The sequence below is a fragment of the Nostoc sp. DedQUE05 genome (genome assembly GCF_034530955.1).
Taxonomy (GTDB): domain Bacteria; phylum Cyanobacteriota; class Cyanobacteriia; order Cyanobacteriales; family Nostocaceae; genus Nostoc.
This window is the reverse complement of the sequence record NZ_JAVRCB010000030.1, coordinates 1-106,092: the sequence shown is the minus strand read 5'-3', so window position 1 is coordinate 106,092 and position 106,092 is coordinate 1. Positions and strand designations below refer to the sequence as shown.

At 41.8% G+C, this 106,092-nt stretch carries 97 protein-coding genes and 3 pseudogenes; 46 read left to right on the top strand and 54 right to left on the bottom strand.

The window, feature by feature from the left end:
• The first annotated feature begins 477 nt into the window (after positions 1-477).
• Positions 478-1,623 carry a hypothetical protein gene (locus RMZ42_RS22030; RefSeq protein WP_322673406.1) on the top strand — a complete coding sequence of 382 codons (1,146 nt, stop codon included), beginning with the start codon at positions 478-480 and terminating at the stop codon, positions 1,621-1,623.
• A 635-nt stretch (positions 1,624-2,258) separates the two neighbouring features.
• A complete protein-coding gene (locus RMZ42_RS22025) occupies positions 2,259-4,163 on the top strand; it encodes an adenylate/guanylate cyclase domain-containing protein (protein ID WP_322673405.1) in 1,905 nt (634 codons plus the stop codon).
• Between the two features lie 158 nt (positions 4,164-4,321).
• Here RMZ42_RS22025 and RMZ42_RS22020 read toward each other — a convergent pair whose 3' ends face one another.
• Positions 4,322-5,497 carry a homospermidine biosynthesis protein gene (locus tag RMZ42_RS22020; RefSeq protein ID WP_322673404.1) on the bottom strand — a complete coding sequence of 392 codons (1,176 nt, stop codon included), beginning with the start codon at positions 5,495-5,497 and terminating at the stop codon, positions 4,322-4,324.
• An 883-nt stretch (positions 5,498-6,380) separates the two neighbouring features.
• Here RMZ42_RS22020 and RMZ42_RS22015 point away from each other — a divergent pair.
• From RMZ42_RS22015 to RMZ42_RS22000, 4 genes are all read left to right on the top strand, one after another.
• A complete protein-coding gene (locus RMZ42_RS22015; RefSeq protein WP_322673403.1) occupies positions 6,381-8,732 on the top strand; it encodes a family 2 encapsulin nanocompartment cargo protein terpene cyclase in 2,352 nt (783 codons plus the stop codon).
• 93 nt (positions 8,733-8,825) lie between these two features.
• Entirely contained in the window at positions 8,826-10,232 is a 1,407-nt protein-coding gene (locus tag RMZ42_RS22010; RefSeq protein ID WP_322673402.1) for a family 2B encapsulin nanocompartment shell protein, read from the top strand.
• 383 nt (positions 10,233-10,615) lie between these two features.
• Positions 10,616-12,016, top strand: a complete 1,401-nt coding sequence (locus RMZ42_RS22005) for a family 2B encapsulin nanocompartment shell protein (protein ID WP_322673401.1) — start codon at positions 10,616-10,618, stop codon at positions 12,014-12,016.
• Between the two features lie 77 nt (positions 12,017-12,093).
• The gene (locus tag RMZ42_RS22000) at positions 12,094-13,647 is read left to right on the top strand and encodes an NAD(P)H-hydrate dehydratase (RefSeq protein ID WP_322673400.1); all 1,554 of its coding nucleotides are present in this window, start codon (positions 12,094-12,096) and stop codon (positions 13,645-13,647) included.
• Between the two features lie 59 nt (positions 13,648-13,706).
• Here the strand turns inward: RMZ42_RS22000 and larC are convergent, their stop codons facing one another.
• Positions 13,707-14,993: a nickel pincer cofactor biosynthesis protein LarC gene (larC, locus tag RMZ42_RS21995; RefSeq protein ID WP_322673411.1), complete on the bottom strand. Its 1,287-nt coding sequence runs from the start codon at positions 14,991-14,993 to the stop codon at positions 13,707-13,709.
• Between the two features lie 137 nt (positions 14,994-15,130).
• Between larC and RMZ42_RS21990 the strand changes: the two genes are divergently transcribed.
• The 3 genes from RMZ42_RS21990 to RMZ42_RS21980 all read left to right on the top strand — a co-directional run bounded on the left by RMZ42_RS21990 (position 15,131) and on the right by RMZ42_RS21980 (position 18,347).
• Positions 15,131-15,790 carry an L-threonylcarbamoyladenylate synthase gene (locus RMZ42_RS21990; protein WP_322673399.1) on the top strand — a complete coding sequence of 220 codons (660 nt, stop codon included), beginning with the start codon at positions 15,131-15,133 and terminating at the stop codon, positions 15,788-15,790.
• A gap of 405 nt (positions 15,791-16,195) precedes the next feature.
• On the top strand, positions 16,196-17,416 hold the full coding sequence (locus tag RMZ42_RS21985) for a HetZ-related protein (protein WP_322673398.1): 1,221 nt from the start codon (positions 16,196-16,198) through the stop codon (positions 17,414-17,416).
• A 454-nt stretch (positions 17,417-17,870) separates the two neighbouring features.
• A complete protein-coding gene (locus RMZ42_RS21980) occupies positions 17,871-18,347 on the top strand; it encodes a PD-(D/E)XK nuclease superfamily protein (protein ID WP_322673397.1) in 477 nt (158 codons plus the stop codon).
• Here RMZ42_RS21980 and RMZ42_RS21975 read toward each other — a convergent pair.
• A complete protein-coding gene (locus tag RMZ42_RS21975; RefSeq protein ID WP_322673396.1) occupies positions 18,319-19,176 on the bottom strand; it encodes a DNA adenine methylase in 858 nt (285 codons plus the stop codon). The genes RMZ42_RS21980 and RMZ42_RS21975 overlap by 29 nt on opposite strands.
• Positions 19,177-19,341: 165 nt before the next feature.
• Here RMZ42_RS21975 and RMZ42_RS21970 point away from each other — a divergent pair, with 165 nt between their 5' ends.
• From RMZ42_RS21970 to RMZ42_RS21960, 3 genes are all read left to right on the top strand, one after another.
• Positions 19,342-19,548: a DUF751 family protein gene (locus RMZ42_RS21970; protein ID WP_322673395.1), complete on the top strand. Its 207-nt coding sequence runs from the start codon at positions 19,342-19,344 to the stop codon at positions 19,546-19,548.
• Between the two features lie 120 nt (positions 19,549-19,668).
• Positions 19,669-20,088 carry a 30S ribosome-binding factor RbfA gene (gene rbfA / locus RMZ42_RS21965; RefSeq protein ID WP_322673394.1) on the top strand — a complete coding sequence of 140 codons (420 nt, stop codon included), beginning with the start codon at positions 19,669-19,671 and terminating at the stop codon, positions 20,086-20,088.
• Positions 20,089-20,933: 845 nt separating this feature from the next.
• Positions 20,934-21,170: a DUF4327 family protein gene (locus RMZ42_RS21960; RefSeq protein WP_094347157.1), complete on the top strand. Its 237-nt coding sequence runs from the start codon at positions 20,934-20,936 to the stop codon at positions 21,168-21,170.
• A 525-nt stretch (positions 21,171-21,695) separates the two neighbouring features.
• On the opposite strand, the gene RMZ42_RS21955 is transcribed toward RMZ42_RS21960, so the two are convergent.
• Both RMZ42_RS21955 and RMZ42_RS21950 read right to left on the bottom strand, forming a co-directional pair.
• Positions 21,696-22,049 (bottom strand): hypothetical protein, encoded by a 354-nt coding sequence (locus tag RMZ42_RS21955; RefSeq protein ID WP_289797408.1) that lies wholly within the window; start codon positions 22,047-22,049, stop codon positions 21,696-21,698.
• A gap of 342 nt (positions 22,050-22,391) precedes the next feature.
• Positions 22,392-23,138 (bottom strand): 3-oxoacyl-ACP reductase family protein, encoded by a 747-nt coding sequence (locus RMZ42_RS21950; protein WP_322673393.1) that lies wholly within the window; start codon positions 23,136-23,138, stop codon positions 22,392-22,394.
• 90 nt (positions 23,139-23,228) lie between these two features.
• Here RMZ42_RS21950 and RMZ42_RS21945 point away from each other — a divergent pair, with 90 nt between their 5' ends.
• Positions 23,229-23,837: a TetR/AcrR family transcriptional regulator gene (locus tag RMZ42_RS21945; protein WP_322673392.1), complete on the top strand. Its 609-nt coding sequence runs from the start codon at positions 23,229-23,231 to the stop codon at positions 23,835-23,837.
• 520 nt (positions 23,838-24,357) lie between these two features.
• Here RMZ42_RS21945 and RMZ42_RS21940 read toward each other — a convergent pair.
• From RMZ42_RS21940 to RMZ42_RS21890, 10 genes and pseudogenes are all read right to left on the bottom strand, one after another.
• A complete protein-coding gene (locus RMZ42_RS21940) occupies positions 24,358-24,762 on the bottom strand; it encodes a response regulator (protein WP_322673391.1) in 405 nt (134 codons plus the stop codon).
• 575 nt (positions 24,763-25,337) lie between these two features.
• A complete protein-coding gene (gene guaA / locus RMZ42_RS21935; protein WP_322673390.1) occupies positions 25,338-26,960 on the bottom strand; it encodes a glutamine-hydrolyzing GMP synthase in 1,623 nt (540 codons plus the stop codon).
• Between the two features lie 228 nt (positions 26,961-27,188).
• Positions 27,189-28,304, bottom strand: a complete 1,116-nt coding sequence (gene cbiD, locus RMZ42_RS21930; protein ID WP_322673389.1) for a cobalt-precorrin-5B (C(1))-methyltransferase CbiD — start codon at positions 28,302-28,304, stop codon at positions 27,189-27,191.
• Between the two features lie 253 nt (positions 28,305-28,557).
• Positions 28,558-29,187: a hypothetical protein gene (locus RMZ42_RS21925; protein WP_322673388.1), complete on the bottom strand. Its 630-nt coding sequence runs from the start codon at positions 29,185-29,187 to the stop codon at positions 28,558-28,560.
• A 107-nt stretch (positions 29,188-29,294) separates the two neighbouring features.
• A pseudogene (locus RMZ42_RS34785) lies at positions 29,295-29,635 on the bottom strand (DUF433 domain-containing protein).
• A gap of 35 nt (positions 29,636-29,670) precedes the next feature.
• Entirely contained in the window at positions 29,671-29,922 is a 252-nt protein-coding gene (locus RMZ42_RS21910) for a DUF6887 family protein (RefSeq protein ID WP_322673385.1), read from the bottom strand.
• The gene (locus RMZ42_RS21905; RefSeq protein WP_099099501.1) at positions 29,909-30,097 is read right to left on the bottom strand and encodes a DUF6888 family protein; all 189 of its coding nucleotides are present in this window, start codon (positions 30,095-30,097) and stop codon (positions 29,909-29,911) included. Before RMZ42_RS21905 ends, RMZ42_RS21910 begins: the two co-directional genes overlap by 14 nt.
• A 49-nt stretch (positions 30,098-30,146) precedes the next feature.
• Entirely contained in the window at positions 30,147-30,443 is a 297-nt protein-coding gene (locus RMZ42_RS21900) for a hypothetical protein (RefSeq protein WP_322673384.1), read from the bottom strand.
• A 36-nt stretch (positions 30,444-30,479) separates the two neighbouring features.
• Positions 30,480-31,076 (bottom strand): DUF3177 family protein, encoded by a 597-nt coding sequence (locus tag RMZ42_RS21895; protein ID WP_322673383.1) that lies wholly within the window; start codon positions 31,074-31,076, stop codon positions 30,480-30,482.
• 479 nt (positions 31,077-31,555) lie between these two features.
• The gene (locus RMZ42_RS21890) at positions 31,556-31,801 is read right to left on the bottom strand and encodes a Calvin cycle protein CP12 (protein ID WP_322673382.1); all 246 of its coding nucleotides are present in this window, start codon (positions 31,799-31,801) and stop codon (positions 31,556-31,558) included.
• A gap of 363 nt (positions 31,802-32,164) precedes the next feature.
• Between RMZ42_RS21890 and RMZ42_RS21885 the strand changes: the two genes are divergently transcribed.
• Complete coding sequence (locus RMZ42_RS21885) at positions 32,165-33,397, top strand: FIST signal transduction protein (RefSeq protein ID WP_322673381.1); 1,233 nt, start codon at positions 32,165-32,167, stop codon at positions 33,395-33,397.
• 224 nt (positions 33,398-33,621) lie between these two features.
• Here the strand turns inward: RMZ42_RS21885 and RMZ42_RS21880 are convergent, their stop codons facing one another.
• Complete coding sequence (locus RMZ42_RS21880) at positions 33,622-34,749, bottom strand: metallophosphoesterase family protein (protein ID WP_322673380.1); 1,128 nt, start codon at positions 34,747-34,749, stop codon at positions 33,622-33,624.
• 397 nt (positions 34,750-35,146) lie between these two features.
• Here RMZ42_RS21880 and RMZ42_RS21875 point away from each other — a divergent pair, with 397 nt between their 5' ends.
• Positions 35,147-36,019 carry an S-methyl-5'-thioadenosine phosphorylase gene (locus RMZ42_RS21875; protein WP_322673379.1) on the top strand — a complete coding sequence of 291 codons (873 nt, stop codon included), beginning with the start codon at positions 35,147-35,149 and terminating at the stop codon, positions 36,017-36,019.
• Between the two features lie 660 nt (positions 36,020-36,679).
• Here the strand turns inward: RMZ42_RS21875 and RMZ42_RS21870 are convergent.
• Positions 36,680-37,270 (bottom strand): hypothetical protein, encoded by a 591-nt coding sequence (locus RMZ42_RS21870; protein WP_322673378.1) that lies wholly within the window; start codon positions 37,268-37,270, stop codon positions 36,680-36,682.
• Positions 37,271-37,369: 99 nt separating this feature from the next.
• Positions 37,370-37,936 carry a DUF6658 family protein gene (locus RMZ42_RS21865; protein ID WP_322673377.1) on the bottom strand — a complete coding sequence of 189 codons (567 nt, stop codon included), beginning with the start codon at positions 37,934-37,936 and terminating at the stop codon, positions 37,370-37,372.
• Positions 37,937-38,277: 341 nt separating this feature from the next.
• Here RMZ42_RS21865 and RMZ42_RS21860 point away from each other — a divergent pair, with 341 nt between their 5' ends.
• On the top strand, positions 38,278-39,198 hold the full coding sequence (locus tag RMZ42_RS21860) for a lysylphosphatidylglycerol synthase domain-containing protein (protein WP_322673376.1): 921 nt from the start codon (positions 38,278-38,280) through the stop codon (positions 39,196-39,198).
• A gap of 18 nt (positions 39,199-39,216) precedes the next feature.
• Here RMZ42_RS21860 and RMZ42_RS21855 read toward each other — a convergent pair whose 3' ends face one another.
• On the bottom strand, positions 39,217-40,530 hold the full coding sequence (locus tag RMZ42_RS21855) for a hypothetical protein (RefSeq protein WP_322673375.1): 1,314 nt from the start codon (positions 40,528-40,530) through the stop codon (positions 39,217-39,219).
• Between the two features lie 1,532 nt (positions 40,531-42,062).
• On the opposite strand from RMZ42_RS21855, the gene ndhL reads away from it, so the two are divergent.
• From ndhL to RMZ42_RS21835, 4 genes are all read left to right on the top strand, one after another.
• Positions 42,063-42,275, top strand: coding sequence for an NAD(P)H-quinone oxidoreductase subunit L (ndhL, locus tag RMZ42_RS21850; protein WP_094347179.1), 213 nt, complete (start codon positions 42,063-42,065; stop codon positions 42,273-42,275).
• A gap of 24 nt (positions 42,276-42,299) precedes the next feature.
• Positions 42,300-42,611 carry a DUF3007 family protein gene (locus RMZ42_RS21845; protein ID WP_094347180.1) on the top strand — a complete coding sequence of 104 codons (312 nt, stop codon included), beginning with the start codon at positions 42,300-42,302 and terminating at the stop codon, positions 42,609-42,611.
• A 121-nt stretch (positions 42,612-42,732) separates the two neighbouring features.
• Positions 42,733-43,560: a tryptophan synthase subunit alpha gene (gene trpA, locus RMZ42_RS21840; RefSeq protein ID WP_322673374.1), complete on the top strand. Its 828-nt coding sequence runs from the start codon at positions 42,733-42,735 to the stop codon at positions 43,558-43,560.
• Between the two features lie 236 nt (positions 43,561-43,796).
• Positions 43,797-44,462 (top strand): heterocyst differentiation related protein, encoded by a 666-nt coding sequence (locus tag RMZ42_RS21835; RefSeq protein ID WP_322673373.1) that lies wholly within the window; start codon positions 43,797-43,799, stop codon positions 44,460-44,462.
• A gap of 201 nt (positions 44,463-44,663) precedes the next feature.
• Here the strand turns inward: RMZ42_RS21835 and RMZ42_RS21830 are convergent, their stop codons facing one another.
• Positions 44,664-46,544, bottom strand: a complete 1,881-nt coding sequence (locus tag RMZ42_RS21830) for a serine/threonine protein kinase (protein ID WP_322673372.1) — start codon at positions 46,542-46,544, stop codon at positions 44,664-44,666.
• Positions 46,545-46,707: 163 nt separating this feature from the next.
• On the opposite strand from RMZ42_RS21830, the gene RMZ42_RS21825 reads away from it, so the two are divergent.
• The gene (locus tag RMZ42_RS21825) at positions 46,708-47,196 is read left to right on the top strand and encodes a hypothetical protein (protein ID WP_322673371.1); all 489 of its coding nucleotides are present in this window, start codon (positions 46,708-46,710) and stop codon (positions 47,194-47,196) included.
• 72 nt (positions 47,197-47,268) lie between these two features.
• Here RMZ42_RS21825 and RMZ42_RS21820 read toward each other — a convergent pair whose 3' ends face one another.
• On the bottom strand, positions 47,269-47,529 hold the full coding sequence (locus tag RMZ42_RS21820) for a hypothetical protein (RefSeq protein ID WP_322673370.1): 261 nt from the start codon (positions 47,527-47,529) through the stop codon (positions 47,269-47,271).
• Positions 47,530-47,664: 135 nt separating this feature from the next.
• Between RMZ42_RS21820 and RMZ42_RS21815 the strand changes: the two genes are divergently transcribed.
• From RMZ42_RS21815 to RMZ42_RS21790, 6 genes are all read left to right on the top strand, one after another.
• Entirely contained in the window at positions 47,665-48,657 is a 993-nt protein-coding gene (locus RMZ42_RS21815; RefSeq protein WP_322673369.1) for a helix-turn-helix transcriptional regulator, read from the top strand.
• A 68-nt stretch (positions 48,658-48,725) separates the two neighbouring features.
• Entirely contained in the window at positions 48,726-49,019 is a 294-nt protein-coding gene (locus tag RMZ42_RS21810; RefSeq protein WP_322673368.1) for a BrnT family toxin, read from the top strand.
• Complete coding sequence (locus RMZ42_RS21805; RefSeq protein ID WP_322673367.1) at positions 49,006-49,302, top strand: hypothetical protein; 297 nt, start codon at positions 49,006-49,008, stop codon at positions 49,300-49,302. Before RMZ42_RS21810 ends, RMZ42_RS21805 begins: the two co-directional genes overlap by 14 nt.
• Before the next feature lie 43 nt (positions 49,303-49,345).
• Positions 49,346-49,633: a type II toxin-antitoxin system Phd/YefM family antitoxin gene (locus RMZ42_RS21800; RefSeq protein WP_094347188.1), complete on the top strand. Its 288-nt coding sequence runs from the start codon at positions 49,346-49,348 to the stop codon at positions 49,631-49,633.
• A 9-nt stretch (positions 49,634-49,642) separates the two neighbouring features.
• Positions 49,643-49,972 carry a Txe/YoeB family addiction module toxin gene (locus tag RMZ42_RS21795; RefSeq protein WP_322673366.1) on the top strand — a complete coding sequence of 110 codons (330 nt, stop codon included), beginning with the start codon at positions 49,643-49,645 and terminating at the stop codon, positions 49,970-49,972.
• Between the two features lie 320 nt (positions 49,973-50,292).
• Positions 50,293-51,288 carry a folate-binding protein gene (locus RMZ42_RS21790; RefSeq protein WP_322673365.1) on the top strand — a complete coding sequence of 332 codons (996 nt, stop codon included), beginning with the start codon at positions 50,293-50,295 and terminating at the stop codon, positions 51,286-51,288.
• Positions 51,289-51,293: 5 nt separating this feature from the next.
• On the opposite strand, the gene RMZ42_RS21785 is transcribed toward RMZ42_RS21790, so the two are convergent.
• From RMZ42_RS21785 to RMZ42_RS21770, 4 genes are all read right to left on the bottom strand, one after another.
• Positions 51,294-52,226, bottom strand: a complete 933-nt coding sequence (locus RMZ42_RS21785) for a DUF5331 domain-containing protein (protein ID WP_322673364.1) — start codon at positions 52,224-52,226, stop codon at positions 51,294-51,296.
• Positions 52,227-52,275: 49 nt separating this feature from the next.
• Complete coding sequence (locus tag RMZ42_RS21780) at positions 52,276-52,608, bottom strand: (2Fe-2S) ferredoxin domain-containing protein (RefSeq protein WP_322673410.1); 333 nt, start codon at positions 52,606-52,608, stop codon at positions 52,276-52,278.
• 159 nt (positions 52,609-52,767) lie between these two features.
• Positions 52,768-53,742, bottom strand: coding sequence for a cysteine synthase A (locus tag RMZ42_RS21775; protein ID WP_322673363.1), 975 nt, complete (start codon positions 53,740-53,742; stop codon positions 52,768-52,770).
• 145 nt (positions 53,743-53,887) lie between these two features.
• Positions 53,888-54,844, bottom strand: coding sequence for a hypothetical protein (locus RMZ42_RS21770; protein WP_322673362.1), 957 nt, complete (start codon positions 54,842-54,844; stop codon positions 53,888-53,890).
• A 349-nt stretch (positions 54,845-55,193) separates the two neighbouring features.
• Here RMZ42_RS21770 and mnmA point away from each other — a divergent pair, with 349 nt between their 5' ends.
• Together mnmA and RMZ42_RS21760 are read left to right on the top strand one after the other, a co-directional pair.
• Complete coding sequence (mnmA, locus tag RMZ42_RS21765; RefSeq protein ID WP_322673361.1) at positions 55,194-56,249, top strand: tRNA 2-thiouridine(34) synthase MnmA; 1,056 nt, start codon at positions 55,194-55,196, stop codon at positions 56,247-56,249.
• 215 nt (positions 56,250-56,464) lie between these two features.
• A pseudogene (locus RMZ42_RS21760) lies at positions 56,465-56,611 on the top strand (carbohydrate kinase); the annotation flags it as partial.
• A gap of 1 nt (position 56,612) precedes the next feature.
• Here the strand turns inward: RMZ42_RS21760 and RMZ42_RS21755 are convergent.
• Together RMZ42_RS21755 and RMZ42_RS21750 are read right to left on the bottom strand one after the other, a co-directional pair.
• Positions 56,613-57,830 carry an McrC family protein gene (locus tag RMZ42_RS21755; RefSeq protein ID WP_322673360.1) on the bottom strand — a complete coding sequence of 406 codons (1,218 nt, stop codon included), beginning with the start codon at positions 57,828-57,830 and terminating at the stop codon, positions 56,613-56,615.
• Positions 57,821-59,251 carry an McrB family protein gene (locus RMZ42_RS21750; RefSeq protein ID WP_322673359.1) on the bottom strand — a complete coding sequence of 477 codons (1,431 nt, stop codon included), beginning with the start codon at positions 59,249-59,251 and terminating at the stop codon, positions 57,821-57,823. The genes RMZ42_RS21755 and RMZ42_RS21750 overlap by 10 nt, the downstream gene beginning before the upstream one ends.
• Before the next feature lie 255 nt (positions 59,252-59,506).
• Here RMZ42_RS21750 and RMZ42_RS21745 point away from each other — a divergent pair, with 255 nt between their 5' ends.
• A complete protein-coding gene (locus tag RMZ42_RS21745; protein WP_322673358.1) occupies positions 59,507-60,247 on the top strand; it encodes a dienelactone hydrolase family protein in 741 nt (246 codons plus the stop codon).
• Between the two features lie 26 nt (positions 60,248-60,273).
• Here the strand turns inward: RMZ42_RS21745 and RMZ42_RS21740 are convergent, their stop codons facing one another.
• Genes RMZ42_RS21740 through RMZ42_RS21725 form a run of 4 tightly spaced genes read right to left on the bottom strand, consistent with a single transcriptional unit; the run spans position 60,274 to position 64,128 of the window.
• A complete protein-coding gene (locus RMZ42_RS21740) occupies positions 60,274-61,230 on the bottom strand; it encodes an N-acetylglucosamine kinase (RefSeq protein ID WP_322673357.1) in 957 nt (318 codons plus the stop codon).
• Between the two features lie 14 nt (positions 61,231-61,244).
• On the bottom strand, positions 61,245-62,516 hold the full coding sequence (locus RMZ42_RS21735; RefSeq protein WP_322673356.1) for an MFS transporter: 1,272 nt from the start codon (positions 62,514-62,516) through the stop codon (positions 61,245-61,247).
• Positions 62,517-62,546: 30 nt separating this feature from the next.
• Positions 62,547-63,809, bottom strand: coding sequence for a glutathionylspermidine synthase family protein (locus RMZ42_RS21730; RefSeq protein WP_322673355.1), 1,263 nt, complete (start codon positions 63,807-63,809; stop codon positions 62,547-62,549).
• A gap of 7 nt (positions 63,810-63,816) precedes the next feature.
• Positions 63,817-64,128, bottom strand: a complete 312-nt coding sequence (locus tag RMZ42_RS21725) for a hypothetical protein (protein WP_322673354.1) — start codon at positions 64,126-64,128, stop codon at positions 63,817-63,819.
• Positions 64,129-64,321: 193 nt separating this feature from the next.
• On the opposite strand from RMZ42_RS21725, the gene RMZ42_RS21720 reads away from it, so the two are divergent.
• Positions 64,322-67,306 carry a valine--tRNA ligase gene (locus RMZ42_RS21720; RefSeq protein WP_322673353.1) on the top strand — a complete coding sequence of 995 codons (2,985 nt, stop codon included), beginning with the start codon at positions 64,322-64,324 and terminating at the stop codon, positions 67,304-67,306.
• A 159-nt stretch (positions 67,307-67,465) separates the two neighbouring features.
• Complete coding sequence (locus RMZ42_RS21715) at positions 67,466-67,900, top strand: hypothetical protein (protein ID WP_322673352.1); 435 nt, start codon at positions 67,466-67,468, stop codon at positions 67,898-67,900.
• A 108-nt stretch (positions 67,901-68,008) separates the two neighbouring features.
• Here the strand turns inward: RMZ42_RS21715 and RMZ42_RS21710 are convergent, their stop codons facing one another.
• Both RMZ42_RS21710 and RMZ42_RS21705 read right to left on the bottom strand, forming a co-directional pair.
• A complete protein-coding gene (locus RMZ42_RS21710) occupies positions 68,009-72,766 on the bottom strand; it encodes a beta strand repeat-containing protein (protein ID WP_322673351.1) in 4,758 nt (1,585 codons plus the stop codon).
• Positions 72,767-72,863: 97 nt separating this feature from the next.
• Positions 72,864-73,103, bottom strand: a complete 240-nt coding sequence (locus RMZ42_RS21705; protein WP_322673409.1) for a DUF4915 domain-containing protein — start codon at positions 73,101-73,103, stop codon at positions 72,864-72,866.
• Between the two features lie 730 nt (positions 73,104-73,833).
• Between RMZ42_RS21705 and cysC the strand changes: the two genes are divergently transcribed.
• Positions 73,834-74,406, top strand: coding sequence for an adenylyl-sulfate kinase (cysC, locus tag RMZ42_RS21700; RefSeq protein ID WP_322673408.1), 573 nt, complete (start codon positions 73,834-73,836; stop codon positions 74,404-74,406).
• Positions 74,407-74,437: 31 nt separating this feature from the next.
• On the opposite strand, the gene RMZ42_RS21695 is transcribed toward cysC, so the two are convergent.
• Positions 74,438-76,429 (bottom strand): AarF/ABC1/UbiB kinase family protein, encoded by a 1,992-nt coding sequence (locus RMZ42_RS21695; RefSeq protein WP_322673350.1) that lies wholly within the window; start codon positions 76,427-76,429, stop codon positions 74,438-74,440.
• A 347-nt stretch (positions 76,430-76,776) separates the two neighbouring features.
• On the opposite strand from RMZ42_RS21695, the gene recN reads away from it, so the two are divergent.
• Entirely contained in the window at positions 76,777-78,525 is a 1,749-nt protein-coding gene (recN, locus tag RMZ42_RS21690) for a DNA repair protein RecN (protein WP_322673349.1), read from the top strand.
• A gap of 51 nt (positions 78,526-78,576) precedes the next feature.
• On the opposite strand, the gene RMZ42_RS21685 is transcribed toward recN, so the two are convergent.
• Positions 78,577-79,251, bottom strand: a complete 675-nt coding sequence (locus RMZ42_RS21685; RefSeq protein ID WP_322673348.1) for a VOC family protein — start codon at positions 79,249-79,251, stop codon at positions 78,577-78,579.
• Between the two features lie 694 nt (positions 79,252-79,945).
• Here RMZ42_RS21685 and RMZ42_RS21680 point away from each other — a divergent pair.
• A complete protein-coding gene (locus RMZ42_RS21680; protein WP_322673347.1) occupies positions 79,946-80,371 on the top strand; it encodes a hypothetical protein in 426 nt (141 codons plus the stop codon).
• 228 nt (positions 80,372-80,599) lie between these two features.
• Here RMZ42_RS21680 and RMZ42_RS21675 read toward each other — a convergent pair whose 3' ends face one another.
• From RMZ42_RS21675 to RMZ42_RS21655, 5 genes are all read right to left on the bottom strand, one after another.
• Positions 80,600-81,868, bottom strand: a complete 1,269-nt coding sequence (locus RMZ42_RS21675) for an MFS transporter (protein WP_322673346.1) — start codon at positions 81,866-81,868, stop codon at positions 80,600-80,602.
• Entirely contained in the window at positions 81,834-82,307 is a 474-nt protein-coding gene (locus RMZ42_RS21670) for a MarR family winged helix-turn-helix transcriptional regulator (protein ID WP_012410989.1), read from the bottom strand. The genes RMZ42_RS21675 and RMZ42_RS21670 overlap by 35 nt, the downstream gene beginning before the upstream one ends.
• A gap of 19 nt (positions 82,308-82,326) precedes the next feature.
• Positions 82,327-83,181, bottom strand: coding sequence for an ABC transporter permease (locus tag RMZ42_RS21665; protein WP_322673345.1), 855 nt, complete (start codon positions 83,179-83,181; stop codon positions 82,327-82,329).
• The gene (locus RMZ42_RS21660) at positions 83,138-83,989 is read right to left on the bottom strand and encodes an ABC transporter ATP-binding protein (RefSeq protein ID WP_322673344.1); all 852 of its coding nucleotides are present in this window, start codon (positions 83,987-83,989) and stop codon (positions 83,138-83,140) included. The genes RMZ42_RS21665 and RMZ42_RS21660 overlap by 44 nt, the downstream gene beginning before the upstream one ends.
• A gap of 244 nt (positions 83,990-84,233) precedes the next feature.
• Positions 84,234-84,680, bottom strand: coding sequence for a DUF3368 domain-containing protein (locus RMZ42_RS21655; protein ID WP_322673343.1), 447 nt, complete (start codon positions 84,678-84,680; stop codon positions 84,234-84,236).
• Here RMZ42_RS21655 and RMZ42_RS21650 point away from each other — a divergent pair.
• The 6 genes from RMZ42_RS21650 to RMZ42_RS21625 all read left to right on the top strand — a co-directional run bounded on the left by RMZ42_RS21650 (position 84,665) and on the right by RMZ42_RS21625 (position 87,320).
• The gene (locus RMZ42_RS21650; RefSeq protein ID WP_322673342.1) at positions 84,665-85,252 is read left to right on the top strand and encodes a hypothetical protein; all 588 of its coding nucleotides are present in this window, start codon (positions 84,665-84,667) and stop codon (positions 85,250-85,252) included. The genes RMZ42_RS21655 and RMZ42_RS21650 overlap by 16 nt on opposite strands.
• Before the next feature lie 8 nt (positions 85,253-85,260).
• Complete coding sequence (locus RMZ42_RS21645; RefSeq protein WP_322673341.1) at positions 85,261-85,812, top strand: hypothetical protein; 552 nt, start codon at positions 85,261-85,263, stop codon at positions 85,810-85,812.
• 120 nt (positions 85,813-85,932) lie between these two features.
• Complete coding sequence (locus tag RMZ42_RS21640) at positions 85,933-86,187, top strand: hypothetical protein (protein ID WP_322673340.1); 255 nt, start codon at positions 85,933-85,935, stop codon at positions 86,185-86,187.
• Positions 86,188-86,190: 3 nt separating this feature from the next.
• Entirely contained in the window at positions 86,191-86,568 is a 378-nt protein-coding gene (locus RMZ42_RS21635; protein ID WP_322673339.1) for a type II toxin-antitoxin system VapC family toxin, read from the top strand.
• Positions 86,569-86,739: 171 nt separating this feature from the next.
• Positions 86,740-87,003 carry an AbrB/MazE/SpoVT family DNA-binding domain-containing protein gene (locus RMZ42_RS21630; protein ID WP_322673338.1) on the top strand — a complete coding sequence of 88 codons (264 nt, stop codon included), beginning with the start codon at positions 86,740-86,742 and terminating at the stop codon, positions 87,001-87,003.
• Positions 86,997-87,320 carry a type II toxin-antitoxin system PemK/MazF family toxin gene (locus RMZ42_RS21625; protein ID WP_322673337.1) on the top strand — a complete coding sequence of 108 codons (324 nt, stop codon included), beginning with the start codon at positions 86,997-86,999 and terminating at the stop codon, positions 87,318-87,320. Before RMZ42_RS21630 ends, RMZ42_RS21625 begins: the two co-directional genes overlap by 7 nt.
• Before the next feature lie 55 nt (positions 87,321-87,375).
• Here the strand turns inward: RMZ42_RS21625 and RMZ42_RS21620 are convergent, their stop codons facing one another.
• Positions 87,376-88,065 (bottom strand): SAM-dependent methyltransferase, encoded by a 690-nt coding sequence (locus RMZ42_RS21620; protein ID WP_322673336.1) that lies wholly within the window; start codon positions 88,063-88,065, stop codon positions 87,376-87,378.
• A gap of 45 nt (positions 88,066-88,110) precedes the next feature.
• Positions 88,111-88,656 carry a protein-tyrosine phosphatase family protein gene (locus RMZ42_RS21615; RefSeq protein WP_322673335.1) on the bottom strand — a complete coding sequence of 182 codons (546 nt, stop codon included), beginning with the start codon at positions 88,654-88,656 and terminating at the stop codon, positions 88,111-88,113.
• Positions 88,657-89,226: 570 nt separating this feature from the next.
• Here RMZ42_RS21615 and RMZ42_RS21610 point away from each other — a divergent pair.
• Genes RMZ42_RS21610 through RMZ42_RS21600 form a run of 3 tightly spaced genes read left to right on the top strand, consistent with a single transcriptional unit; the run spans position 89,227 to position 90,323 of the window.
• Entirely contained in the window at positions 89,227-89,436 is a 210-nt protein-coding gene (locus RMZ42_RS21610) for a DUF2997 domain-containing protein (protein ID WP_322673334.1), read from the top strand.
• 39 nt (positions 89,437-89,475) lie between these two features.
• Positions 89,476-89,862, top strand: a complete 387-nt coding sequence (locus RMZ42_RS21605; protein ID WP_322660747.1) for a DUF1257 domain-containing protein — start codon at positions 89,476-89,478, stop codon at positions 89,860-89,862.
• Positions 89,862-90,323 carry a ferredoxin gene (locus RMZ42_RS21600; protein WP_322673333.1) on the top strand — a complete coding sequence of 154 codons (462 nt, stop codon included), beginning with the start codon at positions 89,862-89,864 and terminating at the stop codon, positions 90,321-90,323. The genes RMZ42_RS21605 and RMZ42_RS21600 overlap by 1 nt, the downstream gene beginning before the upstream one ends.
• Positions 90,324-90,573: 250 nt before the next feature.
• Here RMZ42_RS21600 and RMZ42_RS21595 read toward each other — a convergent pair whose 3' ends face one another.
• The 8 genes from RMZ42_RS21595 to RMZ42_RS21560 all read right to left on the bottom strand — a co-directional run bounded on the left by RMZ42_RS21595 (position 90,574) and on the right by RMZ42_RS21560 (position 100,428).
• Positions 90,574-92,184: a DUF4335 domain-containing protein gene (locus RMZ42_RS21595; protein ID WP_322673407.1), complete on the bottom strand. Its 1,611-nt coding sequence runs from the start codon at positions 92,182-92,184 to the stop codon at positions 90,574-90,576.
• 249 nt (positions 92,185-92,433) lie between these two features.
• Positions 92,434-93,039 (bottom strand): DUF3038 domain-containing protein, encoded by a 606-nt coding sequence (locus tag RMZ42_RS21590; protein ID WP_322660741.1) that lies wholly within the window; start codon positions 93,037-93,039, stop codon positions 92,434-92,436.
• A 747-nt stretch (positions 93,040-93,786) separates the two neighbouring features.
• Complete coding sequence (locus RMZ42_RS21585; protein WP_322673332.1) at positions 93,787-94,668, bottom strand: hypothetical protein; 882 nt, start codon at positions 94,666-94,668, stop codon at positions 93,787-93,789.
• 210 nt (positions 94,669-94,878) lie between these two features.
• The gene (locus RMZ42_RS21580; protein WP_322673331.1) at positions 94,879-95,529 is read right to left on the bottom strand and encodes a Uma2 family endonuclease; all 651 of its coding nucleotides are present in this window, start codon (positions 95,527-95,529) and stop codon (positions 94,879-94,881) included.
• A gap of 14 nt (positions 95,530-95,543) precedes the next feature.
• On the bottom strand, positions 95,544-97,967 hold the full coding sequence (locus RMZ42_RS21575) for an endonuclease MutS2 (protein ID WP_322673330.1): 2,424 nt from the start codon (positions 97,965-97,967) through the stop codon (positions 95,544-95,546).
• Between the two features lie 196 nt (positions 97,968-98,163).
• On the bottom strand, positions 98,164-98,460 hold the full coding sequence (locus tag RMZ42_RS21570) for a DUF2288 domain-containing protein (protein ID WP_322673329.1): 297 nt from the start codon (positions 98,458-98,460) through the stop codon (positions 98,164-98,166).
• A 74-nt stretch (positions 98,461-98,534) separates the two neighbouring features.
• Positions 98,535-99,572, bottom strand: coding sequence for an AI-2E family transporter (locus RMZ42_RS21565; RefSeq protein WP_322673328.1), 1,038 nt, complete (start codon positions 99,570-99,572; stop codon positions 98,535-98,537).
• Positions 99,573-99,789: 217 nt separating this feature from the next.
• On the bottom strand, positions 99,790-100,428 hold the full coding sequence (locus tag RMZ42_RS21560; protein WP_322673327.1) for a lysophospholipid acyltransferase family protein: 639 nt from the start codon (positions 100,426-100,428) through the stop codon (positions 99,790-99,792).
• On the opposite strand from RMZ42_RS21560, the gene RMZ42_RS21555 reads away from it, so the two are divergent.
• Positions 100,421-100,696, top strand: coding sequence for a hypothetical protein (locus RMZ42_RS21555; RefSeq protein WP_322673326.1), 276 nt, complete (start codon positions 100,421-100,423; stop codon positions 100,694-100,696). The genes RMZ42_RS21560 and RMZ42_RS21555 overlap by 8 nt on opposite strands.
• A gap of 5 nt (positions 100,697-100,701) precedes the next feature.
• Here RMZ42_RS21555 and fabD read toward each other — a convergent pair whose 3' ends face one another.
• From fabD to RMZ42_RS21535, 4 genes are all read right to left on the bottom strand, one after another.
• On the bottom strand, positions 100,702-101,583 hold the full coding sequence (fabD, locus tag RMZ42_RS21550) for an ACP S-malonyltransferase (RefSeq protein ID WP_322673325.1): 882 nt from the start codon (positions 101,581-101,583) through the stop codon (positions 100,702-100,704).
• Positions 101,584-101,702: 119 nt separating this feature from the next.
• Positions 101,703-102,695 (bottom strand): beta-ketoacyl-ACP synthase 3, encoded by a 993-nt coding sequence (locus RMZ42_RS21545; protein ID WP_322673324.1) that lies wholly within the window; start codon positions 102,693-102,695, stop codon positions 101,703-101,705.
• Between the two features lie 141 nt (positions 102,696-102,836).
• A complete protein-coding gene (gene plsX / locus RMZ42_RS21540) occupies positions 102,837-103,859 on the bottom strand; it encodes a phosphate acyltransferase PlsX (protein WP_322673323.1) in 1,023 nt (340 codons plus the stop codon).
• Positions 103,860-104,172: 313 nt separating this feature from the next.
• Entirely contained in the window at positions 104,173-105,654 is a 1,482-nt protein-coding gene (locus tag RMZ42_RS21535) for a leucyl aminopeptidase (RefSeq protein WP_322673322.1), read from the bottom strand.
• 201 nt (positions 105,655-105,855) lie between these two features.
• Here RMZ42_RS21535 and RMZ42_RS21530 point away from each other — a divergent pair.
• Positions 105,856-106,092: pseudogene (locus RMZ42_RS21530) on the top strand (hypothetical protein); the annotation flags it as partial.

Below are 106,092 nucleotides of genomic sequence, written 5' to 3'. Positions count from 1 at the left end.
TTCAGTTTTACCCTGTTGACAAGATTCTATTTTTCTTAACTTGACACCAATGGCAAGATGCCCACCCCACAATAAATAGTTGTATATTTTTTTATTTGGAAGTCCCTAATACCAATTCTATTAACGATCGCAACACATCCTTGAGTAAAGACGTGATGAATCGCGCCTGTACAAATGCTCTATTTGTCGCATTTTTTTTGATTGGTATAACGTCTCTGAAAAAGAAGATTTAGTGCTTTTCAATCAGTGGCGGGTCTGTAGCAAGATCCCATAGGGTATTCCCTACTGATTGTTCTGACTTGTGAATTATTCTTCAACCAGAATTTATATAAGGAACAAACAATCAGTACATTAGCGTCTGTCTCTATATCTCTCTGAAAACACAAATACTAAATTAATTCCAAGTGCTGAAGTTTTGGAATTATATACTTTATTGTCTACTTAGTGGCTGGATACTATTTTTAGTTATATTTTACTATGAAAATCATGCTGAAAAACTACTTTAACACCAATCAAGGGCGAATTTTCACTGCTTTGATTTTGACTGGAATTTTGTCTGTTGCTAGCAGTTTAACACTTGTAAAAGGTGCTACGGGGGCTTCTACAAATTTATCGCTAGAAACAAGCAATGAAGTTCTCAAAGAGAATATTAAACCAAACCGTTTGCCACGTCCAGTAGCTAATGCGGTACTGCGCGATTTAGCTCGCAGGCAGGGAATTTTTACTAGACAACTGCAAATTATTGACTACAATCAACAGACTTGGCGCAATGGTTGCTTGGAACTGCCTCAAGCTGATGAATTCTGTACCCAAGCCTTAGTTCCTGGTTGGCGGGTTGTGGTATCTAATGGCAAACAAAACTGGGTTTATCATACCAATAATAATGGGCGATCGCTACGTTTAGCTTCGGCAAATACTCCCTCAGAAAATCTGCCAAATAAATTACCCACATCTGTAAAAAATGCTGTTTTAAAAGCCGCATCCAAACGTTTGCAACAGCCAATTTCTCAGTTAACCATTATTGAGGCTCAACAGCAAACTTGGAGAGATAGCTGTTTAGAATTAGCTAATCCTGATGAATTATGTACCCAAGCTTTGGTATCAGGCTGGCGGGTGGTTGTCGGCGGAGTCGGTCAAACTTTGGTTTATCATACTAATCAAACAGGTTCCGCACTCAGGCTGAATCAAAAGGCTAACGAAACTACACTGGGGCCTGTGCAAATTCCAGCTAGTGAGTTACCACCACCGTTAGATCGAGATATAGTATTTCGCCAAATCTCCAGTGGGGGTTTTGCTGGCAGAACCTATGAGACTGTTTTACTCAAAGATGGGCGACTGATTCGCGTGCGGATTGGTGATGCTAATGATTCTGAACGTAGTGTTCGCCGCGTTTCTGTGCAACAGGTACAACAATTTGTGCGATCGCTAGAACGTTCTCAGTTTAGTAAATTTCGGAATTTGAGTTACCCAGCCCCCAGTGGTGCTGCTGATTACATCACCTACACCCTCACCAGCCAAGAAGGTACGGTTCAGTACAACGATATTTCTCAAAATAACCTGCCAAAGAATTTACAGACAGCAGTCAAAGCCTGGAATCAAATTGTCGCCAGCGCACAATCATAAACTTCATTGATGGAATTGAAGAATAAGAGAGTGGCGGGAACCTAGCTACAGAGTCGCCACTCTCTTATAAAGTGATGGGTTTCAAATTTCATAGATACTGGCGATCGCGCTATCTTGAAAAATCAACTTTCAAGATAGCGAAACTAATGAAAGGTGTTTACGGCAATATTTGGTTGAAATACTTATTTAATTCGCCGTTTTATAAAATACCACATAGGATTAAAATTAAACATGAAACCTACTGTTAACAAGCAGCTACTTGAACAGCAATATTATATTAAATTGTCAATCCCCCAAAAGAAGTAACTTAAAAATATTAATTAAGCTTATTTAGTTTAAATTGGGTAAGCAAGTTTGTAGTAAGGACTAAAGTGCTTATTATAAAATCTCTTGCACTAGCTTAGACATTCGACTAGTACAGCACGACGGAAATCTAGCTACTATCTCAATTAACTAGATAAGTTGCTCTGAACAACTTATTAAAGGTAGGCAAATTTCCGCCACAGCGAACTAGTATTTTTTGCTCAATTATACTCGATTAAGGTGAAAAAATAGCACGCTTAATCAAGTAATATAAACTTAGTAAAAAAATATTTTGGAAAAACAGGCTTGTATATTAATCAAACATTAATTACATGGAACAAGTCATTACTTCAATGCCAGATGCTTTGTTAGTAACCAGTAATTCAGGAAAAATAAAAAAAGTAAATCATGCTGCTCAACAATTATTTGGTTTTCAGGAAGAAGAATTAATAAATCAACCAATATCATTAATTATTGATGAGGATCAATTTTTAATTAAAGCTATTTGTCAACATTTTTATTTAAAGCATAATGCCCAAAATCTAGAAGTGGTTTGTCGAACCAAAACTAGAGAGAAACTGTTGATTGCTTTTTCTTGCTCAGTGATTCCCAAAAAAACAGAAGGGCTAGAAGATATTGTCTATATTGGTCGGGATATTACTGCTTGGCAACGCCGAGAACAGCGTACAAGTGCCCAGTATTCTATTACTCGCATATTATCAGAATCACAAAGCATAAAACAGGGAATTCCCCAAATTTTGCAGTCGATTTGTCAAAACTTGGGATGGGATTTAGGCGAACTTTGGACACCAAGCCAATATATTGGCACTTCCCTACAAGGAGATAGTCTTAATGCAGTACTAAGGTGTGTAGAAATTTGGTCAAGTCGATTAGTTTCTGTCCGAGAGTTTAAAGCAATCACTTGGCAAACTACTTATATACCTGGTGTTGGCTTACCTGGTCGAATTTGGATCAGACGTTTACCTTTGTGGATTAAAGATATCACAGTAGATGGAGATCAAAGGCGATCGCTACCGGCTGCGGAGGCTGGATTGCACGCAGCTTTTGGCTTCCCCATTTTAGACGATAGTGAAATCTTAGGAGTGATGGTTTTCTTTAGTCGAGAGTTACTACCAAAAGATAAAGACCTATTGCAAATGATGGGTTCTATTGGTAGCCAAATTGCCCAATTTATCAAACGCAAACAAGCAGAAAATGCTCTTGTAGAAAGTGAAGAGCGATATCGAGATTTATTTGAAAATGCTAATGACTTGATTCAATGTGTCAATCCATTTGGTCGGTTTTTATATGTCAATCGTGCATGGCGAGAAACTTTGGGATATAGCGAAGCTGAAATTGCGAATATGAGTATTTTCGATATTATACATCCAGAGTTTAAACAAAGCTGTTTGCAAAGATTTTATCGCGTACTATCAGGAGAAAACCTTGGGCAAGTAACAGCTATATTCGTTACTAAAGATGGTCAAACAATCTTTTTAGAAGGTAATATTAATTGTAAATTTGTTGAAGGTCATCCAGTTGCGATTCGCGGCATTTTTCGCAATATAAGCCAGCGAGTAGCAGCAGAAGAAGCACTTTGTTATCAGCAGAAAGAAGCCGAACGTTTATTGCTGAATATTTTGCCAGTCGCAATTTCTAGAGAAGTAAAAGAACAACCAGCAAAAATTGCCGAAGACTTTGCTGATGTCACAGTTTTATTTGCAGATATCATTGGCTTCACCGAAATTGCTACTTCTATGAGTGCAATTCAACTGCTGAACCTACTCAACCCAATTTTCTCAGTTTTCGATCGCCTCACCGAACGATATAGTTTAGAGAGAATCAGAACCATTAACGATGCCTATGTGGTGGTTGGTGGCTTACCTACACGCCGCCAAGATCGTGCTGAAGCGATCGCTCTGATGGCACTGGATATGCAAACTGCGATCGCTCTATTTAATATTGAGAATAACCAAAATTTCAACATCCGTATCGGCATCCATAGCGGTTCGGTAGTCGGGAAAGTCATCGATCTGAATAAGTTTACTTATGAATATAAAGACACGGTAAACATCGCTCGCTCTATGGAATCGCAAGGTATTGCTGGTAAAATCCAAGTTACAGAAAATACTTATAAGTGCTTGTGCGATGAATTTGTATTTGAAAAACGAGGCGAAATTGAAGTTGAAGGTAAAGGGAAGATGACAACTTATTTGTTGATTGGACGCAAGGAATGAGGGCATTGGGCATTGGGCATGGGGCATGGGGCATGGGGAAGAGACAAGGTAGACAAGAAAAAAGGAAAAGACTTGTTCAATAATTCCCCCTTGTCCCCTTGTCCCCTTGTCCCCTTGTCCCCTTGTCTCCCCTGCTCCCCTGCTCCCTGCCTATCCCCTTAGTGAGTATTCGGAATCAGCCTTCCACAGGGATAAGTTGCTGTTTGCTGTGAAGCACTGTCAGCAACTGCTGCTGGAATCCGATCTGATGGTTGGGTTTTGGCTGCTAGATAATCTTTTTGCAGTTTATCTAAAATGGCTTCTCGCCTGTCGTATATACGCTTCAGGGGACGAGGCTGGCATTTGTTTAACACATACGCACTCACTAGTGGTAGAGCGATCGTGCTATCGGTATAACAAACGATTGTGTTAGGTAACTCATCCGGGTCAATTTTACCCCAGCTGACAGCTTCTGATGGGGTTGCCCCAGATAAACCGCCTGTATCTGGACGTGCATCGGTAAATTGCACAAAGTAATCGTGTCCTCGTTCTTCCAACCCCAAAACCTCGTGAAGTTGCGGTTGGGTTTGTAGCAAAAAGTTTTTAGGACTACCGCCACCAAGAATTACAGCCGCACTTTTACCTCCTGATTCACGGGCATTATATGCGATCGCGGCTGTCTCATTCACGTCAATTGATGGATCTATTACCAACTGCGAACCTTCCAATGCTAAAGCCGCCACGTTCATCCCAATTGAACTATCTCCTGGAGAAGACGTATAAATCGGTACGCCATACTCATAAGCTGTAGCTAGCAAGCAGGAATGCTGCACACCCAATTGCTTTTCTACTTCTCGGACATATTTACCTAGTAAATGGTGAAACTCAGCCGTTCCCATCCGCTTTTGAAACGCTTCTCCTTGGAGAATCTTGCGGATGAACGCATCAGTTTCTAGCAGCACATCGTAACCAAAAATAATGTCATAAATGCGGATCGTGCCTTCTTGACGAAGTTTCACATCATCCAAAAACGGATTACCAGCAAAGAGTTCAAAACCCAATCCGTAGTGCATATCGTGGTAAAGATTTGCACCAGTGCTAATCATCCAGTCAATAAAGCCGTTGCGAATTAAAGGTGCAAGCGCTGAAACCCCAAATCCTGCTGGCGTCATCGCACCGGAAAGGCTAACTCCCACCGTGACACCTTCCGTTAGGACATCGCGACTCAGTAGTTGGCAGATTTCCCGCAACCGCGCTGAGTTGTAAGCGGTGAAGTATTGATCGATCAAATCCACCACACTGATATCATTTGATATCGGTGTGGGTGCAATTTTTTGACCCAGCTGTTTAGACATTTTGGCACTCCCTAACAGTAAACACGCCGAATCTAATAGTATCTAGCTTTCAGCCAAAGTGACAGCAATACTTTTTTACCACTAGCTTGAAAAAATAAGTGAGCAGTAGGAGAAGAAAACTTTTTCAACCCTTTTGGGATTTTCTTATGATTAGCTGTCTTGAAACCTTATAAGTATTTCACAGGCATATTAGTCACATTGCTGCAAAATCGCACTATAGCTTTACTAGCACTGGGTTGTAATCCAGTGTGTGCGATCGCTTTTTCGGTTTTGGAATAGTGATACCTTAATGGACATTAGTTGCAAAAATTAACAATTAGTATTTTTTCTTTAATAACTATCTTAAATCTTTTAACTATCTGCTTAACTGTCTTAACTGTCTTCTAATTCTTCAATTTTTGATTTAACTATTTGTTTAACGGTCTTAACTGTCTTAAGTGTCTTCTAATTCTTCAATTTTTAATTTAACTATTTGCTTACAGCTTCAATGTACGGCTTGCTTTTTATTTACAACTATGAAAAGTTATGAGAACACCACAATCTAGTAATTAAAATTTATTTGCCAACAACTCCAAATATTAGTCCTATAGTTCGTTACTTAGATTATGAGCAGAATGGCACTAAGATATCAGCAAATCCAGTATTCATAAGACTTTTGGGTGTGGTGTGTCGGGTGTCGGGTGTAGTGACGAAAAAGTTTATTAATGTTCGCACTTGTTGTTCATTTTCTTGATTTGTTCCCTACACCCGACACCCTACCCCCTACACCCTGCCCTGACTAGGTTTCACGTTTTCTTAGTGCCATTCGATTATGAGCATCTTAATAATATTATCGCCTTGAAACGAGCCACCACAAGCAAACCAAATGTGGGGATCTAACTGGATGGTGATGATACTTGCGAACTGCAACAATGCTCAGATCGTCCACGAAATAAAGATAGAAGAAGACTCCAGAGGAGGTTTAGCGCAGATCATGCAACCCTTTGAACTGCCAGAATTTTACACGCCTTGGCCCGCACGGCTGAACCCAAACCTGGAAGCGGCACGAGTCCATTCCAAAGCGTGGGCTTACGAGATGGGGATACTTGGCTCAGAAGAAGAAGCACAAAGCTCGGTTATTTGGGATGAACATACATTCGATGCCCACGACTACGCCTTACTTTGCTCTTATACCCATCCAGATGCGCCGGGAGCGGAGCTTGACTTAGTAACCGACTGGTATGTTTGGGTATTCTTCTTCGACGATCATTTCCTAGAAATCTATAAGCGCACCCAAGACATGGCTGGGGCAAAGCAGTATCTTGACCGACTGCCAGCGTTTATGCCAGTGCATCCCACTGATACCCCTTCCGTTCCGACCAACCCAGTAGAGCGCGGCTTGGCTGATTTGTGGTCTCGTACCGCCTTTACTAAATCTGTGGACTGGCGACTTCGATTCTTCGAGAGTACCAAGAACCTCCTAGAAGAGTCTCTGTGGGAACTCGCCAATATCAACCAAGATCGGGTCGCCAACCCCATCGAATACGTCGAAATGCGCCGCAAAGTTGGTGGCGCTCCTTGGTCAGCGGATCTTGTCGAACACGCCGTGTTTATAGAGATTCCGGCCGAAATCGCCTCGACTCGGCCAATGCGTATCCTCAAAGACACATTTGCCGATGGAGTGCATCTTCGCAACGACCTATTCTCCTACCAAAGAGAAGTGGAGGATGAAGGTGAGAACGCTAACTGCGTGCTGGTCTTGGAGCGCTTTTTAAATGTCAGTACTCAGGAGGCAGCTAACCTCACTAACGAACTGTTGACCTCGCGGTTATACCAGTTTGATAACACTGCTGTCACCGAGTTGCCCCCCCTGTTTGAGGAGTACGGACTAGATCCAGTGGCTCGTGTTAACGTTCTCCTTTACATCAAAGGACTCCAGGACTGGCAATCGGGCGGTCACGAGTGGCACATGCGATCGAGCCGTTACATGAATAAGGGAGGAGACAATTCTCCAACATCTACGATTCTGGGAGGCCCCACAGGTCTAGGCACATCGGCTGCGCGTATTCAATCGCTATACGCCGCCTTGGGTTTGGGAAGGTTCAAGAGCTTTACTCACATTCCATACCAGGCTGTGGGACCGGTGACACTGCCGAAGTTTTACATGCCGTTCACTACAAGCTTGAATCCCCATCTGAATGCTGCGCGGAAGCATTCCAAGGAATGGGCGCGCCAGATGGGGATGCTGGAATCACTACCTGGGATTCCTGATGCCGTCATCTGGGATGACCACAAGTTTGATGTTGCCGACGTAGCCCTTTGCGGTGCGTTGATCCATCCGAATGGATCTGGTCCTGAGCTGAATCTGAGCGCGTGCTGGCTTGTTTGGGGAACCTATGCCGACGATTACTTCCCGGCGCTTTACGGAAATAACCGCAACATGGCTGGTGCGAAAGTGTTCAACGCCCGACTGTCGGCGTTTATGCCTCTGGATGACTCCATCCCCAGCGAGGTTCCAACCAATCCAGTGGAAGCCGGCTTGGCAGATATTTGGTCTCGCACAGCAGGCCCCATGTCCGCAAATGCGCGGACTCAGTTCCGCCGGGCGATTCAGGATATGACTGATAGCTGGGTGTGGGAACTCGCCAACCAGATCCAAAATCGGATTCCCGACCCGATAGATTATATTGAAATGCGCCGTAAGACCTTTGGCTCGGATCTGACCATGAGTCTGTCCCGACTAGCTCAGGGCAACGAGATCCCGCAGGAGATTTACCGCACCCGAACAATGCGATCGCTCGATAATTCCGCCGCCGACTTCGCCTGTTTTACCAACGATATCTTCTCCTATCAAAAAGAAATCGAATTCGAGGGTGAAATCCATAACTGTGTGCTGGTCGTTCAGAATTTCCTCAACTGCGGTAAAGCACAGGCCGTTGAAGTTGTCAACAACCTGATGACTTCTAGGGCGCTACAGTTTCAACACATCGTCGCCACCGAACTGCCAGTTCTTTTCGATGATTTCGACCTGGATGCAAGTACCCGCAAAAAACTGCTCGGATACGTCAAGAAACTAGAGCAGTGGATGTGCGGCGTACTCAAATGGCATATAACGGTAGACCGCTATAAAGAATTTGAATTGCGTAGTACGTTAGCAGGGCGGCTACTTAGCGGGCCCAGAGGGCTGGGTACTTCAGCTAGGCGTATTGGCTCGTCGATCGGTCAGGGGAGTCTCAAGTCATTACTCGGTCAATGAAGTTAGGTTTTCTTGTCGGTGAGTTAATTCAAGGTCAGTATGCGATCGCGTGAGATCAATTTTTTTAGTAACTAAAAAGTGGAGGATTGAGTTGTGACTTATTCTAACGACCCCAATTTGGTAGAAGATCGGCAGCCCCAGTTAACTTTAAGTACAGCGGCGGCGCGTAATTTGGCGACAACGGCCAAATCTGCACCGCAGACTCAGGAAATTACATCGCGGTGGTTATTGAAGCTGTTGCCGTGGGTGCAGACGAAAGGTGGCGCTTATCGAGTCAACCGTCGGTTGAGTTATGCCGTGGGTGATGGACGGGTGACTTTCACCAACACTGGAGCTGCGGTGCAGGTGATTCCTCTGGAACTCACTGAGTTGCCCTTGCTGCGAGGGTTTAACAACCTTGACGTTTTGATCGGATTAGCAAACCAGTTTGTTCAGCAGGAGTATGCTCCAGATGATGTAATCGTCGAACTTGGTCAGCCTGCCGATCGCGTGATTCTGATTGCTCGTGGCAAGGTAAACAAGATTGGTGTTGGCAAGTATGGCGAGCAGATCGTGTTCGATGTGCTAGCTGACGGCGACCATTTCGGTGATGAAACTGTGGTGCAGTCCGAGGATACTTGGCAGTACACCCTCAAGGCGATTACCAGAACCATAGTTTTATCGCTGCCTCAAGCGGTGTTTGAGAGGGCGATCGCTCAGTCTGAGGCGTTGCGAACTCATGTTGAACAGTTCCGCGTTCGCCTGAACCAGCCACAGACTCCCCAAGGTGAAGCCGCTATTGAGCTGGCGGCTAATCATCCCCAAGAGGCTGAGTTGCCGGGAACCTTCGCCGATTACGAACTCAAACCTAGAGAATATGAGTTGAGCATTGCTCAAACGGTCTTGCGAGTAAGTACGCGGGTAGCCGATCTGTACAACGAACCGTACAACCAGACAGAAGAACAACTGCGGCTGACTATTGAGGCATTGCGGGAACGTCAAGAACACGAGCTGCTCAACAACCGCGAATTCGGGTTACTGCACAACGCCGACCTCAAACAACGTATCTACAGCAGTAGCGGCGCACCTACTCCCGATGACCTTGACGAACTGTTGGCGACAGTATGGAAGGAGCCGGGATTCTTCCTGGCTCACCCCCGCACGATCGCTGCCTTCGGTCGTGAGGCCAACCGCCTGGGTCTCTATCCACAAAGCGTAGATGTGAATGGCGTTCAGGTCACATCTTGGCGCGGCGTACCCATCTTTCCTTCCAGCAAGATCCCCATCACTAATAACCGCACCAGTTCTATCCTTTTACTCCGCACTGGTGTAGAAAAACAAGGGGTAATCGGCTTACATCAAACTGGTATCCCCGATGAATACCAACCCAGCTTGTCTGTTCGATTTATGGGCATCAGCGAAAAGGCAATCATTTCCTACCTCGTCACCGCCTACTACTCCGCAGCCGTCCTCACTCCTGACGCACTTGGTATCCTCGAAGATGTTGAAATCGGGCGCTAAATATCAGGAGTGCTGAGTGTTGAGTGCTGAGTGTTGAGTGCTGGTGCTGAGTGAGTAAAATTAGCGCTGACTAGACCTCTTGCATAAATCAAAAATAAGAAAGAACCCCACCCCGCCAAAGCTACGCTTTGTCTCCCCTCCCCGCAAACGGGGAGGGGTTGGGGGTGGGGTGTTAGGAACTTTTGCAAGAGACTCCATGAGCTGCGCTCACAAGGAACAATGAAAATAATCTGGGAATGATTCTGCGTTGTTTCAGCCTCTATTTTTAAGGCAGGTCTACTGTTGATACTCCGCAAGAAAGTAGGCGGTCTTTTAACTCAGCACTTGGAACTCAGCACTCAGCACTGAATGGCACTTTTATTAATAACTAAGAGGATCGGTTGATGACGGATTTTATTGAATCAAATTTAAATGTTGAGAGTGGACAACCTCAACTGAGTTTGAGTAAAGATGCTGCGCGTAATTTGTCCACGACCACCAAATCTGCACCGCAAACGCAGGAAATTACCTCACGATGGTTGTTGAAGATGTTGCCGTGGGTGCAAACGAAGGGTGGGACTTATCGAGTTAACCGTCGGTTGACCTATACGGTGGGTGATGGACGGTTAAGTTTCTCTAACACCGGAGCCGAAGTGCAGGTGATTCCCCAGGAACTTGGTGAGTTGCCCTTGCTGCGAGGATTTGACGACACCGAGGTGCTGAGGGCGTTGGCAAGTCGGTTTGTTCAGCAGGAGTTCGCGCCTGGTGATATCATTGTCCAGTCAGGTCAACCAGCCAATCAGCTTTTCTTGATCGCACATGGCAAGGTAAACAAGATTGGTATTGGCAAGTATGACGAGCAGCCTCTGTTGGATATGCTAGCTGACGGTGATTATTTTGGCGATCTGTTGGTGTCAGAAAGCAATTGGAAGTTTACGGTCAAAGCTGTGACCCAATGCACAGTATTGGCGCTACCACAACAGGCATTTCGAGAACAGCTTAACCAGTCGCAGGCGTTACAGGCTCAGGTTGAGCAATTTCGGACTCGCGCAGAACTTCCACAAAACAAGTATGGGGAAGCTGCGATCGCGTTGTCAACTGGTCATAGTCAAGAGACGACGTTACCAGGAACATTTGTTGACTACGAACTCTCACCCCGCGAATATCAGTTAAGCATTGCTCAGACTGTGTTGCGAGTCAGTACTCGCGTTGCGGATCTGTACAATCAACCATACAACCAGACGGAAGAACAATTGCGGCTGACGATTGAGGCATTGCGGGAACGTCAAGAATACGAGTTGATCAACAACCGCGAATTTGGATTGTTGCACAACGCCGACCTCAAACAGCGCATCTACACTCGCAGCGGTCCCCCCACTCCCGATGACCTGGATGAATTAGTCACCCGTCGGCGGAAGCCGAGGTTCTTCTTGGCTCATCCCCGCACTATTGCAGCCTTCGGTCGCCAGTGCAACCGTCGAGGCATCTATCCAGACACCATCGACATGGACGGGAGCAAAATAATCACGTGGCGCAATGTACCGATTCTACCCTGTAACAAGATCCCGATTACTAAGAATCAAACCAGTTCTATCCTTATACTCCGCACTGGTGAGAAAGATCAGGGCGTGATTGGCTTACATCAAACTGGTATCCCGGATGAATACCAACCCAGTTTGTCTGTCCGATTTATGGGCATCAGCGAAAAGGCCATTATCTCCTACCTCGTTACAGCCTACTACTCCGCAGCTGTCCTCATCCCCGACGCACTTGGCATCCTTGAAGATGTGGAAATCGGTTTGTAACTTTTTTGAGTGGAATATGAGTCAATTTTGCTAAACTTTCAGTTACCCTGAAACTCATAACTCACCACTCAGGACTAATGCAAGATAGGCAAGAACAAATTTCGCAAGTGGTAGTGACTGCTGGGCAGATGCGCGATATTGAAAAGCGGATCTTTGCAGCGGGAATGCCTGTAGTTGCTTTGATGGAAAAGGTAGCGGGATTAATTGCTCGTCGCATTCCAGAGATTCCTGCAAACACCCCTTTGTTAAGGGGATCTCGTGTGGGAATTCTTGTCGGCCCCGGTCATAATGGTGGCGATGCTTTAGTCGTAGCTCGTGAATTATACTTTCGTGGGTATAAAGTTTGGATTTATTCTCCTTTTTCTAAGCTTAAAGAATTAACTTCGCAGCACTTGCAATATGCCCAGAGTTTGGGCATTCCAATTTATCAAACAATTGAGCAACTGCCAGATTCTGATTTGTTGATTGATGGCTTGTTTGGATTTGGTTTAGAAAGAAACCTGACCGATCACATTGCCTCTGCAATTAATCAGTTAAATGAATTATCTATACCGATTTATAGTATCGATTTACCTTCAGGTTTACACACCGACACTGGCGTTGTATTGGGAACTGCCATTCGCGCCACTCACACATTTTGCTTAGGTTTATGGAAACTCGCTTTCTTCCAAGATCGGGCGTTGGAATATCTCGGTAAAGCTGAGTTAATCGATTTTGATATTCCTTTAGCTGATGTGGAAGCTGTTCTCAAAGATGCACCTAAAATTAAACGTATTACACGAGCAAAGGCACTTGCTACTTTACCTTTACCCCGTCCAGCAGTTACTCACAAATATAAAGAAGGACATTTACTGCTAATTTGCGGTTCGCGGCGCTATGCCGGTGGGGCGATTTTAACTGGTTTGGGTGCTAGGGCTAGTGGTGTCGGGATGCTTTCGATTGCCGTACCCGAATCCTTGAAATCTCTTTTGGTGTCACACTTGCCAGAAGCACTAATTGTCGGTTGTCCAGAAACGGAAAGTGGAGCGATCGCCCACCTACAATTACCACAAAACACCGATCTGAGTTCCTTTAATGTGATCGCTTGTGGCCCCGGTTTAACACGAGATGCTACTCCCATTGTCCAAGAAGCGATCGACAGCGATCGCCCTTTGCTTCTCGATGCCGATGGTTTAAATATCTTGGCACAAATGGGAGCGATCGCCACATTAAAAAAACGCCAAGCAGTAACCGTACTTACACCCCACACTGGCGAATTTGAACGATTGTTTCCTGATGTCGCCGATGCCAAACATGACAAAGTGAAAGCAGTACAGGAAGCTGCCGCCGAAAGTGGGGCGATAGTATTGTTAAAAGGGGCAAGAACTGCGATCGCCAAGCCTCAAGGTGCTGTTTGGATTGTTCCTGAAAGCACACCCGCCTTGGCCCGTGGCGGTAGCGGTGACGTGTTAACTGGACTACTGGGTGGATTGTTGGCGCAAACAGCAATGAAGCAGATTCCCATAGAAGATATTGTCGCAACTGCTGCATGGTGGCATTCCCAAGCAGGTATTTTAGCAGCCCAAGAGCGTAGCGAATTGGGTGTAGATGCGTTTACATTGACACAATATTTGCTAAAAACTCTAACTTAGTCAAATTCCTCGTTCCCAGTCGGAGACTGGGAACGAGGAATGAGGAATGAGGAATTGGATCAGGGATTGACTAAATACCAACGCTGTAGAGCCAAACGCTGAATTTCGCGCCAGGGAATATTATGTTTTCGGGCTAAGTCTGCACAATCTTCATATTCTGGCTGCACATTTGCAATAACTTTTTCTGGCGATCGCCCTTTCCATGCTACTTTGACACGCACCTTGCCGTATTCCGTTTCCACTTGTTGAATTTCTCGTTGTAAAATAGCGCGTTGCTGAGTTGTGCGCCGAATGCCTAAAGTTGTAGTTTCGCGGAAGATGACAGCTTCACAACTGAGTAAATTTTCTGGATGACAAATCACAGTTAGCAAAATTCCCAGACGCGACTTTTTCATACCGATCACTTGAGTAAAAACATCCAGCGCACCAGCAGCAAACAATGCCTCAAACGCATAGCCAATCGCTTGTGGATTCAAATCATCAATTTGGGTTTCTAATACCGAGATGGTTTCCAAATTTGAGCTAGTTTCTTCAGAATCACTGAAATTTGACTGCAAACTTGCGCTTTCACCCAACCAGAGGCGTAAAATATTGGGAATGGGTAAATTGATGGTTCCTGCTCCCAATCCTATCTGCTTGATAGCGATCGCAGGTGGTGAACCAAAATCTCTTGCCAAAGTAGTGGCGATCGCGGCTCCTGTTGGTGTTACTAATTCTCTGTCAATGCCATTACTATAAACTGGACAACCCCGCATTTCCCACAGCTTTAATACCGCTGGTACTGGTACTGCCATCTGACCGTGTGCAGCCCGAACAGTGCCGCCACCAGTCGGAAACGCCGAGCAGTAAAGTAAGGGCAATCCTCGATCGTTGCTCGCAATCCCCAACCAATCCAACCCCAGGCAAGTACCCACAATATCTACGATCGCATCTATAGCACCAACCTCATGAAAATGAACTTTTTCAGGTGAAATGCCATGCACCGCCCCTTCTGCCACCGCTAGCTGCCGAAATACCGCCAAACTCCAAGCTTCTGCCCTTGATGGCAACTGAGCTTTGAGAATCATCTGCTCTATTTCTGGCAAGTGGCGTGTGTGATGGTGACTGTGTTCGTGGTCGTGGTGATGGTGGTGATGGCGATCGTGTACTAAATCCACATGGACTTTAGTCGCCTGTTGACCATTCCGTTGGACAAGTTCCGCCCTTAACTGATATTCCTGTTCAATACCCAACCCATTAAGTTTTTCAATTAAATACTCCACAGGAACACCCAAACTGACCAAAGCACCCAGGCACATATCACCAGAAATTCCTGTCGGACATTGAAGATAAGCGATTTTATTCATAGTCATTAGTTATTAGTCATTGGTCATTGGTCATTAGTCATTAGTCATTAGTCAAGAATAATTTTTTATTCTCCCCAATCCCCAGTCCCCAGTCCCCAGTCCCCAATCCCCAATCCCCAATCCCCAATCCCCGTCCTATGGCAAAAATTTTCCCAGTTCATCCGGATAATCCTCAAATTCGCCGAATAGAGGAAATAAAGTCGGCGCTCTCTAGTGGCGCAGTCATGCTTTACCCTACTGATACAGTCTATGCGATCGGTTGTGATTTGAATGCCAAGTCGGCGGTAGAACGAGTGCGGCAAATTAAACAGCTAGCAAACGATAAACCATTGACATTTTTATGTCCCTCGCTTTCAAATGTGGCAACTTATGCCTTCGTAAGTGACACAGCCTATCGGATTATGAAACGCCTGATTCCAGGGCCATACACGTTTTTGCTCCCAGCTACGAAGCTAGTACCGCGATTGGTGCAAAGCCCCAAGCGGAAAACTACTGGAATTAGAGTACCAAACCATACTGTGTGTTTGGAGTTGCTGGCAGCCTTGGGCAATCCGATTATTTCAACTTCAGCACATCTGCCACCAGATGAAGCAGATAATGGCATGATTCGGATAGATCCTGAAACGATTCAGTCGCGGGTAGAGCTATTCGATCGTTTGGATAAGTTGGTAGACATAATTGTAGACACTGGCGAGGAACCTACATTTGAAGTATCTACCATCCTAGATATGACCGGAGACGAAGCAGCAATTATACGGAGGGGTTTAGGTTGGGAAGCAGCAGCAGCATGGGTATAAGAATTCCACTTCACAGGCGCACCTCTTTGTTTCGGAAATTGTGATAAAAATAACTCCAGTTTTCAAATTGTCATATTTAAAAGCGATGTTTAGGATGGGCTGTTCGGTGAGGCAGTGGATATAAGAGGATGGTGGCAAAACTTGCCACAGTAAGGTATTTGACAACTTTCAAAAAATGGCGGGTACTCGTGTGCCAGCGTTGAGATGGTGGCTTGTGAACAAAACCGACACATTGCCAGAACTGTAACTCTTTCGTATTTCCTATAGTTTTGATATATGAGCTTTAGATGTGAGCATTATATACGGCAAGTCTTGATGGATGAATGCCTAAAGATTCACAAGCCTTGGACGGTCTTGATTGCTGTGTCTGCGTTGTAATTACGGTGCAATACTACTGGAAAAGTCATGAAAGCTAACGTCGTCAATCTACCAAACTCTACACCCATTTTTGAGAACCACGTTTCAAATGAAGAATTTTCAGATAGCAGCAGCGATCGCTTGATTCAATTGCTGTCTGAGGAAATGCAAGCGCAAGTGAAAGCAACACCCAAGTGTGTAGAAGCTTTAGCAAAGCGCATAGCCGTAGAAGTAGAACGCATTTGCGATAAAAGCTCCCGCATTCAAACATCTGGGGAAATCAAGTCTTGGCAGATGACGTTGGGAAGGCATCGGATGCAAAAATGCTTACGTTACTACCAACTAGGTTCTAAACAAGGGCGGGTGGAATTACATAGCAATTTGGGTGCTATGGTTTACCGTCATGTAACTATATCTGGTTCGGAGTTGGGCTTTGATGCTCGTTACAGCCTGATTGAAGATTTTTTACAAGCATTTTATATCGAAGCAATCAAAGCTTTCCGTAGAGAAAATGAACTACCAGAGAATCACACGCCGCGTACTCAGCTGCAATTAGCTGAATACATGGCTTTTACAGAACAGTATGCCAAACGCCGGATCAATTTACCTGGTGGTGCAAATCAGCAATTGATTATCTTGCGGGCCCAAGGTTTTGCTCGTCGTCAGCCCCAAGAAACCACCGTGGATATTGAAATGGCGGTAGAGTCTGCTAAGGGTGAAGAAGCAGAATCTTACCAGCGTAACTCGGCGGTGCAGCAGTTGCGATCGCAAATGATAGCCCAAACTAATTTCGATCCATCTGAAGAATCAGAACGCGATCGCGTCATCACTGAATTGATGAAATACCTGGAGTCTCAAGGTCAATCTGATTGTATGAACTACCTCAGCTTGAAACTTCAAGACCTTTCAGCCCCAGAAATCGACCAAATTCTTGGTTTAACCAGCCGTCAGCGCGATTATCTCCAACAGCGCTTTAAATACCACGTAGAAAAGTTTGCCAAACAACACCACTGGCAATTGGTACATCAATGGTTAGGTGCGGGTTTAGAGCAAAAGTTGGGTTTATCTTCCCAGCAGTGGGAAATTTTTATGAATCAACTCACAGAACAGCAACAGCAAATATTAGAGTTAAAAACTGCACGGGAAAACGACATTGCGATCGCTAAAACCATCAAATGCACCCCCAAACAGCTACAAAAGCGCTGGACTCAACTTTTAGAAATCGCATGGTCTATCCGCAACGGTCATACTGAAGCACAAACAGGTTGAAGCTAAGGTGAAATAACTAAAAAACATTATCGAAGCTTATGACTGGGAAGAAGAGCGCGAATTTAGCTTATACACTAAATACAAAATTTCATTAATTCGTAGCGAATTCTTTGTGTGCCTCTGCGCTTCCCTCTGCGTCCCTACCCTTCGGGAAAGCGTTCGCGTAGCGTCTCGTAGAGAAGCGCCTATGCGTTTAAATTTCACCCCTCAATTCGCCGCAATCTTCCACAAATAACTCTTATCTGAATTTATCTAAATTACTAACTCCTCCCTCATCCAAATTATTAATACATTTGTATTTATTTAGTACAAAAATACCAATATTTTTCGATTTTTCACCCATTAATCCAACTACGTTTAGCCAAAATCAAAAATTCATATTAAGCAACTGAACCTTTTTTACTACTTCTGTGAAATCCTATAATAAGCAGGACTTTTGGCAGAGGAATTGAAGATGGCTCTGACTCAAGGCGGACGGGCAAATAAGTCTGGAAATATTTTAGAAGCAAATGTAGAAGCAATCTTGTATGGGCATAATTATTTCCAAGTAGGGAACTATGTCCAAAAAGAATTTATACTAAATGCTACTTTATTGCCAAAACGTTATGGAAAAGAAGTCTATATTGGAACTGGAATTTATCATACTTATCTGAAGGTTGATTTTTATGTTGTCGGCTCATCTGCAATGCCGTCTGGTTTAATTTTCGAGTGTAAATGGCAAGAAAGTCCTGGTTCGGTTGATGAAAAATTTCCTTACTTGAACATGAATATTCAGCACTATTACCCAGCACCAACTATCGTAATTTTAGGCGGTGAAGGTATGCGAGAAGGCGCAAGCCAATGGCTGAAAGCAAGAGTTAATGATAACCATAATTTATTAGCAGTTTATAGCTTAGATAGATTCATTGCTTGGGCAAATAAAAATCTTTAGAAGATGTAATTAATAGTTCGTTAATAACACCTCTCTTTTTTATTTTTGAGTTAATTGAACGCGCTGCTTTAATTTGGTAAGTTTCAAAATTGATATCAGTATAAATTTTTTGAATAAATTCACTATCAGAATTGCATACCATAACTTTGACACCACGACTTGCTAACTCTGCACAAGTATCTCTTAAAAGTTCTTGGTCTTTTTGACTAAAAGAATTTTGACTATAAGCAGTGAAATAGCTAGTATCACTGATAGGATGGTAGGGCGGATCAAAAAATACAAAGTCATCACTGCTAGTCGCATGATTTAGAACTTCTGTAAAATCTGCTTGTTTAATTTCTGCATGGAAAAGTGCTTCGGAAGCAGCTTTTAGTAAAACCTCAGCACAAATATTGGGATTGTCATATCTGCCTAATGGCACATTGAATTTTCCCTGTGAGTTGACTCGATAAAGACCATTAAAACAAGTCTTATTAAGATAAATTAGACGAGCCGCTTTTTCTATATCAGTACCACTAGAGTTGTTTCTGACACTATAATAATAATCTTTATTATGTTGGATTTTATGCTGTTTTAATAGAGAAATTAATTCTTCTACACAGTCTCTAACACAACAATAAGTGTTAATTAACTCGGCATTAATATCAGTTAAAATGGCTGCACTTGGTTGGAGATAGAAAAAAACAGCACCACCACCTAAAAATGGCTCATAGTAATTTTTATAACTCTTGGGAAAATAAGGAATATATTGCTGTATCAACCGACTTTTACCCCCTGCCCACTTCAAAAATGGACGCGGGCTAGTCTCCTTCGAGGCTTGAATAACCATTTACTTACAATTTAACTGAAAATAATTATGACTAAATAAAGCCAATATAACCGACAAGCCAAATTTTAGATTAACTGGCTAATTTTCCAGCCGCATATATTACAATTGAGTAGATAAAGCATATCAAAACAAACGTAAGTATATAACAAGGCAGTTTAAATTCAGATGTTTGACGGATTTTGGGATAACGTTTTTCGCTACCCCCGGTACTTAATTACGATCGTCTTAGGCTTGTTTTTGAACACCTTTGCGCCATTAGTGCCATTGTTGAAACGCCCTATCACCTCGATCGCTATCTTGGGTTTATTTGTGAGCAGCCTAGTCTTCCTTACTTTCACTCTACGGGCAATGCTGGGCTTGAGTCCAATCTAGACTAGCGTTATATCGGGGCTGTGCCCCACAGACGGTTGCTTTTGGCGTTGCTCCCGCTAAGTACTGTCTATTCTGTATCTATATTTTGTCGTACAACCTCTGTGATGAGGCGAAATTTTTATGGCTACAAATCGTCGGGTTTCCCGCGTTGCTGAACTGATCAAACGGGAAGTTAGCCAAATGCTGCTTAACGGAATTAAGGATGACCGTGTTGGTACCGGAATGGTCAGTGTGACTGATGTTGATGTTTCCGGCGACCTGCAACACGCCAAAATCTACGTCAGCATCTATGGTACAGATGAAGCTAAGGTAGAAACAATGGCAGGCTTAAAGTCGGCTACAGGTTATGTCCGCAGCGAACTGGGGGCGCGAGTACGGCTACGTCGTACACCAGAGGTGATATTTCTTGAAGATCGCTCTATAGAACGCGGTAATAAAGTATTAGCACTACTAAATCAACTTAACCACGATCGCCCGCCAGAAAATCTGGAAGCAGTAGAAGACAGCACTGTTCAAAATGATGAAGAATTCTCCGAATAAGTAACTAAAACAACAATGTAACTTCAGAACAATTAATCTCAGCAAATCCGCCAAACAGTTTACAGACGTGACTAGATCGCGTCTGTTTTAATGTGAACATAACCTAATTCAGCAAGACACTTCTCTTCTTTTAGGCAAAACAAGGTTTAAACATTCTTCCTTGCTAAAACTCTCTTCCTTGATGGGTGGAATATTCACTAATTCTGAAATTCTGACTCCTGTTTATGTGTATCCTGATTACGAATTAGAGTATTACTCGACCCTGACCCTTTTACAGATGTTTTTCAAAAGAAAATGGGATGGTCTTAGTGCTGAAATTAACTAAGAAATTACAGGCTTACTTAATAAATTGTTAACAGATGCTATGGTTAAAGGCTTCGTAGTATACTTCATCCGTTATATTTTGTAACAGTTTATACCTCATCAACTGACAAATATTATTGTGTTGTTTACCTTAGATCAATACCCGCAGTTATAGATCCAGCTTTTAAGGTGATTATTTGATATGTAAGCGATGGCGATATAAACCCTTCCCACCCACCAAATCTTGCCTAAATACAGTAATGGCAAGACTTTCAGACTTGTGGCATCAAAGTCATACAGTTACATAAGCAGGTTAAGTTAACTACTGGGAATTTTTTTTGTAAAGCGGATTTTCGACAAATGTCAGGATTCGTTGACTTTCTTAACATTTCTTGAGATAATTTCAGGAGATGTAGCGTCAAAATAAAAATAGTTCCGTATAGCAAACTACAAAATCTTAGCCACAAGTCTAATTTCTGTAATGTTTGTTCCTAATTTTTAACGGGAACACTATCGTAAGTGTTAATTTGTGAGTAAAAACCATGAGTGTGAATACGGTGCCTTCTATCAATTACTACTCTCTAGATGTGATTCAAGACGAAGCACGCCGACTGGTGCAAAAGGGAATGGTTAGCCGACAACAGCCAATATACAGCCTCTGCCAATACATTCCAGCTAGAGAGTGGGTTTGCGTTGAATGTGAATTAGAGAAATGTGACTTTTTGTTACGCGATCGCATTGGCGACCTAATTGGTCGCGAACAGTGGGACAACGACTAATCAATGTTTGATGTTAGGTTTGGGATTGGGAGTTTGTTTTTGATGTGTGGATTTCACCATCAACGATTCAACCCTCAATCTAGGGGAATAATCTCTAGTTTTTTGATGAGCATTACTCTATATAGAATCTTGCGTTATTGATTAATACAGAAGCATTGGAGTCTGAATTTATACAACTTTTCAAGTTAAAGAAGGCATCAAAACCATTTGTTCTGTACATTTGGTGTCACGGCTTGAGTTTAGTATGTAAATTCTGTGAAGTTCCTACATCGATCCGATAGAAGTGTAGGAACTTCACTTTTGACTCGCAATTTATGGCATCGCTTCCCTCAAGTAAGTGATAAGCTGCTTGCTGTTCAAAACCAAAATCCGTCTAGAAAAGTTTGCTAAGTCGGGCTAACCGACACCAGTTGCGACAACAAAGGGAACTTCGCCAGCAACTGGCTCAACTTTCACAAAATCCAAAATTTTTATAGTATTTTTTCTGAAAAAATCTCGAAAAGAACAGAAAAATTGGATGAACTATTATCCTACTTGCTCTAAATATTGATTAATGTCTTCAATGATGCGAGTAAGTTCAGCCTCAGTAGTCAAGCGAATGTTGACATTGCGGACAGTCAGCAAAACCTTGGCTGCGAAAGGTGTTGGCCAGATATTAGGATTACAAAAAACTTCTAAAAATACTTCACCCGTATAACGATATTCCAGGGGAGGCTGGGGAGTGACTCTACCACCGCCAGGAGTGGGTTTAGCGGCGATCGCTTTTAGGCGTTCCATCAGTTGATCCGTTGCTGCCTTTAATTCTCGTGCTGCTTGGGGTGAAAAACTGAAAGAGACTGAACCCTCAATCAAATTCAATGTTAGAGGAATTGAAGACATATTTTTTATTATTAAAACTTCTTGATAAGTACTTATATTACCGGAATAAGGGGTTTGAATCCCACTCTGAGAGTTCCTGATGTCTTTTTCAAAGACCATTATTACCGTTGCGGGTAATTCGTTAGTCTGTCAAGACAAGTATTCTGTCCTGGGTAAATAAGTTTGTAGTAAGTTAGCGCGGTCTTCTCCCAAAGGGAGAGGCTAGCGCCAAGGGGGTTTCCCCTATGAGCGACTAACGAACCCGTTCGCGCATCGTCTTTGTTAGGATGAAGTGCTTACTACGTAACAGGCTTTCATTGGCTTGCAATCACAGTATTACTTAGTCGTTTTGTTACCGCCGAATCAGGCTGTGAAGCCACCATCAATGTTCAGGCTCGCACCAGTAACGAAACCGGCTTCTGCACTGGCAAGATAGGAAACCATGTCGGCTACTTCTTCACTCCGACCATAGCGCTGGAGGGCAGTCATACTTCTCATAGTGTCGGCAAAGGAACCCTCCGCTGGGTTCATGTCAGTATCCACCGGGCCGGGTTGGATATTATTTACTGTAATGCCACGAGGGCCGAGATCGCGGGCCAGACCGCGCGTAAAACTTGCGATCGCACCCTTGGTCAAAGCATAGACGGAACCACCAGCAAATGGCATGATGTCACTGTTGACGCTGCCAATCATAATAATCCGTCCGCCCTCGCCAATATGGCGGACAGCCTCTTGAGTTGCCACAAACACGCCCTTAATATTAACCGCGATGATTCGGTCAAAATCATCTAATGAGAACTCATCGATAGTAGCCAAAGTGGCGATCCCCGCATTGTTTACGAGGATATCGAGACGACCAAAAGCTTTTACAGTCTCGGTGACAGCATTTTTCACCGCTTCAGCGTTGGCACTGTCGGCGCGAATAGCCAAAGCTTGCCCACCTGCTGTTTCGATCGCTTGCACCACCTCATCGGCTTTTTGCGGCGAGCTAGTGTAAGTGAGGGCAACAGCTGCCCCATCTTGTGCTAGACGTTTAGCGATCGCTGCCCCCAAACCGCGTGAGCCACCTGTTACCAATGCCACCTTTCCAGTAAGTTTTTTGTTGCTCATAGTATTCTTTTGTCGTTAAACTTTTGTATCGTCTGGTATAGATATAAAGCATGGGGGTAAGCCTGTCAAGAAATTATTATACTGATGAGTATGAAACAGGAAAAAACCACTGCGGCCATAGGCCGACCCCGCGAGTTCGATACCGATGAAGCGCTCAATCGTGCAATGTATGTGTTCTGGCGCAAGGGTTATCTAGGCACATCCCTCTCTGATCTGACCGAGGCTATGGGCATTAATCGTCCTAGCCTTTACGCCGCCTTTGGGAACAAAGAATCTCTATTTCGCAAAGTGCTGGCTCGCTATGCCGACGGGCCATCAGCTTATCTTCGTGAGGCTCTCAAAGAGCCAACTGCGCGCCAGGTCGCCGAGAAGATGATGCACGGGGTCGTTGACTTAGGAACCGATCCGCATAATCCACCCGGATGTCTCTGGGTTCATGGCACGCTTTCATGCGGAGATCCAGCTGACCCGATCCAGCAGGAATTGTCTGCACGCCGAGAATCGAGTGAAGCTTCTGTGCGTAAGCGTTTCGAGCAGGCGATTTTGGAGGGGGACTTGTCGGCTGATTCCGATCCAGCGGCTCTCGCCCGCTTTGTCGTGACAGTCAATTGTGGAATATCAGTTCTGGCGGCAACCGGAGCTACCCGAACGGAACTCCTACGAGTTGTGGAGACAGCGTTGCAAGCGTGGCCGCAGTAAAGATAGTGCCTATTTGGTATCACATGGGGAAACTGTCAGATTTCGCTCCTCAAATTTTAACAATTTTCTGAAAAAACTATGAGCTTCCTTATCTTTATCAGGCAGTAAATAACACTCATTAAGCCGATCGGTTATTTAGAGGAAATACAGACTACTGATGGTTTTTATAATGCTCGCAAACCTTATAAGTAGCGGTCGCTCATAAACAAAGAAAAAGAAAACTCATTTTTAGTCTAGAATCTTTGTCAAACATAACATCGTTTCAAATCGAGCAGATAGAAAAATGAGAGAGTATACAGATAAATAAACTAACAGACTTAAATAGATAATTGTTTATTTATTTTTAATCAAAGGTAAATTTTAGTTAATGTGTAAATGAGAAAATTTCCATCTAAGTACGATCGGGTTTACACTCAAACAAACTTATAACTCTTAAATAACCAATTCACTTTTAGATGAGGAACATGAGGCAGATAAGGCAAATAACAAATAAAAACCGACAAATGACTGCATTTTTGTGTTAATTCTTATAAGAAGCAACCAAATCTGCGACGAGCGCAACTAATTCTCCGGGATCGACTGGTTTAGGCACATGAGTCTGAAAACCCGCTTCTATAGCACGGCTACGATACTCGCTATCACCATAAGCAGTTAAAGCGATCGCTGGAAGTTTTCCATAAATATCAGGCTTTAGTGCCCGGATCTTGCGGATAAGAGTGTAGCCATCTTCATCAGGCATTGCGATATCACAAATCAAGACATCTGGTTGCAACTCAGGTAATACTTTCAATGCTACCGCTGCCGATGCAACTGCCATAATCGTGGCTCCATCAGCTTCCAACACAGTAGTAATGTAAAAGCGGCTATCATCATCATCATCAACTACGAGGATGTTTAAGCCAGCAAGGGGAAGGGCAGGTTCCATAACATCTCCATTAATGTTGATCGAATGAAATGTATTTCCAATAAGCTACTTATTTTTTATCTCGATCGCCACACCATTGGTAATTTTACTGCGATCGCGCCTATTTTCCTAGAATATAACTAAATTTGTCTAGTCACCATCCAATTGATGTTTAATTATTCACTGGTATTTATAATTATTTACTGGATAAAATTATGTTATTGTTTAAATTTCTTTACATTAAAAAATTAACTTTAACAATTCGTTAAAGTTTAAAAATAATCTTGCTAACTACTGACTGCTTTATTACTAACAGGTTTGGATTCAATACTTTTCGGATAAACCCAATAATCTCTTTTTTGGTCTGGGGAAAAGTAAATTCAAACCCTTTCCCTTTCTATTTTTCCCCTTACACGAAAAGTATTAGGTTTGGATTTTGATGGAGCTTGAAAAAAATCAAATAAATAGACAATGCCGAATCTTAAAACTAGTCAGGTCGGCATTGTCATTTTTAAATCAATACAGTTCAAATCAGCTTAAAACCTAGATGTAGAGACGCAATTTCTCGCATCTTTAAAGACCAACTCAAAGCTTGATTACTCCCATTCAATGGTTCCAGGTGGCTTAGAGGTGATGTCATAAACCACGCGATTCACCCCTTTTACCTCATTCACAATTCGAGTAGAAATCACTTCCAGGACATCATAAGGCACTCTTGCCCAATCAGCAGTCATGCCATCTTCACTGGTAACAATCCGCAAAACAATGGGGTAAGCGTAAGTACGTTGATCCCCCATAACGCCAACACTACGAATTGGTAGCAATACAGCAAATGCTTGCCAGAAATCATGATACATACCGCGTTGGTTAATTTCTTGCCGCACAATCAAATCAGCATCGCGCAAAATATTTAACCGCTCAGATGTAACTTCCCCCAGAATCCGAATTGCTAAACCAGGCCCAGGAAAAGGTTGCCGTTGAACAATTTCTTCTGGTAAACCAATGGAACGCCCAAGTTTACGGACTTCATCTTTAAATAGTTTCCGCAGTGGTTCGACCAATTTAAATCTTAGGTCTTTGGGCAAACCGCCAACATTGTGATGACTCTTAATTTTCACCGCTACCCGCTCACCAGTTTGGGGATCGACGTTGGTGTCCGCAGATTCAATCACATCTGGATAAAGAGTTCCTTGAGCTAGATAGTCAAAGTGACCGAGGCGCTTGGATGTTTCCTCAAATACACTGATAAATTCGTGTCCGATGCGGCGGCGTTTTTCTTCAGGATCTGTAATTCCGGCAACTTTAGCCAAAAAGCGATCGCGGGCATTAACATATTCAACAGGAATGTGAAACTGCTCTCGAAACAGCTTTACCAATCGCTCTGGCTCATATTTTCGCATAAAGCCTTGATCGATAAACACGCAAGTCAGTTGCTCGCCAATCGCTTTGTATAGCAAGAAAGCCAGGGTAGAAGAATCCACTCCACCAGACAGCGCCAACAGCACCCGCTTTTCACCAACTCTGGCGCGAATTTCTCGAATTGCTTCTTCAACAAAAGCCGCTGTTGTCCAAGTTGGTTCGCAATCGCAGATATGGTAGACAAAATTACGGATTAATGCTATGCCACCAACAGAATGCACCACCTCTGGATGGAACTGAACGCCGTAAAGTTTCTTTTCGTGGTCGGCGATCGCAGCGCAGGGAGTATTTTCTGTATGTGCTAACAATTCAAACCCTGATGGCATTTGGATAACTGAGTCTCCATGACTCATCCACATGGTAGTGCCATCTTCAACATTAGTAAGCAAATCTGTGGGATCGTCAATATATAATGAGGCTTTGCCGTATTCACCTCGATCGGCCTTTGCCACTTCCCCACCAAGTTGATTTACCATCAACTGCATCCCATAGCAAACACCCAAAATGGGTATTCCCAAATTCCAAATTTCTGGGTCACAATGGGGAGCGTTATCACCATAAACTGAACTTGGCCCACCTGAGAGAATTATTCCCTTGGGATTAAGTTGGCGCAAATGTTCAGAAGTAGTGCGATAGGATAAGACTTCCGAGTATACTTGAGTTTCGCGGATGCGACGGGCAATCAACTCAGAATATTGAGAGCCAAAATCCAAAATTACAATCAATTGGCGATCGAGCCGCCCAAAAGTTTCCAATGTTTGGGGCGCTTGTTCTGTTGGTAGAGTCACCGCTGTATTCATGACGGGAGTGTTATATCTGTTAAGGATAAATAGATGCTTTGTGGTTTATGGTGATGCTATTATCCAGCCTGGATAGGCTGATAATGGTATAAAAAGCCTTGACAAACGCTAGTTTACGTGCATTTGTCAAACCCCGGAGTTGGAGATGGTATTAAAACGATAAATCTACCCTAGAGTGGTTACTTAAAGGATTATTTTTTTGGATTGTTTACGATTATTCATAATAAATTAACATAATTTTCCCATCAACAGACCAGCAGTTTTACTCTTCACGATAATTTTGCGATCGCGATCGAAGAGAATAGAGCCACAGACTGTTACTTTTTTGCCGCTTTCGCTATGGCTTTGAATGTATTCTTGGGCACGAACATCGATAGTTTCGGCGATCGCACTGTAAACTTTATTTACCCAATTACTACTAGTTGCAGCATCTAGGGATTTTAAGTATGTTAGTGCTGCTTCAGCAGTAGCACTATTAAATACAGCTTGGACATCTGGTGATTTTAAACCTGCGATCGCACAGTGCGCTGACAAAATTTCCCGCCGTCCATCAGCCAAGTAATGATGGGTATGAAAAATTCCGCCAGCCAGCTTCATCAGCTTACCGTGATAGCCAAATAATAAGATTTCTTTTACACCCAGCACATCAGCTTCTACTAACATTGGGCCAAGCCAGTTAGCAGTTTTGACTAATTGTTCGGGATTAATCCCTAGTTTCCGCGCCAAATCTAGGCCATTCTCCCCGATACAGAATACTAAAGTTTCAAAACGACTGGCTTTATTTTGTAATTCTGCCCGAAAAACGGCAAGCTGATCTGGTGTACTTAAAGGTTGAGAAATACCAGTTGTGCCTAAAAGGGAAAGTCCTTCAACCACACCAAAGGCAGAATTTGAAGTCCGAACAGCAAGCGATCGCCCTTTAGGTAGAATAATCGTCACCGTGATTTTTTCCCCTGGTGCTAATATCCGTTGCAAATTCTCTTGCAACAGCCTTTGAGCATAAGCATAAATAGCAGGCTTGCGATCGGCATTTAATTGTCTACCAATTCCTTCTCCACCTTTAATAATTACTGCATCATCACCCTGTTCGCGCCATTCCACCAGCGCCCAAATCGGTGTATCTTTAGTCAAATCGAGATTATCACCAGGATCGCTGCGAGTTATTGCTAAAGCTGTATTTTCAGATAATCCTGCTACCTGTTCAATGGGAATTTCTGCAATTTGAGCGGGTTCAATCAAATCTACTGATGCTAAAGTTAGGGGTTGGCGATCGCGCAACCAGTCTAAAGCTGCAATAGCAGCAGCGCAGGCAAAGATGGGAAGTGTGTATCCAGAACGGGACATTTTGTAAATTCAAAAGTCAAAAGAATTCTTCAAAATTGTTCGCGCAGCGTCTCGTAGAGAAGACAGTTTCAGACGGCAATTTAGACCTAAACTGTAGTTTGCTTCCTTCAGGTTAAGGTTCTCCTTCAGAGGTGGCAAGCAACCTCGAACTCAGTACCAGCGATTTCCATCCGTCCGCTGCAAGGGTTTTTTATGCGGCTTGACAGCACTTTATTCCATCTATTTAACATAATATTACCTTTCAATAAGACGATCATTGATTAGTGTTTGCGGAGTTAACAGGTAAGTAGAATTGCCAACTTATCCAAAAACCAACGATAGTATTTAAGCTAGACACCGAAATTGCTGCCCAGAAAACGCTCTCCTTACTAGCAAAGTCAGAATTAATGATGAAAGAAAGAGCAACCGCAGCCCAAAGATTGTTAAACAACCACCGAATCTGAAGCCGAAGTCTTTGACGATCATCTGTCGTCAACAAAAGCCCAAAGCCAAGTACATCAATGAATAAAACAGTAACAAAAATAATAAAGAAGTAAGGATACAGTTGTTTATAAAAACTTAGAACTGTGAAAGCAATACTCTGGCTTATAACAATCACAAAATTTATGAGATATGCTTTACCCTCAAATATTGTGTTATCTAAGGTTTTCTCAAGAGACATCCAGTTGCCGTAAAAAAAACGAATAAGATTTAATATTAATAAACCGAAAATAAATGTTTCTTGAAAACGCGTAGGCGGTTTAAAGCCTGTAGACCACTGTCCTGCAATAAAACTTTCAAGCGCCTTCGTCAATGCTAGCCCAAGCATGACTACGACAACTTGCTTCAAAAATTCAACTTGGTGAGTTACCGTACCTATATCATGAGTTACTCTTACAGGCATCGTAGATTAACTCCACATCTTGCTTCATTAAGATAAGTAACCTGAGTAAATTATAACTTTTTAGTTCTAATCCACACAGTTTAACAGATTTTCGTCTATAGGCAGTTTCACAGGGACACCACAAATAACTTCTTCTCACGATCAACAGTAAAAGCTAGACACGCTTTGATATCTTCGGAAGTTAATTCAGAAAAATCCTCTCGGATTTCTGCTTTAGTCATTCCGCCTGCAAAATATAGCAATCCTAAATGAGTCGTGAAAAATATAGATAAGGAAACGAACCGCCAAGAACGCAAAGGGAAGAAAGAAGAAAGAGATATATAATTTTCACAAATGATTTAGGATTGCTATACTCCAAAATATCATAAACAGTGATTCGCATTCCCCGCATACAGGGTTTCTCACTGCATTTTCCAGGTTCAATCGTAATAATGTCATGGTAATTCATCAAAAAGTAGATAATCTTTCTTTAGCTCTCACAGATCACTCTTGGTCAGTCGGCTTCAACGCAGTGTTAGCCTGCTGACTACTGCTTCTTGCGGCTTCTAGCTTTTGGCGAATCGCTGCTTGAACCTTCTCATCAAAATCGGGATCGTCAGGGCTTGCAACAATCCTACGCGGACGCTGATTAAGCCTGTCTAAGTATGCTTGAAAAGCAGCTTGATCCCCGCGATGCTTGAGAAAATACTGTTTTAATTCAACATCAGACATCGAATCGTAATTAATTCGGCTCATCAGACAACTCTCCGTTGGGTAAAATTTGGAATTCAATCTCTTCGTCATACCCAGCAAGGATGTATACATTACGAGTCCGATTATCAACACAAATGAGGTATATGGGTTGAAGCATGATATACGTCAGTTGATAGCTAATACGATACAAACTTGCTACTTGAGCAGCAGTAGGCATTTTACTTAATTACACCAAAATTACGAACGAATTACGAATTAGTAATTAGTCAAACACCTACTTCTAATAATAAAGCTTCCATCGCTTCCCAAGAAATTCCTTGTTGAATATAACGAGGTGCTTCAGGATTGTAAGGACTGGCTACTCGGTCAATATTGATGATAATTGCCCCATCTGGTAGAACTGGTACATCTGCATCAAATGCCGTTGGACGCATCAAAGAACTGGAAAAGCCTTTGAAAATAGCAATTGTATCTTGCTCATCAGCAATTTCCACCGTTACAATTAGGACTTCTTTGGTGCGTTTAGCGGTGTATTGTTCCAGTCGCTTACCAATGGAATTCATTTTTTTTAGAGTAGGGGTATGATGGCGTAACGATGCTTATTGTGGTGTGGCTGAACGTCCCTGTTTGCCCAGCTTAATTAAAACAAAATAGCTCAAGTAAAGCACATAAATTACTAAACTAGTTATGCCAAGAAAACCTAAAAATTCAGCCTTGCTGTTAGCATGAAAATATTCTTTGAATAGTAACGGAGCTTCAAACCAGACACGACAATAGGGAGTCTTCAGCATATTGCCAGAAAAAGCACAACCCAAAAAAGGTATAAATGCTAGTGCGCCCAAAAAACAATAAACAGTTGTCGCCCAGCGCCAAGAGGTAAAAATCAATTTCAAAGAACCACTGGTTTGATACTCAATTTCATCGTTGATATCCACCCAAAACCACAGCGATATCGGGATCAAAATCTGAGCTATTAACCCAGAGATAAAGCTAACTGGATACTGGGCAATCATTAAGTAAACCGTGATTGCCACTAAGCTTGATACTCGCCAGTATATAGCCAATAAGCGTTGTATGCCTTCTGCTTTTTGTACAAATGCCCAAATCAGCAGAATTAGCGGAATAATTACCAAGAATAATACTGCCAGTCGGTAATCAATCCAGACGAAAGGTCGAAACCAAATATCATAGTCCATATTTTTTCTCAAACAATAGATAAAAAGAAGTCAGGAGTATGAATAAATTAAGTGCGATTTTATACCACTACCTGAATGTAGACTGCTAAATAAGGCAGGGGTATTAAACCCTTTTATTCAGGAGTCAGTCGGACTCCAATTCATCCTGAATTCTTCTTGATAATAGTTTATTGAATCTCGTATGACTAGAAGTCACGAGTATTACAAAAAATTTATAGGGGCGTACATCTGTACGCCCCTAGTGCCAATTAATTGGTTGTTTAATTTATGAAAATCGCAACTTATCCCTTTGGAAGAAGCCTATTGATTCAAATAAGGAATTTATTTTTTGTTTCCACGACTAAAATCCGTAGCTCCAAATAAAACGCTTGCGAGTGGAGGACATTGGTGAGTTTCCACGTCCTCTACTCTGGGCGTCTTCTTTAGTCAATGCTGGTTGTTTGCTAACCAAGCAACATAAAATCCAGTTACCTCAATTTCTAGTCGTCGTAAACGCGGCATTCAATGGCATCTGGGTTGTCATCACAATACTGTTCTAGAGAATTTTTTGGCTTGCTTTGGCGCTTGTGGGAAGCTTCGGCTTGTAATTCTTCTACTGCATCCCAAGCAGCAGCACACTCTGGTGAGTTGCTACCGTTAATATCACAGACAGTACGCGCTTGTTCCACTTCTTGTTGGATTTGCTCTTGGATGTCGCTTTTTGCTGTTTCTTGGATGTTGGTCATTGCTTTAGTCTCGTTATGTGTTGTTAATACTAGTATAGAAAATGGCAGGTTTTCGCTTGATTAATAACCATTCTAACCATTTAGCCGATGGTAAGTTAGTTTTTTAGCCATTGATTTATAACCAATACAGCAAGCTACTCTATCTATAATGCATTTATCTTTATTTTTTAAGATTTTGTGGAATTAGTAGCATAGATAAATAATCATACAATATATTTAGATGCCTATATTAGGGAATGACAACTCTAGCTTCTTGGGATGGAGGAGACAAAGGGCTGGCATCAATTATTGTAAGATGCAATTCTTCCCAAAATAAAAAGTCAAAATCTACTAGCCTAAAATAGAGAAAGAAGCTCAAAATTCATGGCAGACCAAATGCAGTGGGCAAATGCCCTATCAACCCGTCATTCTCTGGAAGCCGCTGTTACAGATGTGGTGGAACGAGCTGTTTCATCGTTAACAGCACCTGCGGATTTAGGACTGGTATTCATTTCGTCTGCTTTTACGAGTGAGTATTCCCGACTGTTACCCTTGTTAGCTGAGAAACTTTCTGTGCCTGTGCTAATTGGCTGTAGTGGTGGTGGTGTAATTGGGACAACAGTTAACGGAGAAACCCAAGAATTAGAAGCTGAACCAGCTATTAGCTTGACTTTAGCACACCTTCCAGGGGTGAAGATTCAAGTTTTTCATGTTGTTGCTGAAGAATTACCTGATTTAGACAGTTCGCCAGATGCTTGGCTTGATTTGATCGGTGTACCACCATCACCGACACCGCAGTTCATCTTGTTGTCTAGTTCTTTCGCCTCTGGAATCAATGATTTGTTGCAGGGGCTGGATTTTGCTTATCCAGGATCGACGATCGTCGGGGGACAGGCTAGTGGTGGAGGTATGGGTGGTCGTGTTGCCCTTTTTTGTAACGATACTAACGGTGAGGAACAGCAAAACTTGTATCGTGAGGGCACTGTTGGTATAGCTTTGACTGGCAATATTGTTTTAGAAACGATTGTTGCCCAAGGATGCCGACCGATTGGTAAACCATTGCAAGTTACAAAAGCCGATCGCAATATCATTCTAGAGTTAGATGAGCAAGTGCCTCTAGTGGTGTTGCGAGATTTGATTGCTAGTCTCAGCGAACAAGAACGGATTTTAGCACAGCATTCTCTGTTTGTTGGTGTGGCAATGGATGAATTTAAGCTGGCTTTGCAGCAAGGAGACTTTTTAATACGTGGTATTCTTGGAGTCGATCCAAATGCAGGGGCGATCGCAATTGGCGATCGCGTTCGTCCTGGTCAAAGGCTGCAATTCCATCTACGCGATGCCCAAGCCTCTGCTGAAGACCTCGAATTACTCCTCCAAAGTTACCAACATCAACGAGAATCTGAACCCTCGGCTGTAGCTGCTTTGATGTTTTCTTGTCTGGGACGAGGTGAAGGACTCTATGGTAAACCTAACTTCGATTCTGAATTATTTCAGCGCTACCTTAACGATATTCCTATAGGTGGCTTTTTCTGTGGCGGTGAAATCGGCCCTGTTGGTGGCAGAACCTTTTTACACGCCTACACCTCAGCATTTGGAATTTGTCGCCAAAATCAGTAATGAGTTTGTCATTTGTCATTGGGCGTTGGTTATTAATTATTCCCTTCTGCCTTGCGTCAGCCCTAATAATTATGTGTTCAACCGGACTTGATATAACTCCTCACTCCTAATTCGGCAATTTGAGATTTTGGCCGCACCTTTGGTATGCTGACAGTGCAATGCCGGATTTTGGATTGCCTTTCTTTGTAAAAATCTAAAATCTAAAATCCAAAATTGAATGACTTCTAACTCTTATTCAGTACAAGTGTGCTGTTATTATCAATCATCGTCAAATTTTCAGCAGTAGCTATGCCTGGATGGGGTTGTAATGCACTATATGTCTGAATGTAGCGCCGCACTTCTGGGGGAAAATGAGGGTAATCTAACACCGCATCCCCATCGGCAATAGTTGCCCAGAAGTCGCGCAAACCAGGAGCTAATTCTTTTGCTTGTGATAATGGTAAGTTTAATGGAGAGTGAGTTAGTAGCTTAATTAGAAAAGGGAAAGAGCGATCGCCCATCCACTGCCTTGATAACTGTTGCAAGTTAGGGAACTCAGGCACTGACTCTACGCGATGGGATAAAATCTGCAACGATTCTTTACCTTGGTTATCCCGATGAAACTCTAACACTCGATAAGGGTGAGGATAGCTAACTAAAGAACCAGTGGTAATATCATATACCCCATCTGAGTAAGCAATGTCCTGAACGTGCAAATGCCCTGTAAATACTAACTTGACTCCGTAGCGCCTCAACAGCTGCAATAGTTCTGTTGAATTGGACAACATATAGCGATTTGCCAGTGGATGGTTCGATTGATTGGGCAGATGTTCCACTACATTATGATGCACCATCACCAAAACTAAGTCATCACCAGATGCCGCTAGCACTTCTTCTAACCACCGTAGCTGTTTGGTATCCAAACACCCCACTTGCTCTCCCCGGTCGTTAAAGGAGTTAGAATTTAGTCCAATCAGCTTAACTCCAGGCAATAACTGACGAATGTAGTAAATCTGCTGCGGATCTTCGTAGCCAAACTTTGTGTAATAGTAGGGAAAATCGGCAAAAGCAATCGATTGCCGATCGGCCAACAGCACAGGAACGTCATGATTACCAGGAACAACATAGACGGGAAAAGGTAGCTGGGCTAAACATTGTTGTAACCAGGCGTGGTTTTCTGGTTCGCCGTGCTGGGTTAAATCTCCTGGCAACAACAAGAAATCTAAATCGAGTTGTGTTAAATGTTCTAGTACACTTTTAAATGCTGAGATACTTACTTCCACCAGATGAAATCGGCTGGGATGATCCCAGATTGTGTGAGGAAGTGCCAGGTGTAAGTCGCTGACTACCGCAAAGCGAAAATTGAGACTCATTGATTTATGAAAATGTTAAAAGCAGGGGTTAAAATAAGCCTTTTCCCAAAAGTATAACGCTTGCTTTGTTTCCCTGCGTAGAAGTGCGTATATTTAATATTTATATACATTAAATATTGATTACACACTATGGTGACGATTAACTTAAGGGCTAATGATAACCATTAATCTCCAAAAATTATCAGAAATTTGATTGCTCAAAATTATTAATTAACCCTCGAATAACTGGGTGATGATTTCTATCTGCACCTAAACAAACAATTAATGGGTAATAATTCAATAGTGTTAGCGGCACGAAATACGATCGCATAGCTCATTCTAGACATCGCTTTGTTTTCTGCTACTCCCCTTTTCGATAAAATAACTGAGCAGATCGGTAAAGAACAGGTTCAGAATCATGGCTCAAGCTAGTATTGGGATTATAGGTGGTAGCGGTCTTTACAAAATGGATGCGCTCAAAGATATCGAAGAAGTGCGAGTCGAGACTCCTTTTGGTTCACCATCTGATGCTTTGATTCTAGGGACTTTGGATGGTACACGGGTAGCCTTTTTAGCGCGTCATGGCCGCAATCACACGCTTTTACCCTCTGAATTACCGTTTCGCGCTAATATCTATGCAATGAAGCAATTGGGTGTGAAATATTTAATTTCAGCTAGTGCTGTGGGTTCCTTGAAGTCAGAGGCGAAACCACTGGATATGGTGGTGCCAGATCAGTTTATCGACAGGACAAAAAATCGGATTTCAACGTTTTTTGGTGAGGGAATTGTAGCTCACATTGCCTTTGGCGATCCGATTTGTCAGAATTTGGCAACTGTGTTGGCAGATGCGATCGCATCTCTCAATTTACCAGAAGTTACTCTCCATCGCGGTGGCACTTATGTATGCATGGAAGGGCCAGCTTTTTCTACTAAGGCAGAATCGAATCTTTACCGCAGTTGGGGTGCAACAATCATTGGGATGACGAATTTACCAGAGGCGAAGTTGGCAAGGGAAGCGGAAATTGCTTATGCAACCTTAGCGCTGGTGACAGATTACGATTGTTGGCATCCAGACCATGACAATGTGACAGTGGAGATGGTGATTGGCAATTTGCTGCGGAATGCTGTGAATGCTCAAAAGGTGATTCAAGAAACTGTGCGGCGCTTGAGTGAAAATCCACCACTGAGTGAGGCGCATTCGGCGTTGCAATATGCAATTTTGACTCAATTGGATAAAGCACCACCAGCGACAAAGGAAAAGTTAGGGTTATTGTTGCAGAAGTATTTGTAGTATTGCTGATGAATGAGCGATGTTTATGACGGGCTACGCTTACGCAGTTTCTTAATACAGTTTTGCGTAAAAGCGTAGCGTTTTTAATGCAAGGGAACGCATTGACAATGCAAGCCGACGCATTAACAAGGCGGCCACCGCATTAACAAGGCAGGGTATTGCCTTTCATTAATTCGCTAGGAATTAATGAAATGCTGTATTTAGATTAAAACAAGAGCGATCGCTACGAAGAGCTATTCGGTGAGGTAACATCATCATGAAATTATAGAGGCGATCGCTCATTACTAAAATCTAATCAAAAGACCTCTCCCTTGTTTTACTACGCAAAACCGTCCCTCTCCGACTCGGAGAGGGACAGACTTGAACTAAAGTTCAAGGCAGGGAGAGGTTCATCGAACTCACGCGATCTTAAATCCTGCCCACATAAAACTAAAATAAAGCCTGCATAAGCAGGCTTTATTTTAGTAACCCCAGACTTTAATCTGTGGGCGCTTTTATATTTTTACAAGAGATTCAATGACTAAGCTGTTACGCATTTAAGTTGTATATTAAAGGAGCGATCCTTGTCATTAGTTATTTGTTTTCAAATGACAGATGACCAATTGACTTAGGACAGTCTTAACGTCAAAATGTACAATTTAGAAGCGCATCAGCTTAATTTCAATCGACTGTGTTCTTAACTGCTTTGCCTGCATCTTCAGCTGTGCGCTTAACATTTTTACCAGCATCCTCAGCTCCACGCTGAACATTTGTCGTCACGTCTTCAGCAGCATTCTGGGTATTACCCTTGATATTTTCAATTCCTCGCTGAGTTCCCTTAACAAGACCTTTGCCAAGTTCTTCAGCTGAACCACCTATATCTTCACCCAGGTTCTTGACTCTTCCACCAAGAGATGTCCCTTGTTTGTAATTTTCGCCATATTGCTCTGGGCTGTCAATTCCCTTCCGATCGATATTCTTTTGAGCATTTTTTACTAGGGCCTTAGCTCTGTCATTAGCTGCCTTTTCATCTTGCGCTCTGGGATCTACATCACTAAAGTTATTTATTCCACCAGTAGGGGAATTCAGAGGATAATCTTTTGTGGCATCGTATCGTTCAATATTAGGTGCTTGAGCACCAGGTTGTGGTGGCTGTGTTGCTATTCCTGGAGCACCACAAGCCTGTGTCATAAATAGAAAGATTCCTGCTAAAAAAACAGTTGCAACTTTCAAGGGACGAATATTTTTCAGCCAATTCATTGCTTTTCTCATACTTCTAAGTCCTTGCATTTTTGTGACTAAGTTAAACTTCAACCAAGATGGCATTTGGAATTAATTTTACATCCAAAGCATTCAGAAAAAACAAGATTTTTATCTGTTTACTGCTGGATTTCGCTGTAATTCAGGTCTTGCTTTAGCTTCATCTGCCTTGTTATTCAAAAAGCCGGAAGCTTCTTCAACAGCTTCTTTTACAGTCTCAAGCCGATCTTTAACCCGCTCTCCTACATTTGATTCATTCTGAATCAAACCACCGGGTTCAGGCTGGCGGAAGTCTTTATCTGTGATCAATGGCAGTTCTGCTTCTTTCTGGACTCGACCTGCTGGTGTCTCGCCACCAGGATAAAGGATCTCAGATTCTGTATTTGTAGCAATCAACAATTGCGAACTTGGTTGTAAGCTAGCTTGGTCACGTCCCTGATTGGCTTTTGGGTTTGCTATTTTCGGATCGGTAGACATTCTATAGTTGCTATACTTGTCTCCACCATTCTTATAAGGGTTGTTTGCTCCACCGGCTTGTACAGCAGGATTTTGTGGATTTGCACCTTGAGCATTTGCCCCACTACAAGCAGTGCTAACTATCAACAATAGTCCAGCTAAAAAGATAGTTAATATCTGGCGCAATCTTATTTGTTTCAAGAATACTCTCACTGCGTTCACTTAGTCCTCCTTACCAAAATATTAATAAACTAAGAATTTGCTGAATCATTGGATTGGTCAGCAAGTTATTGTGCTTGTTTTGGTTCGCTCACTTTTGATAACCTGTATTCAGCATATGAATAATAAAATGCTCTTTACCTCTAGCGCAGGCTACATTTTAAGGAGTACAAAAATAATATTTTTATCTAACTCTAGAGAGATATAAAATAAAGTAATATACTTTTCGTAAAAAGAACTACATGAAGCTGTCTGATACTTCAAAATATTTGGATATATAGCTGATACACCATAAAACTTAAGTATTCAGCCCTTGTTGCTCTCAACGTTAAATGACTAAATTCATGAAGCAATTTTTACGCTGGATAATTTTGGGAGGAACGCTGTTTTTTTTAGGGAAAGCTCTGAAGGACAATTGGATTGAGGTAACTGCTATCGGCATTGATGATGTAGGATGGGCAATTATGGCGATCGCAACAGGGGTAACTTTACTAGCTCATACTTGGGCAGGCTGGATCTGGACTTGGATTCTGCAAGAGTTAAATCAACCTGTATCATCTCCCCAATTCATCCAAGTTTACCTAAAAACGAACATCGCAAAGTATTTACCAGGCAATATCTGGCATCACTACGGACGAATTGTCGCCGCTAAAAATGCCAATATTCCTACAGGTGCAGCCACCTTAAGCGTTTTGCTAGAACCGCTACTCATGCTAGCGGCTGCTTTAATCATCATTGTCTTATGTAGTAGCCAATTTGCAGCAGCTAATACTACCCTTGTTATCCAAATACTACAATTTCTGAGTTTAGCTGTAGTCCTTAGTGCGATTCATCCGTGGTTTTTGAACCCCGTTATTCGTTTTTTGTATAAATTAAAAGCAAAAAAGTCTGCTGCTACAACTCAATCAACTGTTCCCTTCAGTCTTAAAAGCTACCCTTTGCGCCCTTTGTTAGGAGAAGTGGGCTTTATGGGACTACGCGCCACTGGGTTTATACTAACTATGTTCGCCTTGGGTTCGTTGAATGCGAATCAAATTCCTTTGTTATTCGGGGCTTTTAGTTGCGCTTGGTTGTTGGGGTTTGTTATACCTGGTGCGCCTGGTGGGTTAGGTGTGTTTGAAGCGACTGCGTATGAACTTTTACGACACCACTTTCCATCTGCTTTAGTATTTAGTGCGATCGCTCTATATCGCCTCATCAGTATTTTAGCTGAAACTGCGGGTGCTGCCTTAGCTTGGTTAGATGAACGCCTTGCGAAATCCTGAATCAGGCAAAACTCATTTTTATCTATCTACTTTCATCTGTGAAAACACACGATAACTATCCAGATTTAATTGCTGATTACTGCTTTGTTCTTCTTTCATCTTAATCAAGTTATATTCTACATTTTCTGCATAAATTGCGAAAGTGATATTAAAAATCTCGATAAAATTTATTACCCCTTTGCATTCCTCTTCGGAATAGTTTTCGTAAAAACGAATCAAATGAGCAATCCGGGTTTCTAAATGTCTCCGAGAATTTCTACAAATCAAAATAATCTTTAATAATATAATTACTAGGGTGAGAGCATGACCTTGACCAATTAATAAAATAAATAATTGCGAAGGTTCTTTAGAATTTTCTGTTGTAAAGTAATCAATCACTCGATTACAGGTTCTCAAGAACAATTCTTTAGTGATAATTTCTTGATTATAATTTGTCTTCCATAACGATAAATTATGTGCAAACTGCCGCCGCCAAGTTTCGACTGATTCTTGATTTTCTACAGGAAAAAATAGGTATTTTTCTAGGCTTGTTTTAAATTCTTTCAGAGTTTGATTTTCCGTTTGCTTGATAAATATATGGGCAATATTATCATGGCTAAATACGCCTTTTTTTAAGACAATTGCTTTTATTAAGCGCAGAGCTTGATCTCCCAAAATACTGGGATTTTTATAGCGTGTTGTGCTTGAGACAGCAGATTGAGAACGAGCAATATACATTGCTAGTTCAAACTTAAATTTGTCTTTAATCTGTTTAGAAAGCCTTCTAGCAGCTTCTTGTTGCTCTTTAGGGTTCTTATTATTAACAGATTGATCGATCAATAAATAGGAAGTGTAGCGATTAGCCCAATGACCTTTAGATGATTCTTCATATTTAGTAGCAAATAATTTCAGATCCTTGTAATCTTTGCTGTTAGCAAACTTCTCTAACCAGATTTTACAAGTTTTTACTACTGGAGGATTATTGTCTTGGATTTTCAGATTTTCATGAACAAATAAATTAACTAAGTCTTGGATATATTTGTCTTTTCGGTTAGTTTTCCAATTATTAACTATGATGTAGCAACACCGCTTAAGTGTATTGTATAATTCTTCCTCGTTATCATCTAAAAAAACACTATATATTCCAGGTATATAATCGGAATCTTCGCAATCAAGACCGTCTATAAATAAATTTTTGAATTCTCGTAAAACATCTTCTGGTGGCAATTTATTGACAATTCCCATAAAGAAGCTATAAACCTCTTCTTGGGCAGTTTGCACATCTAATTGTCTAGAGTTAGACGTAACACAATGGGAATTTTCCTGACTAATTGATAAACGATTAGCGGTCATTTCAGTTATCAGGACAAAAAGACTTCCTGTTCATATTATTACCAGCTTAACCTTGGCGAACAGGAGCATCAATCTATTCTTCAGAAATTCAGTCATCTTTTTACATAAATTTGATTAACTAGGGCTATAAATAAAGTATTAAAGATAAATTGTTTAATTCTTCATCAAATGGTTCAGTAAAATTACCTGTTTATCCATAGAAAAAACCACACATAAATATATGTATATGGGCGAGTTTATCTATAAATTTAGATATAACCCGCCCATACTGTACAGTGACTAATTATTTGTCGCCGTGACAAATTAATGTCATCCATTAAATCCTTACTCAGTAAAGGTTATAGCGGTTTAGAAGAATATGGGTTGTAAACAATGACAGAAGCTCAAGCGATCGCATTTTGATGGATTTTGAAGATGCTGTGACTTTACCCATAACTTTGCCGCGCCTGGAAGCATAACTTTGCCGCCAACTGTCACTTAAAGGATAAAGTGGCCGTTTTTAAAGGATAAGGTGGCCGCACAGCAGAACTCAGTAGGGAAGGGTATTCAAGAAGTTTAAATGCGTTCGCCGCAAATTGTATAGAACGGAAAAATAAAGATTCCAGCTTGATTGGGGCGGCCACTTTATCCTTTAAAAGCGGTCATCTTATCCTTTAAGTGACATGAAGCCTTTAGGTATTTTAAATTTTTAGTGGGGGTGGAGGGACTTGAACCCACACGACCTTTTACGGTCAACGGATTTTCATTCTCCCGCAGTTTTCACTGCACCTGATGACAGTAGCCTGCTCAGATTTTGAGAATTGGACTCTCCCTTTACCCTCGACTTAACGTTAGGGTAGCTCCCGTCGGGTCTCTGCACCTTCCGAACAGTTCATGAGTTAGGAGTTAGCAGTTATGAGTTTAAATTTACTCACCACTTGACACGGGCTAAACGCCTCGCTACCCCTAACATGACTCAGGACTTTTTTCGGCTTGGCTCAGGATTGCCATGTCTGTCACCAGATTTAGGTTTCCCTGAGTTTGAGAGCTTCCACTTGAAGGATTTCTCTTTCAAGGCTCAATTATTTAAGTCCGTAGCGTCTACCATTCCGCCACACCCCCAAAGGTGTTTGGCAACTAGTGTAACTAGTTATTTTTTAGAGGTAGCAAATACCTCCTTATCTATTCCACCATCAATTGTGTCTTTTGTCCAACTAGATTGAAAATATTTTTTCCAGATTGGGCGATCGCTTCAGAGAGTTGAAAGTCTTCTTAGTTTTCTCGTAATCATCTGGATGAGTTTTCGATTTTGTCTGACTAGAGCATTTTTTGTTAGTGGATTCACATAATAGCATGATATTAGCTTTTGTCATGAAATCCGTTGAATCGTCCTCAGTAAAAGTACTCCAGCCCGCCAAAGCTGCGCTTTCGCCTCTTCGTTAGCGGTTTCGAGGAATTCTGGCGCAGTTATTTTGAAAGCATTATGACTATACTTCTCTCTTGTCTGTCTCTTCAGCCTATGATGGAAAACAGATGCTTAAGACTTGAAAGTTATGATTGTCGCCCTGCTATATCTGATTTTGGCTGGAGCTTACCTTCTGGTAATCCCCATTGCTGTTTTGCTGTACCTGAAGCAGCGTTGGTATGTAGCTAGCTCTATTGAGCGTGTCTTTATGTACTTTTTGGTGTTTTTCTTCTTTCCGGGTCTGTTGGTTCTATCGCCGTTTGCAAATTTTCGACCCCAACGGCGACAAGTTCAAGTTTAACGAGATTGGTAGGTCATAACTCTCATGCGACGGATTGACGCGATTGGAATTGGCTTGGGTGTTTTTATTGCCGGCGGTTTGGCATACTTAGGATTGCAGCTAGTCGGTTTGGATAATCAAAAAGCTGGTATATGGAGCCAAGTCTTGCTAGTCAGTGCCTTAGTTGGCTGGTTAGCCACCTATTTTTTCCGTGCGGTGGGACAAAAAATGACCTACCACCAACAGCGGGAACAGTATGAGCAAGACTTTCTGCAAAAGCGGCTAGACGAGCTTACTCCCGAAGAACTAGCACGAATTCAAGCCGAAATAGAACAAGAAGAGCAATCTCAGGTGTAAAGTTATCATTGGTCAGTTGTTATTTGTCCTTTGTCATTAGTCATTTGTCCTTTACTAATGACCAATGACCAATGACCAATGACCAATGACCACTGACCACTGACTATTGATACTTGACTAAATGACTGCGATTTCTGATTGCTTTAAAACTCTTGGGCACAATCGTGAGTGCGCTCTGATTCCGTTTATCACTGCTGGCGATCCAGATTTAGAAACAACAGCAAAAGCCTTGCAGGTTTTAGATCGTAGTGGAGCCGACATTATAGAAGTGGGTATACCCTACTCCGATCCTCTGGCTGATGGGCCAGTCATTCAAGCTGCTGCTACCCGTGCTTTGCAAAGGGGTACGAAGTTAGAGCAGGTGCTAGAAATGCTGCAAGGGATTACTCCCAAATTGCGATCGCCGATTATTCTGTTAATCTATTACAACTCAATTTTGCACCGGGGAATTGAAAAATTTCTTGGGCAAATTGCTGCTGCTGGAGTCGCAGGATTGGTAATACCTGACTTGCCTTTAGAAGAAGCAGCAGGATTGCTCCAAGCAGCTAGTGAGATGGGAATTGACGTAATCTTGTTGGTAGCTCCCACTAGTTCTGCCCAACGGATCGAAGCGATCGCTCGTTCTTCTCAAGGATTTATTTATTTAGTCAGTGTGACTGGGGTTACAGGGGTGCGATCGCAACTGGAAAACCGCGTGTCCGATTTACTCAAACAAATTCGTAGTGTTACTGATAAACCGATCGCAGTCGGCTTTGGCATATCTGAAGCCGAACAAGCCCGACAGGTAAGGGAATGGGGCGCAGATGGCGCGATCGTGGGTAGCGCTGTTGTTAAACGGTTAGCCCAAGGCACACCAGAGCAAGGACTTTCGGCGATCGCCCAATTTTGCCAAAGTCTCAAGGCAGCCATCCAGACCACCAGCACCAGCACAAATACTTCTCTTGATTAGACGGAGAAAGTAGATTAAAAAAGTATAACAGTGCAGTTTTTGTATGCTTGTTTGGTAGACAATTTGACCGTTATGGTCTTGAATATTAACATCAGATATCATGATGTAAAAAAACTAGCCGATCCGGTCGCTTATAGTTTGAGTATTATGTGAAATTAAGTAGGCATAATTTATGAGTGTGAGAGTGAGTCAGTCACAAATAGTTATAATTAGGTCGCAATTGAGGAGCAAAGGCGATGAGTGAGAGTATGGCGTTTATCGGTGGGGTTGCTGTAGCTGGGCTGGCGGCTCTGGTATTGCTCAAAGGAACAAATACCCCTCTACAGCCTAACTTTGCTGTTGCTCCGCAAATGCCAGGGACTGTAGTAGCGCCGGGAATGCAGCCACAAATGTATCCTTATGGGCCTTATGGGCAACCAATGTATCCCGGTCAAGTTCAGCCACCGACTACTCCCAATACTGACCAGCGTCTGGAGATGGAGAAACTGAACACGCAGATGCAGTTGGAGCGTTTAAAAAACGACAATGAACAGCTGAAGGTGCAAAATCAACAACTCCAAGGTCAAGTTCAAAATTTCAATACTCAGCAGCAGTGGCAACAAGCCCAGCAGTATAACCAACAAAAAGTAACAGCATTCCAGCCTCAAAGTTCTTGGTGGTCTTCACCTGTGCTTTGGGCTGTGGGAGGTGCAACTCTAACTATTGGTGGTGGTGTTGTCGTCGCTGGTGTATTGGCTTTGTTCTCGCCACGGCAGCGTCCAGCCCGTACTGTACAAGTGATTCACCCTTACCCAGGAAATACACCGCCCTTGGTTCCAGTCCGTCGTGCTGAGTTTCTGCCTGCTTCGCGGATGGAAGCAAGACGAGTTGAAGCCCAAGAATACGACGAGATGCACGGATAGGGAAAATAAAACCACAGATAAATATCGTTTCCAGATATAATCTGGAAACGATATTTATTGGGCTGCTGCTGCGAATTCGGGCGATGGCAGCCCGAATTTAGTTGTTCCCAGTTTCTGGCTGGGAACGATATAAACTGTGTTTACTGATAACTTTTAAAAGCTGCTTTTAGGAGTTTGTGTGCTATTGGGACTCTCTGTGGTTTAAGGTTGCTTAGTATCGGGAAGTTTCTGTTGGGTATTTTTCTGATTACCTTGATTTTCTAGCTGAGTTAGTGCTTGTTTTGCCAGATTTTCGGCTGCTTGTTTAAATAATGGTTCTATTCTATTTCGCCAGTATTTAGTATTAGGTAACTTTTCTGGATGGTTTCTATAATCTAAAACTTTATCCCATTTACCATCATCTATTGCTTTATTAATTTCATTAGATACTGCCTCTGCCTTTGCCCAATCTGACTGCCACTGGGCAATCATTTTGCTCGTCTCTTGGATACCAGAAGCAGCATTTGCCGGAACCGATCTTAAAAGTGCGATCGCTCCAATTATATCCCCTGAATCATACTTCTTTTTTGCTTGTTCTACAATATTGGCACTGTTATCATTAGGCTGCGATCGTTGTGATTTCTCAGCATCATCAGTTGACTTCTTCGGCTTTTCTGGTATTGGAGTTACCACATCCTGAGATTTTGGTTTTGGCTGCGGAATAGTTCGAGTCGCAATCAAGCTACTATCATCTACAATCCTAGTTGCAATGCCCTTTTCGCGTAGGCAAGAACCCCATTCCTGATTATTAGTTATCACGGTCGGGTGTGCCCAAGCCAAACGACCAGATTTAAGCTTAACTTCTATCCAACCTGCTTTTGTTCGCTTGCCAGTCACCTCGAAATTGGTGTTATTAGCAACAGTTTGCACAATATTATTAGAATTTATCGAACTAGGTTCAGAACGGATATTAGAATTTCCGACAACAACAGCCGAGCATTTGTTTGCTAAAGCCGTATCCTTACCTGTAAGATTTAAAGCAAAATTTTTCACATTTGGATATACATTTGCTACCAAGGCAGCTGCACCACCCGCTAGTAATATGCCAATTAATATCGGCCAGGGGTCGGATTTACTAGAGTCTTTACGCTCAGGTTTGGCAGGGATAGGATTTGCTGGTGCAACTGCAATAGTTTGCAGGCGAGATACTTGAGGCTGAGATTTGGCTGCTTGGTAACTAAAATTGTTGGCGGCTTCTTGAGGTGTGGAAAGTGCAGGTACTGGATTAATCGCGTCTTTACACGCTTGCAGTGCTTCCGTAGCATTTTGATAGCGGTCTTTGAAGTGATAACGCACCATCTTGGACAATACTGCCGCCAGTTGATGGTTCACAGTTACTGAATGCTGCCAGATAACTTCCCCTGTTTCCGGGTCTTCTTGCAATTCTGTTGGCTGTAATCCTGTTAATGCTTGAATGGCGATGATGCCAAGGGAATAGATATCGCTGTTAGGACGGGGTTTACCTTGCCCTTGTTCTGTAGGCATATAGCCAGGAGTACCGATAACCACTGTCGCAGATGCTTGTCCGCCCACTGTTACCAGTTGTGTACGCAGTTGTTTCACTGCTCCAAAATCAACTAAAACTAACTTATTATCTGAGGCACGGCGAATGATATTATCCGGTTTGATGTCGCGGTGAATCACGCCTTGGCGATGGACAAATTCCAGAATTTCTAGAACTTCTTGCAACAGTTGAATTACTTGGCTTTCACTCCAGCGCTTGCCAGGTATAAGTTCCTCAGCTAGGGTATGTCCTTCAATATATTCTTGTACTAGATAGAATTCTTGGTTTTCGTCAAAGTACGCCAGCAACCTGGGTATTTGGTCATGGTTGCCCAGTTTTTCTAAAGTTTCGGCTTCACTGCTGAACAAGCGTTTAGCAGTATCAAAAACTCTGGGGTCAGTTCCGGGTTTGAGATGCTTGACAACGCAGATAGGATTGCCTGGTCGCCTAGTATCTTGGGCAATGTATGTTTGACCAAATCCTCCCATCGCGAGGACTCTAATTACTTGGTAACGATGGTCTAGTAGCTTGCCGATCATATTCTCTCCCCAGAGTTATTACCTAATTTTCCAGCTGGTAATAAATATCTCCAAATTTTCTTCATTGAAATCCGCTATCTTGAGAAAAGATTTAGATTAAAAACGCAGCTTTTTAATAAACGCAGACTGTTTATTTTTCTTTTAGTGCCCCTGTGTATTACCAATGCCACCTAAAATAACAAATCCAGTTGCATGGCAGCAGGCTGAAATCCTCATGCAACCTGCTTTCATTCGCGTTATCGACAATATCCGCAAGCAGCTCGATCAATCTTCTTGGACAGGAACTTACCATGATGTCCTGATTTGGCCGCCTAGCACCACTGATGAAATCAAAGCATTGGTGACTGAGCTATTGCAAGCAATCGAAACTGCAACACCCCAAGAAGCAGATGAAATCAGAGGAACTCTGGCTCGTCTGCCGATGCCCCATCCAGGATATCATCTACGTTTGCAGCGTCAACAGCAAGAAGCGAGTATCGATTTGTGGGAACTGTGTTATCAGGTGTGTTTTATTGAATACACCCCACAGAAGGAAGTTGCTGATATTGATACTAGTTTAATCGATGAATTCGGTGAAGTCGATTGGCTGCGTTTGGATGCTAAGTCAAAGAAGTTAGTTGAGCAGGCGTTTGCTAAATTGCCAGATAGTTGAAGCCCTGACAATAGAATACACGAACAAAGCCCACTTGTGTGGGCTTATGAGATAAGGCGATTCGCTTTTTCTTCAAGCAGCAAAATCTTTACTCATACGGCTGTAGTCAATTGAGTTGTTAGATTCTGACTGTGTTTTCAATTTGGCGATAAATTCTTCCATCCCTGGTATTTCTAATTGATAGAATGTGATTTGATTATCTGGACTCTTAGCCGAAATATTTGTAATAGCTTGTGGAGTCATCTTAGTTATTTCTGAGACAGTTTTATTTTGGACAAGAAATTGCTCCATTCCTGGTATTTCTAATTGAACAAATCTAGAATCATTTTCCATTGGTTTACTCAAACGCTCTTGTGTATATGATGCTCATTACGCAGATACGCAAAGCAATGGACACCTATAAAAAAATATGAATACGCGCAATACGCAAAGTACGCAGATTAAAGAAAATGCGGTATTCTGAAAAGTATGAATAGTCGGCAGTTTAATGAAGCTCTAGAAATGCTAAGGAAAGCACCTCGTAAGGTAGAGGTGTTGAAGTATTTGCTGGCTGGATACACTAATGATGAGATTGCTCAGTCTAGGGGACGTGCGGAAGGAACTGTACGCAAGCAAATCTCAAATGTATATAAAGATTTTGGTATTAAAAGCGAATTTCCAGGCGATCGCCCTTTAAGAGACAAGTTAAAGGCTTTATTTCTCAAGTACAAACCTGAGTGGGTAAGTAATTGCTCTCCTGCTATTACTAATGAAGCTAGCAACCAACCGCAAAAGATAAACTATGACGGCGTGACTTCTTTAGCTTTGTCAGGTGACGAAATTGTAGAAGAGTCTGGAGAGGAATTGATGTTTTTGGCTATCAATATACTTGAAGCGCTCGGTTTTGAGCAAAAGTTTAAGATGAACAAGGCATCACGATGTATAGGGTATAGACTTAAAAATCCTGGAGAGAGAGATAAACGATATCAACTATTTCTCAAACAAAGTCTAGACGCTTTAAGTATTTCTATTAATAAACTTATTTTAGATCCCTATCTGCTAAATTTTCACTATTGGGTAGATTTACCTCACATTTTCTTCGAGAAAACAGCAGGAAGATTCTTAGTATTACCCGGTAAAGCAGATTTATTTTTGGATTCACTTAATCCTAAATACTGGAACATCTTAGAAATTGAAAGAAAAACAATAGGTAATTATTATCTTAGTGAACGACCAAATTTAGAGATGTATGATCATATTACAAATGATTTAAGCACAATATGTTTAGATGGATTTAGTGAATACAATTTGAGCGATAGTAAAAGCTACCTATGTATTTGGGAAGATAAAGAATTCGATTATACATGGCAAATGTTCATAGATTCAAGAGAGGTGTTAGAAGAAATTATTAGGTACTTTGGGAGAATTTTACTAGATATGGACTGGAACCAAGTATCTGATGATATTGATATACCTTTTTAACAAAGTCAATAAATATAATCTTGATAAAATATTACTATTAGCGCTTAATGCAAAAGCAAAATTCATAGATGGATATTGTTTATCGTCTACAAGGTGTTGAATTTGAATGGGATGAAAATAAAGCACGAAGCAACATCGAAAAACATGGTGTTAAATTTGAAGAAGCGACAGAGGTATTCTTTGACCCTTTCTACCAAGTGGGTGATGCTACCGTTAATAATGAACAGCGTGATTTAATCTTGGGTTATTCTCTTTCTCAACGCTTATTGCTCGTAGTTTATCTAGAACGCAGTAAGCGAACACGCATTATTTCTGCCCGTCCAGCTACTAGCACAGAAAGAAAGTTATATGAACAAGCCTGATGAAGAACTCGAACTACACTTAAAACCTCGTCCTACAGAAACACTATCAATAAAGATACCAATAGATACATTGGAATCGCTCAAAAAAGTTGCAGCTAATCGAGATATGACACTTGAAGCATTAATCAAGTTTTACATTGGGCAGAGTTTGCGGCAAGATTTAGCTAAATTATTTTCTGAGCGCGTACTTGAATCAACTGCTGAAGTTCTAGCAAGGCATATTGAATCGAAAGAGGAAATTTTAACCATCATTCAAGAAATTCAAGCTGAAGCAACTCTTTAGTTACCTGCCAGCAAAGACTAACAGATAAATTAAGGAACAAAAAATGTCTAATAAAACAAACTATACCGAAGCTTGCAATAATTTTGAAAAAATTTACGAAGAGGCAATTAGCACTCGTGAACCTGTAGTTGTTAATCGTGAAGGTGCAGAAAGTGTATCCGTCATACCTACTGCGGAACTTAATAGCATTATAGAGACAGCATATTTATTCCAATCACCTGAGAATGCAGCACGTCTTTTAGATGCTTTACAACGTGTTAAGGCTAAGACTAATATGCCTCAAACTATAGACGAGTTGCGTAAAGAGTTCTCGCTTTACGAAGAAGAGTAAATAAATTTAATGTCGGATAATTTAGAACCAGATGCACTTCCCCAATCTGAAGTTTCTCAAGAGGATAATTTAGAACGCAACCTCGTTTTTGACTGGAAGTTTCTGGAAGACCTTACCTACTGGGTAGAAACAAATAGAAAAACTGCACTCCGCGTCTTATCTTTAGTTGAAGAGATTAGGCGGAATCCCTTTGAAGGTACAGGCAATCCTGAAAGATTGAGATACTATGATGCAAATGTATGGTCGCGCCGAATCACTCAAACTGACCGGATTGTTTACGTAGTAAGTGATGACCGAATCGAGTTTATTCAGGCACGATACCATTATAGCGATCGCTAATTTCATCATTAAATAATCTAATCTTAAAAAAGAGCGATCGCCATGAATCGCTGTTATCACTCTTATAACGACAGGTTTAATGTTCTTAACAAAATAATGATTTTACTAACGACAGCTTTAACGTTCTTCACAAAATCACGATTTTCATCAACAAAAGAATGATTTTGCTAACGACAGCTTTAATGTTTTTCACAAAATCGCGATGTTGATAAGATTTTGATTAACGTTAGAAGAAAACCAGAGGTAGATTGAAGCCGCAAACGCTTATTTGCTAAGATTTCCAGTGCGACAACATTCAAACAGGGCAATTTCTGATCGCTATGCCAACATCTACACTTGACGATAAAGACGCAGCAGCTATCCAAGCCGCCAAAGTTGGGATTGCAATATGCGATCGCACCGCTTGGGGACGGATTAAAGTAGCTGGCGACGATCGCCTCAATTTCTTACACAACCAAAGTACTAACAATTTCCAAATACTCAAGCCAGGACAAGGTTGTGATACGGTTTTTGTTACTTCCACAGCCAGGACAATTGATTTAGTAACCGCATACGTTAGAGAAGATGCGGTAATCCTGCTGGTTTCACCTAACCGCCGCCAGTTTTTGATGGAATGGCTAGATAAATATATTTTCTATGCCGATAAGGTGGAATTATCTGATATTACACAATACACCAACACCTTCAGCCTGATTGGGCCAGGAAGCGATGCTGTTTTAGAAAAGTTGGGTATTAGCGAACTCATCGGGCAACCTTACGGTAATCACCAAGTATACACCATTGCTCCCGCCGAGGGAGTGCGGATTGCTGTAGGTAGCGGGTTAGCTGCGCCCGGATACACCTTAACTTTCCCTTATACTGACAAAGAAACAGTGTGGAACAAACTGTTAGAAGCAGGAGCAGTAGAAATGAGCGATCGCGCTTGGGATGCTTTGCGAATTTTACAAGGCCGCCCCGCCCCAGATGCAGAACTCACAGATGATTACAATCCTCTAGAAGTGGGTTTGTGGCAAACAATTTCTTTTACTAAAGGTTGCTATATTGGGCAAGAAACTATTGCTCGGTTAAATACATATAAAGGTGTAAAACAACACCTTTTAGGTATCCGCCTCAATGCCCCTGTGGAAGTTGGAAGTGCGATCGCAGTTGCAGATGAAAAGGTTGGCAAACTTACTAGTTACACCCAAACCGCTGATGGTTACTTTGGACTAGGTTACATTCGCACCAAAGCTGGTGGTGTAGGTTTAAAAGTCAAAGTGGGAGAAACTGAGGGTGAAGTCATAGAAATCCCGTTTGTTTCTCACGAATATCCGTAAGTAATTCAAATCAAGATATCTTTCTCTTTCTCCCCAGCACCGTAACAAAATTCATCTACCCAAGAAGCTATACTACGGGCATTTGTAGTTGGTAAATTTATTTTGCTCTTAACCTCTTGTGGTTGAATATTCGGTTGTTTGCCGTTACTTTTAACCTCAGTAGTAATTGCTAGCGATCGCACTGGTTTGCTGTTACTAGAAATCCCAGTGGTAATTGCCAACGATGCACCCACAGGGATTCGGACAGGTGGCGCGTTGCTTTTAACCTCAGTAGCTAACGCCACAGATGGCATAGTTTTGGCTTTGCTGTTCACCTCACTAGTCATTGTCGCCGATTCTCGTGAAGGTAACTGACCAGAGTGCCAGCGTACTGGTTGATATTTCCTTAGTAAACTGGAGGATGGCGTTTTTGCCGGAGTATCTGGAGCAATTTTAGTTCCATTTGCTACTATCAACTCAAGTTTGCGTGTGCGAACTACTTCAGTGGTAGCTGTAATTGATGGCACAAGTTCATCGGCGCGTGACAAGTTGGAATCTAGAGTCTTAGCAAGAGAATGAAGCGCAATCTTGCTGGCAGTTACAGCAGATGATAGATGTTTATCCTCAGAATACTTCTCATCTGGCGGCTCGCTTTCAACTTGGCTTATAGCCATAGAATGCTCTGATTTGATTAAACGTAACTCTTCATCGGGATTGAAGTTAAGACCTAAAGCAGCGACTATTTTATCTGGATCGTTATTCAGATCCACCATAAAAGAAAGTATTTCATCAAACTGGGGTTCTAAAACAGACAGTGTTGCCAAAATAAAACCGGATAAAGGGCGGCGCAGACCATCGTAAGTGGCCCAAATTCGCATTTTGACCAGCCAGGAAATATTTTGCTTGTAGTAAATAAGCCACTTTTGTTTTAAGGATTGACGCAGCTGCTGGATATTCATTGGATGCCTCACTTCAGTCAAAAAGATTGCAGAGCTTAATATTAAAAATTTAGCTTTCTTTCTGGGGATGAAACCGATAATAGAGCATCTGTTTGACTCTTTGACCACCTAGCAAATGATTTTCTATCAGTAGAGATACTTCATCAGAGTGAACGCCGCTATACCAGACCATATCAGGTAATATCAGCACCATTGGGCCATTGCCACATTGTCCTAAACAGCTGCTAGCCGTTACAGTTACACCAGGGATTGGCAAAGCTGTAAAAGCGGCTAAAACCTTGGCTGCACCTTGCTTTTTGCAAGTACGATTTTGACAAACCCGCACACATTTAGGAGAAGAGGGTTGGTCTATTGTGGGGAAGTTTGATGGTTGAGTTGTCATTTGTCCTTTGTCATTTGTCATTTGTCATTTGTCCTTTGTCAAAAGTTGGAAGCTAATGACCAATAAACTCTTGGAGAGGCTGCGCCAACGACTAGGCTCAGTACAAGTGACTAATGCCTAATAACTAATGACAAATGACTAATGACTAATGACTAATAACTAATTTATTGAAAGTCCTTTTGAGGCTAGCCATTCCGGGTTGAATATCCGCGACTGATACCGAGAACCACTATCACACAAGATGGTGACAATGGTATGTCCTGGCCCCAATTGCTTCGCTAAGGCAACAGCTGCCGCAACATTAATACCTGTTGAGCCGCCCATTAGCAACCCATCTTTCCTCAGCAGTTGGTAAACTACTCGCAAAGCTTCTTGGTCATCGATTTGAATGGCATCATCAGCAGGTGCGCCTTCCATATTGGCTGTGACACGACCGTTACCGATGCCTTCAGTGATGGAATTTCCTTCTATCTTGATTTCGCCAGTTTTGACATAGCTATAAAGTCCACTACCTAGCGGATCGGCTACAACACATTTAATTGCTGGATTTTGTTCTTTTAAGTACAATGCTACACCAGCATAAGTACCACCAGTACCGGTTGCAGTTGTCCATGCATCTATTTTACCATCTGTCTGCGTCCAAATTTCTGGCCCTGTGGTTTCGTAGTGGGCGAGGCGGTTAGCTAAATTATCAAACTGATTTGCCCAAATGGCATTTTCCAACTCAGCAGCTACTCTGCCCGATAGCTTGACGTAGTTGTTCGGGTCTTTGTAAGGTACGGCGGGGACGGGACGAACTTCTGCTCCTAATGCTGTCAGCGCGTCTATCTTTTCTTGTGACTGGGTATCGGGAATAATAATTAGGCATTTGTAACCTTTGGCGTTGCAAATATGTGCTAATCCAATGCCAGTATTACCAGCGGTTCCTTCTACAACCGTGCCACCAGGTTTAAGTAAACCTTTCTTTTGGGCATCTTCGATGATGTAAAGTGCGGCGCGGTCTTTGACGGAACCTCCAGGATTGAGAAATTCTGCTTTCGCAAGGATTTCACACCCTGTTTCTTCGCTAAAACTGTTTAAGCGAATTAAAGGGGTGTTGCCAACAGCGCCAACGAAGCCATTCTTTATATCCATTTTGACTGTACTTGTATGAGTCTTTATAAAAATCTTGGCTGATAGCTGTAGTATGATTTACAACTGATTTGCCTAAAATTCTATAATACTTACATTGGAGCGCTTGCCGTTGGTGTACTTCCCTCACTCCTAACTCCTCACTTATTTACTTTCCGTAGTAAACTCTGGCATTACCGTATCCGATATTTCGGATATATTTGTTCCATTCCTCAGCTTGAAATCGATTTTGGAAAGGCCCGACTGCTACGTGCGGGCCTCGTGGTTGCGTCCTTTCGAGGACTCCGCCAGATCGTCCTAAATCTTGCGTAAATTGGCCTAAATTCTGCCTAAGTTGTGCTGCGATCGCAGGTAATTGTTCGGAAGTGGTGGGAATGGCGACATAATATCTAGAGACTCGCCTATTAGAATTTATATTATTACGATCGTCTCTATAGTTATAGTTGCCATTGTCTGCATTTATTTCCTGTCCATTACCAAAGCTGATAATTCGGGCGTTATATATGCCTCGTGACTGTAGCTCATTCACCCGTTGTTGGGCGTTGGCGACTCTGTTAAAAACACCTGACTGAATTACAGTCCGGCCTTGGAACTGGCGAATGTAAGCACTGGGTTCAATCTGACGTATGGCTTGTAGTGTCTGGAAATCACTACCATCAACGTAAACTAAATAGCGCTCAAAGTTCTGGTTATATTGACTAAACTGTGAAGGTTGAGAGGGCTGAAAATTCTGCTCAAATTGATTGTTTTGTACTGGTTGGGTAGGCTGAAAGTTCTGCTCAAATTGATTGTTTGGTAATGGTTGAGAGGGTTGAAAATTCTGCTCAAATTGATTGTTTTGTACTGGTTGGGTAGGCTGAAAGTTGACTTCCGGTTGATTGAAGTTCTCTGCTTGACTTGGTTGTAACTGCGGTGATGGTTGTTGACCAAAGGGAATTGGCGGTGGCGGTAAAATCTCACCAGTTTCTTGAGCCAGTAGCACGTTGCGGTTGGAGATTTGTGCCTGTGCTGGGGTAGAGTCGGGAATCAGTACTAACCACCCTCCCACTAACAAAAAGAGAAGTCTAATAGTGGGCTTCCAACCCTCAGAGCTTCGGCACAGCATCTGAAATGGGATAAATTTACTTGATATTCCTCTCGACATAATAGTTAGAAAGCAGTCAAAGTATTTTTAGGTAATTTCCATCAAGAACTAATTAGTTCACCGTTGTAGCAACTATATAGCGTTAACGTAAAGTTACCTCATCTACGTGGCAAAAAATACATCTGTAATTAATCTTAGATGAAAGCTGTTTACGGACGCGATCGCTTCCGTTATGGATGGAAGAAACAAATCAAATTCTCTTCCCTCCTGCCTCCTACCTCCTGCCTTTAAAACTGAAGCGCTTTAGTAGCAAGGCTTTGAAGAGTATATGCTACAATTGGACAACCACGCATATCGTGTCGTGCTTTGTATGAAAAAAGTCGTCGTTGGTCTTTCTGGTGGCGTTGACAGTTCTACCGCCGCAGCTATCCTGCACCATCAGGGCTATGAAGTGATTGGTTTGACTCTTTGGCTAATGAAAGGCAAAGGTCAATGTTGCTCTGAAGGTATGATCGACGCGGCCGAACTCTGCGAACAATTGGGTGTTCCCCATCAAGTTGTGGATATTCGAGATGTCTTTCAGACGCATATTGTCGATTACCTGGTGACTGGTTACAGTGCGGGTATTACACCTTTGCCTTGCTCCCAGTGCAATAAAACGGTGAAGTTTGGGCCAATGGTGCAATATGCTCGTGAAGAATTGGGGTGCGATCGCATTGCCACCGGTCATTATGCCCGAATTAGCTATGACGAAGCAACTGGACGTTACCAGTTATTAAGGGCTGTTGACCGCAATAAAGATCAGTCATACTTCCTCTATGATTTGTCTCAAGATTTACTAAGAGCAACGGTATTTCCTCTAGGGGAACTAGAAAAAACTGACACGCGCCGCATTGCAACTGAATACGGACTGAAAACTGCTGATAAACCAGAAAGTCAAGACTTATGCTTAGTGGAAAGTAACGGTTCCATGCGGGCATTTTTGGATAAATATTTAGCTCCCAAAACAGGTGATATTGTCGATGTTACAGGCAAAGTTTTGGGACAGCATGATGGTGTGCATCATTACACCATTGGCCAGCGCAAAGGCTTGGGAATTGCTGCTGCCGAACCCCTGTATGTGATTGAATTAGATGCGGAAAATAATAAAGTAGTAGTAGGCGATCGCACCAAGGTAACTCAGCCAGAATGCACTGTAAATCGGGTAAATTGGGTTTCCATTGCCGAACCATCTACCCCAATTCATGCCGAAGTGCAAATTCGCTATCGTTCAACGGCTACACCAGCGACGGTGATTCCGTTGGAAAACTCCCGTGTGCGTTTGGTGTTTGATGAACCCCAAATCAGCATTACCCCCGGACAAGCGGCGGTATGGTACGACGGCGAGAAAGTGTTAGGTGGCGGAATTATTGAACAGTTTAGTTAAGAATCACCCCTTTGTAGAGACGTCGATTTATCGCGTCTCTTCCCTTAACCGAACCGTCTTGGATGATACACCCTTTTCATCAACAAAACCATAATTTTCGTAATAATTGCCTTTTATAGAATTGCCAAAGGCTTAACCTCACTTCTTGCGGTATTTGGAAAACCTCTCTCTAAATCTGTCTCCTAAAAGGCTACGGTGTACACACAGTGTATTAAGGCGATCGCTTTCCGATTAACGATCCCAATCTACCCCTACGCTTGTCACCACGCCCAAATAATCCAGTAGAATTTTTGCATGGGTTGTTAGAAAGCATTGCCCGCATAGAAGCGCGAGGGTATGAATTATTACAAGAAATGCGAGCAATTATTGGTGTGAGTTCTGAGAGATTAAGAGAAAAAGGTTTTTTAAGAAGGTTTGACCTGCGCGATCGAGATTATCATCTAGGGAAAAGGTGAGGCTGCGGACTCGGATTTGATCGCTTTTAACATCTAGTGGCTGTGTCAAGTCTTTGGGGTATATCAAAAAGGCTTGCTTGCATTTTGTTGTGTTGGCGTAGCTGATCATTTGATGAATATCTGTATATCCTGCCTGTTCTGGGGCTTTATACTTTGTATCCAAAACTGCTATTGTGTTGCCAGTAGCAGCATCACACAGTAATATATCTATATTGAAGTGCCTATTTTGACTAATTTCTATTGGATGTTGCTGTTTGAAAAAATAGCCTTGCGGCGTGTTTTTCTTAAGCCATTCTGCAACAAAAAGTTCATATAAATGTGCCATATCGACGAGAAAGGGTAGGGTTTTGTAATTTCCCCTTTCATGACTGGGACTACTATTTTCTAAAAAGAATCGACATAAGTTATGTAACAGTTCATAGTCGAGATTGAGGCGATTATACTGTCTGGCGATACAATCTTCTGCGCTACAAGGTTGCAGCGTTACTAATCCTTGTAGAGCGTGATAAGCTTTTCGTATTGTTGGTGATACTCTTTCTGAACATAAACTGCTACGACCAATGATATAAAGTGTCCATGCCAAGATTTGATTTTCTTTAACATCAGCCGTATGTTCTTCGTAATTGCATTTAAGTTTAACATTCCACGGCTTTTGAATTATCTGTTGCACATCTAGCCTTCCCCGCACATAAGAAAGCTGCTGTGTTTTAGGCAAGTAAGTACGATATAATCCTTTGCGGCATCGTTCTAAAACTTTATCGGCTAAGATATGAGCCAGATTATTATAAAAATTCTCTAGAGATTCACAATCCATCAGCCCTTCGAGAAAGTGAAACCCTTTTAAATTGTAGGCATATTCCAGCATTCCGAAGAGGTTTTGGATAGGCACTTTCGGATTTATTTTTAGATGCAACTCAGGAGTGGCAGGAATGTAACCTACCCATCCTTTAGCTTTCAGTTGCCACTGATATCCTGTTCTTAAGTTAGGAAATTCTACATCAACTTGATTTTCATATTTCTGATATAACTCCATTCCAGCTAATTCGTCTATTTCATCACGCTGAAAAAAGTTAGCTTCGTATTCTGTAAGTTCAATAATTCTTGGTTGTGCTGGGTTTATATGCATAGTTTATTCTTGATTTCATCCCAGCGAAACTTATCTACTTTTTCTAGCTGGTTAAAAAAGTATTCTTCTAAATATGGTTCAATTTCCATGCGCCATATATCTTCTATATCTTCACGTAGGCTGTCTGTTAAAAAGAAGGAAATACCAATTTCGTAATTTTTATCTGCGATCGCCTGATTTAATTGCTGTAAAATGTTAATTAATCCCTCTATTGCAAAACCTCTTCTTCGGTGATAATTTCGCAGCACCTCATAGTTTGAGCGAAGTTCAATAAATGCAAAGCGGCGGCGTAGGGCATGATCTATATTGGCAATAGACCTATCTGCTGTATTCATTGTCCCAATAATGCGGACATTTTCTGGAATGCGAAAGGTGTTACCACCAGCTAGTGGAATTTCTCTATTTCGGTACTCAAGTAAGTACATTAGTTCACCAAAAACTTGTGCGAGATTAGCACGGTTTATTTCATCAACGATCAAAACACAAGTGCCTTGGCAAGACTCCGCCTTTTTGCAGAATTCTAAAAAGCGCCCTGGAACCAACGGATATGTCAATTTCCCATCTTGACTTTGGGGGCGGATACCTTGAATAAAATCTTCATAAGAGTATGCTGGATGAAATTGCACTAGTTCCGAAAAACTATTACTACCGCCGATTAAGTGTTTTGCAAGTTTTTCAGCTATAAAGGTTTTGCCTGTTCCAGGTGAACCATATAAAATTGCTTGACCTTTACGATTAATTGTGTGTATCCAGCTTTCTAGCACTAGTTGGGAAACTCCAGTATCTTCAGTACATTTGTTTAAGCTATAAGGTTCACTTATGGTTAGATTAATATCAGGTATTACCTCCTTAGATACTGCTTGTAAAAATAACGGAAGATAATGTTGAAACCATTCTTTAAACCTATTAATTAATTCTTCTTTAGATGAATTTAATATTTCTGTTTTATTAAAATAACAACTTTCATGAATCTGTGGAAAATCAAATGCATATACATCTTCAGCAATTATCTTTGCTATCATTATAGGATTGATTTCTAAAATATTTTTTGCAAGAAAGGAACCTGCATTATTTATTAATCTTATGTCTATACCTGAATCTATTAACTCTATACTTAACAATGAAAATATATCTAAATATTTGTATAGGCGAAATTTACTAGGAGAAACTAATATATAAATATCTACCTCAGTTCGTCCATTGTCTGTTGTTATATAAAAATTCTTGGCAGCAATTTCAGTTGGTATTTCTTGATATATAAAGTCGCAGAATTTAATAAATGGAGTTTTTACTATGTTTAAAAAATCTTTATATTCTTGAGAATTATAAATATTATTATCATTGTGCTTATTTTTGTATTGTTGAATTACTTTAAAGGTATTTTCAGAGAAAAATGTTTTTTCTTCGTGATTATTATCCATAAAAAGTAAAAATTGCTAATATTTTATGTTATAAATCGTTTCAATGTACTTATTGAATAAATAAAACGCTAGCGTAAAAATACTTAAAGTAATAAGATATGCTTTCTTAGTAGTTTCACAACAAATTTTCACTGGGTATATTAAACGATCGCAGTCATAGTAAAAGAATGCCAAATTGTGAGTTGAAAGTAACCGGATGCTGCGGCGCTATAGTGTAGAAGCTAATGACAGCAAGCGTAACACGGAGACAAAAAAGTGCAAATCACTAAGCGCAATGTTGAATTAAGAGTAGATGGCAGCTTAATGCGTGTTTATGTAGCGGCTCCCAAAGCAGCAGGAAAATACCCTGGTATTGTCTTCTACAGTGATATTTATCAGTTAGGCGATGCAATGATTCGTCTAGCTAACTACTTAGCAGGATACGGCTATGTAGTAGCAGCCCCAGAAATTTTTCACCGAATTGAGCCAGTTGGTTTAGTAATTGAGCCAGACGATCTGGGACGGATGCGGGGTAATGACGATGCGCGTCGAACCTCGGTAGCTGATTATGATGCCGATTGCCTTGCTGTGATTGAATTTCTGAAAACAGAGACTGCGGTTTCTCCAAATAGAATAGGCACTCTCGGCTTTTGTATTGGTGGACATTTAGCTTTTCGCGCAGCATTTCAAAGCGAAATTCGGGCTTGTGTTTGCTGTTACCCTACTGGTATTCCCAGTGGTAAACTGGGTAAAGAGGTAGCCGATACAATCCAAAGGGTAAGTGAAATTAAAGGCGAGATGCTAATGGTGTTCGGTACTCTTGACCCTCATATACCAGATAGCGATCGCCAAACCATAATCAAAGCAATTGAGAATGCTAACATCCCTCACCAAGTTTTCTTATATGAAGCAGAACATACCTTCATGCGCGACGACGGTTATCGTTATGATTCTAGTGCTAGCACCGCAGCTTGGTCTGAAATAGTAACTTTTTTGGGGCGCATATTTGCAGACTGAAAACTCCTATTATTGCTTTCTTCGCGTCAATTTTGAGTTGTTTGCAACGCTAATAACCCAGCACCATAAGCAGGTTCATACCTCGGAAATATCACCTTTACATTAGGAAACTTCTTAACAAGAGACGCTGCAAATCTTTCATGGATTTTGCATCTACCGCACCATACACTTCCTGTTGTAACTACTTCTAAAATTGAGTCGGCAGTAAAAATTGCATCAATTACTGTAGATGTAGCTTTTACTAATTCTTTTACAGCATCATCAATTATCATATTCGCTACTATATCACCTGACGCTGCTGCAAAATCTACAACTGGTGCTAAAGCAGCTATCTGTTTAACTCCCCATTCTCGGCGATATACTACTTCTATTAAATCTTCTATACTTTCCAAATCAAGATAATGTTTGAAATCCACTATCAAACTCGTTGGAATCTCTCGTCCATCATAAGATTTTAATGCTGCGTTCATGCCTGCGATCGCAATTTTATAAGCGCTACCTTCATCTCCTAGAATATACCCCCAGCCGCCGACTCGCTTAGTATGTCCTTCATGATTTCGGCCGAAAACTATCGAACCAGTACCGGCTGCAACCACAATTCCTACAGGCTGACCAATTCCACCAACTAAAGCAATCAAAGCATCGTTACAAATTACAATATTCGCTGGCTGTAATGCCCAAGTAATAGGCAATTTGTTATTCTGTAACTCTTTAAGTAAACCTTTCACTACTTCGATATCTGTTGCGCGACCTACACCCGCTAAACCCAAACATATCGCGTCAATATTCACAGAATTTGTACTTATTGCTGCCTCAACCGCATCGTGAATTGCTAATTGAATAGATTCTAAAGTTGCTTCGATACCTATACTCTGATAATTAGATGGCCCTGCTTCACCACGACCTAGCACTAGATGCAAATCATCCATTAAGACACAAATAGTCTTGCTACCACCGCCATCTATTCCCAAAACATAACTCATGAACTGTAATAATGTTAATTATTTTGACGCTTCAGTTCTTCTTTTAAAGGAATAAAAAATAGAGCAATCATTCCAGGAATGGTCAGCAAACAAACCAAGACAAAAAATAATGGATAGCCAAGTTCTTTCTGTAAATAACCACTAACTAAGCCTGGTAACATCATTCCTAAAGCCATAATGCCAGTAGATATGGCAAAATGAGAAGTTTTATATTCACCTTGGCAAATATACATTAAATAAACACTAAAAGCTGTAAATCCAAAACCATAACCAAATTGCTCCAAAGAAACCAAGGGATACACTAATGTTAGTGAAGGCTTAGTGTAAGCCATATACACATAAAATACATCAGGTAAATTCAATGCTAAAGCCATAGGAAAGAGACATTTTTTTAATTCATATTTAGAAATTAGCAAGCCTCCTAAAATTCCTCCACAGATTAAGGATATTACCCCAAATGTACCGTAGACTAACCCGACATCTGATGTTGATAGCCCTAAACCGCCTACTTCTGGTTTGTCCAATAAAAATAAAGAGGCTATCTTCACAAGCATTGCTTCACCAAGTCTGTAAAGCAAGATAAATGCTAAAATATTTATAATTTTATCTTGAGCAAAATATGAGCTAATAATTGACCAAAAAGGTATATTTTCCCTAGTTTGTATTTGTCGTTGGTTATCTGATTCAGGTAAAGGTAAAATTAGGCGATGGAAAATAAACAAGATTGCTAAAATTAAAGCTGAGAACCCAATAGCTATAGTCCAGCTTAAAGGAATGTTGTTCAGAGACACTTCAAGCTGACCTGCTAAGACTACTAATATTCCAGAGCCAAAAATGACAGCCATTCGATAAAATAATGAGCGAATGCCAACAAATAAGGCTTGTTGTTCTGGAGATAAAGCCAGCAGATAGAAGCCATCTGTGGCAATGTCATAAGTTGCAGAAATAAATGCTCCTATTGTTAACGTTGCAAGAGAAATGAAAAAGAAATTTGGCAGTTGCAAGGAGAAGGCTATCAAACCCAAACAAGCGAACATTGCAAATTGGGTATAAAGTATCCATTGACGTTTGGTAGAATAAATATCGACAATTGGGCCCCAAAACATTTTGATGACCCAAGGTAGATAGAGAAAACTTGTCCACAAAGTAATTTGAGTATTATCTATTCCGAGCTTTTTGTAAAAGATTACGGAAACTGTATTGATGATGATGTAAGGTATGCCAGAGGCAAAGTAGAGGGTGGGTATGTATATCCAGGGCGAAGGGGTGGTGGTTTGAGGTTTCATATTTTCCTCTAATTATCGGTGTTATTAAAATTAGCATCCAATAGGACACCAATAAGATAAATTATCTGTAATTTCCCCTTCAGAAAGGCGGATTCCTACACCTCCAGATATAAATTTGTCATTACCATTGTTATATAACCAAGCTCCCCAAACCTGAGTCATTGACTTGCCATCAATTTCTAATTTAGGGAATTCTAATAACTCTTGATAGACATAATTCTGTTGTGTATACCAAGGGTGATTATTACTACTACGCACAGAGATGTTTCCTGAATTAACTGCAAATCCTCCTTCACCTTCTCTTCCTAAAATAGGTTTGGCAAAGTATGAATTACCTATTGCTGTTGCACTCAGTGATGTTTTAGGAAAATATTCCCAAACTGTCCCAGCATCTTTGCCAGAAAAAAAGTCATATCCCAAATCTGTAATCAAGGCAAATATACTTTTTGGTTGCAGTGCAAAGGCAGAACCAAAGTTCGCGATCGCAATTTTATTCTCAAAAATTAATTGCTCTAGAGCCGGCCATAATCTTTCACCTTTCTCATCAGTATCATGGATTAGCCATTCCACTGGATACCATATAAAGAGTATATCTATTGGTTTTTTTGTTCTCTGGTCAAATAGATACTCACCATCTTTGATGCCAAGATATTCTAAAGGTAAAATGGTACTTTTGGACTCCAAGTAATTTCTTAGCCATCGCATAGTACCTAAATCTTCGGCATTATTCAAAGCTGTAAATGCTACGCAACAATCTCTAACTGGTTTACCCAAATTTAATGCGGCTCTATTTACATGCTGATTAAGTGTTATTTTTAATATTTTTTGAGCATCTAAAACGGGTTCTTGCAATCCAAAATGTCTGGCGACTTTATTATTGCCGTCCGTACACTCAAACCAAAAACTAGGAGTTTGGGGATTAGTTTCTACTACTTTTTTTATCCCCGTTTCTTGATTCCAGCACCAGTCAAGACGCATACAAAATGGTGCGAGGAAGTCATATTTAACTAACTTGATAGTAGCTTCCGGAAATCCATAGTAAAGTAGTGTATCCTCATCAAGAGTGCGGATAATTTCCCACGCTTGGGTTAAAACACTACCGACTAATTCCGACGCTTGCTGAATTTCTTGTATCGTCTGCGGTAAAACTTTATGGCAATAATAAAGAGCGTAAGGTGTTTCTTGGTCAGTCAGAGGTATACCTGTTCCTTCTTCAATAGGAGCAAAGTTATACCAACCCATTTTCATCGACTGAAATAGACGCTTTCGTTGAGGACTGTTGAAAATATTCATAACTCTCTTATCCACCCGCATGACCACCGCGACCGAAACTACCAAAACCACTACGTCCCTTGGCAGAACCTCTGGAAGTCCCGGCTTCTGATGAATCACCAAAACCGGGTCTTGTAATGCTACTCCCACCAGAGTAACTACTTGTTCTGCCGCTACCATTAGATGAGGGTGAACAGTTATTGGGTTGTTGTTTAGAGTTCGGCGACGTTGTGGAGATGCAATCTGACTGTCTTGCTTCTGGGGTTGTCGCACAAGAAGCAAGTAGCGATACAGTCATAACGAATACTATGAGTTGAAATAAACCTGGTTTCAATTTCATGAGTCTTTCTGGATGAATATACAGATATCAGCTACGGAATTTATGCAAGATAACTACAAGGATCAAAAATAGATTTCGCATTTCCAGATAGATTTTTTAAGGGTACATCCACGATTTAGAGAATTGCTAAACAAACCCTCTCCAACCCTGTGGCAAAATTTATTAGAGTCCTTCCATAGTTAGTTTTCCCAGCATGACCGCAACTATTCCCAATCTCCCCAGTCTCTACGACCCCTTTTCCACTGAAGCCAAGTGGCAAAAATTCTGGGAAGACAACCAAGTTTACAAAGCTGACCCCAACAAAGGCGGCGAACCCTACTGCATCGTCATTCCACCGCCGAATGTCACTGGCAGTTTGCACATGGGTCACGCTTTTGAAAGTGCGTTGATTGATACGCTCGTGCGCTACCACCGGATGCAGGGGCGCAATACCCTGTGGCTACCCGGAACTGACCACGCCAGCATCGCTGTGCATACTATGCTGGAAAAGCAACTCAAAAAAGAGGGTAAGACTCGCTACGAATTGGGGCGCGAAAAATTCCTAGAACGCGCTTGGCAATGGAAGGCGGAGTCTGAGGGAACGATTCTGAATCAACTACGACGCTTAGGTGTCTCGGTGGACTGGTCACGGGAAAGGTTTACCCTGGATGAGGGTTTATCTAAGGCTGTTGTGGAGGCGTTTACTCGTCTTTACGAGGAAGGCTTAATTTATCGTGGCGAATATTTAGTTAACTGGTGTCCTGCTTCTGGGTCGGCGGTGTCTGATGTGGAAGTTGAAAATCAAGAGGTGAATGGAAATCTGTGGCACTTCCGCTATCCCCTCACCGATGGTTCCGGTTTTGTAGAGGTGGCGACAACTCGGCCAGAAACGATGCTGGGTGATACGGCTGTAGCGGTTAATCCCAATGACGATCGCTACAAACATCTCATTGGCAAAACTGTAACTCTGCCAATTCTACAACGAGAAATTCCGATCATTGGCGATGAATATGTTGATCCCACTTTCGGCACAGGCTGCGTGAAGATAACTCCCGCCCATGACCCGAACGATTTTGACATGGGTAAGCGTCACAATCTGCCGTTTATCAACATTATGAACAAAGACGGCACTCTCAACGCCAATGCTGGGGAGTTTCAAGGACAAGACCGCTTTGTTGCTAGAAAAAATGTGGTTTCTCGCCTAGAAGCAGATGGCTTTTTGGTGAAGATCGAAGATTATAAACATACCGTTCCCTACAGCGATCGCGGTAAAGTACCTATTGAACCTCTCCTCTCGACTCAGTGGTTCGTCAAAATTCGCCCCCTAGCTGACAACACTCTCGAATTCCTCGACCAGCAAACTTCTCCAGAGTTTGTCCCCCAACGCTGGACAAAGGTCTATCGTGATTGGCTAGTAAAACTCACTGATTGGTGTATCTCTCGCCAATTATGGTGGGGACACCAAATTCCTGCTTGGTACGCTATCAGTGAAACGGGTGGACAAATTACTGATAATACGCCGTTTGTAGTAGCGAAATCGGAAACCGAAGCCTGGGAAAAAGCGAAATCACAATTTGGTGAAAATGTCAAGATAGAACAAGACCCAGATGTGCTAGATACTTGGTTTTCTTCTGGACTCTGGCCGTTTTCGACTTTGGGCTGGCCGGAACAAACTCAAGATTTAGCAACTTACTACCCGACTACCACTTTGGTGACAGGCTTTGACATCATCTTTTTCTGGGTAGCCAGAATGACCATGATGGCTGGGCATTTTACGCAGCAAATGCCTTTCCAAACAGTTTACATTCATGGTTTGGTGCTGGATGAAAAAGGTCAGAAGATGTCAAAGACCAAAGGTAATGGCATTGACCCATTGTTATTAATTGATAAATATGGTACCGATGCCCTGCGGTATACCTTAATTAGAGAAGTAGCTGGCGCTGGTCAAGATATCCGCTTGGAATACGATCGCAAAAAGGATGAATCGGCATCGGTTGAGGCATCCCGCAACTTTGCAAATAAGTTGTGGAATGCTGCCCGGTTTGTGATGATGAATTTGGATGGACAGACGCCGCAGCAATTGGGGAATCCAGTAGCTACCGAATTGAGCGATCGCTGGATTATCTCGCGGTATCATCAAGTTATCAAACAAACCACTAATTACATCGATAATTACGGTTTAGGGGAAGCAGCAAAAGGACTCTACGAATTCATCTGGGGTGATTTCTGCGATCAATATATTGAACTAGTGAAATCCAGATTGCAAGCAGATGCCGATCCAGCATCGCGGCGAGTAGCACAGCAAACCCTCGGCTACATACTAGAAGGGATTATGAAACTGCTTCATCCCTTCATGCCTCATATTACTGAAGAAATTTGGCAGACTCTCACGCAACAATCAGCAGATTCTCCGCAAACTTTACCATTACAAATCTATCCCCAGGTAGATGCAAATTTAATTGATTCAGCTTTAGAAGAACAGTTTGAATTACTGATTGCTACTATCCGCACAATTCGGAATTTGCGAGCTGAGGCGGATATTAAACCAGGGGTAAAAGTGACAGCGAATTTGCAAACTGAAAGTGAAAAGGAGCAGGAAATTCTCACTGCTGGACAGTCTTATATTAAAGATTTGGCGAAGGTTGAGACTTTAACTATTACTGACAAGCAAGAAAACCAAACTGTTGCTGCGAAAAAACCTCAAAGGGGTTTGAAGACAATCAGTTTAATTATCGTGGCTATTATCTTTGGTAGATTGGGTTTAGCTGCGGGAAATGCCATTGATGACATTCCCATCGTCGGAACTTTCTTTGAACTAGTTGGTTTTGGTTACACAGCGTGGTTTGTTAGCCAAAATTTACTCACTGCTCAAGCTAGACAAAAGTTATGGAGACAGTTTTTTCCGCAGAAAGAATTAGAACAACCACAAGAACCAGAAAATGCGATCGCAGGTGTAATTGGTACAATACAGGTGCTAATTCCTCTAAGCGGTGTGGTAGATATTGAAGCTGTACGTGCCAAACTAGAGAAAAGCTTGAGTAAAGCTGAAGCTGAAGTTGAATCCCTGAGTACCAGATTAAACAATCCTAGTTTCGTAGATAGAGCTAGGGCTGATGTGGTACAAGGGGCGCGGGATGCCTTAGCAGAAGCACAGAAGCAAGCTGAAATTTTGCGCGAGCGTCTGAAGGGGTTGTCGTAGCGATCGCCTGCGTGGCTTAGGATAACTGTAATGGGTAATCGGATTATTAATTCCCAATTACCCGTTACCAATTAACAAGATCCAAATCTCAATTCTAGGACTTATTATTTTATTAAAATTTTTTAATTTTTAATTTTGAATTGGAGCAAAGCGACTCTCATGCTATATCTAGCCCAGGTGCGTAAAAACGATTTTTTAGACCAGCACCAGTTACGCTTGTTGGCGCGTCAAGAAGCTGATAACTTGTGGGCGATAATTCCAGAAGAGGCTTTCATTCTGCTAGGGAAGGGAAAAGTTATGAGTGAAAACTTGCTTGTTTTAGTAGAACTTTCTCCTACAGGTGACATTGAAAGAATAGAAGACGCTACCAACTGGGTACTCCATCTAGTACAAAGCTACCTCACCATCGGCATTACCCCAGAATTTTTACAGCATGAAGCCGAACGAGCAGAACATTGGCGACAATCCCTGACATTGCAAAACCAAGACTTAGCGCGGCGTTCCTTAGAATTGGAAGCTCGTCGCGAACAAATTCAAGCCTTAGAAGAAAGCCTCAAACGCGAGAAAAACGGTTATTCCCAAGAAGAAAGTTAAAAGTTTGCAATTGTATTGGCTATAAAGCCACAGTACCGCCAAAGTATAGGGACGCGAAATTTCGCGTCCCTACGTCGGTTGATACTAGGTTAATTGTCTTAGCTTTCGTTAGACAATCACAGTAATATTTGTATTACTAAGCAGTGCTTTATTCGATAACTGGGCTATTTGAACTTGTACTGTACCACCCAATCCATCTTTATCAAAGAATAGGTTGCCCGTACTTTGATTGTAGATGAAGCGATCGCTTGCTGTTGTAGCGATCGTACCAAGTCGGAACAAGCCCGAATCGAGTGTCGTATCCTGAGATTGGGTCAGCCCGAATTCCGCCTTAGAAATGAAGATAGTATCATCTCCAACAGTAAAATCAGTAATAGTATCATAGCCTCCAGTGCGGGTATCAGTCAGATATAAGCTATCTTGTCCAGCTCCACCAGTCAGCGTATCTTTACCAATTCCACCAAAAAGGCTATCGTTTCCTACATCGCCTAATAAGCTGTCATTACCTGAACCACCAAAGAGGTTATCATTACCATCTCCTCCTGATAACGTATTAGCCCCAGTATTTCCAATCAGGATGTTATTAAGGCCGTTACCAGTAGCAGTGATTGCCCCAGTTCCAATCAGGGTCAAATTCTCTAGGTTATCTCCCAAGACCCAATTTACCGAAGAGTTAACTAAATCTGTGCCTGCATTTAAGCCTTCAACAATAATATCGCTAACATTGTCTACAGTGTAGATGTCATTGCCGACTCCACCATTGAGACTATCAATTCCTGTACCTCCATCCAAGGTGTCATCGCCTGTACCACCCAACAAGGTGTCATTGCCTGAGCTACCAAAAAGGTTATCGTTACCATCTCCTCCGGTCAAGGTGTTCGCAGCAGCATTTCCGACCAGGATGTTATCAAGGCTGTTACCAGTACCAATTGTCGCGCTTCCAGTCAGGGTCAAGTTCTCAAAGTTCTCTCCTAATACCCAATTCACAGCAGACTTGACTAAATCTGTGCCTGAATTTAAGCCTTCGGTAATAATATCGCTAACATTGTCTACTGTGTAGATATCATTACCGGCTCCACCATTGAGAGTATCAATCCCTGTACCTCCATCCAAAGTATCATCGCCTGCACCGCCTAACAAACTGTCATTACCTGAACTACCAAAGAGGCTATCGTTACCATCTCCTCCGCTCAACTTATTAGCACCAGTATTTCCAATCAGAATATTATTAAGGCTGTTACCAGTACCATCGATTGCTCCGGTTCCAGTCAGGGTCAAGTTTTCCACGTTATCTGCTAACACAAAACTCACGGAAGACTTAACTAAATCTGTGCCTGCATTTAAGCCTTCAGTAATAGAATCGTTCAGGTTATCTACAGTATAAATGTCATTGCCGGCTCCACCATCAAAACTGTCAGTTCCTAAACCTCCATCCAAGGTATCATTACCTGCACCGCCCAATAATGTGTCATTGCCTGAGCTACCAAAGAGACTATCGTTACCATCTCCTCCGCTCAACTTATTAGCACCAGTATTTCCAATCAGAATATTATTAAGGCTGTTACCAGTACCATCGATTGCTCCGGTTCCAGTCAGGGTCAAGTTTTCCACGTTATCTGCTAACACAAAACTCACGGAAGACTTAACTAAATCTGTACCTGCATTTAAGCTTTCAGTAATCGTATCACCGAGGCTGTCTACGATATAAGTGTCATTGCCAACTCCACCATTAAGACTATCAGCTCCTGTACCTCCATCCAAGATGTCGTTGCCTACACCGCCCAATAATGTGTCATTGCCTGCATCACCCAATAAGGTGTCATTGCCAACTTCTCCGCTCAAGATGTTAGCACTAGTATTTCCGGTCAGAATATTATTAAGGCTGTTACCAGTACCATTGATTGCGTCGGTTCCAATCAGAGTCAAGTTTTCCAGATTATTTCCCAACACCCAACTCACCGAAGACTTGACTAAATCTGTGCCTGCACTAGTAGATTCAATAATAGTGTCGCCAATGGTGTCCACAATATAAGTGTCATTGCCTTTACCACCAATGAGACTATCGTTACCTGTACCACCATCTAAGAAATCATTTCCATCGCCGCCATCAAGCGTGTCGTTATCACCTAGTCCGTTGAGCGTGTCATTGCCCAGCAATCCTGAGATGATATCCATGATCGCCGTACCATTCAGGCTGTCTGCACCTGAAGTACCATTAATCAGATTGAATTGATTAATGGTCAAGTTTACAGTGGCAGTACTGCTGCCACCCTGGCCATCACTTATGGTATAAGTGAAGCTGTCGGAGCCATAATAGTCTGGGACAGGGGTATAAGTGTAAGTACTATCAGGATTTTTAACTAAGCTTCCTTGGCTAGGTTGGGTAAAGCTAGTAATGCTCAATACGTCATTGTCCGCATCTATATCATTGCTCAACAGAGTCGTAGCGTTAATGATAATAGGTGTGTTTTTGTTTGTGGTGATGCTGTCGTTAACAGCGACAGGAGCATCATTCACCGCCGTAATATTAATATTGCGGGTAATGACGGTACTACTAACAGTCCCATCATTAACTATAAAGCTGACAGTACGAGGTGTGAGACTGGGATTATCACTGCTGTTGGTATAAGTAATGGAACGTAGTGCAGTTTGATAATTAGCAACACTAGAACTGCCAGTTAAAGTTAAGACACCTGTGCTGCTGTTATAGCTGCCTGTAATCTCATTTTGATTGATAAAGGTGAGGGTATCTTGAGCAGAGACAAAACCACTGGTAATGCTGATAGTGGCACTAATCAGGTTGGGGGAGTCTACATCACTGACGATGATGGCTGAGTCGATGGCTGTAGTGGCGTTCTCTGTATATGCCAGGGCAGAGTTAGTGGCAGTGGCAATGGGCGCATCATTCACTGCCGTAAAATTAATAGTGCGGGTAATAGCTGTACTATTATCAATCCCATCATTGACCGTAAAGCTGATAGTACGAGGTGTGAGACTGGGATTATTAGTACTGTTGGTATAAGTAATGGAACGCAGTGCAGTTTGATAATTAGCAACACTAGAACTGCCAGTTAAAGTTAAGACACCTGTGCTGCTGTTGTAGCTGCCTGTAATGCCATTTTGCTCAGTGAAGGCGAGTATGTCTTCGGCAGAAACAAAGCCACCGCTAATCTTGACAATGGCACTAACTAGGTTAGGGGAGTCTACATCGCTAACGATGATGCCTGAGTCAATGGCTGTAATGGCGTTTTCGGTGTACAGCAGAGGAGAGGTGGTGGCAGTAGCAACGGGCGCATCATTCACCGCCGTAATATTAATGTCACGTGTTAGAGTTTTACTACTAACATTCTCGTCATTAACTATAAAGCTGATGGTACGAGACGTGAGACTGGGGTTATCACTGGTATTGGTGTAAGTAACCGAACGCAGTGCAGTTTGATAATTAGCAACACTAGAACTGCCAGTTAAAGTTAAAACCCCTGTGCTATTGTTGTAGCTGCCCGTAATCCCATTTTGGTTGGTGAAGGCGAGGGTATCTTGACTAGAGATGAAACCACTGGTAATACTGACGGTAGCAGTAGCCAGGTTGAGGGAATCCTCATCGCTGACAGTGATGGCTGAGTCGATGGCTGTAGTGGCATTCTCAGTGTATGCCAAGGGAGAGACAGAAGTAGAGGTGATTATCGGAGGAATGCCACTTTTGTATAGTTGGGCATATATTCCCCCCTGATTATCTATTTCGTCACCCTGGGCTATTGCCTCGTCTTGACCATAGCTAGTCCAGGAAATCACAAAGTCCCCCTTTCCATTCATCGCTACTGTAGGAGTACTTTGGTCGTTGGGGGTGTAAGTATTGACCTGAAATTCGCCCCCTTGAGGCACCCCATACCGATTGTAGCGTTGAGCATATATCCCAAATCCAGACTTATCCTGATTATCGCTTTGCCAGGAAATGATAAAGTCCCCATCTGCATCCATCGCTATTCTGGGGTTAACTTGGTCGCTAGTGGTTTCACTATTGACCCGAAATTCGTTCCCTTGAGTCTTCCCATCACTGCTGTAGCGTTGGGCATATATCCCAAATCCAGAACTATCCTGATTATTGCTTTGCCAAGAAATAACAAAGTTTCCATTTTCATCCACCGCTACTGTGGGGTTAACTTGACTGTCGATGGTTCTAGTATTGACCTTAAATTCTGAGATGTCTTTAGCATTCCCATTACTGTCGTAGCGTCGGCCATATATCCCATTGCCAGACAAGTCTTGACCATTGCTAACCCAGGAAATGATAAAGTCCCCCCCTGCATTGATTGCTACTGTGGGGTAATATTGAGCTTCGGTAGTGTATTTATTAACCTTAAATTGGTCCCCTTGAGCCGCCCCATAGCTGTCGTAGAGTCGGGCATATATCTCAAAACCAGACCCGTCCAGATCAAAGCTAGTCCAGGAAACGACAAAGTCCCCCCCTGCATTCATCGCTACTGTGGGGTTCAATAGCAAACTGTTGATATCGGTATTGACCTGAAATTCGTTACCATCAGGTTCGCCATCACTTTTGTAGCGTTGGGCATATATGCCATTGCTAGACCCGAACTCATCATAACTAGTCCAAGAAATAATAAAGTTTCCAGCTGCATCTATCGCTACTGCGGAGTTAGATTGAGCGGTGGTGGTGGTGGTATTGACCTGAAATTCGTTACCATCAGGTTCGCCATCACTTTTGTAGCGTTGGGCATATATCCCATTACTAGACCCGTTCTCATCAAAACTAGTCCAGGAAATGACAAAGTTCCCAGCTGCATCTATCGCTACTGTGGAGTTAGATTGATTGCCAATGGTGGTGGTATTAACTAGGAATTCAGTCATGAAAAAACCTCTAAAAAAACTAAAATTTTGATTTCAACAATTACGGTCTGATTAAACAGATTTCTTAGTCATTAGGAATCACTGCACTCGGTCGCAGTCAATAATTCAACTCTGGTGCAGTAAATGCTTGGCGGATTTCTTTTCGTTCCTGATTCAAAACCATCGGACGCTGTACACCAGCAAGAAACTGTACATCATAAAGTTCTTGACAGCCTGCGGTGAACTTCAGCATTCCCACCTGTTGCCCATTTCGTAAATCCACGACTGCCACGCCACAGAGCAACTGCTCAAATCGTTGGGTTATGGGCAATCCTCCGAAAATATGCCGTTCCCGAATCCTATCACCTCAATTAAGCAGACAAGTTGCTCAGAGGAACTGATTAAAGGTGAACAAATTTATGCCAAAGTGTACTAGTGATTGATGTCATTAGTTTTGATGAGTTGTGAAAGTTTGTAGTCAGGGCTAAAACCCTTGAAATTGACTGATAAATCGTTCACTACGAAACTCTCAGAATTGATGACACAGACCACTAAGCGTGCCATCATTGTCAATAAACAAGCTTGTACCAGAAACTTAAAGGAATCGACCCCAGAAAATAGGTCGCGCCGCCATAAAGCTGCACTGGATCTAACTTTGCAGATATTTTGAACTTAGTTTTTTATAATGTCCTAGCGGTAAATATTGTTTGGTAATCTACTGTTATAATAAAGACTTTTCCCTTTAAAAATAAACTGTATATATACTGAATGTAAAAATTAGTTAAAACTTCAATAATTTAAAAACTCGATCGACAAGTTTTATTACTATGACGGCAAATTGCGTTGTTAGGGTAGAGAAAATGCGTAGATGTAGCTTGTCGTATACATCCCCATGCTTCGTATTAAATATTTAGCCTAAATACGTATAACTATGCGATTTTTCACTCGAAATCAGTAGAGGTAAAAGTAGCAAGTTTGACATAGGGTACCTTGTAATTGCTGAAATTCCTGCTAAAAAGGATTATAAAAATAAAATTACTATTTGACTCACAATTACTTAAAAAAGTTTTTTTAGTGTGCCATTTAAAATTTACGACGAAAGTAGGATGAGACAACAAGAGTGTGGTGTAACAGTATGGTTCACTGGTTTAAGTGGTGCAGGTAAAACTACTATCTGTCAATTCGTGGAGAAGGAACTGCGGATACAGGGATACAGAGTTGAAGTTCTAGACGGTGATGCGGTACGTCAAAACCTATGCAAAGGATTGGGTTTCAGTAAAGAGGATCGAAAAGAGAATATTCGGCGCATTGGCTTTGTAGCTCAACTTCTTGCCAGAAATAATGTCATTGTATTGGTTTCGGCAATTTCACCGTATCGCGCAATTCGGGAAGAAGTGCGCCAAATGGCTCCATTTCTCATTGAAGTTTACGTCAACGCATCATTGGCAGTTTGTGAACAGCGAGACGTAAAAGGGTTATATAAAAAAGCAAGAGCTGGAGAAATTAAGCACTTTACTGGTATTGACGATCCTTATGAAATACCACTCTGCCCTGAAGTCGAATGTAAAACTAACCAGGAAAGCGTTGCTCAAAGTGCAACTAAGGTCTTAGAAAAGCTAGAAGAGTTGGGTTATATAGTTGCTAGAATGAATGATTTATGAGTTAAATAAAGTTTTTAACTCATAACTTTTATTAAGATGCTAATAATTGCCGAATTAACCTGGCCACAGCTTTCTGCGTGAAGCGGTTGGCAATTTGTTGACCTAAACGTTGTACATCTGAATTTACCAATAACTGAGCAATTTGGGATGTAAGTTGCACTGGGTCAAAACCTCTTGTTTCTCGGAGAATACCTAATATACGTTTGATATGCTCCAAGGTTTGCTGTTGCTCAACTGTAGCTGCTGGAGTTTTATTAACTGCTGTCAATCCTACCCGTTCTCGTAACAAGGAGGTAAAGTTATGTAAAACATTTTTACCTAAAGCATCGAGTCCGTTAACAGATTCATCTACTAGCTTGTCACGAATAAAAGCACCGCGTTCAGATGATAGAAATTCTATCCCCTGATTTAGCACTAAATTAAAGTTGTAGTCTTGACTATTACGCGCATTTTTTAACAAGTTTTCTAAACGATTCCAGCGAAATTTGCCATCTTTAAATAGCAAATCTTGCAATGATGCTCTTAATTGCGGTGCTGGGTCTGTTAACAGACGTTTAGAAACGTAGGGATAAGCTTCGCTAAGAACTTTAAAGTTTGGATCTATATATATTGCAATACCTTCGAGCGTCACCAGGGAACGAATAATTAAGGCGTAGTAGGGCGGTACGCGGAAAGGATACTCATACATCAAGGCTGATAGTTCATCGGTGATGCTTTTAATGTTGAGTTCGGCAACGCTGGCTCCTTGGGCATCAGCAAAAACTCTAGCAAAAGCTGGGATAATTGGTGTTAAATCGGTTTCTGGTGATAAGAAATCTAACTTCACGTAGTCTTTTGCTAATCCTTCAAAGTCGCGGTTGACAACGTGGACGATCGCTTCTATCAAACCATAACGCTGTGGTGGCTTAATCTCGCTCATCATCCCAAAGTCGAGATAAGCTAATTTGCCATCGGTTGTCGCTAACAAATTACCAGGGTGGGGATCTGCATGGAAAAATCCATGTTCTAGCAGCTGGCGCAGGGAACACTGCACACCCACTTCAATGAGATAACGAGCATCTATCCCTTGGGCACTAATTTCTTCTGTCTGGGTTAATTTAGTGCCGTTAATCCACTCCATCGTCAGGACGCGACGATTGGTATATTCCCAGTAAATTTTCGGTACGTATACGTCTTTTATATGACCATATAACTCGAAAAATCGCTCGGCATTTTCACCTTCATGGATGTAATCCATCTCTTCAAAAATGCGATCGCCTAATTCATCAAGAATCCCAACTAAGTCACTTCTTACCCGTTTGACTTTTTTCTGCACCCAAGCGGCGAGGTTACGCAAAATATACAAGTCAATGGTGATTCCCTCTCTTAAGTCGGGGCGTTGAACTTTAACAGCTACTTCTTCACCAGTTTTTAGCTTACCTTTATACACTTGCCCCAATGAAGCCGCAGCAATTGGCTGTGCCGAAAGTTCGGCGTAAACCTCTTCTGGAGGTGCGCCTAATTCTTCTTTAATAAACTGGTAAGCAATTTCGTTGGGAAAAGGCGGTAATTGGTCTTGTAATTTAGTTAATTCTTCTAGGTATACGGGAGGAACTAGATCCGGTCTGGTGGATAAAGCTTGTCCAATTTTGATGTAAGCAGGCCCTAATTGGGTCAGCAATACTCGTAGCTGAGTGGCTCGGCGGCGGTCATTTTTAACGACAATTCCCCGTTTACTATCCGACCACAATCCAAACACAAAGGATAGAGTTGGCCCCAACACGGCAAAAATCCGCCGTAAAACTTGCACTTTTCTATTTCGATAATGCGCCGCTATGCCCACGGGATCGTAAAGCGTCTCAGGTTGGGCTGCTGTTCTCACCTTTTGAGCTGCTAAGAGTCTTGGTGAGCGTACAACTAACGTTGATGTACCATCTTCTGGCACTACATCAATAACATTTAATTCGTCGCCTCGGCGATTTGTGCCGTTGCGACTGTCCTCCTGAATCGGTCGGGAACTAGGGGGAAGTGTCTTAACAATCATGAAGAAGGCCACCAGTCAGAACGATCACATTAAGTATTGTAACAATATGTTTAGAAATTGGGTATTGGGAATGGGGCATTGGGTATTGGGCATTGAAAGAGGCAGAGGGGCAGGGTGCGGGGGGCAAAGGGGAAAATTCTCCCTTGCTCCCTGCTTTCGTTCGACTACGCTCACGGCAAGCCTGCTCCCTTGCTTCTTTCCCTGCTCCCCACTCCCCACTAGTCTGCTACACTTAAACGGGCATACTAGTTCAATAGTATTAGGTATTGCTAGTTGCTCAGAGATGAGACTTATTATCCTGTAAATTAGAATTATCCGGCATCTGCCCTCATGGAGAATTTGGCTTGATGTTGCTTTGCCTGCGAATTGAAAACTTTGCCCTAATTGACCAATTGGAATTAGAATTTGGCGCGGGACTAAATGTGTTAACAGGTGAAACCGGCGCTGGAAAATCGATTATCTTAGATGCCATTGATGCTGCTTTGGGCGGTAAAGTCTCTAGTAGAGTCATTCGCACGGGGACAAGTCGGGCGATGGTAGAAGCTACTTTCACCTCAAACGCTCCTTTAGCCGCTTGGTTGACCGAACAAGAAATAGATTTGCTTGATGAAAATTCTGTAGTCATTAGCCGAGAAATCACAGCCACTACGAGTAATGTCCGCAGTCGATCGCGAGTGAATGGTGTGTTGGTAAATCGACAGATCATGGCAGGAATGCGCGATCGCTTGGTGGAAATCACCGCCCAAGGTCAAACTGTACAAGTGGGACAATCTGCCCAAGTCCGCGACTGGTTAGATTTGTATGGGGGCGACTCTCTCATGCAGCAACGTCATAAAGTCGCCGCAAGCTTCAGTGCTTACCAACAGGCGCATTTAGCACTAGAAAAACGCCGGACATCGGAACGGGAACGATTGCAACAACTCGACTTGCTTACTTATCAAGTGCAGGAATTGGGAGCAGCCAATCTGGGCGAACCTAATGAATTGGAACAGTTGGGACAAGAACGGGAACGCCTGAATCATGTCGTCGATTTGCAACAAATGAGTTACAAGGTTTATCAGGCTTTGTATCAAAACGATCATGAAACTCCCGCCGCAGGTGATTTATTGGGAGACAGTGAGGCGACATTAAATGACATGGTGGAATACGATAACCAACTACAACCCCTATTGGAGTTGGTACGGGACGCGCAAGCTGCGGTAATGGAAGTGGGAAGGCAAATTAATGCTTATGGAGATGGTTTAGAAGCCGATCCGCAGCGATTGGAAGAGGTGGAAGAACGGATTCAGGAGTTAAAGCAAATTTGTCGTAAGTATGGGCCGACACTACAAGAAGCGATCGCTTACTACCAACGTATCCAAGCAGAATTAGCCCAACTTAACGACAGCGAACAATCTATCGAAAGTCTGGAACAGCAAGAAAAGGCCTGTTTTGATAAACTTACCCAAGCAAGTAATCAGTTAACTCAATTGCGGAGTAAGGCGGCGGCTAATTTAGAATCACGTTTGATCGCTGAACTCAAGCCCCTAGCGATGGAAAAGGTGAAATTTCTGGTTGAAATATTACCAGCTTTCCCAACTGCGATGGGAGCAGATAAAATTACCTTTATGTTTAGTTCCAACCCCGGTGAACCACTGCAACCTTTAACAGAAGTTGCCTCTGGTGGTGAAATGAGCCGTTTTTTACTGGCGCTGAAAGCTTGTTTTTCTCAGGTTGACGTAGTTGGGACAATGGTATTTGATGAAATTGATGTCGGGGTTTCGGGAAGGGTAGCCCAAGCGATCGCGGAAAAATTATACCAGCTAAGTCAACGCAACCAGGTGTTATGTGTTACCCATCAACCTTTAGTTGCGGCAATGGCCGATCGGCATTTTCGGGTAGATAAGCAAACTATCAATCAAGGTAAAGGTAAAAAAGCCAACAATGATAATGACGAACAGCGTACCGTTGTTAGAGTTACTACCTTGGATAATTTAAACACCCGTCGGGAAGAACTAGCGCAGTTGGCTGGTGGTAAATCTGCAACTGATGCGATCGCTTTTGCAGAATCTCTATTATTACAAGCTGCTAACCACCGTAGCACGAAGCATACTTGACCAAATAGTTACGAATTACTAATTACTAATTACTAATTACTAATTATAAATTTAGGCTGCCAATTCTGAAAGCCGTAAACCAGCAATATTCTCACAGGAAAAAGTCTCTTTGCCCATACATCGCCGACAGATTAGCTCTATAATTTGCCCTGCCCAATTGCGGAAAAACCATTGGCACAAGGAATCATCTTCTTGAGGTGTTAAAGACAGAGGAATAAAACCTTTCTTCTGCCATACTTCTGCTGCTGTATAGATATCATCAACAAGAATTGCAACGTGATGGACAGTATTAAAACCTTGCCGTTGGAATAAGCTAGCAATCTGTTCATCTGGTGCGTTAGGCGCAAGCAGTACCAAAATCATGCCTGACGGCATTAAGGCTGAGAGAAAGTACATACTAGCATCTTCAGGCAATAGGTTTTGCTCAGGACAAAAATCATCAGGCCATTTTCCTGGCCCTTCAGTAATTTTGGCATCATAGTTAATCAGAGCTTTAGCATAGTCTGTAAGAGCTTCTGAATCAGGAAACAACAGTACATAGTGATCTACAATAACTCGTTCACCAAAGAGATGTATGCAAAATGATGAGTTGAGAAATTCTGGAGTCTTGCACCCATCTTTATACAATAGCAATCCATCATTTTCTACAAAAGGCGACTCCTTATTCATTGAAGTTTTGGCTAAGTTAAAACCTTTTCTAGGATTTAATGGAAGGTTGTTGTTCATAATGCTCACCTATAAAAACAATCTATAGCATTTATTCAAATTTGAGGCTTAGAAACAAGGTTTATATCTACTATTATAGTCAAATACTTTGAGCTAATCTCAGACACCCGCAAGGCAATTATAGTAACTAATAATACTAACTGTCTCTAAACTGGCGCCGAATAATTCTTAACTTATCTCTTCCTTTTATTCCCGATGAAAGCTACGTAGTAGCTTGTCTCTTTGTATTCTTCTGAGCGAGACGCTGCACCTAGCAAGCCAGGAACAGCTTTGTTGCCCTCCCACTTTAGATAATTTTTCAAGTATACGAGCAATCTGTTATTTGAAATTTTTAAATACAGCATTATAGTCTCTCTACTCATGAAGCCAATTTGTCAAGTCCGATCTATACAAATTTAAATGAGTTTATCCTGCAAATTGCAATAGAAAAAGTATCTAAAGATTTGACATAAGCATCTAAAGATTTTTCATTGCATAGAACGGTAAGTTTTTATATATTTTTTAGGTAAATAGCATTAATTACAAGTGTTTTTTGGAGTTAGTAAATTTCCTAAAAAAACTCTGTAATTTAGTCCGAAAAGCTCAAGATTAGAAATTAAAAAAACAATAAAAAAGCTACAGATGAAGCTTAATTCTGCTTTGTGATATTGATTAATGAAGCCAAATTTATGTCCTAATAGGAGAATTAACTCTAATGGCATCTGATTCAAATTCTGTTTTTGGTAATACCGTTAATAGTGGTGATCAGGCTAGCAACCCCAGCGATCCTTTCGCATCTGGAGGCGCTTTTGGCATCCCAACGGCTGACAGCTTCGATTTTGATAAGTATGGAATTCCCAAAGAAGGCAGTTTCGATCCTGCTAAGTATGGCATCCCAACGGCTGACAGCTTCGATTTTGATAAGTATGGAATTCCCAAAGAAGGCAGCTTTGATCCTGCTAAGTATGGTATTCCAAAAGAAGGCAGTTTTAGTTTAGGTAGCGCTGGCATCCCAACGACTGATAGCTTCGACCCTTCTAAGTATGGTATTCCAACGGCTGATAGCTTCGACCCTTCTAAGTATGGTATTCCAACTGGAGGCAGTGTACCAAGTTTTGGTGGTGGTGGCCCAACTGCTTAGTGGCAATTGTATAACTTGAAGGGCAAATTCAAGTTATACATAATTCCAAAAGTCTGGGTTGATCTATCTTTTAATTATGTGATGTGCAACTTTCACTAAACAAAAATCCCATCCTAGCAAAAGATAACAATTATAATTTTGTAGCTTTTACATAGGATGGGATTTTTATTATCTATGGAAGACTTAGTAGTGGATATAACTCCATCATCTAATACTGCCATTTTAAATTTATTTATACTCTTGCAAAGCTCCTAACTTACGAATTCCTGGCCAAATCATAGCTGTAGCAATCACTACTAAAATTGTGCCAATTCCACCACCCACAACAGAAATCACTGGGCCAAATAAAGCCGCAGTCAAGCCGGACTCAAAGCCGCCTAATTCATTTGAAGCACTAATAAACACGCTATTAATAGCAGCAACTCGACCACGCAAATGATCCGGTGTTCTGATTTGAACTAATGTATGGCGAATCACAACGCTAATACTATCTAGTGCGCCACCAAGGATCAGCATCAACATAGATAGCCAAAAGGAACGAGAAAGCCCAAAGATAATTGTGACAACCCCAAAGCCAACCACTGACCACAATAAGGCTGGGCCTGCTTTGCGTAACGGTGGTAAATATGCCAGGGTAATCGCCATAGTCAAAGCACCGATGGAATGGGCTGCTTGGAGATATCCTAATTCCACTGGCCCCACGTGTAAAATATCTTTGGCAAAAATGGGGAGGAGCGCGATCGCACCACCCAACAATACAGCAAACATATCTAATGTAATCGCTGCTAAAATCAACTGATTCTGCCAAACAAACTTAGCACCAGCTGCAAGTGCTTTAAATGAAATTGGCTCAGTTGCGCGGGTGACTTTTTGCTGTTTGATCGCCAGCGTTAAAATAAAACACAGTAAAGCTGCGATCGCTGCTAACACATAAACCCCTGTAGCACTTCCCAATAGCGCAATCCCAAATCCTCCGAAGGCTGGGCCGATAACAGCAGCCAATTGAAAGCTACTACTATTCCATGTGGCTGCATTGGTAAAAGCAGTGACAGGTATCAATTGCCACATCAAAGCATCACTGGCTGGTTTGAGGAATGCCCTCGCTACACCTGTAAATACTAAACAGGCGTAAATTAGAAAAATTGCACCTTTAGTATAAGAAAGTACCCCTAAAGCTAGGGAGCAGAGGGCTAGCAACATTACCGAGAGTAACATGGTCACTTTGCGATCGCGGCGATCGGCAACATCTCCGGCAATTAGGGTGAGAACAATCATCGGTAGGACTTGCGCCAGTCCTACACCACCTAAAGCGATCGCTGAGTTAGTCCGCTCATATAGTTCCCAGCCAATCGCTACAGTTTGCATTTGCGACCCCACGAACAGCACTAGCCGTCCAATGGTAAATAGCCGATAGTCTCGAAACTTAAAGGCTGCAAAGGGATCGTGTTGTGCAACCTCAAAGTTATGGGGCTTTGAGTTCTGTTTTCTCGAAGACATTTTTTAGTAGAGTTAAGCCTTCTTCAATGTTGGAAATTTGGTCTTCTGAAAGACCTTTAAGCAGATCGGTAATATGAGCGCGAGTTTGATCTTGGGATTGCTTGAGATGGTGTTTTCCATCTTCAGTTAAATTAAGCAGCACCCGCCGCCGCTCTTGAGGATGAGCAATCCGTTTCACGAAGTCGCGTTGTACCAAGCGTTCTATAGTTGCTGATGCCGTGGCAGAGGTGACACCTAAATGCTCTGCTAAGTCAGATAATGAAGCACCAGGATTCCGGTTGATAAATGCTAGCGATCGCAATTGAGGTATAGATAAAAAAGCGGCACTATGGGCACGCATATCCGCTCGGATAAACCGCATCACCAATGGAACTGTTTCCATTACTCTAGCGGCACATTCTTCGGAAGTTGCACCTTGATTAGGTTTATCCAAGGTCATGGGCTTGTTGTTCTCCTAGTTACATGGCCACCCGTGGATAAAGTTTTCCACCTAGAATGGCCAAAATTATTAATGTGAATAAGAGAATTGTACAATCCAGACCAAAGCCATAGATGCTAGTGCCATTCAACAGCATGGTGCTACGTAACCCGTCAACCAGATAAGTCAACGGATTTAAATGGGAAATGAATTTTAACCAACTGGGCATCAACGAGATCGGATAGATGGCATTGCTAGCAAAAAATAACGGCATGGTTAACAATTGTCCAATACCCGTCATCCTTTCTCGGCTTTTCACCAAACAGCCAATAATTAATGAAAAAATACAAAATGTTCCCGCCCCCATTATGACTAGCAGTAGCACTTGGAGAATAGCTAGGGAATGAAGATTTAGTTTGACACCTAATAAAAATGACAATCCGTAAATGAATATTACCTGGGATAAGCACCGTACCCCACATGCTAAACCTTTGCCTAACACCATCGCTACACGGGGTGTAGGACTAGCTAAAAATTTATGTACAATCCCTAAATCTCGCTCCCAGATTAGGGTCATTCCGCCACTGAAAATTGCCACAAACAAAATACTCTGAGCCAAGATGCCAGCAGAAATGAAGTCCAAATAGGGTAAGTTTCCTGTTGGAATCGCACGAGTGCGGGCGAAAACTTGTCCAAAAATTAGGAGCCATAGTGCTGGTTGCACAGCCCGAACAACTAAATCAGTGGGATCGTGGCGGAGTTTACGTATTTCTAATTCTGCGATCGCCAGAGTTTTTGTAACTAGCTCTTTAATTGCAGAGATCAAACTTACTCGGACAGTGGGTGGTGCTTTAACCCAACCGTTGAGCAGTACGTCTGGTTCTTGCTGTGTCACGGTAGTTGACTCCTGATGTTAACTGGTCGCCTGTATAGTGAATAAAGACATCATCCAAAGTTGCATTTGGGTTATCTAAAGAAGCTTTTAAGTCGCTTGGTCTACCTGTGGTAACGACTTCACCTTGCTGCATAATCGCCACTCGGTTACATAAGCTATCTGCTTCTTCTAAAAAGTGGGTTGTTAAAAATATAGTTGTGCCGTAATCAGCACAGAGTTGTAGTACAAGTTGCCATACTTGAGTTCGAGCTATGGGATCTAGTCCGACAGTCGGCTCATCAAGAAACAAAATTTGGGGTTGATGTAGAACTGATATGCCAATTTCCAGTTTGCGGATCATCCCACCAGAGTAGTTTCGTACCAAGCGTTTCGCCGCATCTTGCAAACCCATGTATTCTAGAATTTCATAGATGCGGCGATCGCGTCCTTTGGCAGGTATTCCATACAGCTTGGCGAAGATTAAGAGATTTTCGTAACCCGTAAGACTACCATCAGCAGACAGCGCCTGGGGTACATAGCCGATAGCCCGCCTCACAGGATTAGATTGACGAGCCACGTCATAGCCAGCTAAGGTTGCTTTCCCTGCACTGATAGGCAGTAAGGTTGTCAACATCTTAAGAACTGTACTTTTCCCTGCGCCATTGGGGCCAAGCAGTCCAAATACTTCGCCCTGTTCCACAGATATGCTCAGGTTATTAACTGCGGTGAACTTCCCAAAACGGCGTGTGAGTCCCTGAGTTTCCAAAATCAACCGTTTTGGTTCTTCTTGAGGTTGCGATCGATTTATTTTTCCCGTCAGTATTGTCACAAGTTTGATGTACTTCTATTAATTAGTAAATCTAACTATTAGCTTCTCAATAGATTTACCAGAAGTCAATAGACTTCTGGAATAAATTTGAATCAGAGTAAAAGGAAACTCAGTAGAGTGGCGGCGAGGTCATTGATAGGGGAAGTATTACTGACAAATTAACCGCAAACACTTGCTAGGGATGGTTAATAGGTAAAAATTTTCAGAATGCTACTGCTGCTTAGTTAGGAAGTCTACGTTGCATTTAATTTTCATCAACAAGCTGCAAAACCCTCATATATAAAGGTTCCGCCACCCAGAATCCTGCTTGGTTAATCAGAGCATCTAACAAAGGCTTCACAGCAAAAATCAGCTTTTGACTTTTAGCTTCAACCAAGATTCCTAAAATCCCTGTGTAACCAAGATTTAGCCTAGCTGCAACCATGCGACCACGACGTTCATCAATCAAAACTTGATCTACTTTCATTTCCAGCGCTAGAGCGATCGCTTCAGCTTCACCAATATCTAGTTCATTGCTGAGTGCTTCAACCAATATTCGATCTTGAACTGGACGAGTTAGAATCCAGATAAAAGTTTGGACTTCAATTGCACCTGCAACTGGAAAGTTGGGATCAGTCAGTTCTCGGTAGACAGCTTCAGGAATAGAGTGATGCTGAGGTTTTACCTTTTTATTTCTTGATTTACATTCCAAAAGATACAAATGAAGGAATTCTGCTTTTACAACGTACAGGGAAACATGGTATTCGCACACACTTTGGTATTTTTCTAGATAAGTATTTTTCTGATAATTTTCCAGGCTTTTCTGTCGAGATAAATACTTTAGTTCAAGAAGAAATAATTAAGAGAATTATATACGGAGGTACTATTAAAAAGCTTCGATGTGTTAAGTATCAAGCTCCGCTTGATCGAGTTGATGGACTTGATGAAGGTCATGAAGAAATTCCCCATAACATGGAAATAGTATTATCTGCGAATAAAATTCCTTTCCTGGGTAAAATTCAAAACTTTTTTAACTCAAAAGATAGTGTTAAAAGTCTCATAGAACTTCGGGATTTTAACTTTGATTACGACACCGTAAAGGTTGATGTTGATCTTGATGGAAGTCTTATAACCTTTGATTTAGGTTGTCTCCAGAGAGCTAAAGCTTACTATGATATCTCTGATAAAGTAGTTATAGATTCTGATGATTATCCAACTTTCCAAAGTATACAAACAATTGCGAAAATTTACCTACAAGAAGTTATTAATCAAATGTATCCCTAGCAAATATAATGTTAAATAAAATTTCTGTTTTTAGTATAATTCAAGACCATATTGCGACACTTAAGAGTAGTAGAACAGGGAAGATATACTATCCAGATATTATTTTGTTCTTTATTATACCAGCTATTACTTCTGGTGTAATGATTTCTCTAGGAGTTCTTCTAAATGATGGTTTGGTTAATGCTCTCATTACTTCTTTCTCAATATTTTCAGCTTTATTATTCAACTTGCTCCTATTAGTTTATGATATTTCAGAAAAAAATCAAGATCAGAAACAAACAACGGATCAAGTTGAAATAAGAAAAAATATTCAACGGCGTGAGTTACTTCGGGAAATTTATGTCAATGTATCTTTCTCAATATTAACTTCTACCATAACTGTAGTTATATTATTAAGTGACTTCCTAAAGCCTATTAGCTGTACTTTATGGATAATAAATTTATGCTCATTGCAGAGGCTACTAGCATCAGTATGCTACTACTTTTCTGTTCAATTTATTTTAACTCTCTTTATGGTTTTGAAACGAATATACAGACTTCTAGCGAAAGCTTTTGATTAAAGGAATTACCTATGGTTAGTTACGCCTACGCACGATTGTATAGAGGAGAGAGCGATCGCTTATTGTATATCGTAGTTTTAAGAGCGATGCCAAGATAGATACAAAGTAGAGAGCAAAATAATGCTAAAAACATTCAGAGCTTGGTTGAAAGGAAGTCGTTTAGAGTGGATTGATGATGTACCTACATTAGGAGAACAACAAATCCCAGTTCATGTTACATTGCTCGAAAATGAATCAGTCATAGATAAACAAGCACGGGGACGAAGAATGGCTGAAATATTAAAAAAACTTGCTGTGAGTCAAGCTTTGACTGATGTTGATCCAATTATTTGGCAACAAGAAACTCGTCAAGACCGTTCACTTCCGGGACGATAAAACGTGCTGCTCGATAGCAATATTATTATATATTCTGCTCAACTAGAAAACGCCCAATTGAGAGAGTTAATTGCTGAATATGCACCTGCGGTATCAGCACTCAGTTATTTGGAAGTGTTAGGCTATCATCTGCTTAAAGAGGAACAACGTCAGTATTTTGAGGAGTTTTTTCAAGTTGCTCAGGTTCTACCAATCTCTCAAGATGTGTTAAATCAAGCGGTAATTCTGCGACAACAGAAACGAATGACTTTAGGTGATGCAATTATTGCCGCCACTGCTTTAGTGTATGGATTAACTTTGATAACAAGAAATACAGATGATTTCCGTTGGATTACACAGGTGAGATTATGGAATCCGTTTGAGTCTGATAAACCCAGTTAAGAGAAAAGTGCCTAGACGTAGCCCGTCGTAGACATCGCATCTGGTAATTTTGAGAGCGATGCCTACGGCTGGCTACGCCTACACATTAAAAATTATTGATAAATTGAGTGCTTCTTGACAAAAACCTGATTAGTAATCACAATGTAATTACAATCAAGGATAGGTATCCTCATGGGGACAGCAATTAGAACCCGTATCGTTAAAATCGGGAATTCTCAAGGTATCCGCATTCCTAAACTTCTGCTAGAACAAAGTGGTATTGGTGAAGAGGTGGAAATTGAAATTCAAGATTGCCACCTAATTATCCGTGCTGCCTCTCAATCGCGTCAGGGGTGGGAGGAAGCATTTGCAACTATGGCGAAGCAGCACGACGATGCACTGCTGCTCGATGATGCGATAACTACAGAGTGGGAGCATCGAGAGTGGGAGTGGTAGTCAATCGATTTGACGTGTTTTTGGTTAACCTCGACCCAACGATTGGCAGTGAGATTCAGAAGACAAGACCCTGTGTAGTAATCTCACCAGATGAGATGAATAAATATATTGCCACGATTATTGTTGCTCCGATGAAAACTAAAGGACAGTCTTATCCAACTCGTGTCACTTGTGAGTTTCAGGGTAAGGATGGGCAAATAGTTCTAGATCAAATTCGTACAGTTGACAAAACTCGATTAGTCAAAAAGCTAGGTCAGATTGACTCTGATGAACAAAAAGCAGTTTTAGATACCTTGGCTGAAATGTTTGCTGAATAATATGCCTAATAATTCTATAAACCGGATAGTTATACCAATTCTTTATGGCTAGGAGTTATATAACATCTCTGGTTATCTTCAACATTTTATTTCCACCAGGCTGGAATTCGTATTCAACCTTTCCAATATCTATTTTATAACCCATTGAAGTGTAATATTTTACTATTTCATCTAAATGTTGTGAGTGTTTCCACATTAAAGTTATCAGGGGAAATATTCGAACTTCTTTAGCAATACGCAACATCTCACCTACTGAATTTAAGTGAAAATCGTAATCGAGATGATCTGAATATAAAAATAATAAATGCGAACAAAGGGCTAGATCAAACTCTTGATTATCATAAGCCAATTTTGGCAATTCACCGACTGCATACCTGTTACTCTTTTTGCCAGTTTCATAATCAGACAAAAATTCTCGAATAACTTTGACTCGATTGTGTCGCAAATCATCTGGAGATTTGTGATAGCTCCATACCCAATCATTCGATGTAGCCTTAACTTGGTTAATAATGTTATCTACCACTTCATTGAATCTTTGCAATATCTCATCGCCAGAAAATTGGTAGAGTGGATCAATAGAAACTACACTTTTACCCTGACGTGTCATTTCTGCATTAAAGCTTGCCGGGCCATCCCCAATTCCAATAATTTTTTTATTTAAATCTGCATTTGTTAAGTTGAATATTTTTATATATTCATCCATTGACCTTCCAAAAGGAACTACTTTATCTAGAACCATTGCCATATAATTTTCCTCACAAAGGACTGATTAAACAAGATAATAGTAAACTCAAAATGTTTTATCCACTGCTAGACGGCAATCATTCAGAAGCGCGTTAAGTTTTTTTATAACTGTTAAAGGATTTCTACCTATAAATACAGCAGCGATCGCAGCTTCATAAGGATTTCTACCTGTTTTTTTGACAGCATTTATTGCAGCTTGATTTGATAATCCTCGCACACTAACTAGCCATGCCGCTAATACATGTCCAGTACGTCCAATTCCACCGGAACAGTGTACAACAACTTTCTCATTTTGTTTCTCAGCTTCTATTAAGAAAGGAAGTATTTTCTGTGTGAGGGTTTCTAAATCAGATAAATGGAAATCTGCAATTGGTGCCCAACAAATTAGCTGATTCCCAAATTCCTGTTTGTATATGTTTAGAAGATTAGAGTAAGAACCTAGCTGTTGTTCATCAAGAAGACAGCAAACACGCTTGATATTTTGGCGCTTCATGAACTCTATCCAATCCTGAACATTCTTGTCAGTGTATCCAGGTCGCGCAGCACCAAAGACTATTTGCTCCTTCTCCCAAGCTGGGGCAAATTTGTACATATTTAACTGTCTAGAATCGAGGTTGATAAATCTTACCAATGGCAGAAAATAGCAATGGCTGCGCCAACGCTTTCAGCGAACGCCGTTTAAAAATCTTTCTACAGCCAATGCCAACTAAAGTAACTATACCTAAAAGCCTAATACAATACCTACGTATACACACTATATTACTTTAGAGTTATACTGCACTGCATCTAATCTACCTGGAAAATAATAAGGTAGAACGAATGCTAAGAATAAAGTTTTTCAATAAATTTTATATTTTTGTGAATTGTCTTGCTGCCTATACTACCTCTAATGCTTATTCTTAGGACTTTTGCAGCTTACTTCGCTTACTCCAGTAGTTACCTTGACTAATCAATGAGGTTAAGAGAAACTAACTAAATACTGATGCGTGTGCTTATAATATTAATAAGTTTTGTAAAGATTCTGAGATATATATGTTGAAAAATGGAACATTAGTTAACAAATGGCAAGTTTATATCTAGTAAAAATGTTCCTATGGCTATATTTGTAGCCTTCTGCTAAGGCAGTAGAATTTAAGCGTACTTATCCTGGTTGGCCAAAAGAATGGAGACATTAGAGTTCATAATTTATCCAGACGGTCGGGTACAAGAGAAAGTCACTGGCATTGTGGGTAATTCTTGCGCTGAAGTTACAGCAGCAATAGAGGCGCAGCTGGGGCAAGTACTTAATCATGAGCCAACCTCAGAATATTTCGCCGCCAAGGTGCAGCAACCTAATGTGGCGAATACACACACCACTTACAGCGATTGGTAAGTTTTCACAGTAGTTTAGTGTTATTAATTCACAACCACCATGTCACACTTTAGCCAAATTAAGACTCAAATCCGTAACCTTGATTCTTTGAAAGATGCTTTGACTGAATTGGGCGTAGACTGGAAACCCGGCCCGCGCGAAGTCCGTGGCTATCGCGGTCAAACCCATCCTGCGGAAGTTAGTATTGAGCAGGAAAATGGCTATGACATCGGCTTTAGATGGAATGGCAAGGAATATGAATTGGTGGCTGACTTGCAATATTGGCAACAAGATTTGTCTGTAGATGGATTTTTGCGCCAAGTAACACAGCGCTATGCTTATCAAACAGTTCTGAAAGAAACTGCTCGTGTTGGTTTTCAAGTTTCTGAACAACAAAAAAATGAAGATGGTTCAATTCGCCTGGTAGTACAGCGCTGGAGTGCGTAATGGCTGATTTTCTGCCGTCACTGGAAGAACAAGAAGATAACCGTTCCGGTTTGGAACCAGAATTAGGGGGTTTTTTACGGGATGCCCCAGAACGTTCTGGTTTAGAACCGGAATTGGGTGGTATGCTACGCCAAAATGGTGTTTATGTTGACGAAATCACCTGTATTGGTTGCAAGCATTGCGCTCATGTTGCGCGTAACACCTTTTATATTGAACCAGATTACGGGCGATCGCGCGTGGTTCGGCAAGATGGGGACGCTGAGGAAATTATCCAAGAAGCAATTGACACTTGTCCGGTTGATTGCATTCATTGGGTTGATTACACTGAACTGAAAAAATTAGAAGACGAGCGCAAATATCAGGTAATTCCTTTAGTGGGTTATCCTGTAGAACAGGCAATTGTTGCTAGCGAACGTCGGCGTAAAAAGCAAAAGTTAAAAACCAAAAAATCCCGTTATTAAGATAAAAACGTTAAATCAATATAATAAAGGACTGGAATATCCAGTCCTTTTGTTTTTCGTTATGTAGTTAATTTCTGATGTCCGGATAATTTTGAATTCCCTGTAAGAGCTAACTCTCTTCATTTGAAATTTAGAGGATTGTGTTGTGAAAGTAATTTTTCTACTTTTGCCTTGTTTAACCTATGTAGTCAGTAGAAACTGGCACAGGATTTGTACCAGTTTTACAAGTGGCATTAAAAGGATAGTTTAGTTATTCATCTGGAAAAGTCTGTACCTTGCCATCAGGACTCAGAACAACTCGAATTCTGACATTTTGTCCATTTTTATTAGCGGAAACAAAAGGTTTGCCAACTTCAGGCATCCCAGCGTTATCAACGAATTCTCTTGCTGCCTTATTAAGGGGGAAAATTCGTTCAATTGTGCCGTCAACACCAACTATCAAACTGTACTCTAATGTTTGTCCCAGCCCAGTAGGTGGTTGCCAACGCTTCGTTAGGTATTGTCTAGCTTCTGCTACTTGAGGTGTGTCAAATAATGTGCCAGTAGCTACTTCTCTGGATGTGGGGTTTTTATTTGCGTCCCCTAATTGATCGATAAAGGGATTATTCTCCGCAGTCCTAGAGGAGGGAAGTTGTGAAGCAGGTTTTTCTCCAGCAGAAGATTGCTGTAAGGAACGGATTCTTTCGTCTAGCTGTTGTGAGGTTAGCGGGGAGGGTTGGGTTGGGGTATTGACACGATTCTTATTGGGTATGGTGTCAAGAGATGGAGGGAGGACTGGTGAGATATTAGTTGGTAAGCTATTGGCGTTAGAAGATAGTCTGGGTGGCAAATTCCGCAGTTGAGGGATATTACCAGCACCGGGTTGGGAACTTGACCCAGTTGGATTCTGTGCCAGATTTGGTAATATGGCAATTTCCTGGCTTGGAATTTTGCTGGATGCTGAAGGCATCGCTCGATTACTGGGAAGGGTTGCAGTCGTCCCTTGAGGTATTGTCAATGTATTTGGTGGCGGTGCAGAAAAACTATTAGAACTAGGGGCTGTTAGAGGTGCTTGGGGTAAAGTGGATGTGGAAAGGGGAGGGGTAGAACCTAGCAAATTGTTTGATGGAGGGGTTAGCCTAGGTTCAGGGGTGGGAAAGTTTAGTGAGGATGAAGGTTCTAGAGCAGTCTTTACTGCTTCTGAATTTGATGTTTTGGCTGTCTGCTGTTGCTTTTCTCTAATATTGTTAGCATATTGCCAAGTAACTGGTAAAAAACCTACACCTAATACTAATACTGCGGCAACAGGTGCCCAAGCAGGGAACCTCAGAGTCGAATCTGTGCTGTTGAGAGTTGGAAGTGCCATGACATCAGTTGAGTATTCATCTAAAGCACTTGCCAAATCGAATAGTTGCAGCAAACTGAGTTGAATTACGGGGCCAGATGAATAGTTGGCCAGAGAACCAAGAAATAGGTTGTGAGTTAAATAGCTACTTGGTTCTAAGTAGATATTTGCTCCTGGAATCTGGTTACTAAAAGCATTTAATGTTTTTGTTGAAGACTTTAATTCTGGATCGTCCAGTGCTGTGCTTGACTCCTGGGTACTGGGGAAACTCACCCAAAAGCTTTCTGGAGACTGTTGGAGGAATTGCTGTACATAGTTAGTGACGGCATCACATAAAGCTTCAAGTTGCTCGCGATCGCCCCGAATTGGAACTCTTTGTTCTTCTGGGAGTCGGGGATCGTCAAAACGTAGCTCAAAACTCAGATGTTTGAGGACAGTTTTCCCCATCCAACGAGACAGAGGTGAGCTTTGCGCGAATACTTCTAGCGTGCAAGTCGGTGGTGTGTAGCAACGAATAACTGAATTTGATAGAGGCATGACAGGAACTACGAAGAAGACTATATTGGGATTTTGCAAAAATTGAGCCAGTTGCTTGCAAAGAAAAGTTGGAACGGTGGATTCTTCCACTCAGAAATTTGTCAGGTTCCTTCTGTTATGCAAACTGGCGTGCAAGGAGGAGGCATTATTGATAGTGCATCGCTCAAGAACTAATGACCATCAAAAAGGAATCCTTACCTAGCAAACTTTTGAAAACGAATTTTGGTTGAGGAATTTCAAATCTAAAATTTAAAATTTTGTTGAACGGTCTATAAGTGCTAGCCAGAGACGGCGATGCCCACCAGGAGCGCTGTAAAAAAGTAAATCTACAAGCAGTTTTAAGGCCAGGTTAGTTAGTAAATCCGTTGAGATTTGCTCGTCCTCTTCCATCCGCTCTTGGTAGGTGTTGCAAAAAGCATCAATATAGTCTCCAAGTAAAGCAGCCTGGTGAGGTTCCCGGTTATTTTCTGCCATTTGTTCTAACAGACCGACAGCACGGCGAATCAATTCCTGGTGCTGTTTGGCTAGGTAGCAGACGATCAAAACAAGCGATCGCGCTTCTTCGACATCTAGCTTTTTTCGCCCTCCTTGACCTTTGCGTAGAGGATTTGATTGGCGCAATCGCCATAAAGCTACGCGGTCTGGCACTCTTGATTCTAAATTCAGATCGGTTGCCGCCGAAAGCATTGCCTCTGAACCAATCCCAGTTAAGGTTTCTAGCGCTAACAGCACCAAGTCTAATTGGGTTTTGATATTGTCCCATTGAACTGTGTTTGGGGCTGGAAGCTTGATTAAATCCTCCCACTGGGAATTTGGAGTGGCTGAGTTGGCGGCCGAGTGCATAACTTTTAGCATAGGTGATCGAGCTGATAGGGGATGTTGCTGTTACCCATTTTGAAACCAGACTCTTAAGAATCAAGCTTGGTTTCCCATAGATAGCTATGAGCCAGAGGCTTCAGCTAGCTTTTTTATCTGGTAAACAGTAGGTATCTTTGTCTTACTCTAGATGAAAATTTCTTTTCGACAAAGTAAAAAATTATCAATTCTAATTAAGGTTTACCCGACTTTCGTTGCTAGCTTCGTATCAGAGTATAAATAAACTATTGTTTTGAATGCTAACCGCTAGCGATCGCTAAGTAATTATGTAGAATACCTCCTAATTTGTTTGCATTTTTAAATTTTGAAATTTCTTGATATTTATTACTTGGTCTTAATATATACATAATTACTCTACAAATATTTTTCCTGTTTGCTAAAGGCACTTTTTGCTGCTGGACATTACCCCAACTAAGTTTTACTTGTGTGCGGCCTGTTATTTCAGTATAGGCTGGGCAACATCAGGACGATTGACGCCTCCATAAATAAAACCGATGACAAACTTAAAAATTTGATAAAGTCAGCCTTTGAAGATGTTGACAATTGATTTACTCCAACTTAGTTGGTAATGCAACTCTGACCACAAACCACGCACATATCAGAACTTATTTATAAAGTTAATGGGCAGAGGTAATAGTTTAGACATTCACCAAAACCTATGCTTAAATATGGCTTAATTTCATTACTTCACCCAAGCGAATCACTCTATAATCATCACCAATCTATTTAAAATGGTAAGTTGAAAACACTTTCAGGAAGAGACTTTAGAGGATTTCCATAGAGAAGTATACTGTTCTTAAGTCCAGATAAATTCCTAATACTATCTGGTAATTCGGTTAGCTGATTGTTTATAAGCTCTAACTTTTCTAACTTAGTTAGGATACCTATACTCCCTGGTAATTGAGTTAATTTATTGTCATTAATAATTAGTTCTCTAAGATTTCGCAATTCACCAATACTCTCTGGCAAAGAACTTAAAAATCCCCTTTCAAGCCTCATAACTGTTAATTTTTGCAGTTTGCCAATAGTATCTGGTAACTTATGTAGTTTGGGATTGCGGCTGATTTCTAAATAATCTAAATTACTAAGATTACCTATAGTATTAGGTAGTGACTGTATAACTGTAGAGTTAATTATCAGTTCTTTTAAAGAACTAAGTTCTCCAATATTGTCAGGTAACTTCTCAAAATTAGCAAGCGGTCTCATTGATTCCATCAACTCTAACCGCTTAAGATTTTTGAGTTTACCAATACTGTTTGGTATTGCTTTCAAGCGTGAACAATCAGCAATGTGCAAAACTTCTAAATTTTTAAGATTACCGATACTTTCAGGTAGATATTCTAATTCACATAAATCATAAATCTTAAGTATTTTTAAGTTAGTTAGCTTTCCAATAGTTGTTGGTATTTGTTCAATTCCATAAACTACATTGTGCGATTTACTATAAATTGTTAATTCTTCTAAACTTAATATGTCGCCGATAGAATCAGGAATAACAGAATCCCTGTACCTATGAGAAAAACTCAAGTTTAGCCTCGTGATTTTGGCTCTTATGTCACTTTCAATTACGGCTTCAGCTTCTTGTAGAGTTTCTATTTCTATATCCATATAATTTATGATATATCTTATTTAATTAGAATATTAATGTCTGGTACTTATAGGTATTAGATAAAAGGTAAATAGCGTGGTTTGCTAACCTGTAAACCACGCTTCGTAAATCTTCTAATGTTTAGTTTGGTAAGGGATAAATAGCAAAATATCACTATTTTTATCCCACTAGCCATAACTTTTTTGAGTAGGCATTTCTGATAATTTAAACTAAATCGGGCTACTAATTTGCTGTCTTATCCACACACGAAATGCTTTCATTGTCGCATTTCTGCCATTGGTTTTACTTAGCATCAAATATTCGGGAATCACTTGGTTTATTGGGAGATTGGGAAAAATATAACTGGTATTTGATTCTACATACTTACCATCAAAAAGCACGTTTATTTCTAACTTACTTCCATTCCATCGCCACAGTTCCGTTACTCTCAAATCTTGATAATTATTGAAACGAGTGCGGGAGGTAATATCAATTTCAATAGCCAAATCTGGAGGCGGGTCAATTTCTAAATTTATTCTATCTTTGCCCCTAACTCTAGCTTCATTTTGGATATAGAAACAATCATCTGGTTCTACCCCAGCATCCATACTTTCCTTATCAAAAGTTGTAGAACCCAAACTCCAAAATTCCAGATCGAGTTCTTCTAATAAAACTTTTACCAAGTCGCCAATAATAACTTTAGCTACTTCATGCTCTGGCAATGGAGCCATTATTTCTAGCACCCCTTGACTGTAACCTATCCGCGAACTGCGATTGTCTCCTAGTTCTGCTAAAATGCGTTTGTATGCCGACCAAGAGACATCTTTAATCAACAACTGATGACCGGCTCTAACAATTAGTTGATTGAGTTCAAGTAACATAGCATTCCTGCTTTTTATTTGATGTGAGCAACGGTAACACCAGTGCCGCCATCTGCTTGTTCTGCTGGTTCGTAGTTGTTCACTCTGGGATGCTGTTGCAAAAATGCGTGAACTCCTTGTCGAAGTTTCCCAGTACCGTAACCATGAATAATCCAGACTGGGCCTGTAGCTTCCGAAATAGCTTTATCTAAAATGTATTCGGCATCAGCTACCCGTTTACCACGTAAATCGATGGTATTTTTGGAAGTCCGAATTTCTGGGACAGCTGGCGGTGGGGGGGTTACTGCTGCTGGGGCTGGTTTGGCTTTAACAACCGGTTCGGGTTTTTGACCATCTAGAGATTCTACATCTTGCAACTTCACGGTCATCTTCATTAGCCCAAAGCGAACGCTTAACTCGCCATCTTCATCGGGGGCAGCGATCACTTCTGCTATCTGTCCCAATTTGGGAACGCGGATGCGATCGCCTACTTTGGGCATAAACCCAACTTTTGGTTTTGCTGGCGTTGCTGGCTGATATTGCTGGCCAATTTGATTCAAAGCATTAGTTGCTTGCTGCGCCTCTTGGGCTGTGGGCGTACCTTTCTGCAAACGGCGGATAACTTGGGCAATTTCACCTTTTGCTTGAGCGATCGCTTGTTGCACTGCTATTTCCTGTGAAGCCCGCAAACTGCTTTCCCTTTCCTCCAAACTTGCAGCTTTTGCAGATACTTCTTTATATAAACGTTCCGCTTGCTGCAACAAAACTTGGGCTTCCGCAGCTTTGGTTTCTTGGCGGCGGCGTTGCGCTTCTAAGCCTGCAATTACCTGGTTAACTTCATCTGTAGCTTCTCCAACTTGGGTTTTCGCCTGTTGTACAACTTCTGGCTTCAATCCCAAGCGCAGGGCAATAGTCAGGGCGTTAGAACGTCCGGGGATGCCCCACAGCAGACGGTAAGTAGGCGATAGAGTACTTTCGTCAAATTCTACAGAGGCATTTTCAAACCGATCGTCTTCGTATTTCAGGGCTTTTAGTTCCCCGAAGTGAGTGGTAGCGATCGTTAGCTGGGAATGGTTGGCGAGATATTGCAACAAGGCGATCGCTAAAGCACTACCTTCTACTGGATCGGTTCCTGCACCGACTTCATCAAGTAAAACTAGGGAATTGGGCATAGGGCATGGGGCATTGGAATCTTTTTCATCTTCCTCTACTTCCCCAGTTCCCAATGCTTCCAAAATCCGACTAATTCGGCGGATGTGTCCAGAGAATGTGGATAAACTCTGCTGTAAGGATTGTTCATCGCCAATATCTGCCAGCACTTTATCAAACCAAGGTATTTCTACTGGTTCGCGGGCGGGGACAAATAAACCCACTTTGGCCATTAATGCTGCTAACCCCAAGGTTTTTAAGGTTACAGTTTTACCGCCAGTATTGGGCCCGGTAATTGTCACTACCCGAATTTGCGGACTAATCAATAAATCTACAGGAATTACTGGTTGCCCTTGTTCGTGCTGTTGTTGCCACACTAACAGAGGATGTCGCAAGTTCCGCAAGGTAATCATTTCCCTGTCTTCGCGCTGGATAAATCGCGGGGGGTTTGCTCCTAGCCAGAAACTATATCGCGATCTAGCGGTTGCCAGATCCAAAGTAGTAGCGATCGCTAACAACCTTTCTAAATCTGGTTTGACTGCGGCTACTTGTTCCGTCAAAACACGGCGAATTGTTTCTTCTTCGGCTTGCTCTCTTCTGATGATCTGCCGCAGTTGGTTGCCTAGAGGTACTACTGAATTCGGTTCCACATAAAGGGTGGCACCGCTGGTAGAGGTATCGTGAACTATACCGGGAATGGCATCTTTTTGGGGTGCTTTTACGGGGATAACAAAGCGATCGCTGCGTTGGGTAATCAGCTGTTCTTGAACTGCGCCAGATTTTGCCTGTAAGATATTTTGCAGCTTTTGAGTAATTTGGCTGCGTACTCGCCGCGAGTCTGTGCGAATTTCTCCCAGTTTTTGACTCGCGCGGTCAGTTACCTGGGCCCGTTCATCAATACAGCGGTGAATTTCCTGTTCTAGTTCGGGATAAGTCCGCAAATCGGCAACCAAATCAGTCAATATTGGCAAATCTTCTTGATTGTCGATGACACGGCGCAAATTTCTGGCACCAGCGAGGGTGGTAGCGATCGCTAACAGTTCTTCCCCTGCTAAAACTCCACTGCGTTCTGCTCGTTCTAGGGAATCGCCAATATCTTGAATTCCCTCAAATGACAGTCCCGTGGTCAGGCGAGTTTCCAGTTGGTAGATTTCTTTGGTTTGCTCTAACAACAGTTCGCTTTGGGTCTGAGAATCAGGTATTTTCAGATGACGCGCAGCTGTCGCCCCCAGCTTCGTTGCGGCAAAAGTGGCAAGGTGCTGGCACAGGCGAGGCCATTCTAATAATTCTAAGGTTTCAGATTGGATCAAGGTTTCAACATCTAATCTGAAATAATGGTAACAATTCTAGCTCCTAGATGGATAAATCTTAAAGGAGAAAATTTTGCTTTAATCAAATCAGCTAGATAGTCCGTGGCAATAGCCAAGTAATAACTGGCACATTAGACTATCTTTTCTAAGAAAATATTCCAACACCAACTGCCATTGAAAAAAACACAGAAACGAATTAGGCAGCAAGTATTTCTTGGGCTAGAACGTAAGGCTGAACGATGAGAGTATTAAATCGTTTACTGCGATCGCCATTCCATTCTCCCACTTGTACTGTTGTGGGTTTGGTAATCAATTGTTTATCAATCCACTGTTCCACTGATGGAATGTTATCACTGGCGATCGCTACTCCAACATCCACCAAGTCTAGCTCAAGCGCCACCAAAATTACTGCATCTCGTTGTACATGAGGAATTAACCATTCCCACTCTGCCTCATCCAAAATTTCTGTTAATTCCGCTCTTAAATCCGACATTACTTCCCAATTATTTGTAAATGGCTATTTTTACATTATTCAGTAGTTCCGAGTTCCTGACAAATGACCAATAACTAAACTTCAGATTTCATTTCATCTATTTCAAATAAAGACACAATTACTCCAGCGATGGGAATAGATATAAAAACACCTAATAATCCTGCTACTTTAGCCCCTACTAGTAAAGCAAAAAACACCACTACAGGATTAAGATTCAGCGCGCCTTGCATAATTCTGGGCGCAATCAAGTTGTCTTGTATCTGCTGGAGGACAATACAAGCTATTAATACTTTGACTGCTAACCAAACACCTTGAGACAACACGAATAGAGTAACTGTGCTTACTCCTAATGTTGCTCCTATACCAGGAATAATATCAACAATTCCGACTATTATTGACAATATCAAAGCAAAAGGTACTTTTAATAATAAAAATACTAGAAATGTTGAAATTGTTAAAAATGCGCTTAATAGTAACTGACCTCTAAAAAATCCCAGAAAAGACTTTCTAATTATATTGGTAAATCTATTACGACGCTGTTTTGGAACTATTTTCAAAATAAAGTTCCATAATTTGTCTCCATCTAATAGCATGAAAAAAGCCACAACTGCAATCAAGATAAAAGTGACAAAGTTCGTCATGAATCCTTGTAAAATAGCTAAACTATTAACAAGACTTGATACAGCCTGATTCCGCAATTGTTCTTGAATAAAACTTAAATCTATTTGTAAATTACGGTTTCGTAACAAACCTTCTATTCCCTCTAATAAAGGTACTAAAGAATTTAAAAATGCAGTGATACTATCAATTAATTGTTGTCCTTGAGATAAAACCGTTAAGCTTACAGTAATTATCAGACCGCCTATAATCACAATACTGAGCAAGAAAACTACACCAACAGCTATACCGTGGGGCAAAAACCGCCGCAGCCCTTGTACAGGATAACTGAGCAAAAAAGCTAAAATTGCTGCAAATGTAAAAATAACAATGACCGATTCAAAATAAGCTAAAAGTTGTACAATTGCCCAGCCAGAAGCAACCAAAAGCAAAAATCGAACTAATGCTAGATTATTTAATCGCTCCCAAAAACTCTTGGCTTCAAAGCCGCTCATAATAATTCATAATTCGTAATTCGTAATTCGTAATTTGTGGTAATTAAACCATAAAAACGCTAGTTGTTTAGCGCGATCGAGTGAGCCACCCTGTAAGATTGATAATTTATTTGTTGGCAGTCCTTTAGTTTATTGCTAGAGGAATAGAGTTTAAGATTAGAGTAATCTAATAGCGATCGCTACCTCCCTAAAGCATATATCTGTAGTATCTCTAGATTCATCGTCCTAAATCATGCATTTCGTTAATTACTGTGGCACACTTTTGTGTCAACGCTTCCAATTCCTCTTTATTACTGGAACTGGGAGCATCAATCAATTTACCAATTCTGACGGTGATGGGAACTGCGTGAGGTAGGGACGAGCCTTTTTGTAAAATCTTTTCAGTACCCCAGACACTTACTGGTAATATTGGGGCTTTTGCTTTCGCCGCTAGCAGCAGTGCGCCTCTTTTGGGGTCTGTAATTCGACCATCTGGGGTGCGAGTACCTTGCAAGAAAACACCGACAGCCCAACCTTTATTGAGATATTCTAGGGCGGAACGGATGGCATTGCGATCGGCATTTCCCCGACTCACTGGGTAAGCACCATACAATTTAATCGCTTGCGCCAAAACGGGGATATTAAATAACTCTTCTTTCGCCATGTACGCTACCGGACGACGTACACAATTAGAGACAATCGGCGGATCGAAATAACTAGCGTGATTACTTGCTACTAATAGAGGCCCTGATTTGGGGACATTTTCCGCACCATAAATATGGCCCTGAAAATAAGCGTGAAGCATGGGGCTGACGACTGACCATTTAAAGGCGTGGTAAAGTGCCAGACTGATCAACGGTTCGCGGTTTTTGTCCACAGAAGATAATGCAAATCAAACTGAATTTAGCATACGCGATCGCAACACCCAGATCAAACGCAAAAAAGTTAAAGATGCAAATCAGCAACGCACGCCTACAGAAATTGCTTCACATCCCAACACAATTTGGATTCATACTTGCTTGGTATCTGAAAACCAAATCAAGATTGCGATCGCAGAGAATGGTCTTGGAGTTGCAGACACAAATTTAACTAGGTTATTTAACCTTTTTTTGACAACTAAAGATGTGGGTAAGAGATCCAGCTAAAAAAATTAAACAGGTAAATCAGTAGCACTTTGGATGTTTTGTAAAATCAAATCAGGGGTATTACGTTTAATCAAGCCAGTTAACACTTTACCAGGGCCAATTTCCATTACTCGCTCGATACCGTTGGCTGGTAATTGCAGACAAATTTCTCGCCATCTTACAGAACCAGTCATTTGTTTGTTCAGGCGTTGTTTTAAAATCTCGGCATCAATAGATGCAGTTGGCTCGACATTAGACAGCACTGGCACAATCGCGGGTTGAAATTCCACAGATTCTAAAATGTCTTGAAATTCCGCAGCTGCTGGTGCTATTAAATGTGAATGAAATGCTCCAGAAACTTTTAGGGGAACCGCACGCTTTGCTTTAACTTGAGTCATCAGCGCTTGTACAGCCTCAGTCGTGCCTGAAATTACCACTTGAGCCGAACTATTATCATTTGCTATCACCACATCAGGCGTTTGAGCAATAATTTTTTCTAGCTGTTCGCGGTCAAAGTTCATCAAAGCTGCCATCATCCCATCGATGGAACTATCCATAAGTTCTGCACGACGCTTCACCAGATATAAACCAGCCGACCATTCAAAAACACCCGCTATATAAAGAGCAGTATATTCTCCCAAACTGTGGCCAGCAACTAAATCTGGCTGGTGTCCTCGTTCTCGAAGCAGGTCAGCAAGAATGCTTTCAACCACATAAAGACTTGGTTGAGTATACAGCGTTTGTGATAACTTCTCTTCTTGAGTTTGACAAATTTCAGTTACAGACCAGCCCAAAATATCCTCAGCTTTGGCAAGCTTGTCTTTAGCGGACGGTATATCTAGTAAATCCATTCCCATTCCCAGCGTTTGGGAACCTTGTCCGGGAAACACCCATGCAGTTTTTGTCATTTGTCAATAGTCAGTGGTCATTGGTCATTGGAGACTGGGGATTAGGGACTGGGGATTAGGGACTGGGGATTAGGTACTGGGGAAGAGTTTCCCAATACCCAATACCCAGTCTCCAATCCCTATCTTCCCCATTGAAAGATTGCCGCGCCCCAAGTAAGACCGGCACCAAAGCCGGATGTCGCAACGATGTCATTGGGTTTAATTTTACCTTGTCGTACTGCTTCATCTAAAGCTAAGGGGATGGAAGCAGCTGAAGTATTGCCATACTGGGCGAGATTACTTATAACTTTATCTTCTGGGATATTCAGGCGTTGGGCAACGGCATCGATAATTCGCTGATTGGCTTGATGCAATATCAGCCAATCTATCTGGTCAACGCTAAGATTGGCTTGAAACAAGGCTTTATCAATTATTTCTGGCACTTTTTGGACAGCAAAGCGGTAGACTTCTTTGCCGTTCATCGTAATCGGTTGGTAAGTGCCTTTGGTGATATTTACATCAGTCAGCAGTTCTTGGGAAGTACCTGCATAAGCAAGGTTGAGGTAATGGTTTTGAGTACCATCACTTTTAAGTGCAAATCCTAATAAGCGATCGCTTTTGGCAGCTTGTAACACCACTGCCCCAGCACCGTCACCAAACAATACACAAGTCCGGCGATCTTCCCAATCTACCCAACGAGAGAGGATATCTGCCCCTATTAACAATACATTTCTATAGACACCAGTTCTAATGTATTGGGCTGCTGTAACCAAACCAAACACAAAGCCAGAACAGGCAGCGGTTAAGTCAAAGGCGACTGCGTTGGTAGCTCCCAATTGCGCCTGTACTTGACAAGCACTACCAAACAAATCATCAGGGGTGGAAGTCGCTAGCAGAATCAGGTCTAGGTCTTCTGGTTGAATTCCCGAAGCGGCGATCGCTTGGCTGCTGGCGGCAGTAGCGAGTACACTCAAGGACTCAGATGGCAGAGCTAATCGACGTTGACGAATTCCCGTTCTTGTAGCGATCCACTCATCTGATGTTTCAACTAGTTCACTCAATGTCTGGTTGTGTAGGGAAGTCGCTGGTACTGCCGAGCCGCTTCCAGTAATTGCTACGCCTAAGTTTTGCACTCCTAATCTCCCAAGCTATCAGCTTTTTGTCTTTTGTCTTTTGTCAGTTGTCCTTTGTCATTTGTCCTTTGTCATTTGCCAGTTGTCCTTTACAAATGACCAATGACCAATGACCAATGACCAATGACTAATGACCAATGACTAACCGCTCTCGCGCTCTAGGATATATTGGGACTGAATTCGTTGTATCACCTGATTGTCAACAGCTTCTTTTGCCATGCGAATTGCATTAAAAATTGAAGGTGCTTGAGAGCTACCGTGACCGATAAAACAGACTCCTGCCACGCCTAGTAGTAAAGCACCACCATGTTCTGCGTGATCCATTCGCTGCTTAATCCGCTTCAAGTTGGGTTTTAAGAGTGCGGAACCGATTTGACCGTGCAATCCTTGGGGTAATTCTTCCCGCAGAATTTGCAGAATCACTTCTCCGACGGCTTCGGCAAATTTTAACAGTACATTGCCTACAAAGCCATCGCAGACAATCACATCAAAGTGACCGGAAAGTACATCACGCCCTTCAGCATTGCCAATAAAATTAATTTGGGAATTTTCGCGTAGCAGTTGGTGGGCGCGGACGGCTGCATCATTGCCCTTAGAGTCTTCTTCACCGATATTCAGCAAACCTACTTTCGGTTCATCTGTACCCAAGACATACTTACTGTAAGCCGATCCCATAACACCAAACTGCTCTAAAAACTTGGGGCGGCAATCTACATTTGCGCCAACATCAAGTACCAGCACTGGCTTACCAGCAATAATTGTCGGAAAAACTGTCCCGATCGCTGGGCGATCGATTCCTGGCAATCGTCCTAAGCGCAGCAAAGCTGATGCCATAGCGGCCCCAGAGTGACCAGCCGAAAATACGGCATCTGCCTTTTGTTGCTTGACTAAATCCATCGCCACATTGATAGAAGCCTTGCGTTTGCGTCTAACTGCATTTAAAGGCTCCTCATCCATAGCGATCGCTTCTTCAGCATTCACGATCTCTACCTGCCCTAAACTTGTTTTTGATGGCAAGGCAGCTTCTATTTGTTGGGGATCGCCAACTAAAAATATATCTACACCCAATTCTTCTCTTGCTCGCAATGCGCCAGCAACGATTTCACCAGGTGCATGATCCCCTCCCATTGCGTCAATTGCGATCCGTACGCGAGTCGATCCCATTGCTCACAGCTTCTAGAAACCTTACAAATTTTACCAGATGGCAATGCCCGAAAAAGCTTAATTTTCTGACCGCCAAATTAATTCTGTTACTATTGCAACAATTTTTCCTGGCAAGCTCAAGATAGCACGAATTTGGGGATTGGGCATTGGGGATTGGGCATTGGGGATTGGGCATTGGGGATTGGGCATGGAGAAGAGACAAGGTAGACAAGGAAGATGGGAGAGACAAGGGAGAGGCTTGTTCAATAATTCCCCCTTGTCCCCCTGCCCCCCAGTCCCCAGTCCCCAGTCCCCAGTCCCCAGTCCCCAGTCCCTACTCACCAATCCCTAATACCCAATCAACTAGCGTCCGAACGCCGTAGCCTGTTGCCCCTGCGCTGTTGTAGCCATTTTCTTTATCTGTCCACACTGGGCCTGCAATATCTATGTGCGCCCAAGGGGTTTGTTTGACAAATTGCTTGAGGAAAAGGGCTGCGGTGATTGCACCACCTGGACGCGGCCCTGTATTTTTCATGTCCGCAATACCTGACTTTAACCCTTCAAAATATTTTTCTTCCATTGGCATCCGCCAAATCTTTTCTCCTGAAGTTTGGGCAGCTTTTTCGATCTGGGAAGCAACACCATCATCGGGAGTGTACAAACCAGCAATATCGTCACCCAAGGCAATGACGTTGGCACCAGTCAGGGTGGCTAAATCAACGATCGCATCTAATCCCAATTTTTCGGCATACACCAAGGCATCTGCTAAGGTCAAACGTCCTTCTGCATCGGTGTTGTTCACTTCAATTGTTTTGCCGTTTGATGCTGTGAGAATGTCTCCAGGGTGCATGGCATGACCGCTAATCATGTTTTCGGTCACTGCGGAGATGAAGTGAACTTCCGAATCCGGCTTAATTTGAGCAATTGCTTTTGCTGCGCCGAAGGTAGCAGCTGCACCCCCCATATCCATTTTCATGGTTTCGATGCCGCTACCTGCACCTTTAATGTTGAGTCCGCCGGAATCGAAGGTTACACCTTTACCAATAATTGCTAATTTCTTTTTGGGTGTACCTTCTGGCTTGTAAGTTAGGTGAATGAATTTCGGTGGCAAATCGGAAGCTTGGGCTACTCCTAAAAATGCGCCCATACCTAACTTTTCACAGTCTTCTCGTTCTAGAATTTCTAGTTGTAAACCGTATTCTTTGGCGATCGCTTGAGCAGTTTCCGCTAAAGTAATTGGTGTTACCGCGTTGGCTGGTGCTGCCACTAATTGCCGTGCCAAATTTACCCCAGAAACAATTTGATTGGCGCGGGTTATGGCGGCTTCTTGTCCGCCGAAACCCAGTAAATCTACACTTTCTATTTGTGAACCTTTCTCTTCTGGTTCAGATTTAAAGCGAATATCTTGGTAAAGTGCTAATTCCACACCTTCTGCGATCGCTTGGGCACTCGCGGCTGGATCGTTGTTCCACAATGGAAAACTAAAACCCAAAATTTTGCTTTTTTGCTTTTTTCCTACCCTGGCTACAGCAGCAGCAGCACGGCGCAGAGTATCTAGTTTTAACGCTTCTGGTTTGCCTAAACCCACTAAAATCAATTTCCGCACTGGGCTATCAGCATTTACACGGGTGAAGATTGTACTGTTGGCTTTACCTTTAAATTCTTCTTCAGTAATCAGTTCTTTTAAGACCCCAGAAAACTTTTGATCTAAAGTAGCTAGTTCTCCGGTTAACTCTACTGCATCTTCAAATAATCCAATTGCCAAACTATCGCCCGCCCACTCTAGTAAAGGCTTATCACTAGGTTGAATTGTCATTTTGGGATTTTCTGTAAATATTCCTTCTTGTACCAGTATTGCTCAAAATTCTGGTTTCATGGTGAGGGGAGTGGGTATTGGGCATTGGGTATTGGGTATTGGGCATTGGGCATGGGGCATGGGGCATGGGGCATCAAGGGTTAGTAAGTATAAGTTAACGAATTAGTATAAATAGCACTCGTTAATGAGTCTTTGATCCTCGTGAATCCACCTCAGAACTCCGTTAACGAGTCTTTGATCCTCGTTAATCCACCTCGGAACTCCGTTAACGAGTCTTTGATCCTCATTAATCCACCTCAGAACTCCGTTAACGAGTCTTTGATCCTCATTAATCCACCTCAGAACTCCGTTAACGAGTCTTTGATCCTCATTAATCCACCTCAGAACTCCGTTAACGAGTCTTTGATCCTCATTAATCCACCTCAGAACTCCGTTAAC

Coding starts and splice junctions, on each gene's coding strand:
- RMZ42_RS22030 (WP_322673406.1), top strand. CDS start 478: ATGAAAATCATGCTGAAAAACTACTTTAACACCAATCAAGGGCGAATT.
- RMZ42_RS22025 (WP_322673405.1), top strand. CDS start 2,259: ATGGAACAAGTCATTACTTCAATGCCAGATGCTTTGTTAGTAACCAGT.
- RMZ42_RS22020 (WP_322673404.1), bottom strand. CDS start 5,497: ATGTCTAAACAGCTGGGTCAAAAAATTGCACCCACACCGATATCAAAT.
- RMZ42_RS22015 (WP_322673403.1), top strand. CDS start 6,381: ATGGTGATGATACTTGCGAACTGCAACAATGCTCAGATCGTCCACGAA.
- RMZ42_RS22005 (WP_322673401.1), top strand. CDS start 10,616: ATGACGGATTTTATTGAATCAAATTTAAATGTTGAGAGTGGACAACCT.
- RMZ42_RS22000 (WP_322673400.1), top strand. CDS start 12,094: ATGCAAGATAGGCAAGAACAAATTTCGCAAGTGGTAGTGACTGCTGGG.
- larC (WP_322673411.1), bottom strand. CDS start 14,993: ATGAATAAAATCGCTTATCTTCAATGTCCGACAGGAATTTCTGGTGAT.
- RMZ42_RS21990 (WP_322673399.1), top strand. CDS start 15,131: ATGGCAAAAATTTTCCCAGTTCATCCGGATAATCCTCAAATTCGCCGA.
- RMZ42_RS21985 (WP_322673398.1), top strand. CDS start 16,196: ATGAAAGCTAACGTCGTCAATCTACCAAACTCTACACCCATTTTTGAG.
- RMZ42_RS21980 (WP_322673397.1), top strand. CDS start 17,871: ATGGCTCTGACTCAAGGCGGACGGGCAAATAAGTCTGGAAATATTTTA.
- RMZ42_RS21975 (WP_322673396.1), bottom strand. CDS start 19,176: ATGGTTATTCAAGCCTCGAAGGAGACTAGCCCGCGTCCATTTTTGAAG.
- RMZ42_RS21970 (WP_322673395.1), top strand. CDS start 19,342: ATGTTTGACGGATTTTGGGATAACGTTTTTCGCTACCCCCGGTACTTA.
- rbfA (WP_322673394.1), top strand. CDS start 19,669: ATGGCTACAAATCGTCGGGTTTCCCGCGTTGCTGAACTGATCAAACGG.
- RMZ42_RS21960 (WP_094347157.1), top strand. CDS start 20,934: ATGAGTGTGAATACGGTGCCTTCTATCAATTACTACTCTCTAGATGTG.
- RMZ42_RS21955 (WP_289797408.1), bottom strand. CDS start 22,049: ATGTCTTCAATTCCTCTAACATTGAATTTGATTGAGGGTTCAGTCTCT.
- RMZ42_RS21950 (WP_322673393.1), bottom strand. CDS start 23,138: ATGAGCAACAAAAAACTTACTGGAAAGGTGGCATTGGTAACAGGTGGC.
- RMZ42_RS21945 (WP_322673392.1), top strand. CDS start 23,229: ATGAAACAGGAAAAAACCACTGCGGCCATAGGCCGACCCCGCGAGTTC.
- RMZ42_RS21940 (WP_322673391.1), bottom strand. CDS start 24,762: ATGGAACCTGCCCTTCCCCTTGCTGGCTTAAACATCCTCGTAGTTGAT.
- guaA (WP_322673390.1), bottom strand. CDS start 26,960: ATGAATACAGCGGTGACTCTACCAACAGAACAAGCGCCCCAAACATTG.
- cbiD (WP_322673389.1), bottom strand. CDS start 28,304: ATGTCCCGTTCTGGATACACACTTCCCATCTTTGCCTGCGCTGCTGCT.
- RMZ42_RS21925 (WP_322673388.1), bottom strand. CDS start 29,187: ATGCCTGTAAGAGTAACTCATGATATAGGTACGGTAACTCACCAAGTT.
- RMZ42_RS21910 (WP_322673385.1), bottom strand. CDS start 29,922: ATGAGCCGAATTAATTACGATTCGATGTCTGATGTTGAATTAAAACAG.
- RMZ42_RS21905 (WP_099099501.1), bottom strand. CDS start 30,097: ATGCCTACTGCTGCTCAAGTAGCAAGTTTGTATCGTATTAGCTATCAA.
- RMZ42_RS21900 (WP_322673384.1), bottom strand. CDS start 30,443: ATGAATTCCATTGGTAAGCGACTGGAACAATACACCGCTAAACGCACC.
- RMZ42_RS21895 (WP_322673383.1), bottom strand. CDS start 31,076: ATGGACTATGATATTTGGTTTCGACCTTTCGTCTGGATTGATTACCGA.
- RMZ42_RS21890 (WP_322673382.1), bottom strand. CDS start 31,801: ATGACCAACATCCAAGAAACAGCAAAAAGCGACATCCAAGAGCAAATC.
- RMZ42_RS21885 (WP_322673381.1), top strand. CDS start 32,165: ATGGCAGACCAAATGCAGTGGGCAAATGCCCTATCAACCCGTCATTCT.
- RMZ42_RS21880 (WP_322673380.1), bottom strand. CDS start 34,749: ATGAGTCTCAATTTTCGCTTTGCGGTAGTCAGCGACTTACACCTGGCA.
- RMZ42_RS21875 (WP_322673379.1), top strand. CDS start 35,147: ATGGCTCAAGCTAGTATTGGGATTATAGGTGGTAGCGGTCTTTACAAA.
- RMZ42_RS21870 (WP_322673378.1), bottom strand. CDS start 37,270: ATGAGAAAAGCAATGAATTGGCTGAAAAATATTCGTCCCTTGAAAGTT.
- RMZ42_RS21860 (WP_322673376.1), top strand. CDS start 38,278: ATGAAGCAATTTTTACGCTGGATAATTTTGGGAGGAACGCTGTTTTTT.
- RMZ42_RS21855 (WP_322673375.1), bottom strand. CDS start 40,530: ATGACCGCTAATCGTTTATCAATTAGTCAGGAAAATTCCCATTGTGTT.
- ndhL (WP_094347179.1), top strand. CDS start 42,063: ATGATTGTCGCCCTGCTATATCTGATTTTGGCTGGAGCTTACCTTCTG.
- RMZ42_RS21845 (WP_094347180.1), top strand. CDS start 42,300: ATGCGACGGATTGACGCGATTGGAATTGGCTTGGGTGTTTTTATTGCC.
- trpA (WP_322673374.1), top strand. CDS start 42,733: ATGACTGCGATTTCTGATTGCTTTAAAACTCTTGGGCACAATCGTGAG.
- RMZ42_RS21835 (WP_322673373.1), top strand. CDS start 43,797: ATGAGTGAGAGTATGGCGTTTATCGGTGGGGTTGCTGTAGCTGGGCTG.
- RMZ42_RS21830 (WP_322673372.1), bottom strand. CDS start 46,544: ATGATCGGCAAGCTACTAGACCATCGTTACCAAGTAATTAGAGTCCTC.
- RMZ42_RS21825 (WP_322673371.1), top strand. CDS start 46,708: ATGCCACCTAAAATAACAAATCCAGTTGCATGGCAGCAGGCTGAAATC.
- RMZ42_RS21820 (WP_322673370.1), bottom strand. CDS start 47,529: ATGGAAAATGATTCTAGATTTGTTCAATTAGAAATACCAGGAATGGAG.
- RMZ42_RS21815 (WP_322673369.1), top strand. CDS start 47,665: ATGAATAGTCGGCAGTTTAATGAAGCTCTAGAAATGCTAAGGAAAGCA.
- RMZ42_RS21810 (WP_322673368.1), top strand. CDS start 48,726: ATGGATATTGTTTATCGTCTACAAGGTGTTGAATTTGAATGGGATGAA.
- RMZ42_RS21805 (WP_322673367.1), top strand. CDS start 49,006: ATGAACAAGCCTGATGAAGAACTCGAACTACACTTAAAACCTCGTCCT.
- RMZ42_RS21800 (WP_094347188.1), top strand. CDS start 49,346: ATGTCTAATAAAACAAACTATACCGAAGCTTGCAATAATTTTGAAAAA.
- RMZ42_RS21795 (WP_322673366.1), top strand. CDS start 49,643: ATGTCGGATAATTTAGAACCAGATGCACTTCCCCAATCTGAAGTTTCT.
- RMZ42_RS21790 (WP_322673365.1), top strand. CDS start 50,293: ATGCCAACATCTACACTTGACGATAAAGACGCAGCAGCTATCCAAGCC.
- RMZ42_RS21785 (WP_322673364.1), bottom strand. CDS start 52,226: ATGAATATCCAGCAGCTGCGTCAATCCTTAAAACAAAAGTGGCTTATT.
- RMZ42_RS21780 (WP_322673410.1), bottom strand. CDS start 52,608: ATGACAACTCAACCATCAAACTTCCCCACAATAGACCAACCCTCTTCT.
- RMZ42_RS21775 (WP_322673363.1), bottom strand. CDS start 53,742: ATGGATATAAAGAATGGCTTCGTTGGCGCTGTTGGCAACACCCCTTTA.
- RMZ42_RS21770 (WP_322673362.1), bottom strand. CDS start 54,844: ATGCTGTGCCGAAGCTCTGAGGGTTGGAAGCCCACTATTAGACTTCTC.
- mnmA (WP_322673361.1), top strand. CDS start 55,194: ATGAAAAAAGTCGTCGTTGGTCTTTCTGGTGGCGTTGACAGTTCTACC.
- RMZ42_RS21755 (WP_322673360.1), bottom strand. CDS start 57,830: ATGCATATAAACCCAGCACAACCAAGAATTATTGAACTTACAGAATAC.
- RMZ42_RS21750 (WP_322673359.1), bottom strand. CDS start 59,251: ATGGATAATAATCACGAAGAAAAAACATTTTTCTCTGAAAATACCTTT.
- RMZ42_RS21740 (WP_322673357.1), bottom strand. CDS start 61,230: ATGAGTTATGTTTTGGGAATAGATGGCGGTGGTAGCAAGACTATTTGT.
- RMZ42_RS21735 (WP_322673356.1), bottom strand. CDS start 62,516: ATGAAACCTCAAACCACCACCCCTTCGCCCTGGATATACATACCCACC.
- RMZ42_RS21730 (WP_322673355.1), bottom strand. CDS start 63,809: ATGAATATTTTCAACAGTCCTCAACGAAAGCGTCTATTTCAGTCGATG.
- RMZ42_RS21725 (WP_322673354.1), bottom strand. CDS start 64,128: ATGAAATTGAAACCAGGTTTATTTCAACTCATAGTATTCGTTATGACT.
- RMZ42_RS21720 (WP_322673353.1), top strand. CDS start 64,322: ATGACCGCAACTATTCCCAATCTCCCCAGTCTCTACGACCCCTTTTCC.
- RMZ42_RS21715 (WP_322673352.1), top strand. CDS start 67,466: ATGCTATATCTAGCCCAGGTGCGTAAAAACGATTTTTTAGACCAGCAC.
- RMZ42_RS21710 (WP_322673351.1), bottom strand. CDS start 72,766: ATGACTGAATTCCTAGTTAATACCACCACCATTGGCAATCAATCTAAC.
- RMZ42_RS21695 (WP_322673350.1), bottom strand. CDS start 76,429: ATGATTGTTAAGACACTTCCCCCTAGTTCCCGACCGATTCAGGAGGAC.
- recN (WP_322673349.1), top strand. CDS start 76,777: ATGTTGCTTTGCCTGCGAATTGAAAACTTTGCCCTAATTGACCAATTG.
- RMZ42_RS21685 (WP_322673348.1), bottom strand. CDS start 79,251: ATGAACAACAACCTTCCATTAAATCCTAGAAAAGGTTTTAACTTAGCC.
- RMZ42_RS21680 (WP_322673347.1), top strand. CDS start 79,946: ATGGCATCTGATTCAAATTCTGTTTTTGGTAATACCGTTAATAGTGGT.
- RMZ42_RS21675 (WP_322673346.1), bottom strand. CDS start 81,868: ATGTCTTCGAGAAAACAGAACTCAAAGCCCCATAACTTTGAGGTTGCA.
- RMZ42_RS21670 (WP_012410989.1), bottom strand. CDS start 82,307: ATGACCTTGGATAAACCTAATCAAGGTGCAACTTCCGAAGAATGTGCC.
- RMZ42_RS21645 (WP_322673341.1), top strand. CDS start 85,261: ATGTTAAATAAAATTTCTGTTTTTAGTATAATTCAAGACCATATTGCG.
- RMZ42_RS21640 (WP_322673340.1), top strand. CDS start 85,933: ATGCTAAAAACATTCAGAGCTTGGTTGAAAGGAAGTCGTTTAGAGTGG.
- RMZ42_RS21630 (WP_322673338.1), top strand. CDS start 86,740: ATGGGGACAGCAATTAGAACCCGTATCGTTAAAATCGGGAATTCTCAA.
- RMZ42_RS21620 (WP_322673336.1), bottom strand. CDS start 88,065: ATGGCAATGGTTCTAGATAAAGTAGTTCCTTTTGGAAGGTCAATGGAT.
- RMZ42_RS21615 (WP_322673335.1), bottom strand. CDS start 88,656: ATGTACAAATTTGCCCCAGCTTGGGAGAAGGAGCAAATAGTCTTTGGT.
- RMZ42_RS21610 (WP_322673334.1), top strand. CDS start 89,227: ATGGAGACATTAGAGTTCATAATTTATCCAGACGGTCGGGTACAAGAG.
- RMZ42_RS21605 (WP_322660747.1), top strand. CDS start 89,476: ATGTCACACTTTAGCCAAATTAAGACTCAAATCCGTAACCTTGATTCT.
- RMZ42_RS21600 (WP_322673333.1), top strand. CDS start 89,862: ATGGCTGATTTTCTGCCGTCACTGGAAGAACAAGAAGATAACCGTTCC.
- RMZ42_RS21595 (WP_322673407.1), bottom strand. CDS start 92,184: ATGCCTCTATCAAATTCAGTTATTCGTTGCTACACACCACCGACTTGC.
- RMZ42_RS21590 (WP_322660741.1), bottom strand. CDS start 93,039: ATGCTAAAAGTTATGCACTCGGCCGCCAACTCAGCCACTCCAAATTCC.
- RMZ42_RS21585 (WP_322673332.1), bottom strand. CDS start 94,668: ATGGATATAGAAATAGAAACTCTACAAGAAGCTGAAGCCGTAATTGAA.
- RMZ42_RS21580 (WP_322673331.1), bottom strand. CDS start 95,529: ATGTTACTTGAACTCAATCAACTAATTGTTAGAGCCGGTCATCAGTTG.
- RMZ42_RS21570 (WP_322673329.1), bottom strand. CDS start 98,460: ATGTCGGATTTAAGAGCGGAATTAACAGAAATTTTGGATGAGGCAGAG.
- RMZ42_RS21565 (WP_322673328.1), bottom strand. CDS start 99,572: ATGAGCGGCTTTGAAGCCAAGAGTTTTTGGGAGCGATTAAATAATCTA.
- fabD (WP_322673325.1), bottom strand. CDS start 101,583: ATGACAAAAACTGCATGGGTGTTTCCCGGACAAGGTTCCCAAACGCTG.
- plsX (WP_322673323.1), bottom strand. CDS start 103,859: ATGGGATCGACTCGCGTACGGATCGCAATTGACGCAATGGGAGGGGAT.
- RMZ42_RS21535 (WP_322673322.1), bottom strand. CDS start 105,654: ATGACAATTCAACCTAGTGATAAGCCTTTACTAGAGTGGGCGGGCGAT.